A 115,343-nucleotide genomic window follows, 5' to 3' on the forward strand; every position below is an offset into this window, starting at 1 on the left:
ACCATTCGTGCGGCCATTCAAGCTGTAAATGTTGGTGAAATCGAAGCTGCGCGTAGTCTTGGAATGACTTCGTTTCAAGTTTATCGCCGTGTGATTATTCCAAATTCTGCAGTGATTGCCACACCAACTTTGATTAATAGTTTAATTGGCTTAACTAAAGGAACATCACTAGCCTTTAATGCTGGAATTGTTGAAATGTTTGCGCAGGCGCAGATTTTGGGTGGGTCAGATTATCGTTACTTTGAACGATATATTTCGGTCGCTCTGGTTTACTGGATTATCAGTATTATTATCGAACAAATTGGGCGTTTAATTGAGAAAAAAATGGCTATTGATACTCCAAAAATAAGCCAAGATACGATAACAGGAGACATTCGCTAATGATTAAGATTACAAAATTAACAAAAGCATTCTCTGGTCAGAAGGTTTTAGATGGTTTAGATGTGGCTATTAAAAAGGGTGAAGTTTTAGCTCTTGTCGGGGCATCTGGAGCGGGAAAATCAACATTTTTACGTAGCTTAAATTATTTGGAACAAGCGGATTATGGTAGCATTGCTATCGATGATTTCAAAGTTGATTTTCAAAACATCACCAAAGAAGAAGTGCTTGAACTCCGTCGAAAACTGGCCATGGTTTTTCAGCAATTTAACCTTTTTGAACGCCGTACCGCACTTGAAAATGTCAAAGAAGGCTTAAAGATTGTCAAAAAACTATCAGATGTAGAGGCGACTAAGATTGCTAAAGAAGAATTAGCTAAAGTTGGGTTGTCTGATCGTGAGAATCATTACCCAAGGCATTTATCTGGTGGGCAAAAGCAGCGCGTGGCTTTAGCGCGAGCTCTTGCCATGAAACCTGATGTTCTTCTTTTAGATGAACCCACTTCTGCCCTTGATCCAGAGTTGGTTGGAGAAGTGGAAAAATCAATTGCAGATGCTGCAAAAGCAGGACAAACCATGATTTTGGTGAGCCATGATATGAATTTTGTTTATCAAGTGGCTGATAAAGTTCTCTTTTTGGATAAGGGACGTATTCTTGAAGCTGGTCGACCAGAAGAGATTTTTAAACATCCTAAAGAAGCAAGAACTAAAGAATTCTTTGCAAATTATACAAAAACGTATATTTAAAGACACAGATTTGATATAATAAGAGCTGAAAGTTTTTTTCAGCTTTTTTAGAGCAAAATAGAATACGAGTGCAAGGTGAAATATGTTTTTAGAAATTTTTAGTCTCTATATTCAGGGATTACTTTTATCAATTATCAGTGTTTTTTTAGTTGGTGTTTTTTGGAATTTTTGGCGAGCTAGACGCAAATATGATAAAACAGCCAAAGAACGCCAAGCTTTTTTGTATGATATTTTGATGATATCTATTATGGTCATTCCAGTTCTTTCTTTTGCTTTTATGGCCATTTTATTGATGTTTAAAGCATAATAATTGTGTTTTAGAGATGAGCTTGATAGAATAGAAAAATAATCGATAAAACGAGGTAAAAAATCCATGTACGATACATTAATTATTGGTTCAGGTCCTGCAGGGATGACTGCTGGTCTTTATGCCGCACGTGCTAACCTTAAAGTTGGTATTATTGAACAAGGTGCTCCTGGTGGGCAAATGAATAATACATCAGAAATTGAAAACTACCCAGGTTACGATCACATTTCTGGACCAGAATTGTCAATGAAAATGCACGCACCGCTTGAAAAATTTGGTGTGGAAAATATTTATGGTATCGTCAAAAGCATTGAAGATGCTGGCGATGTTAAGCGCGTCATCACTGAAGATGCTACTTATGAAGCTAAGACAATTATTTTGGCGACTGGTGCTAAAAACCGTGCCCTTGGCGTAGCTGGTGAAGAAGAGTACACAAGCCGTGGGGTGTCATACTGTGCAGTTTGTGATGGAGCATTCTTCCGTAACCAAGATTTATTAGTTGTCGGTGGTGGTGACTCAGCTGTTGAAGAAGCTGGTTATTTAACACAATTTGCAAAATCAGTAACCATTATTCATCGTCGCGATGAATTGCGCGCGCAAAAGATTTTGCAAGACCGTGCCTTTGCTAACGAGAAAATCAATTTCATCTGGGATTCCGTTGTTAAAGAAATCAAAGGAAATGATATCAAGGTTTCAGGTGTTGTTGTAGAAAATGTTAAAACTGGTGAAATCAGTGAACATGATTTTGGTGGTATTTTCATCTACGTTGGTGTTGACCCAGTTTCAAAAATGGTTGAAGGACTTGGTATTACAGATGAAGCTGGTTGGGTTATCGCAGATGACCACATGAAGACAGCTATTCCAGGTATCTTTGCCGTTGGTGACGTGCGTAAGAAAGAACTTCGACAAATCACAACAGCAGTTGGTGATGGCGCTATTGCTGGACAAGGTGTTTATCAATATATTGAAAATATGAAATAACAGAAAACCGAGATTTTATCTCGGTTTTTTTAGTGGCTGAAAAGCTAGAAAGACTGTGAAAAATTTTTCTGAAAGTCAGATTTTTTTCAAATCTTTGCGCAAAACCTCACAAAGTTTTAGCCAGTCTCTCGTAATTGTGCTATAATATGGGGGATAATTAATCTTTTGACAGATGCTAGCAGAGGTTGTTAAAACCAGATATGATAAGACTAGCATTGGGTCGATATTTTTAAAAAGGGGATACCACATGTATCAAGATGATAGTTTAACTCTCCACACAGATTTGTATCAAATTAATATGATGCAAGTTTATTTCGATAAAGGCATTCACAACCGTAAAGCGGTTTTTGAAGTCTTTTTCCGTAAAGAACCATTTTCAAATGGCTATGCTGTTTTTGCTGGTTTGCAACGTATGGTTGAATACCTTAAAAACCTTCGTTTTACAGAAACAGATATTGCTTACTTAGAAGATTTAGGTTATCCAGCTGATTTCATCGCTTATTTGAAAGATTTTAAATTAGAATTAACCATTCGTTCAGCTCAAGAAGGTGACCTTGTTTTCGCTAATGAACCAATCGTCCAAGTGGAAGGACCTTTGGCACAATGTCAATTGGTTGAAACAGCTTTGCTTAACATCGTAAACTTCCAAACATTGATTGCCACAAAAGCTGCTCGTATCCGTTCAGTTATTAATGATGAACCATTGCTAGAATTTGGTAGCCGTCGTGCTCAAGAAATGGATGCAGCAATTTGGGGAACACGTGCTGCTGTAATCGGTGGTGCTAATGCCACATCAAATGTTCGTGCTGGTAAAATGTTTGATATTCCAGTGTCAGGAACACATGCACATGCTCTTGTTCAAGCTTACGGTGATGACTATGAAGCCTTCATGGCTTACGCAGGCACTCACAAAGATTGCGTCTTTTTGGTTGATACTTATGATACACTTCGTTTGGGTGTTCCAGCAGCTATTCGTGTAGCCAATGAACTTGGTGACAAGATTAACTTTCTTGGAGTTCGTATTGACTCTGGTGATATGGCTTACTTGTCTAAAAAAATCCGCGAACAATTGGATGCTGCAGGTTACCCAGATGCTAAAATTTACGCTTCAAATGATTTGGATGAAAATACCATTCTTAACCTTAAAATGCAAAAAGCCAAAATTGACGTTTGGGGTGTTGGTACAAAACTTATCACAGCTTATGACCAACCAGCTCTTGGTGCTGTTTACAAAATTGTCTCAATCGAAGATGAAAACGGTGTAATGCAAGACACTATCAAATTGTCTAACAACGCTGAAAAAGTGTCTACACCAGGTAAAAAACAAGTTTGGCGCATCACAAGTCGCGAAAGAAATAAAACAGAAGGTGACTACATCACTTTCACTGATACAGATGTTAACCAACTTGATGAAGTTTACATGTTCCACCCAACATACACTTACATCAATAAAACAGTAAAAGATTTTGAAGCTGTTCCTCTCCTTGTTGATATCTTTGATAAAGGTGAATTGGTTTACGATTTGCCAACACTTGCTGAAATCCAAGATTATGCTCGCAAAGAATACGACAAACTTTGGGACGAATACAAACGTCTACTTAACCCACAAGATTATCCAGTTGACTTGTCACAAGAAGTTTGGCAAAACAAAATGGATCTTATCGACCGTATTCGCAAAGAAGCTCAACAAAAAGGAGAAGTTAAGTAATGACTTTACAAGAAAAAATTATTGCTGAATTAGGTGTTAAACCAAGTATTGATGCTAAAGAAGAAATCCGTGTCTCTGTTGATTTCTTGAAAGATTACATGAAAAAACATTCTTTCTTGAAATCTTATGTGCTTGGTATTTCTGGTGGTCAAGATTCTAGCTTGGCAGGACGTTTGGCACAAATCGCTATGGAAGAATTGCGTGCTGAAACTGGTGATGACAGCTATAAATTCATCGCAGTTCGTTTGCCATACGGTGTTCAAGCTGACGAAGAAGATGCACAACGTGCGCTTAAATTCATCAAACCAGATGTTAGCATTGCTGTAAATATCAAAGAAGCTGTTGATGGACAAGTTCATGAACTTGAAAAAGCTGGTATTGACGTTTCTGACTTTAACAAAGGGAACATCAAAGCTCGTCAACGTATGATTACTCAATACGCTGTAGCAGGTGCAAATAGCGGTGCTGTTATCGGTACTGACCACGCTGCAGAAAACATCACTGGATTCTTTACAAAATTTGGTGATGGTGGTGCTGACGTGATTCCACTTTATCGCCTTAACAAACGTCAAGGTAAACAATTATTGGCAGAGCTTGGTGCTGACCCAGCTATCTACGAAAAAATTCCAACAGCTGATTTGGAAGAAAATCGTCCAGGTATTGCTGATGAAGTGGCACTAGGCGTTACTTACAACGATATCGATGATTATCTTGAAGGTAAAACAGTTTCAGCAGAAGCACAAGCTAAAATCGAAAACTGGTGGAATAAAACAGAACACAAACGTCACTTGCCAATTACAGTATTTGACGATTTTTGGAAATAAATTTCAAAATTAAAAAGCCCTATTTGGGCTTTTTTGTTTGGTTTTAGTATTATTATTTGAAAATTCTGACATATACTGCTATGAAAGTTTACACATTTTTTTGAAAGTTTTAAAAAGTTCTACAATTTCTCTTGAAAAATGCTTAATAAGCGCTATAATGGTTATTAGTTAAGTTAGGTTAAGTCAGAAAATATTACATGAGAGCTTAGCCACAATTATAGGAGGAATTATGTCAGAATTATCATCAACATTTACTGATAAGCTATTTGCTGATTTTCAAGCTGATAGCAAATTGCGTGCTGTTGAAAATGCTGTAACTCACAATGGGTTGTTAAAATCTCTTGAAACACGTCAAAGTGAAATGGAAAACGACCACGCTTTTTCAATTGATTTAACAAAAGATAAAGTTGCTAACCAAAAAGCTTCAGGTCGTTGCTGGATGTTTGCAGCTCTTAATACTTTCCGTCATAAAATGATCTCAGACCTTAACTTGGAAAACTTCGAACTTTCTCAAGCTCACACATTCTTCTGGGACAAATACGAAAAATCAAACTGGTTCTTAGAACAAGTTATTGCAACTGCTGACCAAGAACTTGGTAGCCGTAAAGTAAAATTCTTACTTGATGTGCCACAACAAGATGGTGGTCAATGGGATATGGTTGTTGCTCTTTTTGAAAAATACGGTGTTGTGCCCAAAGCTGCTTACCCAGAATCAATTTCATCAAGCAATAGCCGTGAATTGAACCAATACCTTAACAAACTATTGCGTCAAGATGCTCAAATTTTGCGTGAAGCTATTGCAGCAGGTGCAGATGACAAAGCTGTTCAAGCTAAAAAAGAAGAACTTCTTCAAGAAGTCTTCAATTTCTTAGCTATTAACCTTGGCTTGCCACCACGTACATTTGATTTTGCTTACCGTGATAAAGACAATAACTATCATTCAGATAAAAATATCACACCACAAGAATTCTTCAAAAAATACGTTGGTTTAGATCTTTCTGAATACGTATCAGTTATCAATGCCCCAACAGCTGACAAACCTTATGGTAAATCATACACTGTTGAAATGCTTGGTAACGTGGTTGGTAGCCGTGACGTTCGTTACATCAACCTTGATATGGAACGTTTCAAAGAATTGGCTATCGCACAAATGCAAGCTGGTGAAACTGTTTGGTTTGGTTCTGATGTTGGCCAAATTTCAGACCGCCAAAAAGGTATCATGGCAACAAATGTTTACGATTTTGAAACAGCTATGGATATCAACTTCACACAAGATAAAGCAGGTCGTCTTGATTACAGCGAAAGCTTGATGACACACGCTATGGTTCTTACAGGTGTTGATTTGGACGAAAATGGCAAATCTCTTAAATGGAAAGTTGAAAATTCATGGGGAGAAAAAGTTGGTAACAAAGGTTACTTTGTTGCTTCTGATGCTTGGATGGATGAATTCACTTACCAAATCGTGGTACGTAAAGAATTCTTGACAGCAGAAGAACGAGCTGCTTATGAAGCTGAACCAATCGTTCTTGCACCTTGGGATCCAATGGGAGCTCTTGCAAGCAAATAATATAAAACTAAAAACGTTAGCTGATATCAGCTAGCGTTTTTTGGCACAATAAAATCACCTCTGACTAAGCAGAGGTGATTTTATTATTCGTTACTTTCAGTGCTGCTTTTAGCATCAGTAGATTCACTGCTTTCTGAGTTAGCTTCTGTTGATGAAGTATCTTCGCTAGATGATTGACTAGATGAAGCTTCTTCAGAAGAGCTTGAGCTTGAACCATAGATGTTGCTGTAGACTGAGCTTGATGATGGTGAATAAGTGTAATTACTTGAGCCACTTAGGTAAGCATAACCGCCACTTGTGTAAACACCTTTAGGAACCTCAAAGTCTTCGCTTCCGCTACCGTATTTTTCGTTGAGGTAACTTTGCATAGCTTTGTAAACATCAGCTGCAACGTTTAGACCGTTACCGTAAATTGGTGTCATACGGTTTTTGTAACCTGTCCAAACAGCCATTGAGTACTGTGGTGTGTATCCGACAAACATTTCATCAGGAGCCATTGTTCCGACAGCACTATTGTAAATGCCTGTTGATTCTTCGATTTCAGCAAGTTCATCGTCTGAGTAGTTTGATGTACCTGTTTTACCAGCTTGGTAGATACCTGGGAGAGCAGCTCTCGTACCAGTACCGTATGTCAAAACAGTTTTCATCATTGAAGTCATCAAGTAAGCTGTTGTTTCTTTCATTGCACGGCTACCAGATGCGCTAAATGATTTACTTGTACCATCGTTGAATTCGATTTTGTTGACATATTGTGGTTCGTAGTAGATTCCACCGTTAGCAAATGCGGCATAGGCAGCAGCCATTTTTTCACTACTTGCACCGTATTTTTGGCTAGAATCACTTGTTGAACTTGAGATAGCATTTGAGTAGTAAAGTTGTGGGTAGTAAATGCCAAGACCTTCCAAGAATGATTTAGCTTTATTTAAGCCGACGGATTCAAGGGCTCTAACCGCTGGTACGTTACGTGATTGTTGGATAGCGGTTTGAATGGTCATGTTGCCGTAGTATTGACGGTCCCAGTTATAAATTTGAGTTGAAGTGCCTGGCCAGTAGTATTTGCTATCGCTAGTGACAGCAGCAGTACTTGTGTAGACACCATTTTCAATCGCTGGAGCATAGTCTGTGATTGGTTTCATTGTAGAACCCCAGTCACGGTCAGTTAGAACGGCTTGGTTAGTTCCGAGTGAAACGGTTGTATCTTGGTTACGTGAACCAAGTTGAGCAATAACTTTACCAGTGCTTACGTCAACAACAGTTGAGGCAACTTGTAAGTCTGTATCTGGGTAATAGACATAAGAGTCTGTGTTGTAGATATCCCAGAGGTATTTTTGAGCTTCTGTATCAACGTTTGTGTAAACCTTCAAACCAGCTGAGTAGATATCTTGACCAGTTTTGTCGCTTACTTCTTGAATAACTTCTTTGATGTAGTTATCAAGATAAGGTTCATAACTTGTTGATTCAGTTAGTGTTTGCAGACCATCTGTGACTGGAGTAGCACGAGCTGTATCGTATTCAGATTTTGTAATGTTACCATCTTCATACATTTCAGCAAGAACAGTGTCACGACGGTTTTGAGCAGCTTCTGGATTTGTGTAAGGGTCATATTGACTTGGTGCTTGAGGAATACCAGCAAGTAAAGCCAACTGTGCAATAGACAAATCCTTCAAATCTTTACCGTAGTAAGATTTAGCTGCTGTTAGCATACCATAGTTACCGTTACCCATGTACACTTTGTTAATGTAGAAGGTAAGAATTTCTTCTTTGGTATACTTACGTTCCATTTGAAGAGCTAGCCAAGCTTCTTGAGCTTTACGTTTCAAGGTTTGGTCAGATTCACTTGTTGAGAAGTAAGCCAATTTGATTAACTGTTGGTCAAGTGTTGAACCACCTTGTGTGCTAGAACTTGTAAAGTTATTTAGCGCTGCTCCGAGGATACGGTAAACATCGATACCACGGTGTTTGAAGAAACGTTTATCTTCGATAGAAGTCACTGCATTAACCAAGTTCAATGGAATGCTGTTAGCTGATACGCTCTCACGTTTTTCAGAACCCAAGTCAGCAATTAAGGTTCCGTTGGTATCATAAATCAGACTTGAGTTAGTTGATGATAATTTAGCTGCTGTTAGTTTTGGTGTGCTGCTAACATAGAATGCAAAGATTGAGCCACCAATTAGAAAACCAGCAACAACCAAAGACATCATAGTGATTAAACCGTATTTTAGCACCTTAAGAGCAGTTGCTTTAGATGCAGGATTGCTTGTTCGTCTGTGTTTTGTTGTTTTCTTTTTAATTGTGATCACCGCCTAATATTTTTTGATCGATAATGTCCAAATAAGGAACTTGAGGGAGTGAACTTGTTGTCACCATATACCCATTTTTTCTGATATAATCAAGTGGCATGGATTTGGTGCCGAGGTTGATTTGGTAAAAGTCTACTAGAGCACTAGCGGGTAAGAAATAAGTTTCCTTAAGTGTCGAAAAGTGAAGTAGTACAAAGCAGATGCCGTCTTGCTTTAAGACATGTTTCATGTGCTCAATCTGGTGAGCGTGGAAGTTTTTTAAGGGCATGGAAGTCTTTTGTCGCGTTTCTTTCGCTTCAAAGTCAATGTAGCGTCCTTTGTAGACACCAGAATAATCGGTCGTGGATGCTTGGCGAAAGTAAGCTTCTACAATTTTGGCACGGCTTCTTTTGGGATAATCAACTTTTACAATTTGAATTGGGGTTGGTTTTTTGTGAACGACAGCAATATCACGAGATAAGTAGTAATTATTAGTTTCATTGATTGCTGCTTCAAAACTCATCCCACGATTAGCAAAGTTAATCGTTGATTTTGTGTTCTTCCTAGAAGCTGGGGCTGCTTGTTTTCGAATAAGATGATGAGGGTAATTAACCATAAAACTCCTAACATTCATGCTTAAGTCAATATAAGCACTACTATTATAACATATTTTTAGAAAGGAAACAGGTTATGACTGCAATTCTCGTCACGGGCTATAAGAGTTTTGAACTTGGTATTTTTCAAGAAAAAGACCAACGAATCGAGATTATCAAGAAGGCGATTAGGCATGATTTGATTCGTTATTTTGATGAAGGAGTTGATTGGTTAATCTTTATGGGAAACCTTGGATTTGAATATTGGGCATTACAGGTTGCAAAAGAGCTCCAAGAGGAGTATGATTTTAGTATTGCTACTATTTTCACTTTTGAAAATCATGGTCATAATTGGAACGAAGCCAATCAAGTCAAATTGAGTGAGTTCAAACAGGTGGATTTTGTGAAGTATTCCTATAAAGAGTATGAAAATCCAAGTCAGTTTAGAGCGTACAATCAATTTTTAGTAGATAATACAGACGGTGCTTACCTTTTTTATGATCCAGAAAATGAAACAAATCTGAAATATCTGGTAGAAGTCATGCGAGAAAAAGGTAACTATCCTATCCAGTATTTAACCTTTGATCGCCTTAATGAATTCCTTGAAGATTGGTAATGAATTTTTAATAATGATTTAAAGGTAAATGCTTGATTTTTCACTAAATTTTCTGTAACATATATCTTGATATGACGTTTTCGTATTCGAAGGTTAACTAGAATAGTTTTGTTTGGAGAGAGATAGAATGGCAAGTATTATTTTTAGTCCTAAGGACATTTTTGAACAAGAATTCAAAACCAGCATGCGTGGTTATGATAAAAAAGAAGTAGACGAGTTCCTTGATGATGTTATCAAAGATTATGAATCTTATATTTCTCAACTTCAAGAACTACGTGCTGAAAATGAAAAATTAAAACAAGAATTGGCTGCTAAACCAAAAGCAGCACCAGCAACTTCTTATGTTGCTCCACAGGCTGAGCACGCACGTGTTGCTCAAACTGCAACAAACTTCGATATTTTGAAACGTATTAGTCGTTTGGAAAAAGAAGTTTTTGGTAAACAAATCACTGAATAATAACTTTTTAGTCGGTTTCGACAAAGTTATTAAATGAGTTTGTATGTGACTTATCTTCCTTTACGAAGGTAAGAAAGATAAATTGCAATTTTTGGATAATCGCGTGGTATTCTAATACCATGAGGAAAGTCCATGCTAGCACTGGCTGTGATGCCGGTAGTGTTTGTGCTAGGTGAATTAATAAGCCTAGGGACATCTTGTGATGTTACGGCGAGTGAAAAGGCTAAGTCTTTGATATGCCTAAATAGCTCTGAAAAGTGCCACAGTGACGTAGTTCTTGAGGAAACTCGAGAAGTGGAACGCGGTAAACCCCTCAAGCTAGCAACCCAAACTTTGGTAGGGGCACGGGATAGTAGGAATCCGAACGATCTATCCTGACTGGAAACAGTAGACAGATGATTATCGAAGGAGATAAGACCTAGTTATCTCTGGAACAAAACATGGCTTATAGAAAATTGCATATAGGTATCTAGCTAGCTTAGGCTAGCTTTTATTTTTGTATTTTAATACTAAATCGAGGCTCGATTTGGTATTTGAAAATTAATTGATTTTTACTAGCTATAAGCTAGTAAAACGTGTTAAACTTATAGATAAGTATTTTGATGAAATAGGAATGTGTGAATGAAAAAAACATTTAATTTAGTGGCGACTGCAGCTGCAGGGCTTGAAGCTGTTGTTGGGCGCGAAATCCGTGATTTAGGGATTGATTGCCAGGTTGAAAATGGTAAAGTACGTTTTCAAGGGGATGTTAGAACGATTATTACAACAAACCTTTGGCTTCGTGCGGCTGACCGTGTCAAAATTGTTGTTGGAGAATTTCCAGCACGTACCTTTGAAGAATTATTCCAAGGAGTTTACAAATTAGATTGGGAAAATTACTTGCCTTTAGGTGCTAAATTCCCAATTTCAAAAGCAAAATGTGTCAAATCAAAATTGCACAATGAGCCAAGTGTTCAAGCTATCAGTAAAAAAGCAGTTGTAAAAAAACTTCAAAAAGTTTACCACCGTCCAGATGGTGTTCCTTTGCAAGAAAATGGTGCGGAATTCAGAATTGAAGTATCTATTTTGAAAGATAAAGCAACCGTTATGATTGATACCACTGGTGCTAGTCTCTTTAAACGTGGTTACCGTGTGGAAAAAGGAGGCGCTCCGATTAAAGAAAATATGGCAGCTGCTATTATTGAATTGTCAAACTGGTACCCAGATAAACCATTTATCGACCCAACATGCGGTTCAGGAACATTTTGTATTGAAGCTGCTATGATTGGGATGAACATCGCACCCGGTTTTAACCGTGATTTTGCCTTTGAAGAGTGGAATTGGGTAGATGCTGATTTGGTTCAAAAAGTTCGTGATGAGGCTGAAGAAAAAGCTAACTACGATATCGAGCTTGATATTTCAGGATTTGATATTGATGGTCGCATGATTGAAATCGCTAAGAAAAATGCAGAAGAAGCAGGGCTTGGCGATGTCATCAAATTGAAACAAATGCGTCTTCAAGACTTGAAAACCGATAAAATCAACGGCGTTATCATTTCTAACCCACCTTACGGTGAGCGATTGCTTGATGACAAAGCAGTCGACATCTTGTATAATGAGATGGGACAGACCTTTGCACCACTTAAAACATGGAGCAAATTTATTCTGACCAGCGATGAACAGTTTGAACGAAAATACGGGTCACAAGCTGATAAAAAACGTAAATTGTATAATGGTACTCTTAGAGTTGATTTGTACCAATTTTACGGTGAACGTGTTAAACGCTCTGCTATCACGCAAGCAAAAGAAAAGTAAGGAAAAGTGCGCTTAACAACATCGTTAAGCAGTTGAGATTTTATTTAGAGAGGTGACCAGAACGTGTCAGAAAAAAAAGACATGCCATCTTCTGAAGAAAAAGATGGGCTTAACTTTGAAGATGTTAAAAATCTAACCATTGAAGAAGCTGTTCGAAAAGATTCTGAAATGAAAGCTGGAATTACTGAGTCTGATGGCGTTTTAGATAAGTATATTAAACAGCACCGAGATGAAGTAACATCGCAAAAATTTGAAACAAAGTTATCTGATTTTGAAGATTTAGATACAAAAGCTTTGGATAACTTTATTAAAAAACAACGTGAAGAACTTGTTAACAGCGGAATTGTTAGTAAGGACGTTTTTGAGGAAACTGCTGAACCTAAATCAGAAGTTGAATCAGAAGAAGTAGCTGAACCAGTCGTTGAAGAGACTGAAGTTAAAGAGGTTGAGGCTGAGCCTGAGTCTGAACCAGTCGAAACTGTTGACACAGAAAAAGAAGCAGCAACAGAAGTAGGGACAACTACTCCGGAAGTTGAAGAAACTGTAACTGCTGTTGAAGAAGCAAAAGAAGACCCTGTAGCAATTCCTGCTGAAGAGGTTAAAGAAGCAGAAAAAGAAGCAACTTCGATTGCTCTTTCAGCTGATGATAACAAACCAACGTCTAAGAAAAAACGTGTTATCATTGGTGGTTTAGCAGCTCTTGTTGTCGCTATTTTTGGTGCAGGCTATGCGCTACACTACACTAAAGATTCAACAACCACAGTAGCTAGCTCATCAACTTCATCAAGCCAGAAAAAAACGACATCAAGTTCAAGTGCTGCAGAAAAAGCTAAAAAAGCCAAAAAAGCTTTTGATGATGCATATGCAGCTTTGTTCACTGATGACACTAAAACGAAGTTGAAAAACAGTGAATTTGACAAGATTTCTGTTCTAAAAGAAAAATTGGATGACCTAAAAGGTACTGATTTTTATGATGCTGCTAAAAAACAATACGATACTGTAGCAGCTCACATTACAGCTATTAAAGCAATCAACGCTTTGTTTGAAAAAGACGTTATTGTTGATGGTAAGAAAGTTTCAGGAACTGTTAAAGCTGATGCCAAATTCGACAGCTTATCTAGTGATGTTTTGAATACAGGTGACGCTAACTTGGATAATTTATTGCAATCAGTGATTACTGATGGTAAAAATCAATTAGCGGCTAAAGCACAATCAAGTAGCCAAGCGCAAGCAGCTTCTAACTCTGCCAGCCAGACAGAAAGCAATGATAAAGCAGCTGAAGCTAAACCAGCAGCGCCTGCATCTGATAATTCAAATCTTCAACGAGATAAGAGTCGTGTTCCTTATAACGACTCAGCGATTGCTGATTCAAATAATCCAGCTTGGACATTTGGTGATGGTGTACTTGAAAAAATCGTTTCAACATCACAAACTCGTGGTTATTTCTCTGGAAATGATTATATTCTTGAAAAAGTTAATATTATTAATGGTAATGGTTACTACAACATGTTTAGAAAAGACGGAACTTACCTCTTCTCAATTAACTGTAAAACAGGTTATTTTGTAGGTAATGGTTCAGGCCACTCTGACGCTTTGGATTATTAATTTTTAAAGGCGATTCCTAGAATAGGGCGCCTTTTTTGTTTGTATTTTCAAAGTAATGAAAAAATCTGTGAAAAGATTCAAAAAGTTTGACACTAAAATTTGTAAGCGCTATAATTAACCTAATTTAAAGATTAAGGGGTGATATTTATGGTAAAAGTAGCCATTGTTACTGGTGCAGGTCAAGGAATTGGCTTTGCCATTGCTAAACGTCTTCACGCTGATGGATTTAAGATTGGAATCTTGGATTATAACCAAGAAACTGCTGAAAAAGCTGTTCAAGAACTGTCGCCACAGGATGCTTACGCTGTTGTAGCAGATGTTTCTAAACGTGAAGAAGTTGCTAAGGCTTTTGAACAGGTTGTTGAGCATTTCGGAGATTTGTCGGTAGTTGTTAATAACGCAGGGGTTGCACCAACAACGCCTTTAGATACTATCACAGAAGAAGTCTTCGAACGTACTTTTGCCATTAATGTCGGTGGTACTATTTGGGGTGCTCAAGCAGCTTTAGCTGAGTTTAAAAAATTAGGTCATGGCGGTAAAATTATCAATGCTTCTTCACAAGCTGGTGTCGTTGGTAATCCAAATCTAACGATTTATGGTGGTAGTAAATTTGCCATTCGTGGTATCACACAAACCCTAGCGCGTGATTTGGCAGATTATGGTATTACGGTAAATGCTTATGCACCAGGTATTGTTAAAACACCGATGATGTTTGATATTGCTCATGAAGTTGGTAAAAATGCTGGTAAAGATGATGAATGGGGCATGCAAACTTTTGCTAAAGATATTACCCTTAAACGTTTATCTGAACCAGAAGATGTAGCTAAAGCTGTTAGCTTCCTAGCAGGACCAGATTCTGATTACATCACTGGGCAAACCATTATTGTTGATGGTGGTATGCAATTCCACTAAGACATCTATAAATCAAAAAAGACAGGGAAAGTCATTTCTCTGTCCTTTTTGGTGTAAAAAAAAGCCAGCTGCTAGCTGACTTAAAAGATTTAGATGACGTGACGTTCAAATGGATCGTCTGAGATACCATCTTTAAGAATAAGTTTTGCCCATTCTTTTGCTGTAAATAGACTGTGGTCTTTGTAGTTACCACAAGACTCGATAGTAGTACCTGGAACGTCATCCCATGATGTTACAGTAGCGATTTCTTCTAAACTTGATTTGATGACTTTGGCAATTTCAGTGGTGTTGTGTTTGCCCCACATAATCAAATGGAAACCAGTACGGCAGCCAAATGGTGAACAGTCAATCATTCCGTCGATACGTTCACGGATAAGTTTAGCGAGCAAGTGTTCGATTGTGTGCAGTCCAGCAGTTGGAATAGCATTTTCATTTGGTTGAACAAGACGAATATCAAAGTTTGTAATCACATCACCTTTAGGACCAACTTCCTCAGAAATAAGACGGACATAAGGTGCTTTAACAATTGTATGGTCAAGTTCGAAACTTTCTACAGTTACTTCTTTTTTAGACATAATAGACTCCTTTTTTATTCCTCTAATAATCATATCATAAATTTTAGTAAAACGCTTTACAATTTTAAATTGTGAAAAAACTCGATTTATGGTAAACTTGAAAGTAGCTTTCTATAGATGAAATCTAAAATTTTTATTGAGGTAAAAACATGGCAAATATTATTATCTTGGTTGTTTTTGCCCTCATTGGTTTGATAGTTGGTTATGCACTAATTTCCATCAGACTTAAGTCTGCGAAAGAAGCTGCAGAACTCACTCTTTTAAATGCAGAACAGGATGCTGTGAATCTACGTGGTAAGGCTGAATTAGAAGCTGAGCACATTAGAAAATCAGCTGAGCGAGAAACGAAAGCTCATCGCAAAGAATTACTGATCGAAGCAAAAGAAGAGGCTAGAAAATATCGAGAAGAGATTGAAAAAGAATTTAAATCTGAAAGACAAGAGTTAAAACAAATGGAGACTCGTTTGACAGAACGAGCGTCTTCTCTTGATCGCAAGGATGAAAATCTAACCAGCAAAGAAAAAGTGTTGGATAGTAAAGAACAAAGTCTAACCGATAAATCTAGACACATTAATGAGCGTGAAAAACAAATCGGAGAACTCGAAGAACAGAAAAAAGCGGAACTTGAACGTGTAGCTTTGATGACGATTGCAGAAGCGCGTGAAATTATTTTGACGGAAACTGAAACTAATTTGACGCATGAAATTGCCACTCGTATTAAAGATGCTGAACGTGAGGTTCGCGATAAGTCTAACAAGCTCGCCAAAAATATTCTCGCTCAAGCCATGCAACGAATGGCTGGTGAATACGTTACTGAGCAAACCATTACAACTGTTCATCTTCCTGATGATAGTATGAAAGGTCGTATTATTGGTCGTGAGGGACGTAACATTCGTACCCTTGAAAGTTTGACAGGGATTGATGTCATCATTGATGACACTCCTGAAGTGGTCGTTCTTTCAGGATTCGATCCAATCCGTCGCGAAATTGCTCGTATGACCTTGGAAGCTCTAATTCAAGATGGTCGAATTCACCCAGCACGCATTGAAGAATTGGTTGAAAAGAACCGCTTGGAAATGGATAACCGCATTCGTGAATATGGTGAAGCTGCTGCTTTTGAAATCGGTGCAGTAAACTTGCATCCTGATTTAATTAAAATTATGGGACGTTTGCAATTTAGAACGTCATATGGTCAAAATGTTCTTCGTCACTCAGTTGAAGTTGGTAAGATGGCTGGTATTCTTGCTAGCGAACTTGGCGAAAACGTAATGCTTGCTCGTCGTGCAGGTTTCTTGCATGATATGGGTAAAGCCATTGACCGTGAAGTCGAAGGTAGCCACGTTGAGATTGGTGCAGAATTTGCTCGTAAATACAAAGAAAACCCAATCGTGGTTAATGCAATTGCAAGTCACCACGGAGATGTAGAACCTGAAAGTGTCATTGCCGTTATTGTTGCAGCAGCGGATGCTCTTAGCTCAGCTCGTCCAGGTGCTCGTAATGAGTCTATGGAAAACTACATCAAACGTCTACGTGATTTGGAAGAAATTGCCAAGAGCTTCGATGGCGTTCAAAACAGCTATGCCTTGCAAGCTGGACGCGAAATTCGTATCATGGTGCAACCAAATAAAATTTCCGATGATGAGGTAACAATCATCGCACACAAAGTTCGTGAAAAAATTGAAAATAACCTTGATTACCCTGGTAATATTAAAGTTACAGTTATTCGTGAACTACGTGCAGTCGATTACGCAAAATAATGAAATAGACAAGAAGAAGTACGTTTTAGATGTGCTTCTTTTTAATGTGAAGGAGCTTGTAAATTCCCTTGAAATATAGCCTTATCTTTGATATACTAGACTGTAGTCTAATTGATAAAAAGCAAGTCTTAACTTGTAGTCTATAATAAGGAGAGTGGCATGACCGAACGTGGTTTGTTAATTGTTTTCTCAGGACCTTCTGGGGTTGGTAAGGGAACAGTTCGCCAAGAAATTTTTTCAACACCTGATCATAAATTTGAGTATTCTGTTTCTATGACAACGCGCCAAAAGCGTCCAGGAGAAGTTGATGGCGTTGATTATTTCTTCCGAACTCGTGAAGAATTTGAAGAGCTTATTAAAAATGGTCAAATGTTGGAATATGCTGAATATGTAGGCAACTACTACGGCACACCACTGACTTACGTTAATGAAACGCTCGATAAAGGAATCGATGTATTCCTTGAAATCGAAGTTCAAGGGGCTCTTCAAGTTAAGAAAAAAGTTCCAGATGGTGTCTTCATTTTCTTGACTCCACCAGATTTGGACGAATTAAAAGATCGTTTGGTCGGTCGTGGTACTGATAGCGAAGAAGTTATCCGCCAACGTATCGAACGTGCTAAAGAAGAGATTGCTTTGATGCGCGAATACGATTATGCTGTTGTTAATGACGAAGTGCCTTTGGCAGCTGAACGCGTTAAACGCATTATCGAAGCAGAACATTTCCGTGTTGATCGTGTTATTGGACGTTACAACGACATGATTAAAGACATTGACTAAAAGAGAGAAGAGAGAAAAAAGCTATGATGTTAAAACCTTCTATTGACACTTTGCTTGATAAAGTGCCATCAAAATACTCACTTTGCATTCTTCAAGCTAAACGCGCTCACGAACTTGAAGCTGGTGCAAAACCAACTCAAGAATTCAAATCAGTAAAAGCTACTTTGCAAGCTCTTGAAGAAATTGAATCTGGTAACGTTGTTATCCACCCAGATCCAGAAGCAAAACGTGCTGCTGTACATGCTCGTATCGAAGCAGAACGCTTGGCGAAAGAAGAAGAAGAACGTAAAATCAAAGAACAAATCGCTAAAGAAAAAGAAGAAGGAGAAAAAATCTAAGGTATTTTATCTTAGATTTTTCTTGTAATAAATCATTGTGATAAAGTAAACAAGTATTTTAAAAGCTTACTTATCGCGATGATTATTCTTTTTTTCGTTAGGATATTTTTTGAGTTTATTTAGAAAGGATAGTTATGACAAAAATTGCTCAGGTCATTGTTGATGTGCCATTAATGCAGACCGATAAGCCTTTCTCATATCTCGTGCCAGAAGACATGCAAAATCAAGTCATGTTAGGCTCACGGGTGCATGTTCCTTTTGGTCGTGGCAATCGTCTTTTGCAAGGCTTTGTTGTCGGATTTTCTGAGGGCATTGACGATAATATCAGTGATTTAAAGGCTATTTGCGAGGTATTGGATTTTGAACCAGTTTTAAATGAAGAGCAGCTTGCTTTAGCAGACCAAATGCGTCATACTGTTTTTTCTTATAAGATTTCAATTTTGAAATCAATGATTCCTAATTTGCTCAATTCAACATACGATAAACGCTTGATGCCGACAGAAACGTTGTCTGATGAAGAGCGATTGGCTTTATTTGGCGATAAAGACAGCAGGCTTCACTCAAGCTTATCTGAAGAAGAAGCTAAAAAAGTTGCTAGACTGGTTCAAGCAGGAAAAATTTCAGTTGATTATCTTGCTAAAGATAAGAAAAATATCAAAACTGAGAAATTCTATCAAGTTAATTCTGACCAGTTAGCTCAAGCAGAAATTTCAGCAAGAGCTAAGAAGCGTTTGTTGTTACGTGATTACTTGCTTGAGCATCCTGAAACAGGAAAATTGACAGACCTGTACCAGCTCTTTTCACGTGACATTGTCAAATTCTTTGTGGAAAATCATCTGCTAACCATTTTAGAAAAAGAGAAGAAACGTTCGGACGCATACTTTGATGTTGCAACGACGGATTTTCTTGAGTTAAATGCAGAACAAGCTGCTGTGGTTAAAAAGGTGACTAGTCAAATTGGCAAAGAATCTAAACCTTTCTTGTTAGAAGGCGTGACTGGTTCAGGTAAGACCGAAGTGTATTTGCACATTATTGATAAGGTCTTGAAACTTGGTAAAACAGCGATTGTTTTGGTGCCTGAAATTTCTTTGACGCCTCAGATGACTAATCGCTTTATTTCACGTTTTGGTAAGCAAGTGGCGATTATGCACTCGGCTTTGTCTGATGGTGAAAAATTTGATGAATGGCGAAAGATAAAATCGGGTCAAGCTCGCGTTGTCGTAGGTGCTAGATCTGCTATCTTTGTTCCAATGGAAAATATTGGCGCAATTATCATCGATGAAGAGCATGAGGCAACTTACAAGCAAGAATCGAATCCGCGTTACCATGCGCGCGATGTGGCTTTACTTCGTGCGAAATATCATAAGGCTGTTTTGTTAATGGGATCTGCAACGCCAAGCATTGAGAGCCGTGCGCGTGCTAGTCGTAATGTTTATCAGTTCTTACAATTGACTCACCGTGCCAATCCTTTGGCTAAGATTCCAAAAGTTGACATTGTTGATTTTCGTGATTACGTTGGGCAACAGGAAGTCAGCAATTACACGCCTTATCTGCTGGAAAAAATTGCGGATCGTTTGGAGAAAAATGAGCAAGTTGTGCTCATGTTGAACCGACGAGGGTATTCAAGCTTCGTTATGTGTCGTGATTGTGGTTACGTGGATGAATGTCCAAATTGTGATATTTCTTTGACGCTTCATATGGACACTAAGACTATGAATTGTCACTATTGTGGCTTTGAAAAAGCTATTCCACACACTTGTCCAAATTGTCATAGTCGAAGCATCCGATATTACGGGACTGGAACTCAAAAAGCTTATGATGAATTAGCAGAGGTTTTCCCGCAAGCTCGCATCTTGCGAATGGATGTCGATACCACACGACAAAAAGGAGCGCATCAGCGAATTCTTGATAAATTTGGGAATCATGAAGCTGATATTTTGTTAGGAACACAGATGATTGCCAAAGGACTTGATTTTCCAAATGTTACTTTGGTAGGTGTGTTAAATGCGGATACATCACTAAATTTGCCTGATTTTAGATCTTCTGAGCGAACTTTTCAACTGTTGACTCAGGTTGCAGGTCGTGCAGGTCGTGCAGAAAAAGAAGGTGAGGTCTTAATTCAGACCTACAACCCACAGCACTACGCCATCAAGTTAGCTCAAAAGCAAGATTATGAAGCTTTTTATGCTTATGAGATGGGGATTCGTAAGCAATTATCTTACCCACCATATTATTTTACGGTTGGCTTAACCTTGTCACACAAGGATGAGCAGACTGTTGTGCGTAAGTCTTTTGAATTGCTTCAAATTTTGCGTCAACATTTATCTGACAAAATTAAAATTCTCGGTCCAACGCCTAAGCCGATTGCCAGAACGCACAATCTTTATCATTATCAAATCATTGTCAAATATCGCTTTGAGGACCACTTAGAAAGTGTCTTGAATCAGATTTTAGACATGACTCAATTACCTGAAAATAAGGATTTGCGACTGGTAATAGACCATGAGCCACAAAATTTTATGTAGGCTCTCACTATGCTATAATAAAGAAAAATTTAAGTAATAAAATCCTTTGAGAGGAAGAAAAATGACAAAATTAATTTTTATGGGAACACCTGATTTTGCAGCGACTGTTCTAGAAGGTTTACTAGATGATGCCAACTACGATGTTTTAGCGGTTGTGACGCAACCAGACCGCGCGGTTGGTCGTAAAAAAGAAATCAAAATGACACCTGTTAAAGAAGTTGCTTTAGCACACAATTTACCAGTTTATCAACCTGAAAAAATGTCTGGTTCAGATGAAATGGCTGAGCTTATGACTTTAGGGGCAGATGGTATTGTAACAGCTGCTTTTGGTCAATTCTTACCAACAAAATTGCTTGATTCTGTTGATTTTGCAGTTAATGTGCATGCCTCACTGCTTCCTAAATACCGTGGTGGTGCACCAATTCACTACGCTATCATCAACGGTGACAAAGAAGCAGGTGTGACAATCATGGAAATGGTTAAGAAAATGGATGCTGGAGACATGATTGCTAAAGCATCAACACCAATTACTGACGAAGATAACGTTGGAACAATGTTTGAAAAATTGGCTGTTATTGGACGTGATTTGTTGTTAAAAACATTACCAGATTACATTGCAGGCAATATTAAACCAGAACCACAAGATGAAAGCAAAGCAACTTTCTCACCAAATATCACACCAGAAGAAGAACGCATTGACTGGAATAAATCAGCGCGTGAGGTCTTTAACCACATCCGTGGTTTGTATCCATGGCCTGTTGCCCACACCCTTCTTGATGGCAAACGTTTCAAAATCTATGAAGCAAGCTTGGCAGAAGGTCAAGGACAACCAGGTCAAATCATTGAAAAAGGCAAGAAAACTTTGGTTGTGGCAACTGGAGACGGTGCGATTTCTCTTAAAACAGTTCAACCAGCAGGGAAACCACGCATGAGCGTTGTGGATTTCTTAAATGGTGTTGGACGTAAACTTGAAGTAGGTGACCTTATTGGCGAATGATTGGAAGAAACAAGCACGTGGCTTAGCGCTAGTCGTTCTTGAAAATGTCTTTGAAGAAGGAGCGTATTCAAATATTGCTCTGAATCAGGAACTTAAACAGACTCAGTTGTCACAAAAAGATAAGTCTTTGGTGACAGAAATCGTCTATGGTACAGTAGCACGAAAGATTACCCTAGAATGGTATTTAGCTCACTATATCGAAGACCGTGACAAATTGGATCCTTGGGTTTATTATCTTTTGATGCTGAGCCTTTATCAATTATTGTATCTTGACAAGATGCCAGCTCACGCTGTGGTAAATGACGCGGTTAATATTGCTAAAAATCGTGGCAATAAAAAAGGTGCTGAAAAATTTGTTAATGCGATTTTGCGACGTTTGACTAAAGATGACCTCCCAAATCCTGAAAGCATTAAACGTACAAACAAACGTTATTCGGTTCTTTATTCTTTACCAGTCTGGTTGGTTAAAAAATTAATTGACCAATTTGGTGAAGAACGAGCAGTAGCTATCATGCAGAGTCTATTTGTCAGAAATAAAGCTAGTATTCGTGTGACAAATCCTGATAAATTAACTGAGATAGAGGCGGCAACAGGTGCTAAACCATCACTTCTATCTCCTGTTGGTTTGGTTAAAATATCAGGGCATTTTGCAGGGACAGATTATTTTGCTAACGGTGATATTACTATTCAAGATGAGTCTAGTCAATTGGTGGCCCCAACGCTTAATATTCAGGGCGATGAAAATATCTTAGATGCTTGTTCAGCTCCAGGTGGAAAAACGACTCACATGGCTTCTTACTTGACAAGCGGGCATATTACAGCATTAGATTTATACGACCACAAGCTTGATTTGGTAATGGATAATGCCAAACGCTTACATGTGGCTGATAAAATCTCTACACAAAAAATGGATGCCACAACAGTTCACGAACATTTTGCACCAGACACTTTTGATAAAATCTTAGTTGATGCACCATGTTCAGGAATTGGTCTTATCCGCCGTAAACCTGACATTAAGTACAATAAAGAAAATCAAGATTTCAATGCTTTACAGGAAATTCAATTGCAAATTCTTGATAGCGTTTGTCAAACATTGCGTAAAGGTGGTATAATAACTTATAGCACTTGTACAATTTTTGATGAGGAAAACTTCCAAGTCATTAACAAATTTTTAGAAACTCATCCAAATTTTGAACAGGTAAAACTGAGTCATACGCAAGAAGATATTGTAAGAGATGGTTGTATTGCGATTACCCCTGAACAATATCAGACAGACGGGTTCTTTATTGGACAAGTTAAACGTATCTTGTAATCTCAAGGAGGAAACTGACACAGTCAGAAGGAAAACTATGAAAATTTCACTTGTAACTGATATCGGACAAAGACGTTCAAATAATCAGGATTTTATTAATAAATTTGATAACGAAAAAGGTATCACTTTAGTCATCCTAGCAGATGGTATGGGAGGTCATCGTGCTGGTAATATTGCTAGTGAAATGACCGTTACTGACCTTGGACGTGAATGGATTACTACCGATTTTACTGAATTAAGCCAAATTCGTGATTGGCTGATTACTGCGCTTGAAGCAGAAAATCAAAGAATTTATGAACTGGGTCAAACTGATGAGTACAAAGGTATGGGAACAACCGTTGAAGCTTTAGCGATTGTTGATAACAATGTTATCTTTGCTCACGTTGGTGATTCACGCATTGGCTTGCTTCATAATGGTGAATACGAATTGTTAACAAGCGACCATTCTCTTGTTAATGAATTGGTGAAAGCTGGTCAATTGACAGAAGAAGAAGCAGCAAACCACCCACAAAAAAATATTATTACGCAATCTATTGGACAAGCAAACCCAGTTGAACCTGATTTAGGGGTTCAAGTTCTTGAAGATGGTGATTATCTCATCATTAACAGTGATGGTTTAACAAACATGATTACCAATGACGAAATTGTTAGCATTTTGAGCCAAGATAAAAATCTTGACGATAAAAATAATGAGTTAGTCACTCTTGCTAACGAACGTGGAGGTCTTGATAATATCACCATTGCTCTTATCCACGCCGAAAGTGAGGAAGCTTAATGATTCAGATTGGCAAATTATTTGCTGGTCGTTATCGGATCCTCAAATCTATCGGACGGGGTGGAATGGCAGATGTTTATCTTGCCAAAGATCTAATTCTTGATAATGAAGAAGTGGCTATCAAAGTCCTTCGAACTAATTATCAAACAGATCAAATTGCCGTTGCTCGTTTCCAACGTGAAGCGCGTGCCATGGCAGAGCTAAACCATCCAAATATCGTTTCGATTCGTGATATTGGAGAAGAAGACGGACAGCAATTCTTAGTAATGGAATATGTTGATGGTTCGGACTTGAAAAAATACATTCAAGACCATGCCCCGCTTTCTAATAATGAAGTTGTTAGAATCATGGAAGAAGTCTTGTCTGCAATGACTTTGGCTCATCAACAAGGAATTGTTCACCGTGATTTGAAACCACAAAATATCTTGTTAACCAAAGACGGAACGGTTAAAGTTACCGACTTTGGTATCGCTGTAGCCTTTGCAGAAACAAGTTTAACACAGACAAACTCAATGCTTGGTAGTGTACACTATTTATCACCTGAACAAGCGCGTGGATCAAAAGCCACTGTTCAAAGTGATATCTACGCTATGGGGATTATGTTGTTTGAAATGTTGACTGGTCACATCCCATATGATGGTGATTCAGCTGTTACAATTGCTCTTCAACATTTCCAAAAACCACTTCCATCAATCATTGATGAAAATAAAAATGTTCCACAAGCTTTGGAAAATGTTGTCATTAAAGCAACTGCAAAACGTTTGAGTGATCGCTACGCCTCAACTTTTGAGATGAGCCGTGATTTAATGACTGCTCTTTCATATAACCGCAGTCGTGAACGCAAACTTGTCTTTGAAGATACAGAAAATACGAAGACACTTCCAAAAGTAACAACTTCAACACCTGTTCCCTCAACTACAGAACAATTGTTGAAAAAACAAAAAGCAGCTAAAGTTAATCGTGAAGCTGCGGATAATAAAATTGCAAAAGCGAAAACGAAGAAGAAAAAATCACATCGTATGTTTGGTACTTTAGTGAAAATTTTCTTTGCGGTCGTAGTAGTTGCAATTGCTATCTTTACTTACTTGACGCTAAGCACACCAGCTTCAGTCAACGTTCCAGATGTAGCAGGAACAAGTTTAGCAGATGCTAAGACAAGTTTAACTTCAGCTGGACTTAAAGTTGGTGATATTCATAAAGTAGCTAGTGATACTGTGCAAAAAGGTCATGTTATTAAGACTGACCCAACAGCAGGTTCATCTAAAAAAGAAGGTGCCAAAGTTGACATTTATGTGTCAAAAGGAACATCAGGCTTTAAGATGAAAGATTATACTGGTCAAAACTATCAAGAAGTTATCAAAGAACTCAAAGATAAGCACGGTATTTCAAGTGATAAGATTGATGTTGAATGGATAACAGGTACTAACTATGACGGTGGTACTATCATTAGTCAAACACCTGAAAAAGGTACAAGAGTAGCTAGTGAAAATAAGATTACTTTCAAGGTTGCAGCAATTGTTATGCCAAACCTTATTGGGTATACTTACCAAGATGCAATTGCTGAATTGACTGCACTTGGCTTATCAAGCTCACATATTACAGTATTCCAAGCAGATGCTACTTCATCAACTGGATACTCTCAAGTCAAAACACCATCTGCCTCTGCAGTTGTTGTGGCACAAGATCCTTACTTTGGCGCAGCTATTGAAGGAAATGTGAAACTTTACTTCTCATCTGGAAGTGAAGTTCAACCTTCTGAAGTAGCACCATCTCAATCTGTTCCTGAGTCATCTGAGACAAGTGAAACTAGTGAGTCAAGTTCTTCAAGTAGCAGCAGTAGCAGCACTGAGGAAAGTTCACAAACCGACTCATCATCAGTTGAACAATAAGATATTATAAGAACACCTAAATAGGTGTTCTTTTTTAGTCAAAATCGAGCAATTTCCGCTTCTTTTTGGTAAAATACAGAAAAAGAAAGGGTATGATATGAGGAAAGTTCAATTTTTTGTCATTGTCGAAACTATTTTATTAGTCATGGGCTTAATGACAATTATGGCCAACAATTTATCGAGTTTTATCTTAATTTTAGTTTTAATTCTTTTGGCATTACGTTTTTATAATCAAGACAAGCGCAATAATTTATTGTTAACAGTAGGATTGGTTCTTTTATTTTTGATTTTGATGCTTAATCCATACATTATCATGGCGGTTGTGCTTGGGGTTGTTTATGTGGTCATTAATCACTTTTCGCAAGTTAAGAAGAAAAATCGCTTTGCTTTGGTTCGTTTTCGTGAGGAAGACTTGAAAGCAAAACCAATTCGCAATCAATGGATTGGTGCTGATATGCATGACAGTGATTTTTATGCCTTTGATGACATCAACATGGTTCGTTTAACTGGAAGTGATACTATTGATTTAAGCAGTGTCATCGTAACTGGTAAGGATAATGTGGTAATCATTCGCAAAGTTTTTGGTCCAACAAAGATTTTAGTTCCTATTGACGTTGCGGTTAAATTGGATGTTAGTGCGATTTATGGCAGTGTTCGTTATTTTGATTTTGAAGAATATGACCTGCGAAATGAATCTTTAAAATTATGGCATCCTAAAGATGAAGAATGTTTGAAAGCTGTTAAGGTGATTGTTAATGTTTTAGCAGGAGATGTTGAGGTGGTGCGTAAATGAAAAAACATCATTTTTTACTTTTGATTCTTTATGCAAGTATTATCATCATTTCAATTGTTGTTGTTGTCCTAGATAGTTTAGAGTTGCATTTGAAAAGTTTGATAACAGATTTTTGGATGGGAGAACGTTTTGTTTTTTCAATTGTCTTTCTTATCTTAGCTGTTACTATTTTGTTATTACTACTTTGGGTTATTTTGGATGATAATAGCAAACGAAGTATTAACCAAAATCTGCGCCGCATTTTAAATAATCAGGAAGTATCTCTTGATGAAGATACAGAAATCAACACGAATTTGTCACGCTTGTCTAAAAAGATGACACACTTAACAAATAGTCTTCAAAATACTGAGAATAGTCGTATTCAAAATGGACAAGAAATTGTGGAGCAAGAACGTAAACGTATTGCTCGTGACCTTCATGATACGGTTAGTCAAGAGCTGTTTGCTTCTTCGATGATTCTTTCAGGAGTATCTGCTAATCTTGATCAAATTGAAAGAGACCAGCTGGAGTTTCAGCTAACAGCTGTTGAAAGTATGTTGCAAAATGCTCAAAAAGATTTGCGTATTTTATTGCTACATTTAAGACCTACAGAACTGGAAAATAAAACCCTTTCGGAAGGTTTTGACATCCTCTTGAAAGAATTAACAGATAAGAGTAGTATAGAAGTTGTTTATAAGAAAAATATCGAAAAACTGCCTAAAAAGATTGAGGATAATGTTTTTCGAATTGCTCAAGAATTTATCAGCAATACGCTTAAACATGCCAAGGCAACACGTTTAGAAGTATACCTCAATCAGACAGAGACAGAATTGCAATTAAAAATGGTTGATAATGGTGTCGGTTTTGATATGGATGAAAGACATGATTTAAGTTATGGTCTTAATAATATTGAAGAACGTGTTGATGACATGGCTGGAACGATGACATTATTGAGCCAAAAGGGAAAAGGAGTATCGATGGATATCCGTTTGCCTTTGGTTAAGGGAGAAAACAAGGAGAAAGAAGATGACCCAGAAAATTAGAGTTATCCTAGTTGATGACCACGAAATGGTACGTCTTGGTTTGAAAAGTTTTTTTAACTTGCAACCTGACGTTGAAGTTGTTGGCGAAGCAGGCAATGGCATTGAAGGGATAAAACTTGCTTTAGAGTTAAAACCAGATGTGGTAGTAATGGATTTGGTAATGCCTGAAATGAGTGGCGTTGAAGCGACCTTAAAACTCTTAAAAGAGTGGAAAGAAGCTAAAATCCTTGTTCTGACATCTTATCTTGATAATGAAAAAATCTACCCAGTTATTGAAGCGGGTGCTAAAGGTTATATGTTAAAAACATCTAGTGCAGCAGAAATTTTAAATGCGATTCAAAAAGTTGCGCGTGGAGAGCTAGCTATCGAAACTGAAGTCGATAAAAAAATCAAAGCTCATGACAAGCAACCTGAATTGCATGAAGATTTGACGGCGCGTGAGCGAGATATTTTAAGGCTTTTAGCCAAAGGTTATGACAATCAGACTATTGCTGATGAACTGTTTATCTCGCTAAAAACTGTTAAAACACACGTTTCAAATATCTTAGCTAAGCTAGAAGTGGATGACCGTACACAAGCAGTTGTCTATGCCTTTAAGCATCATTTAGTACCGCAAGATGAGGATTAATGTTATAATAAAAACATAGCTTTTCTTTGATTTCAAAGTTAGAAAGGAAAATGGGACAAAAAGTCTAAGGACTTTTATGGAAAATGAGATTTTAGTGACCATTTCCTTTCCCATAATGATACAGATGGATGTAAAAACAAAATACAAGGCTAAGAAGACAAAAATTGTTTTCTTTGATATTGATGATACCTTACGTGTCAAAGTCACAGGTTATATGCCAGAATCAATCAAGTATGTTTTTAAAAGTTTGAAAGAAAAAGGCATTATGACAGGGATTGCGACAGGACGTGCACTTTATGGCGTTGTTCCCGAAATTCGTGATTTAAATCCTGATTATTTTGTCACAATCAATGGAACTTATGTTGTTGACAAGAAAGAAGCAGAGATTGTTAGCGACCCACTTCCACGTGATTTAGTTGAAAAGTATGTCAATTGGGCTAAGGCAGAGGGCATTGAATATGGTTTTACTGGTAAGGATAAACCAGTCGTGTCAAAACGCTGTGACTTAATTGATGATGCTATGAAACCTATTTATGGTATTTGTGATGTTGAGCCAGATTTTTATTTAACAAATGATGTTTATCAAATGTGGACATTTGCTGAAAATAATGCTGATTTGCAATTGCCAGAAGACTTAGCTAGTGAGATTCGTTTGGTACCTTGGCACGAACATTCATCTGATGTTGTTAAGGTTGGCGTCTCTAAAGCTTCAGGAGTTGCCCATGTTTTAGAAAGTCAAAACTTAAAACCACTCAATGCCATGATGTTTGGAGATGGTCCAAATGATATGGAAATCTTTGATTATGTTGGCTTGAAAATTGCTATGGGCAATGCAGTGCCTGAACTCAAAGAAAAAGCAGATTTTGTAACAAAAACAGTAGAAGAAGATGGCATTTTATATGCCTTGGAGGAACTCGGTTTGGTAGAAAAACAATTAAATTTCCCACAAGTTGATTTATCAACAGTTGAAGGTCCAGTTGCGACAATTAAAACAAATCATGGTGACATGAAAATCAAACTTTTCCCTGATCATGCACCAAAAACAGTAGCAAACTTTGTTGCTTTGTCAAAAGATGGTTACTATGATGGTATCATCTTCCACCGTATCATTCCTGAATTCATGATTCAAGGTGGTGACCCAACTGGTACTGGTATGGGGGGACAATCTATCTATGGCGATAGCTTTGAAGATGAATTCTCAGAAGAACTTTACAATGTTCGTGGAGCTCTTTCAATGGCAAATGCTGGTCCAAATACAAACGGAAGCCAGTTCTTTATCGTTCAAAATAGCAAAATTCCATACGCTCAAAAAGAACTAGAACGTGGTGGCTGGCCAAAACCAATCGCAGAACTTTATGCTGCTAAAGGTGGAACACCTCACCTTGACCGTCGTCACACAGTCTTTGGACAAATCATGGACGAAGAATCATACAAAGTTCTTGATGAAATTGCAAACGTTGAAACTGGCGCACAAGACCGCCCAGTTGAAGATGTAGTTATTGAAACAATTGAGGTAGTAGATTAATGAGAATTGGCGACAAAATCACTGGAACAATAACAGGTATAAAACCTTATGGTGCCTTTGTCGCATTGGATAATGGGACTACAGGCCTTATTCATATCTCAGAAATTAAAACAGGCTATATTGAAAATATTTACCAACTGCTTAAAGTTGGTGAGAAAGTCTTGGTACAAGTTGTTGATTTTGATGAATTTACGCAAAAAGCTAGCCTTTCTTTGCGTACCCTTGAAGAGGAAAAACATCATCTCCACAGACGCCATCGTTTTTCAAATAGTCATTTAAATATTGGTTTTCAACCATTGGCAGACAATCTGCCAAAATGGACAAAAGAAAGCCTTGAATTACTAACAAAAGATTAATAAAATGCTGAGACGAAGTGCTCAGCATTTTTTATATCATAATCATAAGAAAACAAGGTTAGAGCAGAACTCTAGCCTTGTTGAAGTTTTGATAATTTTTTAGTCACCAAAGTCGTAAAGAGAAGTTGAAAGGTAACGTTCGCCGTTGTCAGGAAGAAGGGCTAAGACTTTTTTACCTTTACCAAGTTCTTTGGCTTTTTCAATAGCTGCAAAGATGGCTGCGCCAGAAGAGATACCAGCAAGGAATCCTTCTTTTCCACCAAGGTTACGGCTTGTTACAATAGCATCGTCTGATGCGACGCGAATGACATCATCATAAGATTTAGTATCAAGGGTATCTGGGATAAAGCCAGCTGAAATTCCTTGAATTTTGTGTGGACCAGGTTTTTCACCAGAAAGAACAGCAGATTCATCAGCTTCAACTGCATAGACTTTGATGTCTGGGTTTGCTTTTTTAAGAGCGTGAGAAACACCAGAAACAGTTCCTCCAGTACCAACACCAGCTACGAAAGCATCAAGACCTTTTGGACCGAAAGCTTCAATGATTTCAGCTCCTGTTGTTGCTTCATGAACAGCTGGGTTAGATGGATTAGCAAATTGAAGTGGTACCCATCCATTTTTCTCTGCAGCGACTTCTTTGGCTTTAGCGATAGCACCTTTCATTCCTTCGCTTCCTGGTGTCAAAACAAGTTCAGCACCATAAGCTTGGATAATTTTACGACGTTCAAGGCTCATTGTTTCAGGCATTACAATAATGACTTTGTATCCTTTAGCTGCACCGACCCAAGCAAGACCAATACCAGTATTACCTGATGTAGGTTCAACAATTGTATCACCAGGTTTGATTGTACCTGCTTTTTCAGCGTCTTCAATCATACGAAGAGCAATGCGGTCTTTAACAGATGAGCCTGGGTTAAATGATTCAATTTTGACGTAAACATCAGCAGCATCTTCAGGAACAATGTTGTTAAGTTTGATAATAGGAGTGTTTCCAATTAATTCAGTAATTGAGTTATAAATTTTTGCCATAAATGATTCTCCTTGAATTAAAATTTATAGGTCAAGTATATGCTCAAATTGGCTGTTTGTAAAATATATAATTCTTATCATGGTGATAGGGAAATCTTATCACAAAGCAACTTCGACAATTTTTGAACCAGATTTTTCAAAGGAAACCTTACCTTGATAAAATTCAACAAGACGGTCACTAACCTCTGTTACATTTTCAGGATCAAGGTAGATGTGAGTCGTTACATTTTCTAGAAATTCGGTGTCAAATTCTTGAAGATTTTCAGCTTGCAAGAAGTTGGAGAATGTTTGGTATTGTGGATAAGAAAGAGTAATTTTAATGCCTTCTTGCTCTTTAACTTCTACGATACCAATTTCTTTAAGAGCATTTGCGACACTACCAGCGTAAGCGCGAATTAAGCCTCCAGCGCCTAATTTGATACCACCGAAATAGCGTGTGACCACAGCAACAACGTTTGTCAAACCTTGCTTTTCTAGAACAGTAAGCATTGGAACACCAGCTGTTCCACTTGGTTCACCATCATCACTAGAACGTTTGATTTCAGAGTTTTCTCCAATAATCATAGCAGAACAAGAGTGAGTTGCTTTATAATGTTCTTTTTTGATTTGAGCAATGAATTCTCGTCCTTCTTCTTCGGTTTCAACGCGTTTTAATTGGCAAATAAAGCGAGATTTTTTAATTTCTTCCTCGCAAACGCCATCGTTTTTGATTGTTTTATAGTTCATACCCAAATTTTACAAGATTTTTTGGGATTTAGCAAAGTTTTCGAATAAATAGGTATGACAGAGTTAAATGATTACTATGGAAGAATTTTTACAGAAAGTCAGTTAACAGATGACTTGAAAAAAGAAGCAAAAGTCCTTCCTTCGATTAAAAGAGAAAAAGGGCAAATGATTTGCAATCGCTGTGGAAGTGTAATGGAAGCAAATCAAATGTTGCAAACTGGTCGCATTTATTGTAGAGAGTGTTTAGTTTTTGGGCGAAATACTAGTGATTCTAATCTTTATTATTTCCCTCAGAAGCCTTTTACAAAGACTCAGTCTTTAAATTGGCAAGGAAAACTAACTCCTTATCAAGATGAAGTTTCTAAAGGCATGCTTAAAGGTATTACAGAAAAACAAGATTTATTGATTCACGCCGTGACTGGTGCTGGTAAAACTGAAATGATTTATCAATCTTTAGCTAAAGTTATTGATAATGGTGGAAGTGTCTGCTTAGCGAGTCCACGGATTGATGTTTGTTTAGAACTTTATAAACGTTTATCACGGGATTTTTCTTGCCCGATTACGCTTTTACACGGTGATTCTGAGCCGTATAAACGTTCTCCACTGGTAATTGCAACGACCCATCAACTTTTAAAATTTTACCGAGCATTTGATTTATTAATCATCGACGAAGTTGATGCCTTTCCCTTTGTTGACAATAAAATGCTTTATCACGCTGTCAATCAATCGCTAAAAGATGATGGCGTTAAACTCTTTTTAACAGCGACTTCGACTGATGAACTTGATAAAAAGGTGAAAAAAGGAGAGTTGACAAAGCTGCATTTGGCAAGACGTTTTCATGCCAATCCTTTGGTAGTCCCCAAAATGGTTTGGTTAAGCAAAGTGCTAATTTCAATGAAAAAGAAAAAATTTCCTCCTAAACTAATCTCTCTTTTAAAAAAACAAAGGCAAAGTCAATTTCCGCTTCTTATCTTTTTTCCGAATATTGAACAAGGTAGAGAATTTACAAGTATCTTACAAAGCATTTTTCTAGATGAAAGGATAGGATTTGTATCAAGTAAAACTGAAAATCGTTTGGAATTGGTAGAAGAATTTAGACAAGGAAAATTAACCATACTAGTGACGACAACCATTCTAGAACGTGGGGTAACCTTTCCTTGTGTTGATGTTTTTGTCCTACTTGCAAATCATAAATTGTACAGCAAAAGTGCACTTGTACAGATATCAGGACGAGTTGGACGAGCAGCCGAGAGACCGACAGGAGAGTTATTGTTCTTGCATGATGGCGTAACAAAAGCTATGAAAAAAGCTATTTCTGAAATAAAAGAAATGAATCATAAAGGAGGATTTTAATGATATGTTTGCTTTGCGGACAAGAATTTTCTGAGAAGGAAACTTTTCTAGGAATTATTACAATGTGCAAGAGCCGTTACTTGATTTGCAAAGAGTGTCAGGAAAACTTTGAAAAAATTGGTGATGACCACTGTCCAACGTGCTACCGAAAAGGCAGTAAAGAGCAGTGTGATGATTGCAAGAAGTGGGCAAAAGAAAATCATAAAGTTTCGCACCGAGCACTGTATACTTACAATGAAGCCATGAAAGAGTATTTTTCAAAATACAAATTTCAAGGAGATGCTATGCTAAGCCATGTTTTTGCAAAAGAAGTCAAACAAGTCTTGAAGAACTACAAGGGCTATACCATTATTCCTGTCTCACTCAGCAAAGAACGAATGACAGAAAGACAATTCAATCAAGTTACAGGCATTCTAGATGCTGCTAAGATTTCTTACTATGATATTTTAGAGAAGAAAGATAATAAAAAGCAATCTGAAAAAAGTAGAAAAGAAAGACTGACAAGTGACTGTCCTTTTAGGATTAAATCAGATATTCAGATACCAGATAAAGTATTAATTATTGATGATATTTACACAACGGGAGCAACTTTAAAAGGAATTTATCACTTATTTTATGAAAAAGGAGTAAAGATTGTAAAAAGTTTAACAATTGCACGGTAAATGCTTGCAAATTTTCATGAAAGCAGTATAATAAAAGAGTAAAGAAAGCGCTTTATAGCGAGAAAGAGGTGTTTTTATGATTAAATATAGTGTTCGTGGAGAAAACATCGAAGTAACAGATGCAATCCGTAACTATGTCGAATCTAAACTCGGAAAAATTGAAAAATACTTCAATGCTGAACAAGAATTAGATGCTCGTGTTAATCTAAAAGTCTACCGTGAAAAAACTGCAAAAGTTGAAGTAACAATTTTGGTTGATTCAATCACTCTTAGAGCTGAAGACGTTTCACAAGATATGTATGGATCAATTGATTTGGTAACTGACAAGATTGAACGTCAAATTCGTAAAAATAAGACTAAAATTGCTAAAAAACATCGTGAAAAAGTTCCAGCTAGCCAAATTTTCACAAGTGAGTTTGAAGCTGAACCTGTAGAAGAAGGACCAGCAGTAAACGTCGTTCGTACAAAACACGTTAGCTTGAAACCGATGGATCTTGATGAAGCGCTTCTTCAAATGGACCTTTTGGGACATGATTTCTTTATCTACACAGATGCTGAAGATGGTGTAACAAACATTCTTTATCGTCGTGAAGACGGTGAACTTGGTTTAATCGAAGCCAAATAACCCGTAGAAAAATCCGCTAAATTTTTTAGCGGATTTTTTAATTTACCTATTGACAGGAATCAGGATAGATGATAAATTATTATAGTTGCTGCTTGAGAGCGAGCCTTTCAAGAGACTTAAGTTAATAACAAAAAAACTAAAAAAAGTTGTTGACAAAAGTAAACAGCAATGATAAACTAATATAGCTGTTGTTCGAGAGGACAACGGTAACAAATTTGAAAAGAACTTGAAAATTTCTTGAAAAAAGGTATTGACAACGAGTTTCAAATTTGATAGAATATAGAAGTTGTCTCGGATGAGACAAAGACCTTTGAAAACTGAACAATACGAACCAAACGTGCGGGTTACGGAAGTAACCTGTCAAAAACGATAAATCTGTCAGTGACAGAATGAGAACAAGATTAAATGAGAGTTTGATCCTGGCTCAGGACGAACGCTGGCGGCGTGCCTAATACATGCAAGTAGAACGCTGAAGACTTTAGCTTGCTAAAGTTGGAAGAGTTGCGAACGGGTGAGTAACGCGTAGGTAACCTGCCTACTAGCGGGGGATAACTATTGGAAACGATAGCTAATACCGCATAACAGCATTTAACCCATGTTAGATGCTTGAAAGGAGCAATTGCTTCACTAGTAGATGGACCTGCGTTGTATTAGCTAGTTGGTGAGGTAACGGCTCACCAAGGCGACGATACATAGCCGACCTGAGAGGGTGATCGGCCACACTGGGACTGAGACACGGCCCAGACTCCTACGGGAGGCAGCAGTAGGGAATCTTCGGCAATGGGGGCAACCCTGACCGAGCAACGCCGCGTGAGTGAAGAAGGTTTTCGGATCGTAAAGCTCTGTTGTAAGAGAAGAACGTGTGTGAGAGTGGAAAGTTCACACAGTGACGGTAACTTACCAGAAAGGGACGGCTAACTACGTGCCAGCAGCCGCGGTAATACGTAGGTCCCGAGCGTTGTCCGGATTTATTGGGCGTAAAGCGAGCGCAGGCGGTTTAATAAGTCTGAAGTTAAAGGCAGTGGCTTAACCATTGTTCGCTTTGGAAACTGTTAGACTTGAGTGCAGAAGGGGAGAGTGGAATTCCATGTGTAGCGGTGAAATGCGTAGATATATGGAGGAACACCGGTGGCGAAAGCGGCTCTCTGGTCTGTAACTGACGCTGAGGCTCGAAAGCGTGGGGAGCAAACAGGATTAGATACCCTGGTAGTCCACGCCGTAAACGATGAGTGCTAGGTGTTAGGCCCTTTCCGGGGCTTAGTGCCGCAGCTAACGCATTAAGCACTCCGCCTGGGGAGTACGACCGCAAGGTTGAAACTCAAAGGAATTGACGGGGGCCCGCACAAGCGGTGGAGCATGTGGTTTAATTCGAAGCAACGCGAAGAACCTTACCAGGTCTTGACATCCCGATGCTATTCCTAGAGATAGGAAGTTTCTTCGGAACATCGGTGACAGGTGGTGCATGGTTGTCGTCAGCTCGTGTCGTGAGATGTTGGGTTAAGTCCCGCAACGAGCGCAACCCCTATTGTTAGTTGCCATCATTAAGTTGGGCACTCTAGCGAGACTGCCGGTAATAAACCGGAGGAAGGTGGGGATGACGTCAAATCATCATGCCCCTTATGACCTGGGCTACACACGTGCTACAATGGTTGGTACAACGAGTCGCGAGTCGGTGACGGCAAGCAAATCTCTTAAAGCCAATCTCAGTTCGGATTGTAGGCTGCAACTCGCCTACATGAAGTCGGAATCGCTAGTAATCGCGGATCAGCACGCCGCGGTGAATACGTTCCCGGGCCTTGTACACACCGCCCGTCACACCACGAGAGTTTGTAACACCCGAAGTCGGTGAGGTAACCTTTTAGGAGCCAGCCGCCTAAGGTGGGATAGATGATTGGGGTGAAGTCGTAACAAGGTAGCCGTATCGGAAGGTGCGGCTGGATCACCTCCTTTCTAAGGATAAACGGAAGCACGTTTGGAGTATTGTTTAGTTTTGAGAGGTCTTGTGGGGCCTTAGCTCAGCTGGGAGAGCGCCTGCTTTGCACGCAGGAGGTCAGCGGTTCGATCCCGCTAGGCTCCATTGAATCGAAAGATTCAAAAGATTGTCCATTGAAAATTGAATATCTATATCAAATTCCACGATTCAAGAAATTGAATTGTAGATAGTAACAAGAAATAAACCGAAACGCTGTGATTTAATGAGTTTAAGGTCAACAGACCAAAATAAGGTTAAGTTAATAAGGGCGCACGGTGGATGCCTTGGCACTAGAAGCCGATGAAGGACGTGACTAACGACGAAATGCTTTGGGGAGTTGTAAGTAAACATTGATCCAGAGATGTCCGAATGGGGGAACCCGGCATGTAATGCATGTCACTCATTACTGTTAAGGTAATGAAGAGGAAGACGCAGTGAACTGAAACATCTAAGTAGCTGCAGGAAGAGAAAGCAAACGCGATTGCCTTAGTAGCGGCGAGCGAAATGGTAAGAGGGCAAACCGATGTGTTTACACATCGGGGTTGTAGGACTGCGACGTGGGACGACAAGATTATAGAAGAATTACCTGGGAAGGTAAGCCAAAGAGAGTAACAGCCTCGTATTCGAAATAGTCTTTAACCCTAGCAGTATCCTGAGTACGGCGAGACACGAGAAATCTCGTCGGAATCTGGGAGGACCATCTCCTAACCCTAAATACTCTCTAGTGACCGATAGTGAACCAGTACCGTGAGGGAAAGGTGAAAAGCACCCCGGGAGGGGAGTGAAATAGAACCTGAAACCGTGTGCCTACAACAAGTTCGAGCCCGTTAATGGGTGAGAGCGTGCCTTTTGTAGAATGAACCGGCGAGTTACGATATGATGCGAGGTTAAGTTGAAGAGACGGAGCCGTAGGGAAACCGAGTCTTAATAGGGCGCATTAGTATCATGTCGTAGACCCGAAACCATGTGACCTACCCATGAGCAGGGTGAAGGTGAGGTAAAACTCACTGGAGGCCCGAACCAGGGCACGTTGAAAAGTGCTTGGATGACTTGTGGGTAGCGGAGAAATTCCAAACGAACTTGGAGATAGCTGGTTCTCTCCGAAATAGCTTTAGGGCTAGCGTCGATGTTAAGTCTCTTGGAGGTAGAGCACTGTTTGATTGAGGGGTCCATCCCGGATTACCAATATCAGATAAACTCCGAATGCCAATGAGATATAATCGGCAGTCAGACTGCGAGTGCTAAGATCCGTAGTCGAAAGGGAAACAGCCCAGACCACCAGCTAAGGTCCCAAAATATATGTTAAGTGGAAAAGGATGTGGGGTTGCACAGACAACTAGGATGTTAGCTTAGAAGCAGCTATTCATTCAAAGAGTGCGTAATAGCTCACTAGTCGAGTGACCCTGCGCCGAAAATGTACCGGGGCTAAAACATATTACCGAAGCTGTGGATACCTTTTAGGTATGGTAGGAGAGCGTTCTATGTGTGAAGAAGGTGTACCGTGAGGAGCGCTGGAACGCATAGAAGTGAGAATGCCGGTATGAGTAGCGAAAGACAGGTGAGAATCCTGTCCACCGTATGACTAAGGTTTCCAGGGGAAGGCTCGTCCTCCCTGGGTTAGTCGGGACCTAAGGAGAGACCGAAAGGTGTATCCGATGGACAACAGGTTGATATTCCTGTACTAGAGTATATAGTGATGGAGGGACGCAGTAGGCTAACTAAAGCGTGCGATTGGAAGTGCACGTCTAAGCAGTGAGGTGTGATATGAGTCAAATGCTTATATCTCTAACATTGAGCTGTGATGGGGAGCGAAGTTAAGTAGCGAAGTTAGTGATGTCACACTGCCAAGAAAAGCTTCTAGCGTTAATTATACTCTACCCGTACCGCAAACCGACACAGGTAGTCGAGGCGAGTAGCCTCAGGTGAGCGAGAGAACTCTCGTTAAGGAACTCGGCAAAATGGCCCCGTAACTTCGGGAGAAGGGGCGCTGGCTTTAAGTCAGCCGCAGTGAATAGGCCCAAGCAACTGTTTATCAAAAACACAGCTCTCTGCTAAATCGTAAGATGATGTATAGGGGGTGACGCCTGCCCGGTGCTGGAAGGTTAAGAGGAGCGCTTAGCATTAGCGAAGGTGTGAATTGAAGCCCCAGTAAACGGCGGCCGTAACTATAACGGTCCTAAGGTAGCGAAATTCCTTGTCGGGTAAGTTCCGACCCGCACGAAAGGCGTAATGATTTGGGCACTGTCTCAACGAGAGACTCGGTGAAATTTTAGTACCTGTGAAGATGCAGGTTACCCGCGACAGGACGGAAAGACCCCATGGAGCTTTACTGCAGTTTGATATTGAGTATCTGTACCACATGTACAGGATAGGTAGGAGCCTATGAAATCGGGACGCTAGTTTCGGTGGAGGCGTTGTTGGGATACTACCCTTGTGTTATGGCTACTCTAACCTAGATAGGTTATCCCTATCGGAGACAGTGTCTGACGGGCAGTTTGACTGGGGCGGTCGCCTCCTAAAAGGTAACGGAGGCGCCCAAAGGTTCCCTCAGAATGGTTGGAAATCATTCGCAGAGTGTAAAGGTATAAGGGAGCTTGACTGCGAGAGCTACAACTCGAGCAGGGACGAAAGTCGGGCTTAGTGATCCGGTGGTTCCGCATGGAAGGGCCATCGCTCAACGGATAAAAGCTACCCTGGGGATAACAGGCTTATCTCCCCCAAGAGTTCACATCGACGGGGAGGTTTGGCACCTCGATGTCGGCTCGTCGCATCCTGGGGCTGTAGTCGGTCCCAAGGGTTGGGCTGTTCGCCCATTAAAGCGGCACGCGAGCTGGGTTCAGAACGTCGTGAGACAGTTCGGTCCCTATCCGTCGCGGGCGTAGGAAATTTGAGAGGATCTGCTCCTAGTACGAGAGGACCAGAGTGGACTTACCGCTGGTGTACCAGTTGTCTTGCCAAAGGCATCGCTGGGTAGCTATGTAGGGAAGGGATAAACGCTGAAAGCATCTAAGTGTGAAGCCCACCTCAAGATGAGATTTCCCATGATTTTATATCAGTAAGAGCCCTGAGAGATGATCAGGTAGATAGGTTAGAAGTGTAAGTGTGGTGACACATGTAGCGGACTAATACTAATAGCTCGAGGACTTATCCAAAAAAGAAACGAGTCAATATTGACAGCGAGTCGGTTTCTTGTTAGAATATATAGGTATTCAATTTTGATTGGATAATCAATCATAGTTAAGTGACGATAGCCTAGGAGATACACCTGTTCCCATGCCGAACACAGAAGTTAAGCCCTAGCACGCCTGATGTAGTTGGGGGTTGCCCCCTGTTAGATATGGTAGTCGCTTAGCAAAAGGGAGTTTAGCTCAGCTGGGAGAGCATCTGCCTTACAAGCAGAGGGTCAGCGGTTCGATCCCGTTAACTCCCATTAACAATGGTATATAAACCAAAAGGTCCCGTGGTGTAGCGGTTATCACGTCGCCCTGTCACGGCGAAGATCGCGGGTTCGATTCCCGTCGGGACCGTTTGACTCGTTAGCTCAGTTGGTAGAGCATCTGACTTTTAATCAGAGGGTCACTGGTTCGAGCCCAGTACGGGTCATATTAATATGCGGGTTTGGCGGAATTGGCAGACGCACCAGATTTAGGATCTGGCGCTTAACGGCGTGGGGGTTCAAGTCCCTTAACCCGCATTAAATAAGAAGTTGCCGGCTTAGCTCAGTTGGTAGAGCATCTGATTTGTAATCAGAGGGTCGCGTGTTCAAGTCATGTAGCCGGCATAACCTTTTGTTAATAGTATTAGCTTAGGGCGCATAGCTCAGCTGGTTAGAGCGCACGCCTGATAAGCGTGAGGTCGGTGGTTCGAGTCCACTTGTGCCCATTTATTAATATGGTCCGTTGGTCAAGGGGTTAAGACACCGCCTTTTCACGGCGGTAACACGGGTTCGAATCCCGTACGGACTATTTTATTTATTTTTGTTTAAAAGGTTTAAAAAAGAAGGCGAAAGCCTTCTTTTTTAGTCTAGTTCATGTGGTAATAAAAGTGTTTCTGTTCCTGATTGATCAATCAGATAGACAATATTTGGAAAGAATGGGTCATACGGGTAATTATAATCAAAAGCAATAGTTGTTTGCTGCTTTTGATTTTGGTAGCAAATCGTTAATTTTCCTTTTTTCTCAGTTAAGCGAAAGCTGATGATTGATTCTAGTGAGATGACACCTTTTAGATAATTATCTAAGATATCCCAGAAGGTATCAATGATTTCGTGTGGAAGGCTTGTTGCTACGCCAAAACTGGCGTATCTTTCTTTACTGATTTCAAATGCCATATAAAACTTCCTTTCTTTAGCGTAAAAGCACCCCTATTGGAGTGCTCGCAACTTTAACGATTCTTAAGTTCAAGATAACGTTTGTACCAAATATTAATATAGGCTTCTGAGAATGGTCCTTTTCCATTGTTAATCCAATCAACAAGGATTTTGACATTCTCTTTTAAAATAAAATCAATGTCTGGAGAATAGCCCATTTCTGCTTTGTGTATTTCGTACTCGTCGACGTCAAGTAGCCTTTTTTCACCGTCTGCAAAGACTTTGACATCCAAGTCGTAATCGATATACTTAAGAGCTTCTTCATCCATGACGTATGGACTAGCAAGATTGCAGTAGTATGAAACACCGTTATCTCTTATCATCGCAATGATATTAAACCAGTATTTTTTATGGAAATAAACAATGGCTGGTTCTCGCGTAACCCAACGTCTCCCATCACTTTCTGTTACTAGTGTGTGATCGTTAACTCCTATAACAGCATTGTCTGTTGTTTTTAGTACCATAGTGTCGCGCCATGTTCGGTGCAAACTACCATCATGCTTATAACTTTGAATTGTAATAAAGTCGCCTTCCTTAGGTAATTTCATGCCTTACCAACTTTCTACAATTAAACTTATCTGTTATAGTTTATCATAATTTTCTGAAAAAGGACACTTAGAAATGCAATTTATTTCACAAATAATCTCTAAGAGCGCTCTTAATATCATCATATGAAAAGCCTTTTCGAGCGAGAGCTTGCGTTAATCGTTGATTTAGTTCATATCCTTCGTATTTTTTACTAAATTTTCGATATTGCTTATCAAGTTCTTTATTTAAAAGTTCGAATTCTTGTTCTTCATCTTTTTCGATATCAAGTGTTTCAAAGGCATCTTTTGCTTCTGTGTATGAGAAGCCTTTATTCATCATATTTTGGATGATTTTATCTTTAAGTGTTTTTGTTGAGAGCTTGTTTTGATATTTACGTAAAAGTTTTTGAGCTGTTTTTTCAGCTAGGTCTGAAAAGTCTAATTCAGCTAATTTTTGGTCAATGAGTTGAGCATCAACTCCTTTTTGAAGTAATTTTTGTTTTAAAACGTAGCCACCCTTATCACCTGATGTTAGATTTTGTGATAAATAGGTTTCAACATATTGAGAATCATTAATCCAGTTTTCTTTTTTGAGGTTTTCAATGATTTCTGGGATATACTGACTATCAATTTCATGTTTCTCTAAGTATTTTTTGACTTCGTCTGCGGTACGTTGCTTGAAAGAAATTTGGTAAAGTGCCAAGTTTTTACCGTATGAAAATTGAGCGTATCTTTGAATATCTTTTAAGGTTGTTTCGTCAATTTCCATATTTTTACTTAACATAAAGTGAACAATAGTGTCTTCTGTTACGTAAAGTTTATCTTTTTCATCAATTTCTAAAAGATATAGCCTTTTTTTCTTTTCGATTTTAGTGATTTTCATACATTCATTATAACAAAAATGTTAAAATAGTAGTGATTAAAGTGCAGGGAGGTGATATGGTGAAAGATAGTAAAATCGTTGATTTAGATGAATACCGCATGCTTAAGTCTTTAAGTGATGACCTTGAAGAGTTTCCGTTTGATGATGACTTTTTAGAAGATGAAGAAGATGAGCTAGACTCTGAAAATTGGAATTTATTTGAGGATTTAACAGAGCTTAGAAAGCGTGTTGATTATTATGAAGAGCTTCATGAGAAGGGTGAAATATCTGAGAAAGATTATTATTTTTCAAAAGTTAATCTTGGTATGCTTTATAAGCAAAATGGACTTTATCAGAGAGCTCTTGAGCAATTTGAAGCGGTTTATGAGCTGGATTCATCGGATTTGTTTGCTTGTCGTCATGAGATAATGGCATTGTATATTTTGACGTCACAATATGATAAGGCTTTGGTATTCTTTAAGAAGCAGTCTGATATTGGACATGATATTTTACTAGAAATCCCTTTGTTAGTTGGGGCTATTTTAGATGGTCATGATGAGATGGCACACTATTTGATTGAAGTTTTGAATGCTGATGTTAAGGATTTTGCTATTTTTTGTCAATCACCCGAGCTTTTGATGGATGATATTATGTCTGTCGGCGCAGCTGGCATTCATCGTCCAGATAGTTTAGAAGCGGTCTATGTAGGACTTTATCGTATTTTACCTTTACTGATGACTGCTGGAAATTATGTGCAAGCTTATTTGAATGATTATTTTTCAGAGCACAAGGCAGGTCAGGCAGAAGTTGAATCGTTAGCCTTTTTATCAGAATACCAAATTGAAATCTTGCTGGCGCATGATATTTATGATTTGCAGGATTTTCAAGTTTGGACAGAAGCAGATATTTTAGCTTTACCTCAGTTTGGTAAGGCAACTTTAGAAAAATTGAAAGAAGTAGGAGTTATATTTAGTCACTAATGAATTTGAAAGTAAAACAAAGAATTCCTTTGAAAATTAAGCGCATGGGAATTAATGGTGAAGGAATTGGATTTTATAAGAAGACTTTAGTCTTTGTTCCAGGTGCTTTGAAGGGGGAAGATATTTTTTGTCAGATTACGGCGGTTAAGCGTAATTTTGCTCAGGCAAGACTTTTGACAATCAATAAGAAATCTAAGTTTCGTGTGGAACCGAAATGTCCCATTTATCAAAAATGCGGTGGCTGTCAGATTATGCACCTACGTTATGATAAGCAGTTGGAGTTTAAGGATGATTTGATTGGTCAATCCTTGAAAAAATTCAAACCTGCTGGTTATGAAAATTATGAAATTAGGCACACACTTGGAATGGAAGTACCGTATCATTACCGTGCCAAATTGCAGTTCCAAACACGTTCTTTTAAAGGAAATGTTAAGGCGGGGCTCTTTGAAGAAGGTAGCCACCGTTTGGTTGATATCAAAGAATGTTTTGTTCAAGATGAACTAACGCAAGCTATTATTAATCGTGTGGCAGAATTGCTAGAAAAACATCATATTCCGATTTATGATGAGCGCAAGGTAGCTGGTATTCGAACAGTAATGATTCGTAAGGCAAAGGCTACTGGACAAGTTCAGATTATTTTTATTACTAGTCGAGATGTCTTTTTAGCACCGCTTATTAAGCAATTAACGGCTGAATTTGAAGCTATTAAGGGAATTGCTATCAACTTTAACCGTTCAAAATCAAGTGAGATTTACGGTGGAAAAACAGAGGTTATCTGGGGAGATGATGATATTTCAGAAGAAGTTTTGGATTATCATTTCAGTCTTTCTCCGCGTGCTTTTTATCAGTTGAATCCTGAGCAAACGCAGGTCTTGTATAGTCAAGCTGTTGCTGCGCTTGATGTGACAGAAGATGACCATGTAATCGATGCTTATTGTGGTGTCGGAACAATTGGTTTTGCTTTTGCAGGTAAAGTTAAGAGTGTTCGTGGGATGGATATCATTCCTGAAGCTATCGAGGATGCTAAGAAAAATGCACAGCGTATGGGCTTTGACAATACTTATTATGAAGCTGGTCGTGCAGAAGACATTATTCCTAAGTGGTATAAGGAAGGTTATCGTGCGGATGCTTTGATTGTTGACCCACCTCGTACTGGTCTTGATGATAAACTCTTGAATACTATTTTGAAATATCAACCTGCTAAAATGGTTTATGTGTCATGTAATACGGCGACTTTGGCTCGTGATTTGGTTAAATTAAGTAAAGTTTACGATGTTCATTACATTCAGTCGGTGGATATGTTTCCGCATACAGCAAGAACTGAAGCAGTTGTGAAACTGGTCCGCAAGTAATTCCTGTTGCTTTCTTGTTTTTAGGCAACAACCTGAAATCATCCACAGGATAATTTCACTCCCGCATACGGCAAGGACAGAAGCAGTTGTTAAGTTAGTCAAGAAATAAGAAAATGATGAAACGTAAGGGGCTCCTTGCGTTTTTTAATAATCGTGAATTTGACAAGTGGTGTTATGTTTATTTTGACACTGGGCTACTTTATCGTTATACTAAATTATTGATTATTTTTGGAGGACTTGTGAGAATGGCCGTTACGATTCGTTTGGCAAGCTTAGATGATGCAAAAGCTCTGCTTGATATTTATCGTTATTATGTTGAAGAAACAGCTATTACTTTTGAATATGATGTGCCGACTTTAGAGGAATTTACGGGGCGTATGCGCTCAATCATGGCTTTTTATCCTTATCTCGTGGCAGAAGAAGATGGCAAGATTCTTGGCTATGCTTATGCTTCTAAATTCCATCCTAGAGCTGCTTATGCTTGGTCAGCAGAAGCGACGGTTTATCTGGATAAGGCTGCGCGTGGTAAGGGTGTAGGACGTCAAATCTATGGAAAGTTAGAAGATTATCTAACTCAAATGGGTATCCTCAATCTTAATGCTTGTATTGCTTCAACTGATGTCGAAGATGCCTATCTGACAAATGGAAGCGAGAAATTCCATCGAGCACTTGGTTATCAATTGGTTGGAAAATTTCATGATTCGGGTTATAAATTCAACCGATGGTATGACATGATTTGGATGGAAAAAATGCTTGGAGAGCATGGAGCGGACGTTGTACCAGTTAAGTCCATTCATGAGATTACAAAAAAAGCTTAACTCTTTTGAGTTAGGCTTTTTGACTATGTTTGCTGATGATATCAAAAAAATCTGAGACTGATGTCCCAGATTTTCGATTTATATTAAGCAACGGTTTCTTGAGCAAGACTTTCTTGTCCTTGGCTCTTCTTCCAGATGATAATGCCTACGAAACCTTGTGCTACCATACCTAGGTAACTAAAAGCAACGATTGGGTTACCGATAGATAGGTAAAGGATAAAGCTTAGCAAATCAACAACTAGCCAAATGTAGTAGCCATCAAGGTGTCCTTTTACTTGACGTTGTTGGGCAGTAAAGGAAAGCCCATTTGTGATGGCATCTAGGATGATTTTTTGTCCGCCCATCCAATAAGAAATAAATCCTAAGCCAAATGTCCAGAAGAAGACAGCGATAAGCACGTCTTTTAGACTGAATTTTTTATCAACGACTAATTCACCATCGTCATTGCGGCGTTTTTTCCAGTTATAATGTCCGATAAATTCGGTTGCAAGGTAGTAGCAACTTTTGAACATTTCACCGTAAACCCCTTGAATACCAGCGACTAAGATACCAGCAACATTTTGAACACCATTTGCTTTAAAGGTGTGCTGCCATTGAATCGCTAGTGTCCATGTCCCAATAAAACCAAAGATAGACATGATAATTGAGAGGACATGTAAGATGTTAAGGTCTCCTGAAAAGAGTGTCGGAATCATCCCGTATAGGGTAAATCCGAGAGAGACTAAGAAGGCAAAGATTACGAAAATCTTTTCTTTTAAGTCAAAACGATTCCAAGCGTTGTTAAATGATTCTTTAAGTGAAAGTTCTTTTTTCAAAAAATGTTAATCTCCAATTCCAATTGATTTCATTTCTTGACGGATCATTTGGTACACTTTATCCCAGTCCTCAGGTTTTGTAACATCGAGGTTGTCGGTGTTAATTTTCATTTTTGGACTGTATTGGTAATCTTCATACCATTTTGTGTAGTGCTTGTGAAGGAGTTTGTAGTAATCTGTTAGACCATTTTCGTCATCTGGTTGTTCAAAATCACGTCCACGTTTTTTGATGTTGTTCATGATGTGGTCAAAACTACCTTCGAGGTAGATTAGCAAATCAGGAGCTTTTTTAGGAAGTCCGTCAATTTCCTCCATCATGTTGTCTAGCAATTCCAAGTAGATATTATATTCTTGATCGCTGATGCTTCCTTGAAGGGTATTAATGTAAGTAAATAAAGCATCTTCGTAGATTGAGCGGTCTAAGACATTGTTGTCTGCTTCGTAAGCTTCTTTGATTGATTTGAAGCGTTTGTTCAAGAAGTAAATTTGTAAAGCAAACCCGTATTTTTCAGGGTCTTCATAGTATTTATCTAAAATTGGGTTATTATCAACAGGTTCAAAGAAAGCTGTTGTGCCAAGTTCTTTGGCTAAGAGAGAAGTGTAGGTAGTTTTTCCGACTCCTATCATTCCTGCTAGAATAATCACGATGGTAATGCACCTCCAATATGCTAATTCTGTAGTGTTTATTTAAAAATGTAATGTGTAAAATGTATTTTTGATTGCAAAGCTATCTGTCTAGAGTAAGGTTAGTAAATGTATGTTTGGTGAGTTATTATGGTTTGGAAATAGGTGAAACAAGTCCTCCTTTCCCAGTAGAGTATCTATATGTGACAAAGTCAAGGCCTTGTATTTGTCATAATAAATGATTTAAGCACAATATCTTGTGCCCGGATAAAATAGTAGCACTATATTTTGTGTTTGACAAGAGCGAAAACTTAATTATTTTTGACTAAAAAGTCAAAGATGGCTAAAAATCAGGCTTTTAGCGTAAGCAAAAAAATTTTTTAAAAAAACTCAGCTAAAATGTACTGACCCCAAAAAGTTGGACAATTAATTATTGAAAGGATTTAGTCCTGTATTGTACAGGGCTAAGTCCTTTTAGTTTGACTTTAATCCGTTTATTATTGTAATAATCGATGTAATGAATAATGGCTCGTTTGAGTTCATCTAGTGACTTAAAGGTCTTCTCAAAGCCATAAAACATTTCTGATTTTAAGATACCAAAGAAAGATTCCATCATACCGTTGTCTGGGCTGTTGCCTTTGCGGGACATGGATGGACGAATTCCTTTTTGATTGAGAAATTCATGATAAAACTGGTGTTGGTATTGCCACCCTTGGTCACTGTGAAGAATCGTATTGTCATAATGTTCATCTGGAAAAGCTTTCGCTAACATAGTCTTGATTTGTTCCAAATTAGGCGAAGTTGATAGTTGATAAGCAATAATTTCACTATTATAACCATCTAAAACTGGTGATAAGTATAATTTTTGAGAGCTAGCTGGAATAGCAAATTCAGTGATATCTGTATAACATTTTTCGTAAGGCTTTGAAGCTTCAAAGTGACGTTGGATGAGATTATCAGCTTTCTTGCCAACTTCACCCTTGTAAGAGGAGTATTTACGTTTACGGCGAATACGTGCAGTCAAATTCATACGTTTCATTAAGCGTTGTACTTTTTTGTGGTTGACCAAAAAGCCTTGGTTTCTTAGTTCCAAAGTGATGCGGCGATAGCCATAGTTGCCTTTGTGCTCGTCATAAATCATCTTGATTTTAGCTTTAAGAACCTTGTTTTTGTCAAGCTTATTTAGCTGTTTCAAGTGGTAATAGTAAGTTGAACGAGCCAAACCCGAAAATTCTAAAAGGATATCTAGTCTGAATCCTCCTCTAACCATTTCTCTAATTGTCGCTGTTGTTCGCGCATTTTGGCTTCGTCCCTCAAGCGAGCTGCTCTCAACTTTTTTAGGAAAACATTCTCCGTTCGTAACCGCTCATTTTCCTCTCTAAGTCGTTCTAGCTCAGTCATTTCTTCCCAGGTTTTCTTTGGTTTACGCCCCATTTTGCTTGGTCTCCCTCTTGTTTTCTCAACAATAGTATACCCATTTTTCTTGTATTGTGCTAGCCAATTGGAAAGTGTTCCTATGTTAGGAAGAGCATATTCAAGAGAGACAGACAATTGAGTACGACCTTCAAGAAGGACTTGATTGATAATTTCTTGCTTTAGTTCAGGAGAATAATACCTATTTTTACTTTTTTTAACAATCTCTACGCCATATCGGTCCATAAGCTTAACCATGTAACGTAGATTTCTAGGATTAACATCATAGGTTTGACCCAGCTGAGGCCAAGACAAACCTTGTTTTCTGAGTTTATAGATTTCTAGTTTATCTTCATAAGTTAATTTCATACAAAAAGCACCCCAATCGTTAGATTTTTTGTCTAACTTTTGGGGTGCAGTTCAAAAAAGCTGAGAGTTTTTGAGCTTATTTGAAGACTTGGGTGGCAAAGTGTAAGGCGATACTAGCGATGCGGTCTTTTCTTTCAAGGTCAGCGTCATTTGCAAGGGTACGTGGGTCCCATTTTTCGCTGTCAAGATTGTCGGCGGAATAGAAAAACTGAAAATGATTAATCTGTCTAAATTTAGCTAGCGCGGCAATAGCAGAGCATTCCATGTCAACAGCGATAGCACCTTGTGCCTTTCTAGCTAGCATTTTGCTTTGTGTTTCACGGTAAATGCCATCTGTAGACCAGACTTTTCCTTCAGTATAAGAGATGCTTTGATGACTAAGAAAGTTTTTAAAGCGTTCACGATAAGTTGGATTAAGAGCAATTTCATTAGTAGCAGGGGCATAGTGATAGCTTGTCCCTTCGTCGCGAATAGCAGAGCTTGGAATAATAATCGAGGTTTCTTTAATGCTATTATCAAGGACGCCACAAGTTCCAAAGACAAGGAGATTTTCTGCTCCCATGGCAATGATATCTTCTAAGACGGCAACGCAGCTACTTGCCCCGACGTAGGAGTTAAAAAAGCCGATTTTTTCTCCATGAAAGTCAAGCTCATAAATTGGAATTTCGAGATTAGCCACACTTGTTTTAGCGATCTGACGGTGAGGGACTTCGGCTAAAATTCTAGCAAAGGTTGCTCTTGCAAAGCAGGTTACGACTGTTTTTGGAAATTGAGGAAGACTTGCCACGATGTCACTGGGATTGATGATGGCTCTTTTTTCTGGGTCAAATTGCGATAGAATCATATTGCATCTCCTTTATAAAGTGTGTCGAAATATTTTTAATATTCTACTTTAAATAGTAGAAAAAGACAAGTTTATGTGAGAAAAAAGCTGAGGGACTCTTTTTTAGCTCTATCTGAGCTTATTTTCAGAAAAATTTCTAAAAAAGGAAGGGGATTCATGGAAATCATGTTACAAATCCTTTACAAGGCTCTCATTTTTTCAAGGTTTGTGTTATAATATGACCTAGGAAATCAGACGAGAGGTATTTATGACTTACGAACAAGAATTTTTAAAAGAATTTGAAGCTTGGGTTGATTCACAAATTACAGTTAATGAGATGGCAATGGAAGCCAGCCGTAAGATTGTGGAAGAAGATAAGGATGAACGTGCTGCTGATGCTTACATCCGTTACGAAAGCAAACTTGATGCTTACCGTTATATCCAAGGCAAATTTGCTAATTATAAAGCCGGCAAAGGTTTCCACGAATTACCAGATAATCTTTTAGGGGAGAGAAATTACTAAAATGGCAAAGAAAAAGAATCGAAAAAAAGAGTACTTATTGAAATTAAAACGTGCAGGTATCATCAAAACAGCTGCAACTTCAACTGTTAAAGCTGCTGCTAACGTTGTTTCAAAAGCAACTCTTAGTTTGGAAGAATTTTCAGCGATTTCTGCCGTAGAAGGCATCCGACCAAAACTTGTTGAAACACTTTACAATGAAGGAATTAAATCAGTATCTGATTTCCAAAATTACACAGAAAAAGAAGTTTTGGCCTTTAAAGGAATTGGTCCAGCAACAGTTAACAAACTTAAAGAAAATGGCGTAGCTTTCAAAGCCTAAACCATTTGCGTTAGCTGACCAAATCTGTTAAAATAAAAACATTCAGAGGTGTCTTGAAGACCATTTGTTACAGAAAGCGGTGGCGCTGAGAAATCCGCACAAATGTCAGGACTAGTTGCTGAGTGTTGTAACTGAATATCAAAGTTGCGAGTGCTAGTCACTCGAATGTGGGTGGTACCGCGGATTTATAAAAGTTCGTCCCTGTCGAAAGACAGGGGCGATTTTTTTATCCTAGAGTGGAGGAATTGCCATGATTAAGATACTAGGTCAGATAAACGACAATAAACTTCCTGAGGTAGAGACAGAACGTCTTTACTTGCGTCAGCGTTTAGTATCAGACGCTAAAGATATTTTTGATTATGCCAGCTTGCCAGAAGTGACTTGGCCAGCCGGTTTTCCGCCTGTTAAGAATGTGGCAGAAGAGGAAAATTACCTAGAGAATATTATGCCTAAACGTTGGAGTGAACAGAAGATTCCAGCTGGTTACGGTATTTGTCCCAGAGGTTCTAATAGAGTTATCGGCTCGGTTGATTTCAATCATCGTCATGCTGATGATGTCTTTGAAATGGGCTACTTACTCCACCCAGATTATTGGGGTCAAGGTATTATGCCAGAAGCTGCGCGTGCGCTTTTAGAAGTTGGTTTTAATCTGGTAGGCCTCCATAAAATCGAAATTGAATGTTATAGTTACAACAAAGCTAGCCAGCGTGTAGCTGAAAAACTTGGCTTTACTCTTGAATCAAAAATCCGTGATCGTAAGGATGCACAAGGAAAACGTTGTGATTTACTGCGTTACGGATTGTTAAAAAGTGAGTGGGAGAAGTTATAAGCAACACCTGATAAATTGAATTGATTAACTTATTGAAAAAATTGTAGAAAGGACACATTATGTCAAAAGAACTTTCACCAAAATATAACCCAGCTGAAGTTGAAGCTGGTCGTTATCAAAAATGGTTAGATGAAGATGTTTTCAAGCCTTCTGGCGATAAGAAAGCACATCCGTATTCTATCGTTATTCCACCACCAAACGTAACAGGTAAACTTCACCTTGGTCACGCTTGGGATACAACTTTGCAAGATATTATTATCCGTCAAAAACGTATGCAAGGTTTTGATACTCTATGGCTTCCAGGTATGGACCACGCTGGTATCGCAACACAAGCAAAAGTTGAAGCACGTCTTGCTGAAGATGGTATTTCACGTTACGACCTTGGTCGTGAAAAATTCCTTGATAAAGTTTGGGAATGGAAAGATGAATACGCATCAACAATCAAACAACAATGGGGTAAAATGGGTATCTCTGTAGATTACTCACGTGAACGTTTCACCCTTGACGAAGGTTTGTCAAAAGCAGTTCGTAAAGTCTTTGTTCAACTTTACAAAAAAGGTTGGATTTACCGTGGTGAATTTATCATCAACTGGGATCCAAAAGCTCGTACAGCTCTTTCTGATATCGAAGTTATCCACAAAGATGTCGAAGGTGCATTCTACCACATGAACTACATGTTGGAAGATGGTTCACGTAGCCTTGAAGTGGCAACAACTCGTCCTGAAACAATGTTTGGTGACGTTGCCGTTGCGGTTAACCCAAATGATGACCGTTACAAAGATTTGATTGGTAAAAATGTTATCCTTCCAATCGTTAACAAAGCTATTCCAATCGTTGGTGACGAACACGCTGACCCAGAATTCGGTACTGGTGTGGTTAAAATCACTCCTGCACATGACCCTAACGACTTCCTAGTTGGTCAACGTCACAATTTGCCACAAATCAACGTTATGAACGACGATGGTACAATGAACGAACTTGCTGGTGAATTCGCTGGTATGGATCGTTTTGAAGCACGTAAAGCTGTCGTTAAAAAATTGGAAGAAATCGGTGCGCTTGTTGAAATCGAAAAAATGGTTCACAGCGTTGGTCACTCAGAACGTACTGGTGTGCCAGTTGAACCTCGTTTGTCAACACAATGGTTCGTTAAAATGGATCAATTGGCTAAAAATGCCATTGCTAACCAAGACACTGATGACGAAGTGAAATTCTACCCACCACGTTTCAACGATACTTTCCTTCAATGGATGGAAAATGTTCACGACTGGGTTATTTCTCGTCAATTATGGTGGGGTCACCAAATCCCAGCATGGTATAATGCTGAAGGTGAAATGTACGTCGGTGAAGAAGCTCCAGAAGGTGACGGATGGACTCAAGACGAAGACGTTCTTGATACTTGGTTTAGTTCAGCACTATGGCCATTCTCAACAATGGGTTGGCCCGACACAGAAGCAGAAGACTTCAAACGTTACTTCCCAACATCTACATTGGTAACTGGTTACGATATCATCTTCTTCTGGGTATCACGTATGATTTTCCAATCATTGGAATTCACAGGACGTCGTCCATTTGAAAACGTGCTTATCCACGGTCTTATCCGTGACGAACAAGGACGTAAAATGTCTAAATCACTTGGTAACGGTATTGACCCAATGGACGTTATCGAAAAATATGGTGCTGATGCCCTTCGTTGGTTCTTGTCAAACGGTTCTGCACCAGGTCAAGACGTTCGTTTCTCTTACGAAAAAATGGACGCTGCTTGGAACTTCATTAACAAAATTTGGAACATCTCTCGTTACATCTTGATGAATAATGAAGACCTTACACTTGAACAAGCTAGCGCTAATGTTGAAAAAGTTGCTGCTGGTACAGCTGGTAACGTTACTGACCGTTGGATTCTCCACAACTTGAACGAAACAATCGCTAAAGTTACTGAAAACTTTGATAAATTTGAATTTGGTGTAGCTGGTCACATCCTTTACAACTTCATCTGGGATGAATTTGCTGACTGGTACGTTGAATTGACTAAAGAAGTACTTTACAGCGATAATGAAGATGAAAAAGTTATCACTCGCTCAGTTCTTCTTTACACACTTGATAAAATCCTTCGCTTGCTTCACCCAATCATGCCATTCGTAACTGAAGAAATCTTTGAACAAATTTCTGAAGGTTCAATCGTAACAGCTGAATACCCAACTGTTAATCCAGCATTTGAAAATGAAGCTGCGCACAAAGGTGTTGAAAGTCTTAAAGACCTTATCCGTGCCGTTCGTAACGCACGTAGCGAAGTGAACGTTGCACCAAGCAAACCAATCACACTTCTTGTTAAGACAAGCGACAAAGAATTGGAAGACTTCTTTAACAGCAATGTGAACTACATCAAACGTTTCACAAATCCTGAAAAACTAGAAATTTCTTCTGATATCGAAGCTCCAGAATTGGCAATGTCTAGCGTTATCACAGGTGCTGAAATCTTCTTGCCACTTGCTGACCTTCTTAACGTTGAAGAAGAATTGGCACGTCTTGACAAAGAACTTGCTAAATGGCAAAAAGAATTGGACATGGTTGCTCGCAAGCTTGGTAACGAAAAATTCGTCGCTAACGCTAAACCAGAAGTTGTCCAAAAAGAACGTGACAAACAAGTTGACTACCAAGCCAAATACGACGCAACAGTCGCTCGTATCGAAGATATGAAAAAATTGGTGAAATAAACCTGAAAAGTACGGTTAATAGCCGTGCTTTTTTATATATAAATTTTGACCCACCACTTGACAAAATTGGGTGAAAATTGCTATCCTGGTATAAGGTGAAAATATGATGAATATAATTGATTTATTTAGTGGAGCTGGGGGATTGACCGAAGGCTTTAGAAATTCAAATTTTAATATATTAGGGCATGTTGAAAAAGATACTTCTGCTTCAAAAACATTAATGTTGAGAGAGGCTTACCATTACTTAAAGAGTCAAAAGAAACTTTTACTATATAAAAGTTTTATGAATAGAGAAATCTCCTTAGAGGAATTATTTTTAAAAGTTCCCAAAGAAGTATTGGATAAAACTATCAATTTGGAGATAAATGATCAGAATTTGAGTAATATTTTTAACTATTTTGATAATTTTTTAGGAAATGTAGATGGTATTATCGGTGGACCTCCCTGTCAAGCTTATTCTACGATTGGTAGGGCGAGAAATGCAGGTAAGAAAGATTCAGATGGAAGAATTTATTTATATAAGTATTATATTAAATTTTTAAAGAGATATAATCCTAAATTTTTTGTTTTTGAGAATGTAAAAGGATTATTGAGTTTTAAAGATTCAACTGGTGAGAAATTACTCCCAAAGATGGAAATGGAATTTTTAGAAGCAGGTTATAGTATAGAGTATAAAATCTTAAATACTAAAGATTTTGGTGTACCTCAGTCAAGAGAGAGGTTAATTATTTTTGGTGTTCAAAAAAAATATAAAGGAGCTACAAATAATTTTTTTGAACAGCTTGAAGAGTTAGTTGAACCTGAAGTTAGTGTCCGAAGTGCTTTTAAAGATTTACCTTTTTTAACGTCTGGAGAAGAAAATAATTTTTATTTACCAATTAGTAATGAGTATATAGTGAAGTACTTTAGACAGGATGATAATCTTCCGCTAACTCAAAATATTTCTAGGAAGAATAATAGTAATGACTTGAAAATTTATCACTTAGTTGCAAAAGCAAAGAGTAGAGGTAAGAATCTCAAGTATGATGAACTAGATACAACTTTACAAACTCACCGACACACAGATAAATTCTTGGATAGATTCAAGGCACTTTCTTGGGATTCCCCTTCTCATACTATAGTTGCACATATAGCAAAGGATGGTCATCATTATATACATCCTGATATAAAGCAAAATCGTTCGATTACTGTTAGAGAAGCTGCACGCTTGCAAGGGTTCCCTGATAACTACTATTTTTTAGATTCACGGACAAGTGCATTTACACAAATAGGTAATGCTGTACCACCTATATTTAGCAGAAAAATAGCAGAAGCTATTGTAAACTTAGGAGATTTCTAACTAAAAATGGTCAACAATCTAGTTGACCATTTTTAGTTATTCATATCATCAAATGCATACATAAGTTGAGGGGAAACACAATTCCAAATTATTTTTAATGTATCAAATTGAGGAAAATTTTCTGCATCATGCATTAATAAATCTAGGTGTTTATTAACTTTATTATTTTCAAATTCATCAATTAAGCTACTCACTCTACGATTAGTAATTTTACCATGTTTTGATAATAGTTGTACCATTATCTTGTATTTAATTGCGAAAGCAAGAGTATCAATTTCGCTTTCGTTTTTGGGAAGTTTACAATTATAATTTTTTTCTTTAATTATGTCAGTAGCCTCTTGAAAATTTTTTCTAAGGTATATTGTTGTGGTGCTTTCAATCATTGCTCGTAGTAATAAACCTTGAGTTAGTATGAAACGATTAACTTCTTTTTCTTCAGCAGCCTCTATCATTTCTTCTCGTAACATTTGTATCTTAGTGCCAACATAACTAGGAACATTGAAGTTCTTAGGAATCAATTCTTTGTAGACACTATGATCTTTTTTATAGGATTGGGTTGACTTCGTTACAGTGTCAAGAATTTTTTGTTTGTCGGAATCAGAGATAGTAATATTGTCATCTTCTAATTTTTTACTGATATTATTTATGACTTTAGAATCTTCAACTGAAAGGTTTGTTTGTAGAATAATGTGATTTCTTTTGATGGTATTTTCAGCTTTAACGTCTCTAGCTTTTTTACGTTTTTGCTTCCATTCACGTTGAATAATACCAATCAACTTGTTGAGATTACTTTTGATATTTAATAATTCTTCATCGGCTTCCCAGCGAATAGATTGTCTATCTGTTGAAATAAAGTCTTTAAAATTATCATCATCTAAGTAGTCTATATTGAAATATCCAACAGCATATGTATAGAAATAGTCGTTTGATCGATTATCAAACTGCGTAGTAGATTGTTCGCTAGCCAGTTTTCCCCTCGATAAAACCGAAAAACCTTGTTTATTAGCTGCTAAAGGAGTTTTCTTGGTAAAGACAACCCCTGTAATACCATAATTTTTTAGTACTTGGATAACATTTCTTGATTGATTACTTTCTATATTTGTAAAATCTTCAGGAAAATTAAAAGTAAATTCAGTTTCCTCTTTTTTAGGTTGAATACTTTTTATAAATGCTTTTTCATCTAGTTCAAAAGTAGTTCCATCGTTAGATGTTAGAGTGACTAAAAAATTTTCACGAGAATATTTATTAAAACGCTTTGAGAGACTATCATATAGGGTATCCAATCTTGTTATGCTTTTTAATGTTATATCTTTAATTGTTATTTTAGTACCATTCTTTTCTGAAGTATCAAAATTATATAGAAGAGTTTTTGGGTGATATGTAGCTTCAGAAGAATTTTGAATTTTTTTATAGTTTAACTCGAAAGAATTTCGCTTACCATTCTGTATGCTATCGATTATAATTGTATCAGCAATACCAAATAAGGCTAATTTTCCTAATCCTTTTTTTCCAGTTACTTTTCTTCCTAATTTTGAGAGTCCATATTCTTTTGTTTCTTTATTTTCAACATCCGACAATCTTCTATTGCGGGCAATGGTTAGGAAATTTTCGTTTAATTCTTTTGCAGACATACCATTACCATCATCAGATACGACAATAATCTTTTTTTTATAGTCGATTGAAATTTGAACATTATGACTATCAGCATCCCAAGAATTACTAATCAGTTCGGCAATTGCTTGTGGAAGCTGTTTATATAGACCAATACCAAGATGTTGGATAGTTGCTGCATGATAATTCAATGAAAATTCTTCTGACATATAACACTCCTAGATTTTATGTTAAACTTAGTATATCATAAATATTTTACAGAATTACAGTCGATCCATGTTTTTTATATATTATTGTAAAATTGCAAAAGGAGTCCCTATGTCATTTGAATCAGATATTTTTAGAAAGAAGCGTGTGGTGTTTGAGTGCTTGGTGGTGTTTGGATTTGAGAAAAATCAGGCTGGTTATGACTACGCGGAGCTGATTTTGAATGGCGATTTTGAGGTGCGAGTTCATGTTTCACTGGATGGTCAGGTGTCAGCAAGGGTGATTGATACCGATTTAAATGAAGAGTATCTTGCTCTTCATGTGGCTGGTTCGAGTGGCAGTTTTATTGGGAAGGTTCGTGAAGCTTATCAAGAGGTTCTTGAAAGAGTGGCTGAAGCTTGCTTTGAAGCTCTGCCATTTCTCAATCCACAAACCAATCGTCTCGCACACTACTTGCAAGCGACATATGGCGACATGTATGACCATCCTTTTGAAAAATATCCTGAGTTTTCGTCTTACCGTTACTCGAAGAATCATAAGTGGTATGCGTTGATATGATAGTCGCACGCAAACTTGGCAACGAAAAGTTCGTCGCTAACGCTAAACCAGAAGTTGTCCAAAAAGAACGTGACAAACAAGTTGACTACCAAGCTAAATACGACGCAACAGTCGCTCGTATCGAAGATATGAAAAAATTGGTGAAATAAGTTTAAGGTTTCTGCAAGGATTCGTTAAGATTGCCTTAAGTGAGGAAATCTATACTATAAACAATCCTAGTTAACTTTCTTTTTCACAGATAACTACAAACAACCTAAATCCACAATAGTTATCAAAAATAGCCCCACTTCAAAAAATGAAGTGGGGTTTTTGGTATGTTAACCATTAAAAGTAAAACAGGTCTTCGAATTTTTTATCTAGAGCGATGCATAAAAGTAGAGCTAATTTGGCTGTTGGACTAAATTGTCTCGTTTCAATTGAGCTTATGGTATTTCTAGAAACCCCAACTAGTTTTGCAAGAGCTGCTTGTGATAAATGTTGTTCTAATCGAGCCTGTTTAAGATTGTTTTTTAATTCAAGTTTATTAGTCATTTGTTAATATCCTATAAAGAAATAAATTGTAGAAATCAGTGCAATAATAAACATAACAATCGCAAAAAATAAATCTTGTTTATCCTTTAGTTTAGCATAACGATAAGCTAATGTTGTACCGACGGAAGCAGAAACTGTAGCTGTTAAATCAGCTATAGGAAATCCATGAAGAGATTTAAAGAAGCTAAACAGGCCAGCCACAATAACCATAACCAGATATGACCACGTCATTGATTTATCTTTGATATGTAACTCCATTTCATCTCTTTTTTCGCTTTGAGCCATTTTTAAAATATCTTCCTTATTCATAAGTGAGTCCTCCTGCCAAGTTTTGTTGTCATAATAATTATAAAATTGCCAAGAAAACTTGTCAAATGATAACTAGTTTGTGAATTGACTATTGCTTATTTTAAAAGTGAATTTTTCTTTTGTAGTATAATAAAGGAAAAAGGGATAAGAGGGGTATTATGACTCAGGTTACCAAACGGGCTTTAGAAGATTCTTTGAAGCATTTGTTGTTAAAAAAGCCACTCACTAAGATTACTATTAAAGATATCGCAGAGGATTGTGGGATTAATCGCATGACTTTTTATTATCATTTCAAGGATATTTATGATTTGGTGGAGTGGTCTTGTGTTGAGGATGCTCAAAAAGCTTTGGGCGAGAATAGGCACTATGATAGCTGGGAAAATGGGCTTCTTGATATTTTTAAGGCAGTTAAAGAGAATAAGCCATTTATTATGAATGTCTATCATTCTGTTAGTCGAGAACAAATTGAATGTTACCTTTATCAGTTAACTTATCAATTAATGCTTGATGTTGTTGAAGAAAAAGCTGTCGGGTTAATGGTAAGTGATAAGCAAAAAGAATTTATTGCTGATTTTTACAAGTATGCTTTGGTTGGATTAATGTTAGATTGGATAAAAAATGATATGAAAGAAAAGCCAGAAGATATCGTTGAACGGCTAGCTATTCTGGTTCATGGCAATATTGTGTCAGCTTTAAATCACTATCATCAAAAAAATAATTAATCAAAAGACTTTAAATGATAAAAAATTTATCATTTGGTCTTTTTTGTTTATTGAAGTAAAATCTTTGAATTATCTATAATGAAGGTAACAAAAAAGATGGAGGTTCTCGATATGTATTATTCAAGTGGTAATTATGAAGCATTTGCCCGTCCGTTGAAGCCAGAAGGTGTCGATCACAAATCAGCCTATATTGTAGGTGCTGGTTTGGCAGCTTTGTCTGCAGCATGCTTTTTAGTGAGAGATGCTCAAATGCCTGGTAAAAATATCCATATTCTTGAAAAAGAGCCCATTTCTGGTGGTGCTTGTGATGGTTACCAATATAGTGACATTGGTTATGTCATGCGTGGTGGTCGTGAAATGGATAATCACTTCGAGTGTATGTGGGAATTATTCCGTTCGATTCCTTCAATTGAGACAGAAGGTGTTAGTGTCTTAGATGAATTTTATTGGTTAAACAAAGCAGATCCAAATTATTCTCTTTGTCGAGCGACTGAAAAGCAAGGTCAAGATGCTCATACGGATAAAAAATTTGGATTGTCTGATAAAGCAGCTCTTGAAATTATGAAACTTTATTTTACGCCAGATGAAGAATTGTATAACAGAAGAATTGATGAATTCTTTGATGATGAAGTGTTTGGATCAAATTTTTGGCTATACTGGCGAACAATGTTTGCTTTTGAAAATTGGCATTCAGCCTTAGAAATGAAACGTTACCTTAAACGCTATATTAACCATATTAGTGGTTTACCAGATTTTACTGCTTTGCGTTTCACACGCTATAATCAATACGAATCAATGATTTTGCCAATGGTAAAATACCTAGAATCATTTGGAGTTGTTTTCCATTACAACACAAAGGTGATTAACGTCGAATTTGATTGTCAAAAGGATAAAAAAGTTGCTAAACGGCTTGATATTCTTTCTGATGCTGAAAAAAGTAGTATTGATTTGACTGAAAATGATTTTGTGTTTATCACAAATGGTGGTTGTGTTGAAAATTCAAGTTATGGTAGTCAAGATAAGCCAGCTTGCTTTAATAAAGACATCAAAGAAGGAAATGGCTGGGATATGTGGCGAAAAATTGCGGATCAAGATGAGTCATTTGGTCATCCGGATAAGTTTTGTTCGTCACCTGAAAAATCAAATTGGATGAGCGCGACCGTGACTACCTTGGATGATAAGATTCCAACATTTATTCAAAAAATCTGTAAACGTGATCCGTTTTCTGGCAACATTGTGACTGGGGGGATTGTTTCGGTAAAAGATTCAAATTGGCTTTTGAGTTGGACTGTTAACCGACAACCACAATTTAGAAATCAACCTAAAAATGAGTTAACTGTCTGGGTTTATGCGCTTTTTACTGATAGGGAAGGAAATTATATTAAAAAGCCAATGCGTGATTGTACAGGACAAGAGATTTGTGCAGAGTGGCTCTATCATTTAGGAGTTCCAGTTGAGGACATTGACAAGTTAGCTGCAAATAGTGCAAAGACCGTTCCATGTATGATGCCTTACATTACAGCTTTCTTTATGCCACGCGAAAAAGGTGATCGTCCTGATGTTGTTCCAGATGGCGCTATTAATTTTGCTTTCTTAGGTCAATTTGCTGAGACAGAACGCGATACTATTTTTACGACAGAGTATTCTATCCGAACTGCCATGGAAGCCGTTTATACTTTGTTTAATGTTGATCGAGCAGTCCCAGAAGTTTGGGCAAGTACTTATGATATTCGTGATCTTTTACATGCGACAGTTGCTCTAAGGGATGGAAAACCAATTACTGAGATGAACTTAAATTTTGTTGAAAAATTTATCTTAAAACAATTCTTACGAAAAGTTGAAGGAACAGACATTGAAAAACTTTTACGAGATTATCACTTGATTAAATAATGAAAAGAAAGGGCTGGAAAATGTTATTCCAGTCTTTTTTTGCTATACTTATGCTAAATGAAAGGAGCTTCTATGTCAGTTGAGTCGGATTTTTTTGCTAAGAAGCGGGTGGTCTTTGAGCGCTTGGTGGCGTTTGGATTTGAGAAATCTGAGGCTGGTTATGACTATACGAAGTTGATTTTGAATGGTGATTTTGAGGTTCAGCTTCATATTTCAGCAGACGGTCAGGTCAGTGGCAAAGTGATGGACACAGACCTAGGAGAAGAGTATTTGGCGCTTCATGTGCCAGCAGCGAGTGGGAATTTTGTCGGACAAGTCAGAGAAGCTTATCAAGAGGTTCTTGAAAGAGTGGCTGAGGCTTGCTTTGAAGCTCTGCCATTTGCTAGTGACCAAATGAATCGTCTTGCAAATCACCTAAAGGCAACTTATGGCGATGATTTTGACCATCCTTTTGAAAAATATCCTGAGTTCTCTTCTTTTCGCTATCCTAAAAATCAGAAGTGGTATGGTCTTGTGATGACGCTTGCGCGTGGCAAATTAGACCTTGGTGAGGAGCAGTGGTCGCAAGAAGCGCTGGATGACAAAGTTGAAATAATCAATATTAAGGTTGAACAAGCTAAGTTGCCTGAATTGATTGAAATCACGGGCGTTTATCCGTCTTACCACATGAATAAGAAGTCTTGGGTGAGTGTGGTTTTAGATGAGACAGTTCCTGATGAGCTCCTTTTTTCTTTGGTGGATAATAGCAGAGCTTTGGTAGCTGGAAAGGCCTTGGGGAGCAGTAGTGGTCCAGATTATTGGTTAATTCCAGCCAACCCCAAGTATTATGATATTGATGCTGAATTTGCAGCAAAGAAGGTTATTTTATGGACACAAAAAGCAAGCATTAAAAAAGGTGATTTTGTGGCGATTTACATGACAGCACCGACTAAGGCAGTGCGGTATTTTTGCCAAGTCTTAGAAGCTGATTTGCCAAATGATGCTTATCGAGATGATACTTCTATTAAGAAACTAATGAAAATTGAATTGCTTTATACTTTCTCAGATGAGCAAGTGACTTTTGAAACGTTAAAAAGTTATGGCGTCAAAGCCGTTCGTGGTCCACGTCGTATGACAAAAGAATTAATTGAAAAAATCGATTCACTCAGGAAAGAATAAAGTAACCGTGCTAGTAGGTGCGGTTTTTTGAAAATAAAATTGAAAGAATATTGCAAAAATAGTTTTTGAAGAGTATACTATCTAACAATCGGGAGGTGCTTATGAGGAAAATCGAACGAAAAAATACAGGTCTTTTAGTAACGAGCAGTACGATTTCAAAGATAGGTGATACTTTATTTGATTATGTGAATAATTCGTTTTTAGCGAGTATGAACGTGAAATCAATGATGTTGGTGGGAATTTACCAGGCACTTGAAAATATCATTGGAGCCCTGTTTAATTTATTTGGCGGAGTGATTGCGGACCGTTTCAGACGAAAGAAAATTATCATTTTAAGTGATTTTTTGAGTGGCTTAATTTGTCTGTGCTTGTCTCTTATTTCCAAGCAAACTTGGCTCATCTATGCGGTCATTTTAACCAATGCTTTACTAGCATTTTTGTCAGCATTTTCGACACCAGCCTACAATGCCTTTACCAAAGAAATCGTCGAAAAGGACAATATTACTCGAGTGAATTCTTACCTTCAAACGCTTGCGACTCTGGTTAAAATCATTGTCCCGATGCTTGCTTTAGGAATTTACCACATGATTGGTATCCGAGGAGCCTTGAGTCTTGATGGGTTGTCCTTTTTATTATCAGCTTTGATTGTTGCTTTTGTTCAACCTATTTTAGAAGAGACAAGTAAGAATGATGATTTTTCAGCCAAGGTCATTATCGATGATTTGGTTAGTGGCTTTAAGTATGTTATCAGTAATCGCCAGATTTATCTTCTGATTGCTCTTTCTGCTGGGGTTAACTTTTTTATGGCTGGTTACAGTCTTTTACTGCCTTATAGTAATCAAATGTTCCCAAAAATCACTGGAAATAGTTATGCTATGTTTTTAACAGCTGAGGCGATTGGTGGAGTGATTGGAGCGGTTATTAGCGGAAAAATTAGATACAAATTATCGACTGGTCAATTAATGGCACTTTTGTCTATTTTTGGAGGATTTGTTGCCTTAGCTCCCGTTCTTTATTTTTTGAAACCGAGTATTTTTCTTTTGGCACTGTCGCCAGTTGGTTCTGGAATTTTTATGACCTTGTTTAACATTCATTCTTTTTCGCTTGTTCAAAGAGAAGTAGCAAGTGAGTATCTGGGGCGAGTGCTGGGAATCGTTTTTACCGTTGCTATTTTATTTATGCCACTTGGAACAGCTCTTTTCACGCTGATTTTCACACCAAGTAATCCATTTAATTTCTTCTATATTGGTTGTTCGGTTATTATTTTGAGTTTTATCTTTTTAAAATTGTTACAAGGGTCAAAAGAGTGATATTTGATAACTGTCGCTATTTAAACACTATTTTGACAACGGTTTAATTATTAGAAAAAAGTTGAGCTATTTTTGTTTGATGGTTCAATTTTTTTAATACTATAAAGTGAAATTTTCTTCTAAAAAATGCTTATAAATAGCCGATTTTCCATCCTTTGTTAGGTTATCTAACATAAAATTCAAAAATATTGCGAAAATTTGCAAAAAAGTGTTTATTTTTTAAAAACATAGGTGTATAATAGCTCTATCGTTGTAAAGCGATCACGAAATACAAAATATACCTCACTATCGTTCATTATCATTTTGGTATTTCAAATTTAAAAAAATTTTTAAGGAGGAGCATATGAAGAAAAGCTTTATTCATCAACAGCAGGAGATTTCTTTTGTCAAGAATACTTTTACTCAATATTTGATTGATAAACTTGGCATCGTTGAAGTGCAAGGACCTATTCTTAGCCAGGTCGGGGATGGTATGCAAGATAATTTGAACGGCGTTGAACATCCTGTATCTGTGCACGTTAAACGTATTCCTGATGCTGAATATGAAGTTGTTCATTCACTTGCTAAGTGGAAACGTCATACCTTAGCACGTTTCGGCTTCAATGAAGGAGAAGGGCTTTTCGTACACATGAAAGCTCTCCGTCCAGATGAAGAAGAATTAGACCCAATCCACTCAATTTATGTCGACCAATGGGATTGGGAAAAAGTTATTCCAAATGGTCGTCGCAACATCGAATACTTGAAAGAAACTGTTGAACAAGTTTACAAAGCTATTCGTTTGACAGAACTAGCAGTAGAAGCACGTTTTGATATTGAAGCTGTTTTACCTAAGAAAATTACTTTCATTCACACAGAAGAATTGGTAGAACGTTATCCAGATTTGACACCAAAAGAACGTGAAAATGCTGCTGCTAAAGAATTCGGTGCGATTTTCCTTATTGGTATTGGTGGTATTTTGCCAGATGGTCAACGCCACGATGGTCGTGCACCTGACTACGATGACTGGACTTCTGAATCTGAAAATGGATACCATGGTCTTAACGGTGATATTATTGTTTGGAACGAAGTGCTTGGCTCAGCTTTTGAATTGTCATCAATGGGTATTCGTGTTGACGAAGAAGCTCTTAAACGCCAAGTCAAAATTACTGGTGACGAAGATCGTTTGCAACTAGAATGGCACAAAGCTCTTCTTAACGGTCTCTTCCCACTTACAATCGGTGGTGGTATCGGTCAATCACGTATGGCAATGTTCTTGCTTCGTAAAAAACACATTGGTGAAGTACAATCAAGTGTTTGGCCAAAAGATGTTCGTGATACTTACGAAAACATTCTTTAATAGAAGAAACTTAATTTAAGGACTAAAAAAGGTCGGCTGGCACTCCAGTCGACCTTTTTGAATATAAAAACTGAGATGATATTTATCTCAGTTAATCATTTTTTACCATGGCAAGCCAGCAGCTGCAATTTCTGCTTTTGAAGCGTATTGTCCATTTGGGCGGTGCCATCTACCGCGATAATCTCTTTTATATCCACCAGCAGCTTGTTGTTGTTGTTGCGCTTGTTGAGCGGCAGCAGCAGCTTGTTCCTGTGCTTGACGAGCAGCTTCAGCGGCAGCTTGCTCTTGTGCTTGACGTGCAGCTTCAGCTTCTTGAGCTTTTTTTGCCTCTTCGGCTTGTTTTGCTGCCTCAGCTTCTTTGGCATCGATAGCTGAAACGACAGCATTGATACGGTTATTAAAGGCTTCCTTTTTAGCTGAATCAGATACCGCGTTTACTTTATTTTTAGCGTCATCGACGTTTTCACGTTTTTGGTCGCTTTCGAGTTTTTTAACAGCTGTTTCAGCCGCATTGATAACTTCTTGTTGTTTTTTAGCTTCGATGGCTGTTTTTACAGTTGCAATGCGTTTTTGAAGCTTTTCTTTAACCTTGCTATCTGTGACAGCATTCACTTTATTAGTTGCAGCATCGAGGTTAGCTTGAGTTTGATCATTTTCAAGCTTTGTGACAGCAGCTAGGGCTTCATCTTCGATAGCTTTGACTTTTTGGTATTCTTTTTTACCAATTTCAATGTATTTGGCGTTTTCTTCTTTGAAATCGCTGAGTTCGTTTTGACTATCAATTAAGTCTGATTTGGTATCGTCAATTTCTCGGCTGAGTTGTTCAATCTTAGTTTCAGCTTGGGAAAGTTCATGATCTTTACTTCCTTGAGCAGAGAAGCTACCAATCAATAAGACTGACAAGACAGTAAGGGCAATATTTTTCTTGTCTTTAAAGATTTTTTTAAAATCCATCATAACTCCTTTACCCTAAAAAACTTTGATAATTAAAATTATCCTATTCATCATATCAAATCTTATTTTTAGTGTAAACCTTATCAATAATTTTTTAAGGCATTTTAGGTTAATTTTGTTATAATGGTTCTTATGAGAGTTGTAGCAGGAAAATTTGGTGGGCGTCCCTTGAAGACGCTCGATGGAAAAATTACTCGTCCGACAACTGATAAGGTTAAGGGCGCTATTTTTAATATGATTGGCCCATTCTTTGATGGTGGGCGTGTTTTGGATTTGTTTTCTGGTAGCGGTAGTCTTGCTATTGAAGCTATCTCACGTGGGATGGATGAAGCGGTCATGGTTGAACGCAACCGTAAGGCGCAAGCTATTATCACAGAAAATATCAAAATGACGAAATCTGAACAGCAATTTCATTTGATGAAGATGGATGCTAATAAAGCGCTCGGCATGGTCAAAGGACCATTTGATTTGGTTTTGTTGGACCCGCCTTATGCGAAAGAGGAAATCGTTAAAAATATCACTGACATGGAAGAAGCTGGGCTTTTGTCTGAAGATGTGATGATTGTATGTGAAACAGATAAAGCTGTGGATTTGCCAGAAGAGATTTCAAGCTTTGGCATTTGGAAACAAAAAACATACGGAATTAGTAAGGTGACGGTTTACATTAGATAGTAAATGTCATGATATCCTTGATGGAGGCAATATGACAAAAATTGGTTTGGTGACGGGATCTTTTGACCCTGTGACAAATGGACATCTTGATATTATAGCGCGTGCGAGTCGACTATTTGATACGCTTTATGTAGGGATTTTATATAATAGAAATAAATCTGGTCTGTTTACGATTGCTGAGAGAAAACAGATGCTAGAAGAGGCAGTAGAACCTTATTCAAATGTTAGCGTAGTGACAGCACATGATTCTTTGGCTGTTGATGTGGCAAGAGAATTAAAGGCTGGTTATTTGGTCAGAGGAATTCGAGATGCTAAAGATTTGGAATATGAAGGGAGTATGGATTTCTTCAATCATCATCTAGCTAGTGATATTGAGAGTGTTTATTTACTCACCTCTCCAGAATGGCATTATGTGTCGTCTAGTCGTGTGCGTGAATTGATACATTTTCAGGCTGATATTTCAGCATTTGTCCCAGAGAGTGTTGTGAAAAAAAGTGGAGGAAAAATATGACAATCTTAAACGCATTTAAAGGGATTTTGAAAAAGTTAGGTCGTATTTTATACCGCTTTAAATGGTGGATACTAGGAGTAGTGGGAACTGTATTTCTCATCTTTAGTTTATTTTATCCCCTCGACTATTATGTTGAAATGCCTGGGGGTGCTTATGATGTTCGTAGTGTTTTAACCGTTAATAACAAAACAGATAAAGACGAAGGTTCCTATAACTTTGTAGCGGTGACAGTGAGCCAAGCGACGCTTGCTCAGCTGGTTTATGCTTGGTTAACACCGCATACGGAGATTTCAACGGCTGCCGCAACAACAGGTGGCTACAGTAATGAAGATTACATGCGTATTAATCAATACTACATGGAAACTTCACAAAATACAGCGACCTACCAAGCTTTAACCCTAGCAGGAAAAGACGTTAAGCTTGATTATCAGGGTGTCTATGTCCTAAATGTAACCAAAAATTCAACCTTTAAAGGACTTTTACATCTAGCTGATACGGTTACTGGTGTAAATGGTAAAACGTTCAAGAGTTCACAAGAATTGATGGCTTATGTAGCAGACTTGGATCTTGGCTCTAAAGTCACTGTTCAAGAAATTTCAAACGGTAAAACCAAAGAGGTTTCTGGTAAAATCATTGAATTGCCAAATGGTAAAAATGGTATCGGTATTGGTCTGGTCGATCATACCAAGGTGTCATCTGATGTCGATGTGACTTTTGATACCAGTGGTGTTGGTGGACCTAGTGCAGGCTTGATGTTTACCCTTGATATTTATGATCAAGTTAATAACGAAGATCTTCGTAAAGGTCGTAAAATTGCTGGTACTGGTACCATTGAATCAGATGGTTCTGTTGGTGATATCGGCGGAGCAGGCTTAAAAGTTGTCTCAGCTGCCAAATCTGGTGCAGATATTTTCTTTGTTCCAAATAATCCAGTCGATAAAGAAACATTGAAAAAAGATCCTGATGCTAAGACAAATTACGAAGAAGCCAAAGAAGCTGCTAAAGACCTTGATACAGACATGAAAATTGTCCCTGTCAAGAATGTCCAAGAAGCGATTGATTACCTAAGAAGTACAAATTAATACAAGAAGCATCTCTTTTAGACTAGCTAAAAGAGGTGTTTTTTGATGCATCAGTTAACTTTTTCTTAAGCTTTATTGTTTACAATGGTTTAAAATGAAGAGGTGGAATACTAATAGATTGGAGGAGTGTATGACAAACTGGCAGAAACGTTTGGTGATTGGCTTTAATATTGCAGCCCTGTTTATCTTTTTAGATGTTAGTTTGTTAATTTTTATTAGATCTGTAAATGGTCATGGTATTTATCAGACCTTAGGTATGAAGTGGCTGACTTTCTCAGCTTGGGTACTTTGTTATGCTTCCTTATGGATGGTCCAAGGAATTGCTTATATGTTTGTTAAACGTCTCTCCTTGGCAAAAGAACAGCGAAATAGTCGCTGAGTATTGAAAAGCTAGATTTTTTATCTAGCTTTTTTGGTTGATAATCGATTTGTAAAACCACTGAAATATCACTATTGGGGTGGAAAATGCTATAATATTGCTATGACAGAAAAGCTAACGATTTTACATCTGAATGATTGGCATTCTCATTTTGAAAATTATCCAAAAATCAAACGTTTTTTTCAAGAATATCCTGAGACAAATGAAGTTATTCGCCTTGATATTGGTGATAATATTGACCGCTGGCATCCAATGACGGATATTAGTAAAGGAAAATGTAATGTTCAATTTTTAAACGAGCTTAAGATTGACTTTGCGACCATTGGTAATAATGAAGGAATTGGTCTGGCAAAACATTGGTTAAATGAGGTTTATCAAGAGGCTGACTTTGATGTTATTTTAGGAAACTTAGAAGACGATAATGGTCGCCCCGACTGGGCAGTACCTTATAAAATTTATGAGACCAAAGCAGGAACTAAAATTGCTTTTTTAGCCTATACTTTTCCTTATTATTTGACTTATAAACCAGGTGGTTGGACAGTTCTTGATCCCTTAGAGTGTTTAAAAAGAGATCTTGCAATCAAGGAAGTACAAGAAGCTGATTTTAGGATATTGCTTAGTCACCTAGGACTTCCTTGGGATGAGAAGATTACTGCAAAATGCCCAGAGATAGATCTTATTATAGGAGCACATACGCACCATGTCTTTGAAGATGGGGCATGCCTTAATGGCACTTACATGGCAGCTGCAGGAAAATACGGTCAGTTTGTCGGTGAAATTAATCTCAGCTTTGATAATCATGAAATGACTGATATCACAATCCACGCTCATGAAACTAGTCATATGGCAAGTAAACCAGGAGATAAAGAATGGATTGAAAAAATTGTTTCAGATGGTCGCAAGCTTTTAGGTGAAGAAGAAATCAAACAATTTGATGAAGACTTGACTTTAGAGTCTTCTTGTCAGCTAGTGATGGATGCTATGAAAGACTATGCCAAAGCAGATATTGCCATGATAAATTCTGGCTTGGTTGTAGAGCCTTTTACTAAGGACATTACTAAAGATACTTTGCACCATTCGCTTCCGCATCAAATGCGACTAGCAAGGTTAGAAGTAAGTACCGATGAGTTAGCCGAAATCTGTCAAGATGTTTATTCGCAAGCAGAATTGTTAGCAAGACAACAAATCCGTGGCATGGGATTTCGCGGTAAAGAATTTGGGACCGTTTTAACGAGTGGCTTTGCTTACAAAAACGGAAAAATAGTGTATAATGAAAAGGTTACGAATGAAAAGGAGACTGTCAATCTAGTCTTGGTTGATCAATATTATTTTGCTCGTTATTTTGAAAGCATTAAATCACATCAAGCTGAGCTGCTTTTTCCTGAATTGCTTCGAGAACTGGTAGAAGACTACCTCAGACATAAAGAATAAGTTTTACGATGGATGAAGAGAGGAGACCGATGAGAAAAGATATCTCTCCTGAAATGTACAATTACAATAAATTTCCTGGTCCACAATTCGTGGCATTTTCTGATCGTGTCAAAAGCGATGATATCGAGTTGTTGATTTTAGCCAATGAAAAAGATGCTTTTAACGCAACTGTGTTTAGTCAACGATTTTCAGAGATTTTGCTTAAATATGACTACATCGTCGGAGATTGGGGAAATGAACAGCTACGTCTAAAAGGTTTTTACAAAGATGACCGCGACGTTAAAAAGGCTAATCGTATTTCACGTTTAGATGATTACCTTAAAGAATATTGTAACTTTGGCTGTGCTTATTTTGTTCTTGAAAATAAAGAGCCACGTGCTGTGAAGTCTGAAGAAGAAAAACAATCGAGACGCCATAAATCACAAAAACGTTCATCTGGTAAGAAAAAAGCTGACCATTCAGGAAATCAACATTTTACCAGCCAAAAACGTAAAGAAAGCAAAGGACGCAGTGAGCGTCACCAAAAACGTGAACAACAAAAAGAAATTCAGTCGGCAAAACAATTTGTCATTCGCCGCAAAGAGAAATAGGAAGGAAATAAATTTACAGAATGCAAACAGAAACTAAGGACATGAAGCCCTCTATTTACGGTTTAACACGTGATGAACTCATCGAATGGGCAATCGAACACGGTGAAAAGAAATTCCGTGCAACACAAATTTGGGATTGGCTTTACCGTAAACGTGTCCAATCTTTTGAAGAAATGACAAACATTTCAAAAGATTTTATCGCTATTTTAAATGAAAATTTCTGCGTTAACCCATTGAAACAACGTGTCGTCCAAGAAGCATCAGATGGTACCGTCAAATACTTGTTTGAATTGCCTGATGGGATGTTGATTGAAACAGTTTTGATGCGTCAACACTATGGTTTGTCTGTCTGTGTGACATCACAAGTCGGTTGTAACATGGGTTGCTCATTCTGTGCCAGCGGTTTGATTAAAAAACAACGTGATTTGACAAGTGGTGAAATCACTTCACAAATCATGATGGTACAAAAATACTTTGATGAACGTGGTCAAGATGAGCGCGTGAGTCACGTCGTTGTTATGGGGATTGGTGAACCATTTGATAACTACGACAACGTGCTTCGCTTTGTTCGTACGATTAACAATGACAATGGTCTTGCTATCGGTGCACGTCACATCACAATTTCAACATCAGGTTTGGCACACAAAATCCGTGAATTTGCTCATGAAAGCTTGCAAGTTAACTTGGCTGTTTCACTTCACGCGCCAAACAATGAATTGCGTTCACAAATCATGCGTGTTAACCGTTCATTCCCACTTGAAAAACTCTTTGCTGCGATTGAATACTACGTTGAAACAACTAATCGTCGTGTGACGTTTGAGTATATCATGTTAAATGATGTTAATGACTCACCAGAAAATGCACAAGAATTGGCTGATTTGACGAAAAAAATCCGCAAATTGTCTTACATCAACTTGATTCCATATAACCCAGTTTCTGAACACGACCAATACCGTCGTTCAAGTAAAGAACATGTTGCAGCCTTTTACGATGTTCTTAAGAAAAATGGTGTTAACTGTGTCGTTCGTCAAGAACACGGAACTGATATTGATGCAGCATGTGGTCAGTTGCGTTCAAATACAATGAAACGTGACCGCCAAAAAGCTGCTAAAGCAAAATAAGAAGGTAAAATGAGAAAGCTATTTGATGAAGAACTTGAGTTGACAAGCTTAGGGCGTAAGGTGGCAATAACTTTGGTGGGGATTTACATCCTTGCCCTTTGCTTCTTGTGTTTTAGTCCGCAACCATTTAAAATCGATGGGGTTGAGACACCCAATATCATTTATTATGGACGCTTACGTTTGCTTTTGGTGCCGTTTAACAGTTTGATTGGTATTGGTCAGCTTGATAGTGCCTTTGAAGCATTTTGGGTCTTTGCACAAAATGTCACAAATATGTTTCTTGTTTTTCCATTGATGTTTGGCTTGATTTGGCTATTTCCAAAACTACGTCATTGGAAGAGAGCTTGGCTATTTGCTTTTGGAGTGAGTCTAGTGATTGAAACGACTCAATTGCTTGTAGATTTACTCTATAATGCTAATCGGGTCTTTGAAATTGATGATCTTTGGACTAATTCATTAGGTGGCTTACTAGCTTTGGGGCTTTACACAGTTATTTACAAAAAATATCACAAGTAGTTATTTATAGGTCAGGAAAAACTCCTGACCTTTTTCATATGAGAAGCTTAGGGCAGGAAACTTGACTTAGAGTCTACTCAAGGGTGTATAATATCAGCTAGAAAGCAGGTTTTAATGAAAATTATAAAGGATCTCTGGTGGTTTTTTAGGCTGGAGAAAAAACGGTATATTATTGGAATTCTTGCTCTTATTTTGGTGGCAATTTTAAACCTTGTCCCTCCAAAAGTTATGGGCGGAGTTATTGATCGAGTGACATCTGGTGAGTTAACACAAGGGCAATTGCTGATGAGCTTATTCTTGTTGGTTTTATCAGCTTTTGCTATGTATTTTTTACGTTATATTTGGCGAATGTATATCTTGGGAACGTCGTATCGTCTTGGTCAGATTATGCGTTTTCGCTTATTTGATCATTTTACAAAAATGTCACCTAGTTTTTATCAAAAACATCGTACGGGTGATTTGATGGCGCATGCTACCAATGATATTAATGCGCTGACACGTTTAGCAGGCGCTGGAGTTATGTCAGCAGTAGATGCGACAATTACGGCTTTTGTGACTTTGGTGACAATGGCTTTTAGTATTTCTTGGCAAATGACCTTGGTAGCGGTGATTCCTTTGCCATTTATGGCATATGCAACAAGTCGTTTAGGACGAAAGACTCACCAAGCGTTTGGAAAATCTCAAGCTGCCTTTTCAGAATTAAATAATAAGGTTCAGGAGTCCGTGTCAGGTATCAAAGTAACCAAGTCATTTGGGTATCAAGAAGATGAACTTCAGTCTTTTCAAGAAATCAATGACATGACTTTTGTTAAGAACATGAAAACCATGAAATATGATGTCATGTTTGATCCTTTAGTGCTTTTATTTATCGGGGCAAGTTATGTTTTGTCATTGTTGATGGGAGCTTTTATGGTATCAGCCGGTCAAGTGACGGTTGGTAATTTAGTAACCTTTATCACTTACTTAGATATGCTAGTTTGGCCCTTAATGGCAATTGGTTTTCTTTTTAATATGATTCAACGCGGTTCTGTCTCTTATAATCGTATTAATCGTCTTTTGAAAGAAACATCTGATGTCCAAGAAAGTAATCAGCCTTTGCAGACTATTCAGAATGGTACTTTGGTTTATGATATTGATTCGTTTTATTATGAAAATGAGGAGACGTTATCAGATATTCATTTTGCTCTAGAACAGGGGCAAACGCTGGGATTAGTTGGGCAGACCGGTTCTGGTAAGACTACCTTGATTCGTTTGTTGTTACGTGAATATGATTTGACTGATGGTCGGATTATGCTTGATGGCAACAATATCAAGGATTACAAGTTATCTGATTTACGCCGTTTGATTGGTTATGTCCCACAGGATCAATTTTTATTTGCCACTAGTATTTTAGAAAATATTCGTTTTGGAAATCCCGATGCCTCTTTAGAAAAGGTTGAAGCAGCAACGAAGTTATCTCGAGTTTATGATGACATCGTAGCCATGCCAGATGGGTTTAAGACCTTGATTGGTGAGAAGGGTGTGAGTCTTTCTGGTGGGCAAAAACAAAGGATTGCGATGAGTCGAGCTATGATTTTAAATCCTGAAATTTTGATTTTGGACGATTCTTTGTCAGCAGTAGATGCTAAGACAGAACATGCTATTATTGAGAATCTTAAGCAAACTCGTCAACATAAATCGACAATTATCACAGCACATCGTTTGAGTGCGGTGGTTCATGCTGATTTAATCTTAGTCTTGCAAGATGGGCATATCATTGAACGAGGGCGTCATGAGGATCTTATTAAGCAAGGTGGCTGGTATGCAGATACTTATGAAGCTCAGCAATTAGAAATGGAAGGAGATAGTGATGAAGAATAATGCAAATCAGTGGCGTGTATTTAAGCGCCTCATGAGCTATCTCAAACCTTATAAATTCTTAACCGCCTTAGCTCTAGGTCTTTTACTACTAACAACGGTTGTTAAGAGTCTGATTCCACTGATTGCTTCTTACTTTATTGATCATTTTTTGATGGATATGAATCAGACTGCTATGCTGATTTTAGTTGGTTATTACCTCATGTATGTCTTGCAGACGCTTATCCAGTATTTTGGAAATTTCTTCTTTGCGCGTGTGTCTTATAGCATTGTTAGAGATATTCGAAGAGATGCCTTTGCAAACATGGAAAAACTCGGTATGGCTTACTTTGACAAAACTCCTGCGGGTTCTATTGTCTCTCGTATTACAAATGATACTGAAGCTATTAGTGATATGTTTTCAGGCCTTTTATCAAGCTTTATTTCGGCTATTTTTATCTTTTCAGTAACTCTGTTAACCATGTTGAAATTGAATGCGACATTGACAGCTTGGGTTGTGATTTTCTTACCATTTATCTTTGTTTTGGTTAATCTTTATCGCAAAAAATCGGTAAGTGTGATTGAAAAAACACGTGGATTGTTGTCAGATATTAACAGTAAATTGTCTGAGAGCATCGAAGGGATCCGAATTATTCAATCCTTTAGTCAAGAAGAGCGTTTGAAAGATGAATTTGAAGCTATCAATGAAGAGCATGTGTTTTATGCTAATCGTTCGATGGCATTAGATAGTCTTTTCTTGCGCCCTGCTATGTCACTTCTGAAGTTATTAGCATATGCTATTTTAATGGCATATTTTGGTTTTCGTGGAATGGAAATTGGTATTTCTGCTGGTTTGATGTATGCCTTTATCCAATACGTTAATCGTCTTTTTGATCCTTTGATTGAAGTGACTCAGAATTTTTCAACTTTGCAAACCTCAATGGTTTCAGCTGGACGGGTGTTTGATTTGATTGATGAACAGCAATATGAACCTGAACAAAATGGTGTGTTAGATTTTGTGCAAGATGGCAATATTGAGTTTAAAAATGTGAGTTTTTCTTATGATGGAAAACGCCGGATTTTAGACAATATTTCCTTTAAGGTTAATCAAGGTGAGACGATTGCCTTTGTAGGATCGACTGGATCAGGAAAGTCATCAATTATTAATGTCTTTATGAGGTTTTACGAGTTCCAATCAGGTCAAGTTTTACTGGATGGTAAAGATATTCGTGATTATTCTAAAAAAGCTTTGCATAAAAATGTTGGTTTGGTACTGCAAGAACCATTCTTGTATCATGGTACTGTGAAATCTAATATTAAAATGTATCAGGATATTTCTGAAGATGCTGTTCAAGCTGCCGCAGCCTTTGTGGATGCTGATCAGTTCATTCAAAAATTACCTGATAAATATGAGACAAAAGTGACAGAACGTGGTTCAAGTTTTTCAACAGGTCAACGTCAACTTTTGGCATTTGCAAGAACCGTAGCTAGTCAGCCGAAGATTTTAATTTTGGATGAAGCGACAGCAAACATTGATTCAGAAACGGAAAACACTGTTCAAGAGTCTTTGAAGAAAATGCGTCAAGGCCGTACAACCATTGCCATTGCTCACCGCTTATCAACCATTCAAGATGCTGACTGTATCTATGTCCTAGACAAAGGTAAGATTATTGAGTCAGGAACTCATGATGAATTGCTAAGTTTGAAAGGAACTTACCATCGTATGTATCAACTGCAAGCAGGTATGATGGAAAATTAAACTGATAACCAATTTGCTCAAGAGCAGATTGGTTTTTTGTTGCCAAAAACATGACAAAAGTCATGTAATGTCATGACATTATAAGCTAAAAAGCTCAGCTATTTTTTTCTAAAATAAAATCATCAAATAAAGAGAAAAATGGAGCTTATGAAATGATTACGGTTGAAAATATCTCAAAGACCATTAAAGGAAAAACTATTTTACAGGACATCTCATTTGAAGTGGCTGACGGAGATTGTGTGGCTCTGATTGGCCCAAATGGTGCCGGGAAAACCACTTTGATGTCATGCTTGTTAGGAGATTTGAAAATTAGTAAAGGAAAGATTGTCATCAATGGTTTAGCCCCAAATAGTCAGCAATTAAAAGATTCAGTAGCTGTTTTACCACAAGAAAATCGCTTGCCAGAAAAATTGAGAGTATGTGAATTAATTGCATTTTTTAAAGCGATTAGCAAGACCCCTTTAACTGATAAAGAGATTGATTACATTTTGCAATTTAGCAAGGAACAAAAAAATCAGCTAACTGAGAAATTATCGGGTGGTCAAAAGCGCTTGTTGGCTTTTACTTTGTGCCTTATTAGCCAACCCAAAATTCTTTTCTTAGACGAACCAACAGCAGCAATGGATACTTCAACGAGACAACATTTTTGGCAAATTATCCAATCGTTAAAGGGAAAAGGCGTGACCATTATCTACTCAAGTCATTATATCGAAGAAGTCGAACACACGGCTGAGCGCATTTTAGTTTTACATCGTGGAAAGTTGCTACGTGATACGACTCCATTTGCTATGAGAGAAGCTGCACATGAAAAACAAGTTACCTTGCCAAAAACATTTTTATCATTTGTTAACGGTCTAGCAAATAGTTATAGCATTAAAGTAAAGAATGACTCAGTTACTTTTATGACAAAAGAGATTGATAGTGTCTGGCAGAAATTACAGAAACAAGGTTGCCAGATTTCTGATATTGAAATTCAAAATAAAACCTTATTAAATACATTATTTGACCAAACACAGGAGAATGAAAAATGATTGCTTTATTAAAAGTTGAATGGATTAAAACGAAACGTACTTGGATAACTTTTGTATTATCTATTGGAATGCCGGTTTTCCTTTTCTTGTTCTTTTCTGGGATGGAACTCTCTCCAGATTTAAAAGAGCAGAAGGTGCTGGTGATGAGTTATATGTTAACCATGACAGCATTTTCAATGTCAAGCTTTGGCTTCTTCTCATTTCCAGCTATGCTTGTGGAAGATAAGACTAGCTATTGGATGACTTATATTGAACATTCTTCGGTTTCAATTTGGCAGTATTATCTATCAAAAGTGATTCGAGTTTTGGTTTGCTTTTTATTGTCTATTTTAGCAACGTTTTTATTTGGTGCGATTTTTCGTGGGGTGACAATGTCGCTTAGCCGCTGGTTGGGTTCAGCAGCCTTATTGTTATTGTCAAGTTTGCTATTTCTAGCTTTTGGTTTGTTAATTTCGCAAATGAAATCACAACAGTTAATGACAATTGTCGGTGATATTGCCTTTTTTGGATTGGCTATTATCGGTGGTTCTTGGATGCCAATCGAGACCTTTCCAGATTGGATGCAAAAGTTATCCAAAGTAACACCGATTTATCATGTGAATACCTTGGTGACAGACTTCGCTAAAAATGCTCAATTAAATTGGCAGTCCTTGATTATCGTGCTTGGCTATGCCATAATAATAGCAGCGTTAGCGCTTATGATTAAGAATAAAACTGAGGTTAAATGATGTTGAAAAGGATTAGGAATGTTCATCCCTTATTTTATATGCCCTTAGCTTTCTTAGCTTTTCCTATTTTGGGTGTTTTCTTTTTAGGTTATCCAGTTTGGACTCTGGGGATAACAGCGGCTTTTTTGCTTGGCTACCTTTTTCTTGTCAATTTTGAAGAAAATCCCTTAACCAATTCTTGCTGGTTACTCATGCTATCTTATATTATCTACATGACACTTTGTGTTGATGGTGGCATGATGTGGTTTACTTTTTATTTTAATAGTTTGCTTGTTTTTCAATTTCAAGATGATTATCGCTCATTTCGTTTTATTTCCTACGATTTAGCCATGCTTTTCATGATGTTTGTAGGAATGACTTTGACAGAAGATATAACGACTCGTGTGATGATTTTTCTTGTTCCTGTTGTGAATTATGCCATTTTATTTCACTGGATGAATGCTCGAAAAAATGAAGCACAAGAAAAAGCTATCATGGAAAAGAATCGTACCATTAATTTGTTACTAGCTGAAAATGAGCGAAACCGTATTGGCCGTGATTTGCATGATACTTTGGGACATGTTTTTGCTGCCATGACTTTAAAAACAGAGTTAGCACTTAAGCAATTAGAGAAAGGAAAATACGACCTTGTCAAAAAGCAATTAGAAGAATTAAACCAAGCTAGCCGCTCTTCGATGCATGATGTTAGAAATATCATCAATAATCTCAAGTTTAGAACACTTGAAGAAGAGATTGAGCAGTTGGAGCATTTCTTTGCTATGACGGAGATTGATTATCAGCTGCAAAATGATTTGAATTTAGAAGCGATGGCGCCTGTCTTGCAATCGACTTTGTGCATGATTTTGCGAGAACTAAGCAATAACGTCATTAAGCATAGTCAGGCTAATCAATGCCGTTTTCATTTATTTGAAAAAGAAGATAAGGTATTTGTCAGAGTAGAAGACAATGGTGTTGGTTTTGGAAAATTAACAGGGAATGAACTCCAATCTATTCGTGACAGACTTCTCTTAGTTGAGGGAAAAATTCAGATTCTGTCACAAGCTCAACCGACACTTATCCAAGTTGAATTGGGATTAAAGGAGAAATAGGATGAAATTATTAGTTGCTGAAGATCAATCCATGCTGCGAGATGCTTTGTGTCAGCTGTTGCTTATGGAAGATGATGTTGACGACGTTTTGCAGGCTGGGGACGGTGAAGAGGCTATTGAACTAGTCAAAACTAACTCAATAGATGTAGCGATTCTTGATGTTGAAATGCCTAAAAAATCAGGACTTGATGTTTTAGAATGGATTCGAGAGCATAAGGATTTGAAAGTGATTATTGTGACTACCTTTAAACGAGTTGGTTACTTTGAACGTGCAGTAAAGGCAGGTGTTGATGCTTATGTGTTGAAAGACCGTTCAACTTCTGAGTTGATGTCAACAATCCACACAGTGCTTGCAGGCAAAAAAGAGTATTCACCGGAATTGATGGAATCTATGATAAGCCAGGATAATCCGTTGAGTCCTCAAGAAAAGCGTATTTTACAATTGATTTCACTTGGAAAATCGAATCAAGATATTGCTGATACCCTTTATCTTTCAAATGGAACGGTGAGAAATTACACATCATCAATTTTTAATAAATTATCAGCCAATAATCGTGTTGAGGCGGCTAGAATTGCTAAAGACAAAGGTTGGTTATAAAGTAAATTAGAACTCGGTCAAATGGGTTCTTTTTTATTTTCCTCAATTAAAAAACGATTTCTGATTTTTGACATTTTGTTTACAGTTCCTGTTTTACAAGTAGTCATTAGCATAATATAATGAAGGTATGGAAAATAAAAAATTAAGTATTGTGCTAGATCAGGCAGTTGTCGATCAGTTAAATCTGAGTAAAGGGCAGCAATTAAAAGCTGAATTATACAATGATAAATTGGTTCTTCAAAAAGAGGGAAAACCAAAACAAGGACGTTTATCAAGCTGGGTTTTAATTTTATCAACTGTCATTTTATGTGTCTTATTTTATGCAGTGAGTTCTATTGAGAAGATGGATCAGATTTTGTTAGTTGGGGATTATTCTATTATTACCTTCTTGATTGGTTTTGGTGGGATACTTGGAATGACCATTTTTACAACAACGCTCATTCGCAACCGGACAGTCTTTCTTGGTGGCATCAAAGCGCGAGTTTTTTGGCGCATGCTTCCTGTTATTGTTGCCTCGTTTGCAGTGATTTTACTGTTAGCTCTTCTCGGCTTTGGCTGGCTGCTGGAGCAGATTTTCACGGGTGCTTCTTTTGACAAGTTAACTTCGAGTTTGATTTTAGGTGCATCAATCTATGCGGTCAGTCTTTTTTGGGGGCAAATAGCAGAGATGATTAGGGCGACTTGGTTGACAACCGTTTTTACAGTGATTATGGTCAGTGGTGTCTTTGTCGCAATGGCGACGAATCGATCTTTGCAGTGGTGGCATTTCAACTTAAGCTTTTTGGGAACACAAGCTGCTAAGGAAAGTTGGCAATTTAATCTGACTTTGATTTTGTCAGCCTTGGTTTTGGTTGCTTTGGTGGATTACTTGTTTGTCGCTTTAGGTGAAAAATATGGTAAAAACTGGAAATTAAGAGCTATACGTATCATGTTGACCATCTTAGGGATTGATTTGGGAGCAGTTGGCTTTTTCCCGAATGACGCTAGCTCACATCTCTTGCATACCAGAGTAGCAGGGTATCTGGTTTTGATTATCATTGCCTTAATTATCAGTGTTAAATGGCTTTTGCCAGAAGTAACGCGAGATTTCTTGATTATGTCTTATGCTATTGGTGGCATGTTGGTTGGATTAGAAATCGCCTTTCAGGGTATTCATTACTTATCTTTAACAGCTTTTGAATTGAGTGCCTTCTTACTTGCTTTTGCTTGGTTGATTCGATTAATCACCCATTTAGAAGGACTCTTATCCCCTGAAACAAAAGAAATTACTTTAACCCTTGAATAAATTCTAAATCTCTGAGTTTGACTTAGCGTTCTTGCTAGGAAAAACTTAGAGATTTTTTAATTAAATCAACAAAACAATGAAAAATGTTGAATTTTTAGAAAATTCATAAAAAAACGCTTGACAAGTCAAAATCAGGTGTTTATAATGGTAACCAATCAGAAAGTAGCAAGGATTTGCTTACAGGGAGCTCGTGGTTACTGTGAACGAGTAGCAGGTGGTTGTGAAATTGGGCTGATGGTATATTGTTGAAGATAAGAAATATTTTTCAGGTAGGCACCCCTTATCGTGCAGCTCCTTGTTAGAGGAGATAGAGATGGCGGATTATAGTATTTCCGTTAAGTTGAGGTGGCACCGCGCTATACATTAGACGTCCTCGCACAGAAGTTTTTTCTGTGTGAGGTTTTTTGTTTAGTGAATTAAGTGGAAGTGAAAAAGATTTCAAGATACAAGTGAGATAAACACTAGTTGTCAGTGGTAAGTCTCAGGGTAGGCACCCCTTATCGTGCAGCTCCTTGTTAGAGGAGATAGAGATGACGGAGTATATATTTCCGTTAAATTGAGGTGGCACCGCGCTATCATTAGACGCCCTCACACAGAAGGTTTTTTCTGTGTGGGGATTTTTTGTTTAAAAAGGGAGGAAATCATGAAAAGAAGAGATAAAGGCTGGCAAATCAGCGACTAGAATTTACAAAAAATACAATTAAAACTTCATGTAGAGAGGACATGACATGCGAAAAATTCTAACTGCTGATACCTTAACACCTATTCTTGCTTATATGCGAGTTCAGGGCGAGCATAAGGTTATTCTTGAATCAATTCCACGAGAAAAAGAGAACGCTCGTTTTTCAATTGTGGCTTACAACCCGGTCTTTGAAATCAAATATGAAAATGGTCAACTGACAGAAAATGGTCAAGTTATTGCTGGTGACCCGCTTGACTACCTCAATCAAGTAACAGTCAAAGGAGCTAGTAGTGATTTGCCATTTGGTGGCGGCGCAATTGGTTTTGTCGGTTATGACATGATTGGGCTTTATGAAAATATTGGTGAGATTCCAGAAGATACTATTGGAACGCCGGATATGCATTTCTTTGTTTACGAGTCTTATCTAATTTTTGACCACAAGACTGAAAAAGTCTACGTGGTAGAAGATAATATTTACAGTAAACGTGATAATGATGCAACGCGCCAAGCACTTGGTAAGGTAGTGAAAGATTTGCAGACGCAAGCGCCAAACGAATTTTCACCACAGGAATTGCATTCTCTTGAGTTTAAACACCACATTGAAAAAGAAAAATTTGAAAGCATGGTTGATACAGCCAAACAATTGATTCGACAAGGGGATATGTTCCAATGTGTGTTGAGTCAACGTTTTTCAAGCCCATTTGCTGGTGATCCACTTGATTATTATCGTAATTTGCGCGTGACTAATCCATCAAATTATCTTTATTTCTATGATTTTGGTGACTATCAGATTATTGGCGCAAGTCCTGAAAGTTTGGTTTCTGTGAAAAATGGTGAAGTGACAACGAATCCAATTGCAGGAACTCGTCCAAGAGGTTGTGATGAAGCTGAAGATGCTGCGCTAGCCAAAGACTTGCAAGCTGATATCAAAGAAACAGCTGAACATCGTATGTTAGTTGATTTAGGACGAAATGATATTGGAAGAATTTCTCAAAATGGTACGGTCAAGGTAACTAAGTACATGGAAGTAGAATATTTCCGCTATGTCATGCATTTAACCAGCGTGGTGAAGGGGCAGTTGCTAGCAGATGTGCAGAGTATTGATGCTTTGAAAACAACATTGCCAGCTGGTACAGTCTCTGGCGCACCAAAAATTCGTGCGATGAAACGTATCTATGAATTAGAACGTGAAAAACGCGGCGTCTACGCTGGTGCAATTGGTTATCTTTCGGCAACTGGAGATATGGATTTTGCCATTGCCATTCGCACGATGATTCTCAAAAATCAAAAAGCTTATGTTCAAGCAGGAGCAGGTATTGTTTACGACAGTGTACCAGAAAACGAATTTTACGAAACCATCAATAAAGCCAAAGGCATGACACGGATAGGGGATAGCAAATGATTTTATTAATTGATAATTACGATTCTTTTACCTATAACCTAGCGCAATACCTTGGGACTTTTGCCGAAGTTAAGGTCTTGCGAAATGATGCTGACGCATTAGAAAAAGCAGCCAAAGAAGCATCTGCTATTGTTTTATCACCGGGTCCAGGTTGGCCGGCTGACGCTGGAAAAATGGAAGAGGTGATTCAAACTTTTGCTGGTAAAAAGCCAATGCTAGGAATTTGTCTGGGGCATCAAGCGATTGCTGAAAGTTTTGGTGGCAAGCTTGGTTTAGCTAAAAATGTCATGCACGGCAAGCAAAGTGATATTGATGTTCTCAGCCAATCACCTATTTTTGCTGGGCTTGCCAAAAATATGCCAATTATGCGTTATCACTCAATTGTGGTGACAGACATGCCAGATGATTTTGAGGTAACTGCAAAAACGACTGATGATCAAGAAATCATGGCTATCCAGCATAAACAGTTACCGATTTATGGCCTTCAATTTCACCCAGAAAGTATTGGGTCACCAGATGGGCTTAAAATGATTGAAAACTTTGTACGATTAGTTGTTGAAAAGTAAAGCGAGGGATGGACAATGAAAGAACTCTTTAACCAAATTGCAAATAAGGAAGATTTATCAGAAGAACAAGTTGAAAGTTTATTTGATAGTATCTTAAATAACTCGATTTCAGAAAGTGAGATTGCTGCCTTTTTGATGGGACTCAAAGTGAAAGGTGAAACACCTTCTGAGATTACTGGTATTGTACGAGCTCTTAAGAGTCACGCTGTCGATTTACCACAGGATTTTGGGGATGCTATGTGTAACTGCGGAACAGGAGGTGACCAGTCTTATAGCTTTAACATTTCAACAACAGCTTGCTTTATTTTAGCAGCAGGTGGTATTCGTATTGCCAAAGGTGGTAATCGTTCGGTGTCATCAAAATCAGGTTCTGCTGATGTTCTTGAAGCTTTGGGCATTAATATTGCTGCTTCACCAGCAACATTATCAAAAGCTCTTGATGAAGTTGGACTTGCTTTTATCTTTGCGCAAACCATGCACCCAGCCATGCGTTTTATTGGTCCCGCACGTAAAACACTTGGGATTCCAACTATTATGAATATCGTTGGTCCTTTGGCAAATCCGCTTGACCTTGAAACGCAGTTGATGGGCTTGTATCGGGCAGACCTCCAAGAAACAGCAGCGCAAGTCATGCAAAAACTCGGACGCAAACGTGCCATTATTGTCACAGGTCCAAATAACATGGATGAAGCAGCGCTTTACGGCAAAAATACTTATACATTGTTAGAAGACGGTCAAATCACTCAACACAGCTTTACTTACAAAGACCTTGGTATGCCAAGAGTTGAGTTAGATGACATTGTTGGCGGAGATGCTAAGCAAAATGCAGATATTTTAGTCAGCGTTCTTGAAAATCAGGCTAGCCCTTATCTTGAAACAACCGTGCTAAATGCTGGTCTTGGCTTTTATGCTAACGGTAAAGTTGATAGTCTAGCAGAAGGGATTGACCTTGCTCGTCAATTAATCGCGGATGGTTCTGCTCTTGCTAAACTACACCAATTGCAAGAGGTACAAGTATGAGTAAAGAATTTTTACCAACCATTTTAAAGCAAAAAGAAAAAGAAGTTGCCTCTCTAGAACTTGAGCCACTGCAACCTCTTCGCGAGACTTATAAGCTCTACGATTACCTTAAAAATAATGCGAATAAGCTGCAAATTATCGCTGAGGTAAAAAAAGCCAGTCCCAGTCTTGGTGACATTAATCTCGAAGTTGATATTGTTAAGCAAGCCAAAATTTACCAAGATAGCGGTGCTGTGATGATTTCTGTTTTGACAGACCCTTTCTTTTTCAAGGGGGACATTGATTATCTTCGTCAGATTTCAAATCAAGTAAAAATTCCAACCTTGGCAAAAGATTTTATCATCGATGAAAAACAGATTATTCGTAGTCGAAATGCAGGAGCAACTGTTATTTTACTGATTGTGGCAGCTCTTTCTGAGACGCGTTTAAAAGAACTTTACGATTTCGCAACTGGCCTTGGCCTAGAAGTTTTGCTTGAAACGCATAACTTAGCAGAGTTGGAAGTGGCTCATCGCATTGGTGCTAAGATTATCGGAGTTAACAATCGTAACTTGGTGACCTTTGAAACGGATATCAATACAAGCTTGGAGCTATCAACATATTTTAAAGAAGGTCCAGTTTATATTTCAGAGTCAGCTATTTTTACTAAAGAAGATGCTGAGCTCGTTGCTCCATTTTTCAATGGTATTTTAGTTGGTACGGCTTTAATGACTGCTGAAAATGTAGCCGAGAAAGTGAAGGAGTTGCAAATTGACAAAGGTTAAAATTTGCGGACTTTCAACCAAAGAAGCTGTTGAACAAGCGGTTAAAAGCGGAGCTGATTATATTGGTTTCGTCTTTGCCAAAAGTAAACGTCAAGTCGGCATAAAACAAGCTAGCCATTTAGCTCAGTTGATTCCAGAAACTGTCCAAAAAGTGGGTGTTTTTGTAAGTCCGACTCTCTTGGAACTTCAAGAAGCTATTAGCCAAGTACCTCTTGATTTGGTGCAAATTCATGGAGAATTTGCTGATGAGGACTTTGAAAAAATTGGAGTTCCAAGTATTCGTGCCATTCCTGTCCAAAAAACACTGGAAGAAATTCACACTAAAGCGGATTTTCTATTATTTGACGCCCCCCTAGCTGGTTCCGGAAAGACATTTGATTGGGAGCTGCTAAAGGATAAAAAAATAGCGAAGCCATATTTTTTAGCAGGTGGATTGAGTGTCGATAATGTCGGACAAGCTATAACTTTCTTTCGACCCTACGCTGTTGATGTTTCTTCTGGTGTTGAGACGGATGGTAAAAAAGATTTATTGAAGATTATGAGATTTATAGAAAGTGTGAAAAAATGAGCTATAACCAACCAGATATTAATGGATTTTATGGAAAATTCGGTGGACAGTTTGTCCCTGAAACGCTGATGACTGCAGTTATTGAACTTGATAAAGCTTATCGCAAAGCAAAAGCTGACCCAAGCTTTCAAGAAGAACTCGATGAATTGCTTAAAAATTATGTTGGTCGTGAAACACCGCTATATTATGCAGAGCGCTTAACTAAGCATATCGGTGGTGCTAAGATTTACCTTAAACGTGAAGACCTTAACCACACTGGTGCTCACAAAATCAACAACGCCCTTGGTCAAGTTCTCCTTGCAAAACGCATGGGTAAAAAGAAAATCATTGCCGAAACTGGTGCTGGTCAACACGGTGTGGCAACAGCTACAGCAGCTGCACTTTTTGACATGGAATGTACTATTTACATGGGTGAAGAAGATGTCAAACGTCAAGCCCTCAATGTTTTTCGTATGGAGCTGCTCGGTGCTAAAGTACACGCTGTCACAGATGGTTCACGTGTTTTGAAAGACGCTGTTAATGCAGCTCTTCGCGCGTGGGTAGCAAATATCGAAGATACTCACTATATTATGGGGTCAGCACTTGGACCTGCACCATTTCCTGAAATCGTACGTGACTTTCAATCAGTTATTGGTAAAGAAGCCAAAAAACAATATGCTGAAATTTCTGGTGGAAAGCTACCTGATGCGGTTCTAGCATGTATCGGTGGCGGCTCAAATGCAATTGGTCTTTTTTATCCATTTGTCGAAGATGAATCTGTCGCACTTTACGGTGCTGAAGCAGCAGGACATGGTCTTGATACTGAAGAGCACGCAGCAACTTTTGCCAAAGGTCGTCCAGGCATTTTGCATGGAGCTTTGATGAATGTTCTCCAAGACCGCCATGGACAAATTATGGAAGCATTCTCTATTTCAGCTGGTCTTGATTATCCTGGGGTTGGTCCTGAACACTGTCACTTCAAAGATATTGGACGTGCAACATATGATTCGATTACAGACGATGAAGCACTTGAAGCTTTCATGCTTTTGTCGCGACTTGAAGGGATTATCCCAGCGCTTGAATCAAGTCACGCTGTTGCGCTTACCCAAAAAGTTGCTAAGGAGCTTGGGCCAGACAAATCAATTATCGTTTGTCTATCAGGACGCGGAGATAAGGATGTTGTTCAAGTAAAAGAACGTTTGGAAGCAGAAGGGAAGTAAACGATGACTAAGACACTTACAAAACATCTTCAAGAGATTAAAGCTAGCGGCAAAGGAATTTTTGTTCCTTACATTATGGCAGGTGACCATGACAAAGCTTTAGACGGTTTATTTGATACCATTACTTTTTTGGAAAATAGCGGAGCTTCTGCCATTGAAGTAGGGATTCCATGGTCTGATCCCGTCGCTGATGGCCCAGTTATTGAATTAGCTGGTCAACGAAGTCTTGCTAAAGGCGTTAATTTGACTGCGATTGTTGAAAAATTACAAGAACAAACAGTCGAAGTGCCTTTGGTCATTATGACTTACATCAATCCTGTTTACCAATACGGCATTGAAAAATTTGTTAAAGATTTGGCCAATACCTCTGTTAAAGGTTTGATTATTCCTGACTTGCCACATGAGCATGAAAATCTTATCAAGCCATACCTTGATAATACAGATATTGCCCTTGTTCCACTGGTTAGCTTGACTACTGGCATCGAACGCCAAAAGACTTTGTGTCAAAATGCTGAAGGTTTCATCTATGCGGTTGCTATCAACGGTGTTACAGGTAAAACTGGTAATTACCGAGATGATTTGGATAAACATTTGGCAAATCTTGAAGCTGTTGCTGACATTCCAGTATTAACAGGATTTGGAGTGTCAACAAAAGCTGATATCGAGCGTTTTAATAAGGTGTCAGATGGCGTCATTGTCGGAACTAAAATTGTTCGAGATTTACACGAAGGTAAAGCAGATGACGTCGCAGCATTTGTAACATATGGCTCAAATTATCAAAAATAAAAGAAAACCACTCAATGAGTGGTTTTTTGGGGTTTAAAACAAATCAATAATTAATTTTAAGTTTAAGACAGTTAAAATGATTGCTACTAAGTAGCCTAAAATAGAATTCCATTTGCTATTGACGAAGTCTCCCATAATCTTGCGATTTGATGTGAAATACACCAAAGGGAAAATAGAGAAAGGAAGTGCAAGAGATAGGAAGACTTGCGAGTAAACAATTAATTGATCAAGGACACTTTCTTGACTACCGTAAAGAAGTGCGATAATCAAGACTGGAGCTAAGGCAACTAAGCGCGTGACTAGTCGGATTAACCATTGAGGTAATCTCAGTTTTAAGAAACCTTCCATAACGATTTGCCCCGTTAGGGTTCCTGTGATGGTAGAATTCTGCCCGCTAGCTAATAAGGCGACAGCAAATAAGGTTGATAAAGCAGCGCTAGCAACTGTACCTGCAATGTTTGAATCTTGAAGGGCATCATACATTTGTGAAAAAGCGTTAATGTCATTTGCGTGTCCATAAAAGAGTGATGCTCCCAAGATAAGAAGAAGTGAGTTCACCACAAAAGCAACTGTTAGTTGAATATTAGAATCCCAAGTCATAAAACGAACCGCTTGTTTAATAGAAGATTGACTGGAATAATCAACTTTACGTGTTTGTGAAATAGATGAGTGAAGATAGAGATTATGTGGCATTACGGTTGCACCAATAATCCCTAAAGCAAGTGTCAATTTACTATTAACACCACTTTGATGCAAATCTATGATAGACGGCTGAGGAATATAGCCATGTAAAATACCTGAGAAACTTGGTTTTGATAACAAGACTAGATATAAGAAGATAATCAAAATCGTTGCAATCAAGGTTGAAACCAGAGCTTCAATTTTACGAAAGCCAAGCTTCATCAAGGATAAGAGAATAAAAACATCTAAGATAGTTATTAAAATGGAAAATAGCAACGGCCATCCAAATAGTAAATGGAGCGCAATCCCAGATCCAATAACTTCTGCCAAATCAGTCGCCATCAAGGCTAATTCAATGACAACAAATAAAAAGTAACGTAACTTTTTTGGCAAATGAGCAGCAGTTGCTTGCGCTAAATCCTTTTGAGTCACAATACCTAGTTTTCCTGCCATCTGCTGCAATTGCATAGCAATTAAAGATGAGATTAAAACAACTGATAAAAGTAGATATTTATAAGTAGCTCCACCAACAACACTAGTAATCCAGTTACCTGGATCCATATAACCAACAGCCACTAAAGCTCCTGGTCCGATAAAAGCTCGAAGTGTTTGCCAAAATGAGGCATTTTTTGGAACAGCAATACTTTGATTGACCTCGCTAAGTGATTTTTGAGAATTGACAGTAGTTTCCAAAGGCAGCCCTCTTTTCTAAAACTCTTATTCAAGGCCTATTATAGCAGAAGAATTTTAAAAATAAAGTATTTTTAACTATATTTAATAAAAAAATTAAGCGCACTTAAAAATTATAACTAAAAGATAGCCTAAAAATAGAAAAGGAACAAAGGGAATGCGTTTGTTTTTATCAAAAAGGCAATACAGAATTCCTACCAAAGAACCCAGTTCAACAATCCATAAAATGTTCTCCAAATCAAGAAAAAGACTCAAACTGGCTAGGTAGAAAAAATCACCGCTACCGATTTTTATGTCAAAAAGCTCAGCTATGATCCCAAGTAAAAGAAGAATAATACTTACCGTATTAAGAGGAAGAAAAAGGAGTAAAAAAGCACTGGGTAGTAACCAGATTAATAGGGGAAAGGACTGGTTTTTTAAATCATATAAACTAAGTGTCATGCTAAAGAAGAAAATAAAGAGACTAGATGGAGCTATGATATCGTGGTAATAAAGAGCAGTTGCGAGCCCACAGACAAATTCAAAAATGCCATACCATAAAGGAATTTTACTTTTACAAAAATGGCAGCGAGAACGGTTAAAAATCTGAGAAAAAACTGGAATCATGTCCAGCGGTCTCAGCGGTTTGCCACAGGTATTACAATGACTAGCAGGAAATAAAATAGATTCCTTCGGAAAACGATCAACAACTAATCCGATAAATGAAGCAAGCGATGCTCCAAGAAAAAAGAATAACAAAGTGTCCATACCTTATTATTCGAAAAAAATTTTTTAAAATTTGTGAGCATATTACTTGCTACTTATTTAGAATTATTCTAAAATAGAACTATAAAGAAAAGGAAATATTTCCTAAAACCATTGATTTTATTTTTTAGAGGAGGTCGCTTATGACTCAAACAATGACTGAAACTATTTACGCATCTGTAACACATAACATTTCACAAAATACAAAAAACGCTAAAACAAAGGCTGTGCTTAATCAAGCAGTAGCAGATCTTTCAAAAGCTGCTTCAATCGTTCACCAAATCCACTGGTACATGCGTGGTGCTGGATTCTTCTACCTTCACCCAAAAATGGATGAATTGATGGACGGACTTAACGCTAACTTGGATGAAATCAGCGAACGTTTGATTACAATCGGAGGCGCACCATTCTCTACACTTAAAGAATTCGATGAAAACTCTAAATTAGAAGAAACTGCTGGTTCATTCGATAAGACAATGGACGAAAATCTTGCTCGTTTGGTTGAAGTTTACACTTACCTTACAGCTCTTTACCAAGTTGGTCTTGATGTGACTGACGAAGAAGGAGATGCCCCATCAAATGACATCTTCACAGCAGCAAAATCTGATGCTGAAAAAACAATTTGGATGCTTCAAGCCGAACGCGGACAAGCTCCAGGACTTAAATAATTAAGAAAAAACGTGATAGTGGGCCGAAAGGTCCACTATTTTTTCATGAAAACAAATGAAAACGTAAAAATAAAGAAAACGATTGCATATCCTATTGAAAAAGAGTCTTATTTTTGATAAAATGCTTTGTATGAAAACTTTATTTGACGTGCAGCAACTGTTGAAACGGTTCGGCATTTTTGTCTATATCGGTAAACGTCTTTATGATATAGAAGTCATGAAACTTGAACTTGAGAAATTGTATGAAAATGGGTTGATTGACAAGGCTGACTACCTGAATGCAGAATTAATTTTGCGTCGCGAGCACCGTTTAGAAATGGAGAAAGAAAATAATGACTAAAAAACTTTTAGGGATTGACCTAGGTGGAACAACGATTAAATTCGGTATCCTAACTCTTGAAGGTGAAGTTCAAGAAAAATGGGCAATCGATACAAATACACTTGAGGATGGAAAACACATCGTTCCTGATATTGTTGAATCAATCAAACACCGTTTGAACCTTTACGGTTTGACAAAAGATGATTTTGCAGGTATCGGTATGGGTTCACCAGGTGCTGTTGACCGTGAAAACAAAACTGTTACAGGTGCCTTCAACTTGAACTGGGCTCACACTGAAGAAGTTGGTTCAGTTATCGAACGCGAACTTGGTATTCCATTTGCTATCGACAACGATGCTAACGTAGCTGCTCTTGGTGAACGTTGGACAGGTGCTGGTGCTAACAACCCTGATGTTGTTTTCGTAACACTTGGAACTGGTGTTGGTGGTGGTGTTATCGCTGACGGTAACCTTATCCACGGTGTTGCAGGTGCTGGTGGAGAAATTGGTCACATGAACGTTGAACCAGTTGATGGTTTTGAATGTACATGTGGTAACAAAGGATGTCTTGAAACAGTTGCTTCAGCAACAGGTGTTGTTCGTGTAGCTCGTCACTTGGCAGAAGAATACGAAGGTGATTCAAAAATCAAAGCTGCTATCGACAATGGTGATGTGGTAACAAGTAAAGATATCTTCGTAGCTGCTGAAGCTGGTGACCACTTTGCTGACTCAGTTGTTGAAAAAGTTGGTTTCTACCTTGGACAAGCAACTGCTAACATTGCAAACATCTTGAACCCAGACTCAGTTGTTATCGGTGGTGGTGTATCAGCTGCAGGTGAATTCTTGCGTAGCCGTGTTGAAAAATACTTCGTTACTTACGCATTCCCACAAGTTCGTAAAACAACTAAAGTGAAAATCGCTGAACTTGGTAACGATGCTGGTATCATCGGTGCTGCAAGTCTTGCAAGCCAATTTGTAGATTAAGAGGCCAAAAATGAACTGGATGATTTTTCTAATTGCTTTAGTCGTTATCATTGGTTGGTTCGCATGGACATACATTAGTGTTCGTCGTTCAGCTAAATTCATTGATAATGCAGAATTTGAAAGCATGATTCACACAAGTCAATTGATTGATGTTCGTGAAGCAGCAGCTTTCAAAACAAAACATATTATGGGAGCACGTAATCTCCCAGCTAGCCAAATTCAATTGTCTTACTCAGCTATTCGTAAAGACAAACCAGTTCTTTTATATGACAGTAGTAGAAGTGCTGCCCTTCCACGTGTTATCAAAACATTGAAAAAAGCTGGTTACACAAATCTTTACGTCCTCAAAGATGGCTTTGATTACTGGACTGGTAAAATTAAAGAAGGTTAATAAAAAGAAAGTCTATCTGACTTTCTTTTTTCTTTTCAAAAAAGAACATTTATGAGCCTTTGATGAATATTTAATAGTAAAATCTATTTCTGAAAACATTTACACAGCTTTTAACGATGTTTTTTCAGGTGAAATATGATATAATTCAAAAGTTAGAATAAATTAAAAATAAATCGAGGAATCATGACTAAATTAAGAGAAGATATTCGTAACGTGGCGATTATCGCCCACGTTGACCACGGGAAAACAACCCTTGTTGATGAATTGTTGAAACAATCACACACACTTGACGAACGTAAAGAATTGCAAGAACGTGCAATGGACTCAAACGATCTTGAAAAAGAACGCGGAATTACAATCCTTGCTAAAAATACTGCAGTTGCTTACAACGGTGTTCGTATCAACATCATGGACACACCAGGACACGCGGACTTCGGTGGAGAAGTTGAACGTATCATGAAAATGGTTGATGGTGTTGTTCTTGTTGTCGATGCTTACGAAGGTACTATGCCTCAAACACGTTTCGTGTTGAAAAAAGCTCTTGAACAAAACTTGACACCAATCGTTGTTGTTAACAAAATTGATAAACCATCAGCTCGTCCAGCAGAAGTTGTTGACGAAGTTCTTGAACTTTTCATCGAACTTGGTGCCGATGATGATCAACTAGAATTCCCAGTTGTTTACGCATCAGCTATCAACGGTACATCATCACTTTCTGATGATCCAGCTGATCAAGAACACACAATGGCTCCTGTCTTTGATACAATCATTGACCACATTCCAGCTCCAGTTGACAACTCAGAAGAACCACTTCAATTCCAAGTGTCACTTCTTGATTACAACGATTTCGTTGGACGTATCGGTATCGGACGTATCTTTCGTGGTACTGTTAAAGTTGGTGACCAAGTTACTCTTTCTAAACTTGATGGCTCAACTAAAAACTTCCGTGTTACGAAATTGTTTGGTTTCTTCGGACTTGAACGTCGTGAAATCCAAGAAGCTAAAGCTGGTGATTTGATTGCTATCTCAGGTATGGAAGATATCTTCGTTGGTGAAACAATCACTCCAACTGATTGCGTTGAACCACTTCCAATCCTTCACATTGATGAACCAACTCTTCAAATGACATTCTTGGCAAATAACTCACCATTTGCAGGTCGTGAAGGTAAATTCGTAACATCTCGTAAAGTTGAAGAACGTTTGCTTGCTGAATTGCAAACTGACGTATCACTTCGCGTTGATCCAACTGATTCTCCAGATAAATGGACTGTATCAGGTCGTGGTGAATTGCACTTGTCAATCCTTATCGAAACAATGCGTCGTGAAGGATATGAACTTCAAGTATCACGTCCAGAAGTTATCATCAAAGAAATCGATGGCGTAAAATGCGAACCATTCGAACGTGTTCAAATCGATACACCAGAAGAATACCAAGGTTCAGTTATCCAATCATTGTCAGAACGTAAAGGTGAAATGATTGACATGCAATCAACTGGTAACGGTCAAACTCGCCTTGTCTTCTTGGCACCAGCTCGTGGACTTATCGGTTACCCAACTGAGTTCCTTTCAATGACTCACGGTTACGGTATCATGAACCACACGTTCGACCAATACATGCCAGTTATCAACGCTGAAATCGGTGGACGTCGTCGTGGTGCTCTTGTATCTATCGATACTGGTAAAGCAACAACATACTCAATCATGTCTGTTGAAGAACGCGGAACAATCTTCGTTAACCCAGGTACTGAAGTATACGAAGGTATGATCATTGGTGAAAACTCACGTGAAAACGACTTGACAGTTAACATCACTAAAGCTAAACAAATGACAAACGTTCGTTCAGCTACGAAAGACCAAACTGCTGTTATCAAAACTCCACGTATCTTGACTCTTGAAGAATCACTTGAATTCTTGAACGATGACGAATACATGGAAGTTACACCAGAATCAATCCGTTTGCGCAAACAAATTCTTGATAAAAACTTGCGCGCTAAAGCAGCTAAAAAGAAAAAATCAGCTGAAGAGTAAAATAGTCTGCTAGACTATTTTAGTTCCAAACTTAAAATAAACTCGGAAAACAATACACATAAATTTGAATTGTAGGAAGGAATCATGAAATGTTTTATTTAATTATTGCAATCTTAATTATTTCATACTATATTTTCATGGCTCCTAAAACAATTCGTAATACTCTTGGGATGATTGGTTTTGTTGGCTTAGTTGCAATGCTACTTGTTTTAGCAGTAATGAGCTTTGTTAAAATCATGCAATCACCACCAGAAATTTTTCTTGCACTTGCTATGGTTGCCTTGGGATTTTTCGCGCTAAGGGATGTCTATCGCTTACCTGTTAAGAAAAATGAAAATGAGCAATATAGCGAAAGAGGCTGAGTATTTACTCAGCTTTTTTTGTCATAAACACTCTATCAGACATTGCGACACTAAGATTGTCTTAAATGCCGTAGAATGATTGAAAAACACCTTAAATAAAGGTAGAATATTATTATATTTGCAATGTTAGAATGGATATATTATGAAAAAAATTGAAACATTTGAAAATAAAAAAGTCTTAGTTCTTGGTTTAGCAAAATCTGGAGAAGCTGCAGCGCGTCTCCTTGAAAAATTAGGTGCTATCGTTACAGTTAACGACGGTAAACCATTTGATGAAAATCCAGCTGCACAATCTCTTCTTGAAGAAGGCATCAAAGTTATCTGTGGTAGCCATCCACTAGAACTTTTGGATGAAAACTTTGAATTGATGGTTAAAAACCCAGGAATTCGTTACGATAATCCAATGGTGGCTCGCGCTATTGAAAAACATATTCCAGTTATCACAGAAGTTGAGTTGGCTTACATGATTTCAGATGCACCAATTATTGGTATCACTGGTTCAAATGGTAAAACAACAACAACAACTATGATTGCTGAAACATTGAACAATGGTGGTAAATCAGGTCTTCTTTCAGGAAATATTGGTTTTCCTGCTTCTGAAGTGGCACAGACTGCTACAGATAAAGACACTTTGGTTATGGAATTATCTTCTTTCCAATTGATGGGAACAGATACTTTCCACCCACACATGGCTGTTATTACAAACCTTATGCCAACACATATTGACTACCATGGTAGTTTTGAAGAATATGTTGCTGCAAAATGGAATATTCAAAAGAATATGACAGCAGAAGATTATTTGGTACTTAACTTTAACCAAGATTTGGCAAAAGAATTAGCACAAAAAACAGCAGCACAAGTTGTCCCATTCTCTACAACTGAGAAAGTTGACGGTGCTTACCTAGATGGTGATACTTTGTATTTCAAAGATGAAGCTATCATGAAAGCATCTGAAATCGGTGTTCCTGGTAGCCACAACGTTGAAAATGCTTTGGCAACAATTGCAGTTGCAAAACTCTCAGGAATTGCAAATGAAGCTATTAAAGAAACTTTGTCACATTTTGGTGGGGTTAAACACCGTCTTCAAGCTCTTGGTGAAGTTAACGGCATTAAATTCTATAACGATTCTAAATCAACAAATATTCTAGCAACTCAAAAAGCTCTTTCAGGATTTGATAATTCAAAAGTTATCTTGATTGCTGGTGGTCTTGACCGTGGTAATGAATTCGACGAACTTGTTCCAGATATTACAGGTGTTAAATTGATGGTTATTCTTGGAGAATCAGCTCCTCGTGTGAAACGCGCAGCTGATAAAGCACAAGTTCCGTACGTTGATGCTAAAGATGTCGCAGATGCTGCTCGTATTGCTTACAGTAAAGCTGAAGTTGGAGATGTTGTTCTCTTGAGCCCTGCTAATGCAAGCTGGGATATGTATAAGAGCTTTGAAGTTCGTGGTGATGAATTTATCGCAACCTTTGAAGCTATTAAAGGAGAATAAGCATGGCTAAAAAAATCGTATTTACCGGTGGTGGTACAGTTGGCCATGTTACCTTGAACTTGATTCTTATCCCAAAATTTATCAAAGATGGTTGGGAAGTTCACTATATTGGTGACAAACATGGAATTGAACACGAACAAATTGAAAAATCAGGTCTAGATGTAACCTTCCATTCTATTGCAACAGGAAAATTAAGACGTTATTTTTCATGGCAAAACATGCTTGATGTGTTCAAAGTTTCATTTGGAATTCTTCAATCAATTGCAATTATCGCTAAAATTCGTCCACAAGCTTTATTCTCAAAAGGTGGCTTTGTATCTGTCCCACCAGTCATTGCGGCAAAAACACTTGGAGTTCCTGTTTTTGTGCACGAATCTGACTTATCAATGGGCTTAGCCAATAAAATTGCCTATAAATTTGCGACAACGATGTACACAACCTTTGAACAAGCCAAAGGCTTGGTGAAAGTAAAACACGTTGGTGCGATTACAAAAGTTGGTAGCAAAGTTGCTTATGATAGAAGCAAAATTGAAGAAATTAAAGCACACTTTAACCCTGAATTGAAAACACTTCTTTTCATCGGTGGTTCTGCGGGGGCACGTGTTTTTAATGACTTTATTACAAATACCCCTGAATTGGTTGAACACTACAATGTTATCAATATTTCAGGAGATAAAAGTTTAAACGGATTGAGTCAAAATCTCTATCGAGTTGATTATGTCACAGACCTTTATCAGCCTTTGATGGACATGGCAGATGCTGTTGTGACACGCGGTGGTTCAAATACTATTTTTGAGTTGGTTGCCATGAATAAATTACACTTGATTGTGCCTCTTGGAAAAGAAGCTAGTCGAGGAGACCAACTGGAAAATGCTGCTTATTTTGAGAAAAAAGGCTATGCTCGCCAACTTTCTGAAGACAAGCTAACATTTTCAAATTTAGAAGAAGAGTTAACACAACTTTTTGAACAAGAAAATAGCTATCACACACAAATGAAAAATTCCACTGAAATCAAGTCACAAGAAGAATTTTATGATCTGCTTAAACAAGATATTTCTAAGACTGCAAAAGGAATTTAAATGACAAAAAAGAAAGAGCCTAAAAAAGGTCAAAAAGCTAAATCAGAAAAAAAATCAGCTTTGACGGAATGGCAAAAACGTAATATTGAGTTTCTAAAGAAAAAAGAAGCTGAAAAAGCGGAAAAGAAAAAACGCCAAGAAAAATTACGCTTAGAGCGCAAGCCGAAAGCAACAGATACTGATACCAAAGCTGAAAAAGTCGAAGAAAAAGCTTTGACTGCAGAAGAAAAGAAAAAGGCTAAGGAAGCTAAAAAAGAAGAAGCTAGAGAAGCTAAAGAGGCTAAAAAATTACAAAAACTGGAAGCTAAAAAAGAGAAAACGCCTCTTCAAAAAGCGATTCATCATGCGCTACCAGTTATCATCACTTCTGCGGTTGTTCTTTTAATTTCAATCTTTTTGGTAACCCCATTTAGTAAAAAGAAAATTGTTACGGTTACGGGTGCGACAACGGTTAGTCAGGAAGAAGTGATTAGAGATTCAGGAATTAAACCGTCTAACTATCTCTTTTCATTGATTTTCCACCATTCAGCTTATGAAAAAAATATTATTAGCAAAAATAAAATGGTGAAAAGTGCTAACTTTATTTACCGTTTCCCAAATAAATTAAATATTGATGTTAAAGAGTACAGCATAATTGCTTATGCCCAAACTGATGATGGCTATCAGCCAATCCTTGAAAATGGGACACGTATTGGTCTTGTAGGAGCTTCTGAATTACCAGAAAGTTTCTTAACGATTAATTTATCATCAGAAAAAGACATTCAAAAACTGGTTAAGGCTTTTTCAAAATTGGATAAAGATTTGGTTAATCAAATTCAAATTGTCAGCTCAGCAGATTCTGCAACAACATCAGATTTATTGAAATTGGAAATGCATGATGGAAACATTGTTCGTGTACCATTATCTGAAGTAGCTAAGAAATTACCATATTATTTGAAAATAAAAGATAGCTTACCAGAAAACAGCATTGTTGATATGGAAGTGGGAATTTATGCAACTTCTGAATCCATTGAAGCATCTGTTGCAGCGGATAAAGAAAAAGCTAAAAACGAAAACAAAGAAGAATCAGAATCTGATTCTAAATCTGACGAAGAAAACTCTCAAACCGAGTCGAGTGAGGAAGCTACAGCAACGGAATCAAGCGAAGCTGAAGGCGCAGAAAATCAAGCTCCAGAAGCTACAAATGAAGAGCATCCGAACGAAACCGCAGTAGTTGAACAAGTAGCTCAACAATAAAATTAAGATTCTATAACAAAAAACGTAAAATGATAACATTTTACGTTTTTTTATGATATAATATTTTCTGAATAATTCTGATTTTATGCAGATTTTAGAATAGTAAATGATTGGAAAGATAGTGAGGTCGAGTGAATGGCTAGAAATGGCTTTTTTACAGGATTAGATATAGGGACAAGCTCGATTAAAGTTCTAGTAGCAGAATTTGTTTCTGGCGAAATGAACGTGATTGGTGTGAGTAACGTTCCCAGCACGGGAGTAAAAGACGGTATTATTATAGATATTGAAGCAGCTGCAGAAGCAATCAAAACAGCGATTGAACAAGCAGAAGAAAAAGCTGGAATGACAATCGATAAGATTAATGTTGGTCTTCCAGCTAATCTTCTTCAAATCGAACCAACTCAAGGTATGATTCCAGTTCCAAGTGAATCAAAAGAAATCAAAGATGAAGATGTTGATAGCGTTGTTAAATCAGCATTGACTAAGAGCATCACTCCAGAACGTGAAGTTATCTCTTTGATTCCAGAAGAATTTATCGTTGATGGTTTCCAAGGTATTCGTGACCCACGTGGCATGATGGGAATTCGTTTGGAAATGCGTGGATTGATTTATACTGGGCCAACAACAATTCTTCATAACCTTCGTAAAACAGTAGAACGCGCTGGTATCAGTGTTGAAAATGTTATTATTTCACCACTTGCTTTGGCAAAATCAGTTCTTAACGAAGGTGAACGTGAATTTGGTGCTACTGTGATTGATATGGGTGGCGGTCAAACAACCGTTGCTTCTATGCGAGCACAAGAATTGCAATATACAAACATCTATGCAGAAGGTGGCGAGTATGTCACTAAAGACATTTCTAAAGTCTTGAAAACTTCTATGGAAATTGCTGAAGCCCTTAAATTTAACTTTGGTCAAGCAAACTTAGAAGAAGCAAGCTCTTCAGAAACTGTTCAAGTAGATGTTGTTGGTAGCGAATCTCCAATTTCAGTTAGTGAACGCTACTTATCAGAAATCATTTCTGCACGAGTTCGCCACATTTTAGATCGTGTTAAACAAGATCTAGAACGTGGACGTTTACTTGATCTACCAGGAGGAATTATCCTTGTTGGTGGTGGAGCAATTATGCCAGGTGTGGTAGAAGTTGCTCAAGAAATCTTTGGAACAACTGTCAAACTACACGTTCCAAATCAAGTTGGTATCCGCAACCCAATGTTTGCTAATGTTATTAGCTTAGTTGAATACGTTGGTACAATGAGCGAAGTTGATGTTATTGCTCAACGTGCGGTGTCTGGTGAAGAATTACTTCGTCGTAAACCAGTTGATTTTGAACCACAACCAAAAGTACAAGCACCACAACGAGTGGTTTATAACAATGAACCTGCTGTCCCAGTTAATGAAAACATGGTACCACAGCCAGCTCCAGTTCAGCCTGTACAAAGACACGAAGAACCAAAATCAAAATTTAGCGAACGTGTTCGTGGTATTTTCGGAAGTATGTTTGACTAATAATAAGTGAGGAATAAAAATGGCATTTTCATTTGACACAGCATCAGTACAAGGTGCAGTTATTAAAGTTATTGGTGTCGGTGGTGGCGGAGGTAACGCCATCAACCGCATGATTGATGAAGGTGTTGCTGGTGTTGAATTTATCGCAGCAAACACTGATATCCAAGCATTGAGCTCTTCAAAAGCTGAAACTGTTATTCAGTTGGGCCCTAAATTGACTCGTGGACTCGGTGCTGGAGGACAACCTGAGGTTGGTCGTAAAGCCGCTGAAGAAAGCGAAGAAGTATTGACTGAAGCTCTTACAGGTGCTGATATGGTCTTCATCACTGCAGGTATGGGTGGTGGATCTGGTACAGGTGCTGCACCAGTTATCGCACGTATCGCTAAAAGCCTTGGAGCTCTTACAGTTGCAGTTGTAACACGTCCATTTGGTTTTGAAGGTAACAAACGTGGTAACTTCGCTGCAGAAGGTATCCAAGAACTTCGTGAACAAGTTGATACATTGCTTATCATCTCAAACAACAACCTTCTTGAAATCGTTGATAAGAAAACTCCACTTCTTGAAGCTCTTAAAGAAGCAGATAACGTGCTCCGTCAAGGTGTTCAAGGTATTACTGATTTGATTACAAATCCAGGTCTTATCAACCTTGACTTTGCCGATGTTAAAACAGTTATGGCTAACAAAGGTAACGCTCTTATGGGTATCGGTATCGGTTCTGGTGAAGAACGTATCACTGAAGCAGCTCGTAAAGCTATCTTCTCTCCACTTCTTGAAACAACAATCGATGGTGCTGAAGATGTTATCGTTAACGTAACTGGTGGTCTTGACATGACTCTTACTGAAGCAGAAGAAGCTTCTGAAATCATCAGTCAAGCAGCTGGTAAAGGTGTTAACATCTGGCTTGGTACATCTATTGATGATACTATGAAAGATGAAATCCGTGTAACTGTTGTAGCTACAGGTGTTCATCAAGATCGTGCAGAACAAGTCGCAGGATTCCGTCCACAAGCAACTCGTTCATTTGCTCAAAATAATGCACAACAAGCAGCTGGTGCGCAATACGCTTCAGAACGTGCTCAACAACCTGGTCAAGCCGCTTTTGAACGTCGTTCAAACTTTGACTATGATATGAGCGAAAACCATGCAATGCCAGCTCCACAACAACCAACAGCAAATCAATCACAACAAAAAGATAATTCATTTGGAAATTGGGACCTTCGTCGCGACAACATCGCACGTCCGACAGAAGGCGAACTTGATAGCAAATTGACAATGTCAACATTTACAGCTAATGAAGATGCTGATGATGAACTTGAAACACCACCATTCTTCAAAAATCGTTAATGACCGATTTTCAAAAAAATAAAGACCTTGTTTTTGAACAGGTTGCGCAAGCAACAAAAGCAGCCAATCGTTCACAAGAAAGTGTCAAGATTATTGCTGTGACGAAGTATGTTGATAGTGGTGTTGCTGCTCGTCTTATTGACACAGGTATTGAACATATTGGTGAAAATAGGGTCGATATGTTTCTGGATAAGTATGAAGCGTTAAAAGATAAAAATTTAACATGGCACCTAATCGGTACTCTACAGCGTCGTAAAGTAAAAAATGTCATTAATTACGTTGATTATTTTCACGCTTTAGATTCTGTTAAATTAGCTGCTGAAATCCAGAAAAGAGCAGAGCATCCCATTAAATGCTTCCTACAGGTTAATATTTCCGAGGAAGAGAGTAAACACGGCTTTAAAGTTTCAGAAATTGATGAAGCTTTAGCTGAAATCTCTGACTTTGATAAAGTGGAAATTGTAGGATTGATGACGATGGCGCCTAAGAATGCTTCTGAAAGTGAAATTGACGACATTTTTGGAAAAGCCGACAAACTTAGACAAGAGTTGCAGGCACGACAATTAGCTCATATGCCGTTTACCGAATTAAGTATGGGCATGAGTGGTGATTTCCCAATTGCTATTCGCAATGGGGCAACTTTTGTTAGAATTGGATCATCATTCTTTAAATAACGGGAGAAAAACATGGCTTTGAAAGATAAATTTGACAAACTAATCTCTTATTTCGATACTGATGAGGTAAGTGATGTTGAAGAAACTGTTGAAGATGAGGTTAGACAACCTCGTGTTCAACAACAAGTTGAGGCTAAGCCACAGCAAGCACCTAGACGCGCAGAACAGCAATTCTCATCAGCACGAGCTCAACAAGTTCAAGCTGGTGGTGCTGTTCGTCAACGTGTGCAACCTCAACAAAGACGTGCTACTGATGAAAATCCGCACGTTCATTCATTGAATCAACGTCGTGAAGAACAATTACAAGTTCGAAACAATCAAACGACTACAACAATTGCCTTGAAATACCCTCGTAAATATGAGGATGCTCAAGAAATTGTTGATTTATTGATTGTTAACGAATGTGTATTGATTGATTTTCAATATATGCTTGATGCTCAAGCACGTCGTTGTCTTGATTTTATTGATGGTGCAAGTAAAGTTCTTTATGGTAGTCTTCAAAAAGTTGGCAGTTCAATGTATTTGTTGACACCATCAAATGTCATCGTCAATCTCGAAGAACTTCCAATTCCAAATGCGGGACAAGATGTTGGTTTCGACTTTGACATGAAGAGACGTTAATATATGATTTTTGTATTAATTGTACTATTAAAAACCATTCAATTTTACTCTTATCTGCTAATTGCGTATGCGCTCCTATCTTGGTTTCCAGGTGCGTATAACACTGGATTTGGTCGTTTACTGGTTCAAATTGTTGAGCCAGTAATTAAACCTTTTCAACGTTTAAATCTTCAATTTATGGGATTGGACTTTACGATTTGGGCCGCGGTTATTGCCTTAAATCTCTTGAGTCGCTTTCTTATTATGTTATTGGTTCGATGAAAAAAGAAATTTACCAACATTTTCGACCTGAAGAGTATGATTTCATTGAAAAAATGGATGACATCGCTCAGAGGGTAGAAGAGACATACGCTTATTCATTAACAGATTTTCTAAATCCTCGCCAAGTTGATATTGCTAAAAGTATTCTTGGAAATCGAGGCTTGCGTTACTTTGTTTCGAGTGATTATTATCCTGCAGAGTACGCACGTATACTAGTTGCACCTGATTACTATGAGCTAAATTTGGAAGATTTCGAGTTAGCACTGCTAGAAGTGAATTATAATTCGAAGTTTAATCAATTAACTCACGCTCAAATAATGGGAACTTTGCTTCACAAGCTTGGAGTTAAGCGAACGATTATTGGAGATATTTTAGTTGAGCAAGGCTACGCACAGTTATTAGTTACGAAAAGTATGGTTGATTATTTTCGAGTTAATGTTACTAAGATTGCAAAAGCAAGTGTAAGCCTAAAAGAGATTCCGCTTGACCAGTTAATTAAGGGAAAAAAAGAATCTCATCAACTAGATATCATGGTTTCAAGTATGCGTTTGGATAAAGTTCTAGCAACAGTTTTGAAGCTTTCTAGAAGTCAAGCTATTCACTTGATCAGTGCTGAAAAGGTAAAGCTTAACTATCAGGCGCTTGATAGACCTTCAGAAATGCTTCAAGTTGGAGATTTGATTAGTGTTAGAGGATTTGGTCGGTTTTCTATCTTAAGTGAGAATGGGCTTACGAAGAATGGAAAATACAAATTGACCGTAGATAAGATGATACATAAATAAGGAGAAATCAATGGCACTTACAGCACTTGATATTAAAGATAAAACATTTAAATTAAAATTTCGTGGATACGACGAAGAAGAAGTTAATGAATTTCTTGATATCGTTGTAGATGACTACGAAGACTTGGTTCGTCGCAATCATGAACAAGAAAACAGAATCAAAGATTTGGAAGACAAACTTGCTTACTTCGATGAGATGAAAGAATCTTTGAGCCAATCTGTTATTCTTGCTCAAGAAACTGCTGAAAAAGTTAAAACATCAGCTAATGATGAAGCTGCTAACCTTGTTAGCAAAGCTAACTACGATGCACAACATTTGATTGATGAAGCAAAATCTAAAGCAAACCAAATCTTGCGCGATGCAACAGATGAAGCTAAGCGTGTTGCGGTTGAAACAGAAGATTTGAAACGTCAAACACGTGTCTTCCACCAACGTTTGGTTGCTGCTATCGAAGGTCAACTTGGTTTGACAAATTCACCAGAATGGACAGAATTGTTGCAACCAACAGCTGTTTACCTTCAAAATTCAGATGCAGCTTTCCGTGAAGTTGTTGAAAAAGTTTTGGAAGAAGAAATGCCTGAAGCTGATGATGAATTGTCAATGGATGCTACACGTCAATTCACTCCAGAAGAAATGGAAGAATTGCAACGTCGTGTAGAAGCAGGAAACAAACACCTTGAAGAAACACAAAAACTTCCTGTTATTGACGATGCTGATGACATCAATCTTAACGAAACACAAACATTTAAATTAAATATTGAAGAATAAGAAAAACGCGATTGATATGCTATATTAACAGCGAGTGGACGATGGTGCGAGGTCTGCAATCACTGGGATATCAGTTATCCTTTTCTAAGATTTTATCTGAATGAAGTAAGATAAAAGGGAGAAACTCACCTTACGGGTTAAAGAGGGAAATTTAGATTTCTACCTTATTTTTCAGTGTAGCTAAATTTCTAAACTAAGGTGGTACCACGAGCTTTCGTCCTTACTGAGACGAAGGCTCGTTTTGTTTTACCACTAAAAAATGTCATTTTTCTGTCAATGAGTCAATCATGGGCAGTTGAATATTATTTATTATAAGGAGTAGTCATGAAATTAAAAGAAACGCTTAATCTTGGAAAAACTGCTTTTCCAATGCGTGCTGGACTCCCAAACAAAGAGCCTAAATGGCAAAAAGAATGGGAAGAAGCAGACATCTATGCTAAACGTCAACAATTAAACGAAGGCAAACCTTCATTCAACCTCCACGATGGACCTCCATATGCCAATGGTAATATCCACGTTGGTCACGCCATGAACAAAATTTCTAAAGACATTATTGTGCGTTCAAAATCAATGTCTGGTTTCCGTGCTCCTTATGTTCCTGGTTGGGATACACATGGACTTCCAATTGAACAAGTATTGGCTAAAAAAGGTGTAAAACGTAAAGAAATTCCTTTGACTGAATACCTTGAAATGTGTCGTGAATACGCTCTTAGCCAAGTAGACAAACAACGTGAAGACTTCAAACGTCTTGGTGTGTCTGCAGATTGGGAAAATCCTTATGTAACACTTATCCCTGCATACGAAGCTGCACAAATCCGTGTCTTTGGTGCAATGGCAGATAAAGGTTATATCTACCGTGGTGCTAAACCAGTTTACTGGTCATGGTCATCAGAATCAGCTCTTGCCGAAGCTGAAATTGAATATCACGATATTGACTCAACATCTCTTTACTATGCTAATAAAGTTAAAGATGGTAAAGGTGTGCTTGATACTGATACTTACATCGTTGTTTGGACAACAACTCCATTTACAGTAACTGCTTCACGTGGTTTGACTGTTGGTCCTGATATGGATTATGTGGTTGTTAAACCTGCTAACGATGATCGTAAATTTGTTGTTGCGGAAGCTCTTCTTGATGGCCTTGCTGAAAAATTCGGTTGGGAATCATTTGAAGTTCTTGCAAAACACAAAGGTACTGAACTTGAATACATCGTTACTGAACACCCATGGGATACAGAAGTAGACGAACTTGTTATCTTGGGTGACCACGTTACACTTGATTCTGGTACTGGTGTTGTCCACACTGCCCCAGGTTTTGGTGAAGATGACTACAATGTAGGTATCAAATACAATCTTGAAGTTGCTGTTACAGTTGACGAACGCGGTATCATGATGGAAAATGCTGGTCCTGAATTCCAAGGTCAATTCTATGATAAAGTTGTTCCAACTGTAAAAGAAAAACTTGGTGATCTTTTGCTTGCTAGCGAAGTTATCACTCACTCATACCCATTTGACTGGCGTACTAAAAAACCAATCATCTGGCGTGCTGTTCCACAATGGTTCGCCTCTGTTTCTAAATTCCGTCAAGACATCCTTGATGAAATTGATCGTACAACATTCTATCCAGAATGGGGTCGCACTCGTCTTTACAACATGATTCGTGACCGTGGTGACTGGGTAATCTCACGTCAACGTGCTTGGGGTGTTCCACTTCCAATCTTCTATGCTGAAGATGGTACAGCAATCATGACTAAAGAAGTGACTGACCACGTGGCTGACTTGTTCGAAGAATTCGGTTCAATCGTATGGTGGGAACGTGATGCCAAAGACCTTCTTCCTGAAGGATTCACTCACCCAGGTTCACCAAATGGTGAATTCACTAAAGAAACTGATATCATGGACGTATGGTTCGATTCAGGTTCTTCATGGAATGGTGTGATGAACGCTCGTGAAGGTTTGGAATATCCAGCTGATCTTTACCTTGAAGGTTCTGACCAATACCGTGGTTGGTTCAACTCATCATTGATTACTTCAGTTGCCGTTAACGGACATGCACCTTACAAAGCTGTGCTTTCACAAGGTTTTGTTCTTGATGGTAAAGGTGAAAAAATGTCTAAATCTAAAGGTAACATCATTTCACCAAACGACGTTGCAAAACAATACGGTGCTGAAATCCTTCGTTTGTGGGTTGCTTCAGTAGATACTGACGCTGACGTACGTGTTTCTATGGAAATCCTTGGTCAAGTTTCAGAAACTTACCGTAAAATCCGTAACACACTTCGTTTCTTGATTGCTAATACAACTGATTTCAATCCAAATAAAGATGCTGTAGCTTACGAAGACTTGCGTTCAGTTGATAAATACATGACTGTTAAATTCAACCAATTGGTAGCAACAATCCGTAAAGCTTATGAAGACTATGACTTCATGACAATTTACAAAGCTGTTGTTAACTTCATCACAGTTGATTTGTCAGCATTCTACCTTGATTTTGCCAAAGACGTTGTTTACATCGAAGCAGCAGACAATATTGCTCGCCGTCAAATGCAAACAGTCTTCTACGATATCTTGGTTAAAATCACTAAATTATTGACTCCAATTCTTCCACACACAGCTGAAGAAATTTGGTCATACCTTGAATTCGAACCAGAAGAATTCGTTCAATTATCAGAATTACCAGATGCTGAAGTCTTCGAAGGTCAAGAAAACATTCTTGAAGAATGGGATGCCTTCATGACACTTCGTAACCAAGCTCAAAAAGCTTTGGAAGAAGCTCGTAACGCTAAAGTTATTGGTAAATCATTAGAAGCTCACTTGACAATTTACGCTGGTGAAGAAGTGAAAACTCTTCTTGCAGCCCTTGATAGCGACATTGCTCAATTGTTGATCGTATCACAATTGACTGTTACTGACGAAGCTGCTCCAGCAGATGCAGTTGCCTTTGATGGTGTTGCCTTTACAGTAGCACATGCTGAAGGTGAAGTTTGTGATCGTTGCCGTCGCGTAGACCCAACAGCTAAAGAACGTTCATACGGTGTTACAATTTGTGACCACTGTGCTGAAATCGTTGAAGCTAACTTCCCAGAAGCAGTTGCAGAAGGCTTTGAAGTTAAAGCAAAATAATGCGATAACCTATAATAACTAAAAACGAACTCATTTGAGTTCGTTTTTTTTGTATGTAAACTAAAAAAATCAGGTTTTAAAAACCTGATTAGTGAACTGTTGGGAAGGAAATTTCAATTAGATTTGCTGTATGCAAGGTTTTCAACTGATCTAATTGAACGGTAGATTTGTCAATTTTGCGTTTGAGGAAAAATTCCCGAATGGCTTCGATTTCACTTTCTTTGATAGCACGATACTTGTTTGAAATCAACAGTTCGTAATGACTTGGTGCTTTAGTGAAAACAACATCGGTATTTCCTGCAGAGTAAGTCTCAACGAGTTTAGCGTCCGTGTTTCGAAGCTGGTTACGAACTAGCTCGGAATGACTACTTGTTGTGTTGATTAACCTCATAAATTTCCTCCTATGAACTTTCTACCATTATTATAACACTATTTTAGGTGAAAAACTTAGATTATGAGATTTTAATGATGATTTTTTTTCCAAGCATCAACACCCCATTTATGGCTGCCACGTTTTAATTTTACAATAGCTTCATCGACTGGGAACCAAGCAAGGTGATTAAAATCTTCAAGTGGTGCCCCAATTTTTTCATAATGTGTGACTTCATAGAGGTAAGCTGGGTTATAAAAATAAGTATCACGATGACGTGAGTAGAAGTACTCGTCAGCTTGTCCGTAATAATAACCAATTTCAGCTGAAAATCCGAGTTCTTCAATAAGTTCGCGTTTTAAAGCTGAAAAATGATCTTCGCCCGCTTCGATTTCTCCGCCTGGAAGGAACCAAGAGCCGTTAGGGGCTTGAACTAAAATAATTTGGTCTTTAGTCGCATTTGGAATGATGGCATACACTCCGTAGCGAGCTTTGTAATCAACGTTATCAAGTTTTTCACCAAAAGTTGGGTTTGACATAATATTCTCCTATAAAACAAGTGTCCGAATGAGTGGAGATGGAATGATTAATCTCTAAAGTAGATTTGTAAGAGTGGCTATTGTTGTTATTATACTAAAAAAAGTTGTCTTTTGCTAGAAAATTGTCGGAATATTTTGATTTCTGGATTGTTAAAAAAGCCTAGAAAGCTAAAAACTTCCTAGACTTTGCTTTTATTATTCTGCTGAAACAGTTTCTTCTTTTTCAACTTTTTTAGCTGATTTGATGATGATTTTACCATTGCTTGTCATCACAGCTTTTAAATCTTTTTCAGTTGGGTGTTCAAGGTAGAAGTCTGTAATAGCATCTTCAATGTGATCTTGGATAGTTCGACGAAGTGGACGAGCGCCCATCTTAGGATCATATCCAAGGTCAACTAGTTTTTCTTTAACTTTGTCTGTTACTTCAAGGTGAATATCGTTAGTTGCCAAACGGTTGTTAACATCGTCAAGCATGAGGTTAACGATATGAAGGAGATTATCTTTGCTTAGTGCTTTGAATTCGATAATGCCGTCAAAACGGTTCATGAATTCAGGGCTGAAGAAGTCTCCAAGTTGACCAAGAACAGAATTTGTACGTCCTTCACGAGCAGCACCGAAACCAACAGAAGCTTCAGATTTGCCAGTACCAGCGTTAGATGTCATGATGATAATTGTATCTTTAAAGCTTACAGTGCGTCCTTGACCGTCAGTTAAACGCCCATCGTCAAGAACTTGCAAGAACATGTGCATGACATCAGGGTGTGCTTTTTCAACTTCATCAAGCAAGATGAGTGAGTATGGATTTCGACGAACTTTTTCAGTCAACTGACCAGCTTCTTCGTAACCAACATATCCTGGAGGGGCTCCGACGAGTTTAGCGACGGCGTGTTTTTCCATGTATTCAGACATGTCAAAGCGAATCATGCTATCAGCTGAACCGAAGAGTTCAATAGCGAGTTGTTTTGAAAGTTCAGTTTTACCAACACCAGTAGGACCGACAAAGAGGAATGAACCAATTGGACGGTTTGGTGTACCAAGACCAACACGGTTACGACGGATAGCTTTGGCAATCTTATCAACGGCTTCATCTTGACCAATAACGTGTTCTTTCAAGTCATCAGCAAGGTGAATTAATTGTGATTGTTCTTTTTCTTTTAAGTCACCAACAGGGATGTTTGTTTTTTCTTCAACGATTGCTTCGATAGTTTTCTCAGTAATCACTGGAATATCATCTTCGTTGATGGTTTGTTTTTGCATTTCCTTGTATTTAGCGATTTGATCACGGAAATATGCTGCGCGTTCATAATCTTCTTCACGAGTAGCTTGAGTTTTTAGGTTTTCTGCTTGAACTAAACGTTTGTCAATTTCTTTTGGATCAACAAAGTTGAGTGTCAAGTTCATCTTAGAACCCGCTTCATCGAGAAGGTCAATAGCTTTATCTGGAAGGAAACGGTCTTGAATGTAGCGATTTGAAAGGGTAGCAGCAGCTTCGATAGCATCATCACTGTATTTGACATGGTGATAATCTTCGTATTTCTTTTGAATACCACGAAGAATAGTGATAGTTTCTTCGACGCTTGGTTCGTCAACTTTTACAGGTTGCATACGACGTTCAAGCGCAGCATCTTTTTCGATGATACGGTATTCATTGAGAGTAGTTGCACCAACCAATTGTAGCTCGCCACGAGCAAGAGCGGGTTTCAAGATGTTACCAGCATCCATGTTACCGTCACCAGCATTACCAGCGCCGACAATTTCGTGGATTTCATCGATGAAGAGGATAACATCTTTACGTTCACGGATTTCTTCCATGAGTTTTTGCATACGTTCTTCAAATTGACCACGAATACCAGTTCCTTGAACAAGGCTTACCACGTCTAGGCGGATAACTTGTTTATTTTGGAGTTTTTGTGGAACGTTACCGTCTACAATTTTTTGGGCTAATCCTTCAACAACGGCAGTTTTACCAACACCAGGTTCTCCGATAAGAACAGGATTGTTTTTTGTACGGCGGTTAAGAATTTCGATAACACGAACAATTTCAGCATCACGTCCGATGACAGGGTCGATATCACCACGACGTGCGATATCAGTAACATTGATACCAAATTCTTCTAGCAAGCCCTTAGGTTCTTGCTGTGCTGGTCCGTTTGGGCGGAAATTGTTGTTGCCATTGCCACCGCGTCCGTTATTATTGCCTCCACCAGATTGAGTTGGAGGAGTATTTTGGAATCCTTGGCTTCCAAATGCTGGGAAGCCGCTGAGATTACTAAAGAAATCGTCGAAAGGATTCGATGATTGGTTTGTTTGGTTAGAAGATGATTGAGGATTACCTCCTAATCCTCCTAAAATAGCGTTATTTGGGTCAGTTTTCATAATTTGATAGCAATTTTGACACAAATCAATTTGCTTTTGCTGACCATTGACATTTGTATACAGGTGAATAGTAGATTCATTTAAATGACAATTTTGACAGAGCATATAAAATACCCTCCTTTCGTAATGTCTGACTAAAACAATAAAGGTCAAAGATAGTCAGATTTCATACTTACATTATAGCACTAGCCACTAGGAAATCAAGTAAAAAGCATTAAAAATTAGCACTCTTATAAAAAGAGTGCTAATTTTTTTCAGGGTCAATTTGACTAGCAGCCATAGACCCCATAATAGCTCCAAAGATAAAACCAGAAAAAATGAGGATGCTTAAGAAGAGAGGATTGAACAAAATTTCAAAAGGATTTTCACCTTCTTGCCATTTGATAAACATGTTAAAAACAAGCATAAAAATGGCAAAAACAACTCCACTAAGCCAGCCTTTTTTCTTAGCTTTTTGACGCTCTTTCTCAAGCTTATCTCTAGGGATTTCAAGAGGTCCCTGTAAGTCTCTATTGGTCAGCATTGTCATCATAACCATTGGCATGACAAAAATAATGACAAAAGCGTTGCAGTAGAGAAAAATTTCAGCAGATACTTTCCAGACAGTGCTCAAGAGAAAGGTAAGAGCTGTTGAAATAAATTCAAAAAGGAAGAGCAAGATAAATAATTTATTTCCAATACGGTTAACTTCTTGTTCACGGTATTCGTCCAATGCTCCATTAATACCATAAAATCGTTTGATGAATCGTGGCCATAGCGGCCCTTTACTTTTTTTCATGACTAAATCTCCTAAATCCCAATTCCTTTTTAAAGATGGCGAGTCTCCCAAAATAGTGTATTTAGATCAGTTCCTAATGCCTCGGCTAACTTGATGCAAAGGTCAAGTGAAGGATTGTACTTGTTATTTTCAATTAAATTAACGGTTTGCCTTGCGATTCCTATTTGCTTAGCAAGGGCTAGCTGAGAAATACCTAAATTAGTTCGAAATTCTTTAACTCGGTTCATTATTCCATCCTAATCTTTCTTGTACCAAGTATAGTACAATATATGTGACATGTCAATTATAAATGACATGTTTTTCTGAATTAAAATTTATTTTTATTCAAAATAGACTTGACAAGATGTATAATTATGCTAAAATTAGGTATATTATTCAAGAAGAAAAGGATGGATTGGCCTATGGTTTTTAATAATTCGTTTTTGAAAGAGATTGATTTTACTAAGGAAGAGCTAACTAATCTCATTGATTTGGGATTGAAATTTAAAGAGTTGAAAAAGAAGAAAATTGCTCATAAATATTTAGAAGGCTTAAATATTGCTCTTATTTTCGAGAAGACAAGTACCAGAACACGTTCTGCTTTTACAGTAGCTGGACAAGATTTAGGGATGAATGTGACTTATCTTGGAAGTAGTGAAATTCAACTTGGCAAAAAAGAATCCGTAATTGATACGGCAAAAGTTCTAGGTTCAATGTTTGACGGGATTGAATATCGTGGCTTCAAGCAATCTGATGTTGAAGCTTTAGCGGAATTCTCTGGTGTGCCTGTCTGGAATGGTTTGACAGATACTTGGCATCCAACGCAAATGATTGCTGACTTTATGACATTAAAAGAAGTTTTCGGAAAACTAGAAGGTTTGACAATCGCTTATGTTGGCGATGGTCGTAACAACATGGCAAATTCTTTGCTAGTTACCTCAGCCATTCTTGGCGTGAATGTAAAAATCATTGCGCCATCCAGCTTGCAGCCAGAAAAAGAAATCATCGAGATTGCACAAGCACACAATAATGGAGCTGAGTTGACTATTACTGATGACCTTGATGCTGTTTGTGGCGTTGATATGCTTTACACAGACGTTTGGGTGTCAATGGGCGAAAAAGTTGATTTTAAAGAACGTATCGACCTTTTGTTACCTTATCAAATTAATGCTGATTTGGTTGAAAAGACAGGAAATCCAGATGTGATTGTCATGCATTGCTTGCCTGCTTTCCATGATTTAAACACAGAAATCGGTCAAGATATCTACGATAAATATGGTTTAGCAGAACTTGAAATTACAGATGAAGTCTTCCAAAAATACAGCTCAGTCATTTTCCAAGAAGCTGAGAACCGTATGCATTCCATCAAAGCGATTATGTATAATTCTCTAAAAGAGATTTAAAACGTTCTTTTTTGACGAGAATTTATGATAAATGTGAGAAAATACACTCTCTTGTTGTTTGTTTAGTAGAAATTATGTTAAAATAGTATGGACAATAAACGAAGAGGAGAATAGTCATGGAATCACATTTGGTGAGAATTATCAATCGTCTTGAATTAATGACGACTGATGGTAGCAATCTTAAACGTAATTTTGAACGTGATGGTGTCGTTGTGGCAGAAGTGTCTTTCAGCAATGACCCTGAAAATGGTCCAGTTTTCACTTTGCGTGATGTTGAAGCACGTGAGTCTTACTCATTTGACAGCATTGATTTGATCGCAATGGAAATTTACGATCTTCTTTACTAAGATAAAGAAAAAATTCAGACACAGTATAAGGGCAAAGGATTTTTAGTCCTTTCCATCCTATTTTTAAGTGTGGTTTCTGTGCTTTCTTATATTGCTATTTTGAATTGATAAAAGCCTAGGATTTTCTAGGCTTTTTTGTTTTTTATAAATGCCTGATTATTAGGTAAAAATTCTTTTTAATCGTTTTGAATAGAAGTGTCTAAAATCCCTATATATCAGGCTTTTTAAGCCAAACCATCCGTTAGTGTTGATTGGTATTTTTATTCAACATATGTTATAATTAATTGATTATTGCTTATAGGAGACACAAATGGATTTTTCATTTTTACCAAAGTATTGGGCTTATTTTAACTATGGTGTCCTTGTAACCATTATGATTTCAGCTTGTGTTGTCTTTTTTGGGACAATCATTGGTATCTTGGTTGCTTTAGTTAAACGTACAAATATTAAAATTTTAAATTGGATTGCTAGTTTTTATGTTTGGGTCTTTCGTGGAACTCCGATGGTCGTGCAAATCATGATTGCCTTTGCTTGGATGCATTTTAGTAATGCACCTATCGTAGGTTTTGGCGTTTTGGACCTTGACTTTTCACGTTTGTTTCCAGGTATTATTATTATTTCGCTAAATAGCGGAGCTTATATTTCTGAAATTGTTCGTGCTGGTATCGAAGCAGTGCCAAAAGGGCAACTTGAAGCGGCTTATTCATTAGGAATTCGCCCTGTGAATGCAATGCGTTATGTTATTTTGCCACAAGCCCTTAAAAATATTTTACCAGCTCTTGGTAATGAATTTATTACGATTATCAAAGATAGTTCACTTCTTCAAACGATCGGTGTTATGGAATTGTGGAACGGTGCACAATCAGTCGTAACAGCTACATATCTACCAATTACGCCATTGTTGTTTGCTGCATTCTATTACCTCATGGTGACTACAGTCTTGTCATTCTTACTTAAAAAACTTGAAAATCGTATGGGAAATGGAGGTAGCAACTAATGTCAGAGACTCTTATTTCAATTAAAGGCCTTCACAAATACTTCGGAAAAAATGAAGTGCTTAAAGGCATTGATCTTGATATTAAAGCAGGCGAAGTTGTTGTTATCATCGGCCCTTCAGGATCTGGGAAATCAACTTTCCTTCGTACAATGAACTTGCTTGAAACACCTACTAAGGGTGTGATTACCTTTGAAGGTGTCGATATTACTGATAAGAAAAATGACATTTTCAAAATGCGTGAAAAAATGGGAATGGTTTTCCAACAATTTAACCTCTTCCCAAATATGACAGTGCTTGATAATATCACTTTGTCACCAATTAAGACAAAAGGTGTTTCTAAAGAAGAAGCGCAAGCTAAAGCTTATGATTTGCTAGATAAAGTTGGGCTTCGTGATAAAGCTGATGCCTATCCAACAAGCTTATCAGGTGGTCAACAACAACGTATTGCTATTGCGCGTGGTCTTGCCATGGACCCAGATGTTCTTCTTTTTGATGAACCAACATCAGCGCTTGACCCAGAAATGGTTGGTGAAGTTCTTGGTGTTATGCAAGATTTGGCGAAATCTGGTATGACAATGGCAATTGTAACGCATGAAATGGGATTTGCGCGTGAAGTTGCTGACCGTGTCATTTTCATGGACGGTGGCGTGATTGTTGAACAAGGTTCACCAGAAGATGTTTTTGAAAATACTAAAGAAGCACGTACAAAAGATTTCTTGAGTAAGGTTTTGTAAGCTAAAAAATAGCCCCAGTTGAGTTACAAACTCGGCTGAGGTTTTTTGTTGTAAAAAACGAAAGTTAAAGGTGCTTAAAAATGAGTGAAATATTAACTATAAATTAGTGGGTTTTATACATTAAGCACACTTAATTTTTATGTTTTAGTTATTTTTAAGAGTGCTTTAGTCTATGAAAGGGCCGTGAAAACAGCTATATTATAACGATTCTAAAAAAGAGTGGTTTTATTTAGAATGATTCTAATCAATGTATAAATAAAGAAAAAAATTAATTTTTATGGTTTTTTTCTTTCATCTTTATGATATAATGATTCGGACGGAAGGTCAAACATTTTATCAAAAAAATTTGGGGAGGTCAAGAAATTTGATTTTGCAGAATGCGAAAGTTGGTATTCCTTACACTATTGTCAGTATTAATTTACCTGATGAGAGTGTTAGACACTTGTCAGATTTGGGGCTAAAGGTTGGTGCCTCACTTAAAGTGATTTCAAAAACGCCAACTAGTGCGATTGTTATGCTTAAATCAAGCCGTTTGGCTTTTGATCAATCGATTTTAAGTCAAATTGATGTCACAGAAGAAGAAGGTGCTCTTTTATCACTTCCTCTTTCAGAACTAAAAGTTGGTGAGTATGCTTACGTTGACGGTATTTATGCAATGAATGAAGCTAAACGTCGCCTTATGGATATGGGATTGACTCGCCATACAAAAGTTTACTTACGTAAAGTTGCTCCTTTAGGAGACCCAATTGAAATTAGTTTACGCGGTTACGAATTGACACTTC

Annotated in this window: 108 protein-coding genes, 8 tRNA genes, 3 rRNA genes, 1 other RNA gene and 2 pseudogenes (2 of these 122 cut by a window edge); 99 read left to right on the forward strand and 23 right to left on the reverse strand. The window is 37.9% G+C overall.

Annotated features, from left to right (window positions below; translation table 11 throughout):
- The 7 genes from GPZ88_RS06560 to pepC all read left to right on the forward strand — a co-directional run.
- Positions 1-381: the final stretch of an amino acid ABC transporter permease gene (locus tag GPZ88_RS06560; RefSeq protein ID WP_166043771.1), read on the forward strand. 423 nt of this gene lie to the left of the window's left edge; only the last 381 of its 804 coding nucleotides appear in the window; the start codon falls outside the window, past its left edge; its stop codon occupies positions 379-381.
- Entirely contained in the window at positions 381-1,124 is a 744-nt protein-coding gene (locus tag GPZ88_RS06565; protein ID WP_166043773.1) for an amino acid ABC transporter ATP-binding protein, read from the forward strand. Before GPZ88_RS06560 ends, GPZ88_RS06565 begins: the two co-directional genes overlap by 1 nt.
- A gap of 82 nt (positions 1,125-1,206) precedes the next feature.
- Positions 1,207-1,431, forward strand: a complete 225-nt coding sequence (locus GPZ88_RS06570) for a DUF4059 family protein (RefSeq protein WP_039695906.1) — start codon at positions 1,207-1,209, stop codon at positions 1,429-1,431.
- A 66-nt stretch (positions 1,432-1,497) separates the two neighbouring features.
- Positions 1,498-2,412, forward strand: coding sequence for a thioredoxin-disulfide reductase (gene trxB / locus GPZ88_RS06575; protein WP_039695905.1), 915 nt, complete (start codon positions 1,498-1,500; stop codon positions 2,410-2,412).
- 247 nt (positions 2,413-2,659) lie between these two features.
- Complete coding sequence (locus GPZ88_RS06580; protein ID WP_074561296.1) at positions 2,660-4,120, forward strand: nicotinate phosphoribosyltransferase; 1,461 nt, start codon at positions 2,660-2,662, stop codon at positions 4,118-4,120.
- On the forward strand, positions 4,120-4,944 hold the full coding sequence (nadE, locus tag GPZ88_RS06585; RefSeq protein WP_166043775.1) for an ammonia-dependent NAD(+) synthetase: 825 nt from the start codon (positions 4,120-4,122) through the stop codon (positions 4,942-4,944). Before GPZ88_RS06580 ends, nadE begins: the two co-directional genes overlap by 1 nt.
- A 229-nt stretch (positions 4,945-5,173) precedes the next feature.
- Positions 5,174-6,511, forward strand: a complete 1,338-nt coding sequence (gene pepC, locus GPZ88_RS06590; protein ID WP_158913232.1) for an aminopeptidase C — start codon at positions 5,174-5,176, stop codon at positions 6,509-6,511.
- 83 nt (positions 6,512-6,594) lie between these two features.
- On the opposite strand, the gene pbp1a is transcribed toward pepC, so the two are convergent.
- Both pbp1a and recU read right to left on the reverse strand, forming a co-directional pair.
- Complete coding sequence (gene pbp1a, locus GPZ88_RS06595; RefSeq protein ID WP_158913234.1) at positions 6,595-8,811, reverse strand: penicillin-binding protein PBP1A; 2,217 nt, start codon at positions 8,809-8,811, stop codon at positions 6,595-6,597.
- Complete coding sequence (gene recU / locus GPZ88_RS06600) at positions 8,798-9,406, reverse strand: Holliday junction resolvase RecU (protein ID WP_158913236.1); 609 nt, start codon at positions 9,404-9,406, stop codon at positions 8,798-8,800. Before recU ends, pbp1a begins: the two co-directional genes overlap by 14 nt.
- A gap of 74 nt (positions 9,407-9,480) precedes the next feature.
- Between recU and GPZ88_RS06605 the strand changes: the two genes are divergently transcribed.
- From GPZ88_RS06605 to GPZ88_RS06630, 6 genes are all read left to right on the forward strand, one after another.
- Positions 9,481-9,999 (forward strand): SLOG family protein, encoded by a 519-nt coding sequence (locus GPZ88_RS06605; RefSeq protein WP_074869957.1) that lies wholly within the window; start codon positions 9,481-9,483, stop codon positions 9,997-9,999.
- Between the two features lie 127 nt (positions 10,000-10,126).
- Complete coding sequence (gene gpsB, locus GPZ88_RS06610) at positions 10,127-10,456, forward strand: cell division regulator GpsB (protein WP_006531162.1); 330 nt, start codon at positions 10,127-10,129, stop codon at positions 10,454-10,456.
- A gap of 87 nt (positions 10,457-10,543) precedes the next feature.
- Positions 10,544-10,909: RNase P RNA component class B (gene rnpB / locus GPZ88_RS06615), an RNA gene on the forward strand.
- 168 nt (positions 10,910-11,077) lie between these two features.
- Positions 11,078-12,250, forward strand: coding sequence for a THUMP domain-containing class I SAM-dependent RNA methyltransferase (locus tag GPZ88_RS06620; protein WP_039695898.1), 1,173 nt, complete (start codon positions 11,078-11,080; stop codon positions 12,248-12,250).
- A 63-nt stretch (positions 12,251-12,313) separates the two neighbouring features.
- On the forward strand, positions 12,314-13,855 hold the full coding sequence (locus tag GPZ88_RS06625; RefSeq protein ID WP_166043777.1) for a cell division site-positioning protein MapZ family protein: 1,542 nt from the start codon (positions 12,314-12,316) through the stop codon (positions 13,853-13,855).
- 147 nt (positions 13,856-14,002) lie between these two features.
- Complete coding sequence (locus GPZ88_RS06630; RefSeq protein WP_074565072.1) at positions 14,003-14,767, forward strand: (S)-acetoin forming diacetyl reductase; 765 nt, start codon at positions 14,003-14,005, stop codon at positions 14,765-14,767.
- A gap of 89 nt (positions 14,768-14,856) precedes the next feature.
- On the opposite strand, the gene GPZ88_RS06635 is transcribed toward GPZ88_RS06630, so the two are convergent.
- Complete coding sequence (locus tag GPZ88_RS06635) at positions 14,857-15,342, reverse strand: S-ribosylhomocysteine lyase (RefSeq protein ID WP_039695895.1); 486 nt, start codon at positions 15,340-15,342, stop codon at positions 14,857-14,859.
- 149 nt (positions 15,343-15,491) lie between these two features.
- Between GPZ88_RS06635 and GPZ88_RS06640 the strand changes: the two genes are divergently transcribed.
- The 13 genes from GPZ88_RS06640 (at position 15,492) to GPZ88_RS06700 (ending at position 30,036) form a co-directional block, all read left to right on the forward strand.
- Positions 15,492-17,099 (forward strand): ribonuclease Y, encoded by a 1,608-nt coding sequence (locus GPZ88_RS06640; protein ID WP_039695894.1) that lies wholly within the window; start codon positions 15,492-15,494, stop codon positions 17,097-17,099.
- Positions 17,100-17,258: 159 nt separating this feature from the next.
- Complete coding sequence (gmk, locus tag GPZ88_RS06645; RefSeq protein ID WP_003063524.1) at positions 17,259-17,876, forward strand: guanylate kinase; 618 nt, start codon at positions 17,259-17,261, stop codon at positions 17,874-17,876.
- 23 nt (positions 17,877-17,899) lie between these two features.
- On the forward strand, positions 17,900-18,214 hold the full coding sequence (gene rpoZ / locus GPZ88_RS06650; protein WP_014334364.1) for a DNA-directed RNA polymerase subunit omega: 315 nt from the start codon (positions 17,900-17,902) through the stop codon (positions 18,212-18,214).
- Positions 18,215-18,348: 134 nt separating this feature from the next.
- Complete coding sequence (locus GPZ88_RS06655) at positions 18,349-20,739, forward strand: primosomal protein N' (protein WP_157628766.1); 2,391 nt, start codon at positions 18,349-18,351, stop codon at positions 20,737-20,739.
- 61 nt (positions 20,740-20,800) lie between these two features.
- Positions 20,801-21,736, forward strand: coding sequence for a methionyl-tRNA formyltransferase (gene fmt, locus GPZ88_RS06660; RefSeq protein WP_074561288.1), 936 nt, complete (start codon positions 20,801-20,803; stop codon positions 21,734-21,736).
- The gene (rsmB, locus tag GPZ88_RS06665; protein ID WP_157628767.1) at positions 21,726-23,048 is read left to right on the forward strand and encodes a 16S rRNA (cytosine(967)-C(5))-methyltransferase RsmB; all 1,323 of its coding nucleotides are present in this window, start codon (positions 21,726-21,728) and stop codon (positions 23,046-23,048) included. The genes fmt and rsmB overlap by 11 nt, the downstream gene beginning before the upstream one ends.
- Before the next feature lie 37 nt (positions 23,049-23,085).
- The gene (locus GPZ88_RS06670; RefSeq protein WP_039695890.1) at positions 23,086-23,823 is read left to right on the forward strand and encodes a Stp1/IreP family PP2C-type Ser/Thr phosphatase; all 738 of its coding nucleotides are present in this window, start codon (positions 23,086-23,088) and stop codon (positions 23,821-23,823) included.
- Positions 23,823-25,712: a Stk1 family PASTA domain-containing Ser/Thr kinase gene (pknB, locus tag GPZ88_RS06675; RefSeq protein WP_166043779.1), complete on the forward strand. Its 1,890-nt coding sequence runs from the start codon at positions 23,823-23,825 to the stop codon at positions 25,710-25,712. The genes GPZ88_RS06670 and pknB overlap by 1 nt, the downstream gene beginning before the upstream one ends.
- A 97-nt stretch (positions 25,713-25,809) precedes the next feature.
- Positions 25,810-26,505, forward strand: coding sequence for a cell wall-active antibiotics response protein LiaF (gene liaF / locus GPZ88_RS06680; protein ID WP_039695888.1), 696 nt, complete (start codon positions 25,810-25,812; stop codon positions 26,503-26,505).
- Positions 26,502-27,527, forward strand: coding sequence for an envelope stress sensor histidine kinase LiaS (locus tag GPZ88_RS06685; protein WP_074799172.1), 1,026 nt, complete (start codon positions 26,502-26,504; stop codon positions 27,525-27,527). The genes liaF and GPZ88_RS06685 overlap by 4 nt, the downstream gene beginning before the upstream one ends.
- A complete protein-coding gene (locus GPZ88_RS06690; RefSeq protein WP_039695886.1) occupies positions 27,511-28,155 on the forward strand; it encodes a response regulator transcription factor in 645 nt (214 codons plus the stop codon). The genes GPZ88_RS06685 and GPZ88_RS06690 overlap by 17 nt, the downstream gene beginning before the upstream one ends.
- Positions 28,156-28,279: 124 nt before the next feature.
- Positions 28,280-29,680, forward strand: coding sequence for a Cof-type HAD-IIB family hydrolase (locus GPZ88_RS06695; protein ID WP_081348706.1), 1,401 nt, complete (start codon positions 28,280-28,282; stop codon positions 29,678-29,680).
- Positions 29,680-30,036 (forward strand): S1 RNA-binding domain-containing protein, encoded by a 357-nt coding sequence (locus tag GPZ88_RS06700; RefSeq protein WP_020916316.1) that lies wholly within the window; start codon positions 29,680-29,682, stop codon positions 30,034-30,036. The genes GPZ88_RS06695 and GPZ88_RS06700 overlap by 1 nt, the downstream gene beginning before the upstream one ends.
- 99 nt (positions 30,037-30,135) lie before the next feature.
- Here the strand turns inward: GPZ88_RS06700 and cysK are convergent, their stop codons facing one another.
- Both cysK and GPZ88_RS06710 read right to left on the reverse strand, forming a co-directional pair.
- On the reverse strand, positions 30,136-31,065 hold the full coding sequence (gene cysK, locus GPZ88_RS06705; protein WP_074626743.1) for a cysteine synthase A: 930 nt from the start codon (positions 31,063-31,065) through the stop codon (positions 30,136-30,138).
- Positions 31,066-31,164: 99 nt separating this feature from the next.
- A complete protein-coding gene (locus GPZ88_RS06710) occupies positions 31,165-31,791 on the reverse strand; it encodes a YigZ family protein (RefSeq protein WP_166043782.1) in 627 nt (208 codons plus the stop codon).
- A 54-nt stretch (positions 31,792-31,845) separates the two neighbouring features.
- Here GPZ88_RS06710 and GPZ88_RS06715 point away from each other — a divergent pair, with 54 nt between their 5' ends.
- The 14 genes from GPZ88_RS06715 to GPZ88_RS06780 all read left to right on the forward strand — a co-directional run bounded on the left by GPZ88_RS06715 (position 31,846) and on the right by GPZ88_RS06780 (position 40,368).
- Positions 31,846-33,144: an ATP-dependent helicase ComFA gene (locus tag GPZ88_RS06715; protein WP_166043784.1), complete on the forward strand. Its 1,299-nt coding sequence runs from the start codon at positions 31,846-31,848 to the stop codon at positions 33,142-33,144.
- Positions 33,144-33,806: a ComF family protein gene (locus tag GPZ88_RS06720; RefSeq protein ID WP_166043786.1), complete on the forward strand. Its 663-nt coding sequence runs from the start codon at positions 33,144-33,146 to the stop codon at positions 33,804-33,806. Before GPZ88_RS06715 ends, GPZ88_RS06720 begins: the two co-directional genes overlap by 1 nt.
- 76 nt (positions 33,807-33,882) lie before the next feature.
- Positions 33,883-34,431 (forward strand): ribosome hibernation-promoting factor, HPF/YfiA family, encoded by a 549-nt coding sequence (gene hpf / locus GPZ88_RS06725; protein WP_039695883.1) that lies wholly within the window; start codon positions 33,883-33,885, stop codon positions 34,429-34,431.
- A 401-nt stretch (positions 34,432-34,832) separates the two neighbouring features.
- Positions 34,833-36,381 (forward strand): 16S ribosomal RNA (locus GPZ88_RS06730).
- 54 nt (positions 36,382-36,435) lie between these two features.
- Positions 36,436-36,508 (forward strand) — tRNA-Ala (locus GPZ88_RS06735).
- A gap of 147 nt (positions 36,509-36,655) precedes the next feature.
- Positions 36,656-39,555 (forward strand): 23S ribosomal RNA (locus GPZ88_RS06740).
- Between the two features lie 85 nt (positions 39,556-39,640).
- Positions 39,641-39,756: ribosomal RNA gene (gene rrf, locus GPZ88_RS06745) — 5S ribosomal RNA — on the forward strand.
- The 16S, 23S and 5S rRNA genes sit together here with 8 tRNA genes alongside, the layout of an rRNA operon.
- Positions 39,757-39,760: 4 nt before the next feature.
- Positions 39,761-39,833, forward strand: a tRNA-Val gene (locus GPZ88_RS06750).
- Between the two features lie 24 nt (positions 39,834-39,857).
- Positions 39,858-39,930, forward strand: a tRNA-Asp gene (locus GPZ88_RS06755).
- A gap of 3 nt (positions 39,931-39,933) precedes the next feature.
- Positions 39,934-40,006: transfer RNA gene (locus GPZ88_RS06760), tRNA-Lys, on the forward strand.
- Between the two features lie 9 nt (positions 40,007-40,015).
- A tRNA-Leu gene (locus GPZ88_RS06765) sits at positions 40,016-40,097 on the forward strand.
- A 14-nt stretch (positions 40,098-40,111) separates the two neighbouring features.
- Positions 40,112-40,184: transfer RNA gene (locus GPZ88_RS06770), tRNA-Thr, on the forward strand.
- Positions 40,185-40,211: 27 nt separating this feature from the next.
- Positions 40,212-40,285, forward strand: a tRNA-Ile gene (locus tag GPZ88_RS06775).
- A gap of 11 nt (positions 40,286-40,296) precedes the next feature.
- Positions 40,297-40,368, forward strand: a tRNA-Glu gene (locus tag GPZ88_RS06780).
- Positions 40,369-40,421: 53 nt separating this feature from the next.
- On the opposite strand, the gene GPZ88_RS06785 is transcribed toward GPZ88_RS06780, so the two are convergent.
- From GPZ88_RS06785 to recX, 3 genes are all read right to left on the reverse strand, one after another.
- Positions 40,422-40,733: a DUF960 domain-containing protein gene (locus GPZ88_RS06785; RefSeq protein ID WP_039697342.1), complete on the reverse strand. Its 312-nt coding sequence runs from the start codon at positions 40,731-40,733 to the stop codon at positions 40,422-40,424.
- A gap of 53 nt (positions 40,734-40,786) precedes the next feature.
- The gene (ntdP, locus tag GPZ88_RS06790) at positions 40,787-41,320 is read right to left on the reverse strand and encodes a nucleoside tri-diphosphate phosphatase (protein WP_006531621.1); all 534 of its coding nucleotides are present in this window, start codon (positions 41,318-41,320) and stop codon (positions 40,787-40,789) included.
- An 85-nt stretch (positions 41,321-41,405) separates the two neighbouring features.
- On the reverse strand, positions 41,406-42,182 hold the full coding sequence (recX, locus tag GPZ88_RS06795; RefSeq protein WP_093815172.1) for a recombination regulator RecX: 777 nt from the start codon (positions 42,180-42,182) through the stop codon (positions 41,406-41,408).
- A gap of 56 nt (positions 42,183-42,238) precedes the next feature.
- Between recX and GPZ88_RS06800 the strand changes: the two genes are divergently transcribed.
- From GPZ88_RS06800 to GPZ88_RS06810, 3 genes are all read left to right on the forward strand, one after another.
- Entirely contained in the window at positions 42,239-43,141 is a 903-nt protein-coding gene (locus GPZ88_RS06800; RefSeq protein WP_074563213.1) for a tetratricopeptide repeat protein, read from the forward strand.
- The gene (rlmD, locus tag GPZ88_RS06805) at positions 43,141-44,493 is read left to right on the forward strand and encodes a 23S rRNA (uracil(1939)-C(5))-methyltransferase RlmD (RefSeq protein ID WP_166043788.1); all 1,353 of its coding nucleotides are present in this window, start codon (positions 43,141-43,143) and stop codon (positions 44,491-44,493) included. Before GPZ88_RS06800 ends, rlmD begins: the two co-directional genes overlap by 1 nt.
- 245 nt (positions 44,494-44,738) lie before the next feature.
- Positions 44,739-45,311, forward strand: coding sequence for a GNAT family N-acetyltransferase (locus GPZ88_RS06810; protein WP_166044368.1), 573 nt, complete (start codon positions 44,739-44,741; stop codon positions 45,309-45,311).
- Positions 45,312-45,394: 83 nt separating this feature from the next.
- Here GPZ88_RS06810 and pnuC read toward each other — a convergent pair whose 3' ends face one another.
- The 4 genes from pnuC to GPZ88_RS06830 form a co-directional block, all read right to left on the reverse strand.
- Complete coding sequence (gene pnuC, locus GPZ88_RS06815) at positions 45,395-46,126, reverse strand: nicotinamide riboside transporter PnuC (protein ID WP_157628778.1); 732 nt, start codon at positions 46,124-46,126, stop codon at positions 45,395-45,397.
- 6 nt (positions 46,127-46,132) lie between these two features.
- A complete protein-coding gene (locus GPZ88_RS06820) occupies positions 46,133-46,771 on the reverse strand; it encodes a deoxynucleoside kinase (protein WP_074563216.1) in 639 nt (212 codons plus the stop codon).
- Between the two features lie 409 nt (positions 46,772-47,180).
- Positions 47,181-48,532, reverse strand: a protein-coding gene (locus GPZ88_RS06825) for an IS3 family transposase (protein ID WP_166043261.1) whose coding sequence is annotated in 2 segments (ribosomal slippage) — positions 47,181-48,070 and positions 48,070-48,532 — 1,353 coding nt in all. Because the reading frame shifts where the segments join, the coding sequence is not laid out codon by codon here.
- A gap of 76 nt (positions 48,533-48,608) precedes the next feature.
- Entirely contained in the window at positions 48,609-49,376 is a 768-nt protein-coding gene (locus GPZ88_RS06830) for a nucleoside phosphorylase (RefSeq protein WP_074563217.1), read from the reverse strand.
- Between the two features lie 247 nt (positions 49,377-49,623).
- Between GPZ88_RS06830 and GPZ88_RS06835 the strand changes: the two genes are divergently transcribed.
- The 5 genes from GPZ88_RS06835 (at position 49,624) to GPZ88_RS06855 (ending at position 55,076) form a co-directional block, all read left to right on the forward strand.
- The gene (locus GPZ88_RS06835) at positions 49,624-49,878 is read left to right on the forward strand and encodes a DUF1912 family protein (protein ID WP_004230643.1); all 255 of its coding nucleotides are present in this window, start codon (positions 49,624-49,626) and stop codon (positions 49,876-49,878) included.
- Position 49,879: 1 nt separating this feature from the next.
- Positions 49,880-50,197 carry a helix-hairpin-helix domain-containing protein gene (locus tag GPZ88_RS06840; protein ID WP_074559400.1) on the forward strand — a complete coding sequence of 106 codons (318 nt, stop codon included), beginning with the start codon at positions 49,880-49,882 and terminating at the stop codon, positions 50,195-50,197.
- Positions 50,198-50,447: 250 nt separating this feature from the next.
- Positions 50,448-51,026 carry a GNAT family N-acetyltransferase gene (locus GPZ88_RS06845; protein WP_166043790.1) on the forward strand — a complete coding sequence of 193 codons (579 nt, stop codon included), beginning with the start codon at positions 50,448-50,450 and terminating at the stop codon, positions 51,024-51,026.
- 59 nt (positions 51,027-51,085) lie between these two features.
- Positions 51,086-53,737: a valine--tRNA ligase gene (locus tag GPZ88_RS06850; protein WP_074629816.1), complete on the forward strand. Its 2,652-nt coding sequence runs from the start codon at positions 51,086-51,088 to the stop codon at positions 53,735-53,737.
- Between the two features lie 103 nt (positions 53,738-53,840).
- Positions 53,841-55,076: a DNA cytosine methyltransferase gene (locus GPZ88_RS06855; RefSeq protein WP_166043792.1), complete on the forward strand. Its 1,236-nt coding sequence runs from the start codon at positions 53,841-53,843 to the stop codon at positions 55,074-55,076.
- A gap of 32 nt (positions 55,077-55,108) precedes the next feature.
- Here the strand turns inward: GPZ88_RS06855 and GPZ88_RS06860 are convergent, their stop codons facing one another.
- Positions 55,109-56,896, reverse strand: coding sequence for an ATP-binding protein (locus tag GPZ88_RS06860; protein WP_166043794.1), 1,788 nt, complete (start codon positions 56,894-56,896; stop codon positions 55,109-55,111).
- Positions 56,897-57,005: 109 nt separating this feature from the next.
- Here GPZ88_RS06860 and GPZ88_RS06865 point away from each other — a divergent pair.
- Positions 57,006-57,449, forward strand: a pseudogene (locus GPZ88_RS06865) (MmcQ/YjbR family DNA-binding protein); the annotation flags it as partial.
- 2 nt (positions 57,450-57,451) lie between these two features.
- Positions 57,452-57,601 (forward strand): annotated as a pseudogene (locus GPZ88_RS06870) (hypothetical protein); the annotation flags it as partial.
- A gap of 175 nt (positions 57,602-57,776) precedes the next feature.
- Here GPZ88_RS06870 and GPZ88_RS06875 read toward each other — a convergent pair.
- Complete coding sequence (locus tag GPZ88_RS06875) at positions 57,777-57,983, reverse strand: helix-turn-helix transcriptional regulator (protein ID WP_166043796.1); 207 nt, start codon at positions 57,981-57,983, stop codon at positions 57,777-57,779.
- Positions 57,984-57,986: 3 nt separating this feature from the next.
- Positions 57,987-58,292: a DUF6442 family protein gene (locus tag GPZ88_RS06880; protein WP_074481823.1), complete on the reverse strand. Its 306-nt coding sequence runs from the start codon at positions 58,290-58,292 to the stop codon at positions 57,987-57,989.
- 158 nt (positions 58,293-58,450) lie between these two features.
- Here GPZ88_RS06880 and GPZ88_RS06885 point away from each other — a divergent pair, with 158 nt between their 5' ends.
- The 5 genes from GPZ88_RS06885 (at position 58,451) to asnA (ending at position 64,708) form a co-directional block, all read left to right on the forward strand.
- A complete protein-coding gene (locus GPZ88_RS06885; protein WP_166043798.1) occupies positions 58,451-59,014 on the forward strand; it encodes a TetR/AcrR family transcriptional regulator in 564 nt (187 codons plus the stop codon).
- Between the two features lie 111 nt (positions 59,015-59,125).
- Positions 59,126-60,904, forward strand: a complete 1,779-nt coding sequence (locus tag GPZ88_RS06890) for an oleate hydratase (protein ID WP_166043800.1) — start codon at positions 59,126-59,128, stop codon at positions 60,902-60,904.
- 72 nt (positions 60,905-60,976) lie between these two features.
- Positions 60,977-62,062 carry an MmcQ/YjbR family DNA-binding protein gene (locus GPZ88_RS06895; RefSeq protein WP_166043802.1) on the forward strand — a complete coding sequence of 362 codons (1,086 nt, stop codon included), beginning with the start codon at positions 60,977-60,979 and terminating at the stop codon, positions 62,060-62,062.
- Positions 62,063-62,163: 101 nt separating this feature from the next.
- Complete coding sequence (locus GPZ88_RS06900; RefSeq protein WP_166043804.1) at positions 62,164-63,372, forward strand: MFS transporter; 1,209 nt, start codon at positions 62,164-62,166, stop codon at positions 63,370-63,372.
- Positions 63,373-63,715: 343 nt separating this feature from the next.
- Complete coding sequence (gene asnA, locus GPZ88_RS06905; protein WP_074563225.1) at positions 63,716-64,708, forward strand: aspartate--ammonia ligase; 993 nt, start codon at positions 63,716-63,718, stop codon at positions 64,706-64,708.
- Between the two features lie 102 nt (positions 64,709-64,810).
- Here the strand turns inward: asnA and GPZ88_RS06910 are convergent, their stop codons facing one another.
- Positions 64,811-65,662: a hypothetical protein gene (locus GPZ88_RS06910; protein ID WP_166043805.1), complete on the reverse strand. Its 852-nt coding sequence runs from the start codon at positions 65,660-65,662 to the stop codon at positions 64,811-64,813.
- A gap of 132 nt (positions 65,663-65,794) precedes the next feature.
- Between GPZ88_RS06910 and rsmD the strand changes: the two genes are divergently transcribed.
- The 22 genes from rsmD to trpA all read left to right on the forward strand — a co-directional run bounded on the left by rsmD (position 65,795) and on the right by trpA (position 87,276).
- Positions 65,795-66,334, forward strand: a complete 540-nt coding sequence (gene rsmD, locus GPZ88_RS06915; protein ID WP_039697336.1) for a 16S rRNA (guanine(966)-N(2))-methyltransferase RsmD — start codon at positions 65,795-65,797, stop codon at positions 66,332-66,334.
- A 31-nt stretch (positions 66,335-66,365) separates the two neighbouring features.
- Positions 66,366-66,845, forward strand: a complete 480-nt coding sequence (coaD, locus tag GPZ88_RS06920; protein ID WP_166043807.1) for a pantetheine-phosphate adenylyltransferase — start codon at positions 66,366-66,368, stop codon at positions 66,843-66,845.
- On the forward strand, positions 66,842-67,927 hold the full coding sequence (locus tag GPZ88_RS06925) for a SepM family pheromone-processing serine protease (RefSeq protein WP_074563228.1): 1,086 nt from the start codon (positions 66,842-66,844) through the stop codon (positions 67,925-67,927). The genes coaD and GPZ88_RS06925 overlap by 4 nt, the downstream gene beginning before the upstream one ends.
- A gap of 130 nt (positions 67,928-68,057) precedes the next feature.
- A complete protein-coding gene (locus GPZ88_RS06930; protein WP_074601322.1) occupies positions 68,058-68,306 on the forward strand; it encodes a DUF3923 family protein in 249 nt (82 codons plus the stop codon).
- 102 nt (positions 68,307-68,408) lie between these two features.
- Positions 68,409-69,737: a bifunctional metallophosphatase/5'-nucleotidase gene (locus GPZ88_RS06935; RefSeq protein ID WP_166043809.1), complete on the forward strand. Its 1,329-nt coding sequence runs from the start codon at positions 68,409-68,411 to the stop codon at positions 69,735-69,737.
- A 29-nt stretch (positions 69,738-69,766) separates the two neighbouring features.
- Positions 69,767-70,327, forward strand: a complete 561-nt coding sequence (locus tag GPZ88_RS06940) for a YutD family protein (protein WP_166043811.1) — start codon at positions 69,767-69,769, stop codon at positions 70,325-70,327.
- A gap of 20 nt (positions 70,328-70,347) precedes the next feature.
- Positions 70,348-71,448, forward strand: a complete 1,101-nt coding sequence (gene rlmN / locus GPZ88_RS06945) for a dual-specificity RNA methyltransferase RlmN (RefSeq protein WP_039697319.1) — start codon at positions 70,348-70,350, stop codon at positions 71,446-71,448.
- A gap of 9 nt (positions 71,449-71,457) precedes the next feature.
- Positions 71,458-71,964, forward strand: a complete 507-nt coding sequence (locus tag GPZ88_RS06950) for a VanZ family protein (protein WP_158913284.1) — start codon at positions 71,458-71,460, stop codon at positions 71,962-71,964.
- Between the two features lie 114 nt (positions 71,965-72,078).
- On the forward strand, positions 72,079-73,824 hold the full coding sequence (locus GPZ88_RS06955) for an ABC transporter ATP-binding protein (RefSeq protein ID WP_166043813.1): 1,746 nt from the start codon (positions 72,079-72,081) through the stop codon (positions 73,822-73,824).
- Positions 73,814-75,559, forward strand: a complete 1,746-nt coding sequence (locus GPZ88_RS06960; protein WP_158913288.1) for an ABC transporter ATP-binding protein — start codon at positions 73,814-73,816, stop codon at positions 75,557-75,559. Before GPZ88_RS06955 ends, GPZ88_RS06960 begins: the two co-directional genes overlap by 11 nt.
- A gap of 152 nt (positions 75,560-75,711) precedes the next feature.
- Complete coding sequence (locus tag GPZ88_RS06965; RefSeq protein ID WP_166043815.1) at positions 75,712-76,590, forward strand: ABC transporter ATP-binding protein; 879 nt, start codon at positions 75,712-75,714, stop codon at positions 76,588-76,590.
- On the forward strand, positions 76,587-77,318 hold the full coding sequence (locus GPZ88_RS06970; protein WP_166043817.1) for an ABC transporter permease: 732 nt from the start codon (positions 76,587-76,589) through the stop codon (positions 77,316-77,318). The genes GPZ88_RS06965 and GPZ88_RS06970 overlap by 4 nt, the downstream gene beginning before the upstream one ends.
- Positions 77,315-78,406, forward strand: coding sequence for a sensor histidine kinase (locus GPZ88_RS06975; RefSeq protein WP_206282129.1), 1,092 nt, complete (start codon positions 77,315-77,317; stop codon positions 78,404-78,406). The genes GPZ88_RS06970 and GPZ88_RS06975 overlap by 4 nt, the downstream gene beginning before the upstream one ends.
- 1 nt (position 78,407) lies before the next feature.
- Positions 78,408-79,004, forward strand: coding sequence for a response regulator transcription factor (locus tag GPZ88_RS06980; RefSeq protein WP_074481840.1), 597 nt, complete (start codon positions 78,408-78,410; stop codon positions 79,002-79,004).
- Positions 79,005-79,131: 127 nt separating this feature from the next.
- The gene (locus tag GPZ88_RS06985; RefSeq protein WP_074481841.1) at positions 79,132-80,289 is read left to right on the forward strand and encodes a permease; all 1,158 of its coding nucleotides are present in this window, start codon (positions 79,132-79,134) and stop codon (positions 80,287-80,289) included.
- Between the two features lie 728 nt (positions 80,290-81,017).
- The gene (gene trpE / locus GPZ88_RS06990; RefSeq protein ID WP_166043819.1) at positions 81,018-82,373 is read left to right on the forward strand and encodes an anthranilate synthase component I; all 1,356 of its coding nucleotides are present in this window, start codon (positions 81,018-81,020) and stop codon (positions 82,371-82,373) included.
- Positions 82,370-82,939 carry an aminodeoxychorismate/anthranilate synthase component II gene (locus GPZ88_RS06995; RefSeq protein WP_074563244.1) on the forward strand — a complete coding sequence of 190 codons (570 nt, stop codon included), beginning with the start codon at positions 82,370-82,372 and terminating at the stop codon, positions 82,937-82,939. The genes trpE and GPZ88_RS06995 overlap by 4 nt, the downstream gene beginning before the upstream one ends.
- A 15-nt stretch (positions 82,940-82,954) precedes the next feature.
- A complete protein-coding gene (gene trpD, locus GPZ88_RS07000; RefSeq protein ID WP_074799245.1) occupies positions 82,955-83,959 on the forward strand; it encodes an anthranilate phosphoribosyltransferase in 1,005 nt (334 codons plus the stop codon).
- Positions 83,956-84,723 (forward strand): indole-3-glycerol phosphate synthase TrpC, encoded by a 768-nt coding sequence (gene trpC / locus GPZ88_RS07005; protein ID WP_093815202.1) that lies wholly within the window; start codon positions 83,956-83,958, stop codon positions 84,721-84,723. The genes trpD and trpC overlap by 4 nt, the downstream gene beginning before the upstream one ends.
- Entirely contained in the window at positions 84,710-85,291 is a 582-nt protein-coding gene (locus GPZ88_RS07010; RefSeq protein WP_158913296.1) for a phosphoribosylanthranilate isomerase, read from the forward strand. The genes trpC and GPZ88_RS07010 overlap by 14 nt, the downstream gene beginning before the upstream one ends.
- Positions 85,288-86,490 (forward strand): tryptophan synthase subunit beta, encoded by a 1,203-nt coding sequence (gene trpB, locus GPZ88_RS07015; RefSeq protein WP_158913298.1) that lies wholly within the window; start codon positions 85,288-85,290, stop codon positions 86,488-86,490. Before GPZ88_RS07010 ends, trpB begins: the two co-directional genes overlap by 4 nt.
- A gap of 3 nt (positions 86,491-86,493) precedes the next feature.
- Positions 86,494-87,276 carry a tryptophan synthase subunit alpha gene (gene trpA, locus GPZ88_RS07020; RefSeq protein WP_158913300.1) on the forward strand — a complete coding sequence of 261 codons (783 nt, stop codon included), beginning with the start codon at positions 86,494-86,496 and terminating at the stop codon, positions 87,274-87,276.
- A gap of 33 nt (positions 87,277-87,309) precedes the next feature.
- Here the strand turns inward: trpA and GPZ88_RS07025 are convergent, their stop codons facing one another.
- Both GPZ88_RS07025 and GPZ88_RS07030 read right to left on the reverse strand, forming a co-directional pair.
- Complete coding sequence (locus GPZ88_RS07025; protein ID WP_039697295.1) at positions 87,310-88,650, reverse strand: Nramp family divalent metal transporter; 1,341 nt, start codon at positions 88,648-88,650, stop codon at positions 87,310-87,312.
- Positions 88,651-88,743: 93 nt separating this feature from the next.
- The gene (locus GPZ88_RS07030; RefSeq protein WP_158913302.1) at positions 88,744-89,394 is read right to left on the reverse strand and encodes a prepilin peptidase; all 651 of its coding nucleotides are present in this window, start codon (positions 89,392-89,394) and stop codon (positions 88,744-88,746) included.
- 140 nt (positions 89,395-89,534) lie between these two features.
- Between GPZ88_RS07030 and GPZ88_RS07035 the strand changes: the two genes are divergently transcribed.
- From GPZ88_RS07035 to ileS, 17 genes are all read left to right on the forward strand, one after another.
- On the forward strand, positions 89,535-90,059 hold the full coding sequence (locus tag GPZ88_RS07035) for a Dps family protein (RefSeq protein WP_074559453.1): 525 nt from the start codon (positions 89,535-89,537) through the stop codon (positions 90,057-90,059).
- Between the two features lie 130 nt (positions 90,060-90,189).
- A complete protein-coding gene (locus GPZ88_RS07040; RefSeq protein ID WP_006531568.1) occupies positions 90,190-90,399 on the forward strand; it encodes a YqgQ family protein in 210 nt (69 codons plus the stop codon).
- Entirely contained in the window at positions 90,392-91,360 is a 969-nt protein-coding gene (locus GPZ88_RS07045; protein ID WP_039697292.1) for an ROK family glucokinase, read from the forward strand. The genes GPZ88_RS07040 and GPZ88_RS07045 overlap by 8 nt, the downstream gene beginning before the upstream one ends.
- A gap of 10 nt (positions 91,361-91,370) precedes the next feature.
- A complete protein-coding gene (locus GPZ88_RS07050; RefSeq protein ID WP_039697291.1) occupies positions 91,371-91,751 on the forward strand; it encodes a rhodanese-like domain-containing protein in 381 nt (126 codons plus the stop codon).
- A 183-nt stretch (positions 91,752-91,934) separates the two neighbouring features.
- Positions 91,935-93,779, forward strand: a complete 1,845-nt coding sequence (typA, locus tag GPZ88_RS07055) for a translational GTPase TypA (RefSeq protein WP_074559456.1) — start codon at positions 91,935-91,937, stop codon at positions 93,777-93,779.
- An 89-nt stretch (positions 93,780-93,868) separates the two neighbouring features.
- Positions 93,869-94,141, forward strand: coding sequence for a DUF3165 family protein (locus GPZ88_RS07060; protein ID WP_039697289.1), 273 nt, complete (start codon positions 93,869-93,871; stop codon positions 94,139-94,141).
- Between the two features lie 142 nt (positions 94,142-94,283).
- Complete coding sequence (gene murD, locus GPZ88_RS07065) at positions 94,284-95,639, forward strand: UDP-N-acetylmuramoyl-L-alanine--D-glutamate ligase (protein ID WP_074626069.1); 1,356 nt, start codon at positions 94,284-94,286, stop codon at positions 95,637-95,639.
- A 2-nt stretch (positions 95,640-95,641) separates the two neighbouring features.
- Positions 95,642-96,718 (forward strand): UDP-N-acetylglucosamine--N-acetylmuramyl-(pentapeptide) pyrophosphoryl-undecaprenol N-acetylglucosamine transferase, encoded by a 1,077-nt coding sequence (locus GPZ88_RS07070; protein ID WP_166043821.1) that lies wholly within the window; start codon positions 95,642-95,644, stop codon positions 96,716-96,718.
- Entirely contained in the window at positions 96,719-97,954 is a 1,236-nt protein-coding gene (locus tag GPZ88_RS07075) for a cell division protein FtsQ/DivIB (RefSeq protein ID WP_166043823.1), read from the forward strand. It abuts the gene before it with no gap.
- Between the two features lie 135 nt (positions 97,955-98,089).
- Entirely contained in the window at positions 98,090-99,463 is a 1,374-nt protein-coding gene (gene ftsA, locus GPZ88_RS07080) for a cell division protein FtsA (RefSeq protein ID WP_158913306.1), read from the forward strand.
- Positions 99,464-99,482: 19 nt separating this feature from the next.
- Entirely contained in the window at positions 99,483-100,808 is a 1,326-nt protein-coding gene (gene ftsZ / locus GPZ88_RS07085; RefSeq protein ID WP_039697285.1) for a cell division protein FtsZ, read from the forward strand.
- Complete coding sequence (locus tag GPZ88_RS07090; RefSeq protein WP_006531551.1) at positions 100,808-101,482, forward strand: YggS family pyridoxal phosphate-dependent enzyme; 675 nt, start codon at positions 100,808-100,810, stop codon at positions 101,480-101,482. The genes ftsZ and GPZ88_RS07090 overlap by 1 nt, the downstream gene beginning before the upstream one ends.
- 12 nt (positions 101,483-101,494) lie before the next feature.
- Positions 101,495-102,103, forward strand: a complete 609-nt coding sequence (locus GPZ88_RS07095) for a cell division protein SepF (RefSeq protein WP_166043825.1) — start codon at positions 101,495-101,497, stop codon at positions 102,101-102,103.
- A 3-nt stretch (positions 102,104-102,106) separates the two neighbouring features.
- The gene (locus tag GPZ88_RS07100; RefSeq protein ID WP_006531549.1) at positions 102,107-102,364 is read left to right on the forward strand and encodes a YggT family protein; all 258 of its coding nucleotides are present in this window, start codon (positions 102,107-102,109) and stop codon (positions 102,362-102,364) included.
- Positions 102,361-103,146 carry a YlmH family RNA-binding protein gene (locus tag GPZ88_RS07105; protein WP_166043827.1) on the forward strand — a complete coding sequence of 262 codons (786 nt, stop codon included), beginning with the start codon at positions 102,361-102,363 and terminating at the stop codon, positions 103,144-103,146. Before GPZ88_RS07100 ends, GPZ88_RS07105 begins: the two co-directional genes overlap by 4 nt.
- A 10-nt stretch (positions 103,147-103,156) precedes the next feature.
- On the forward strand, positions 103,157-103,915 hold the full coding sequence (locus GPZ88_RS07110; protein ID WP_074559481.1) for a DivIVA domain-containing protein: 759 nt from the start codon (positions 103,157-103,159) through the stop codon (positions 103,913-103,915).
- Between the two features lie 324 nt (positions 103,916-104,239).
- Entirely contained in the window at positions 104,240-107,038 is a 2,799-nt protein-coding gene (gene ileS / locus GPZ88_RS07115; protein ID WP_166043829.1) for an isoleucine--tRNA ligase, read from the forward strand.
- A gap of 88 nt (positions 107,039-107,126) precedes the next feature.
- On the opposite strand, the gene GPZ88_RS07120 is transcribed toward ileS, so the two are convergent.
- From GPZ88_RS07120 to GPZ88_RS07140, 5 genes are all read right to left on the reverse strand, one after another.
- Entirely contained in the window at positions 107,127-107,429 is a 303-nt protein-coding gene (locus GPZ88_RS07120) for a DUF1827 family protein (protein WP_020916381.1), read from the reverse strand.
- A 71-nt stretch (positions 107,430-107,500) separates the two neighbouring features.
- On the reverse strand, positions 107,501-107,947 hold the full coding sequence (locus tag GPZ88_RS07125) for an NUDIX hydrolase (protein ID WP_158913312.1): 447 nt from the start codon (positions 107,945-107,947) through the stop codon (positions 107,501-107,503).
- 195 nt (positions 107,948-108,142) lie between these two features.
- A complete protein-coding gene (locus GPZ88_RS07130) occupies positions 108,143-110,428 on the reverse strand; it encodes an ATP-dependent Clp protease ATP-binding subunit (protein WP_074563274.1) in 2,286 nt (761 codons plus the stop codon).
- Positions 110,429-110,567: 139 nt separating this feature from the next.
- Complete coding sequence (locus GPZ88_RS07135; protein WP_158913314.1) at positions 110,568-111,101, reverse strand: DUF3278 domain-containing protein; 534 nt, start codon at positions 111,099-111,101, stop codon at positions 110,568-110,570.
- A gap of 29 nt (positions 111,102-111,130) precedes the next feature.
- On the reverse strand, positions 111,131-111,328 hold the full coding sequence (locus GPZ88_RS07140; protein WP_039697275.1) for a helix-turn-helix transcriptional regulator: 198 nt from the start codon (positions 111,326-111,328) through the stop codon (positions 111,131-111,133).
- 174 nt (positions 111,329-111,502) lie between these two features.
- Here GPZ88_RS07140 and argF point away from each other — a divergent pair, with 174 nt between their 5' ends.
- The 5 genes from argF to GPZ88_RS07165 all read left to right on the forward strand — a co-directional run.
- Positions 111,503-112,483, forward strand: coding sequence for an ornithine carbamoyltransferase (gene argF, locus GPZ88_RS07145; RefSeq protein WP_157629488.1), 981 nt, complete (start codon positions 111,503-111,505; stop codon positions 112,481-112,483).
- Positions 112,484-112,599: 116 nt separating this feature from the next.
- Positions 112,600-112,830: a DUF1797 family protein gene (locus GPZ88_RS07150; RefSeq protein WP_004230761.1), complete on the forward strand. Its 231-nt coding sequence runs from the start codon at positions 112,600-112,602 to the stop codon at positions 112,828-112,830.
- Between the two features lie 310 nt (positions 112,831-113,140).
- Entirely contained in the window at positions 113,141-113,827 is a 687-nt protein-coding gene (locus tag GPZ88_RS07155; protein WP_157628799.1) for an amino acid ABC transporter permease, read from the forward strand.
- Positions 113,827-114,561 (forward strand): amino acid ABC transporter ATP-binding protein, encoded by a 735-nt coding sequence (locus GPZ88_RS07160; protein ID WP_006531536.1) that lies wholly within the window; start codon positions 113,827-113,829, stop codon positions 114,559-114,561. Before GPZ88_RS07155 ends, GPZ88_RS07160 begins: the two co-directional genes overlap by 1 nt.
- Before the next feature lie 364 nt (positions 114,562-114,925).
- Positions 114,926-115,343, forward strand: the 5' portion of a protein-coding gene (locus GPZ88_RS07165; protein WP_014334426.1) for a FeoA family protein. It continues 59 nt past the right edge of the window; the window shows 418 of its 477 coding nt (coding positions 1-418); its start codon is at positions 114,926-114,928; its stop codon lies beyond the right edge, outside the window.

The sequence above is a fragment of the Streptococcus ruminicola genome (assembly GCF_011387195.1).
GTDB classification, from domain to species: domain Bacteria; phylum Bacillota; class Bacilli; order Lactobacillales; family Streptococcaceae; genus Streptococcus; species Streptococcus ruminicola.

Coding starts and splice junctions, on each gene's coding strand:
- GPZ88_RS06565 (WP_166043773.1), top strand. CDS start 381: ATGATTAAGATTACAAAATTAACAAAAGCATTCTCTGGTCAGAAGGTT.
- GPZ88_RS06570 (WP_039695906.1), top strand. CDS start 1,207: ATGTTTTTAGAAATTTTTAGTCTCTATATTCAGGGATTACTTTTATCA.
- trxB (WP_039695905.1), top strand. CDS start 1,498: ATGTACGATACATTAATTATTGGTTCAGGTCCTGCAGGGATGACTGCT.
- GPZ88_RS06580 (WP_074561296.1), top strand. CDS start 2,660: ATGTATCAAGATGATAGTTTAACTCTCCACACAGATTTGTATCAAATT.
- nadE (WP_166043775.1), top strand. CDS start 4,120: ATGACTTTACAAGAAAAAATTATTGCTGAATTAGGTGTTAAACCAAGT.
- pepC (WP_158913232.1), top strand. CDS start 5,174: ATGTCAGAATTATCATCAACATTTACTGATAAGCTATTTGCTGATTTT.
- recU (WP_158913236.1), bottom strand. CDS start 9,406: ATGGTTAATTACCCTCATCATCTTATTCGAAAACAAGCAGCCCCAGCT.
- GPZ88_RS06605 (WP_074869957.1), top strand. CDS start 9,481: ATGACTGCAATTCTCGTCACGGGCTATAAGAGTTTTGAACTTGGTATT.
- gpsB (WP_006531162.1), top strand. CDS start 10,127: ATGGCAAGTATTATTTTTAGTCCTAAGGACATTTTTGAACAAGAATTC.
- GPZ88_RS06620 (WP_039695898.1), top strand. CDS start 11,078: ATGAAAAAAACATTTAATTTAGTGGCGACTGCAGCTGCAGGGCTTGAA.
- GPZ88_RS06630 (WP_074565072.1), top strand. CDS start 14,003: ATGGTAAAAGTAGCCATTGTTACTGGTGCAGGTCAAGGAATTGGCTTT.
- GPZ88_RS06635 (WP_039695895.1), bottom strand. CDS start 15,342: ATGTCTAAAAAAGAAGTAACTGTAGAAAGTTTCGAACTTGACCATACA.
- GPZ88_RS06640 (WP_039695894.1), top strand. CDS start 15,492: ATGGCAAATATTATTATCTTGGTTGTTTTTGCCCTCATTGGTTTGATA.
- gmk (WP_003063524.1), top strand. CDS start 17,259: ATGACCGAACGTGGTTTGTTAATTGTTTTCTCAGGACCTTCTGGGGTT.
- rpoZ (WP_014334364.1), top strand. CDS start 17,900: ATGATGTTAAAACCTTCTATTGACACTTTGCTTGATAAAGTGCCATCA.
- GPZ88_RS06655 (WP_157628766.1), top strand. CDS start 18,349: ATGACAAAAATTGCTCAGGTCATTGTTGATGTGCCATTAATGCAGACC.
- fmt (WP_074561288.1), top strand. CDS start 20,801: ATGACAAAATTAATTTTTATGGGAACACCTGATTTTGCAGCGACTGTT.
- GPZ88_RS06670 (WP_039695890.1), top strand. CDS start 23,086: ATGAAAATTTCACTTGTAACTGATATCGGACAAAGACGTTCAAATAAT.
- pknB (WP_166043779.1), top strand. CDS start 23,823: ATGATTCAGATTGGCAAATTATTTGCTGGTCGTTATCGGATCCTCAAA.
- liaF (WP_039695888.1), top strand. CDS start 25,810: ATGAGGAAAGTTCAATTTTTTGTCATTGTCGAAACTATTTTATTAGTC.
- GPZ88_RS06685 (WP_074799172.1), top strand. CDS start 26,502: ATGAAAAAACATCATTTTTTACTTTTGATTCTTTATGCAAGTATTATC.
- GPZ88_RS06690 (WP_039695886.1), top strand. CDS start 27,511: ATGACCCAGAAAATTAGAGTTATCCTAGTTGATGACCACGAAATGGTA.
- GPZ88_RS06695 (WP_081348706.1), top strand. CDS start 28,280: ATGGATGTAAAAACAAAATACAAGGCTAAGAAGACAAAAATTGTTTTC.
- GPZ88_RS06700 (WP_020916316.1), top strand. CDS start 29,680: ATGAGAATTGGCGACAAAATCACTGGAACAATAACAGGTATAAAACCT.
- cysK (WP_074626743.1), bottom strand. CDS start 31,065: ATGGCAAAAATTTATAACTCAATTACTGAATTAATTGGAAACACTCCT.
- GPZ88_RS06710 (WP_166043782.1), bottom strand. CDS start 31,791: ATGAACTATAAAACAATCAAAAACGATGGCGTTTGCGAGGAAGAAATT.
- GPZ88_RS06715 (WP_166043784.1), top strand. CDS start 31,846: ATGACAGAGTTAAATGATTACTATGGAAGAATTTTTACAGAAAGTCAG.
- GPZ88_RS06720 (WP_166043786.1), top strand. CDS start 33,144: ATGATATGTTTGCTTTGCGGACAAGAATTTTCTGAGAAGGAAACTTTT.
- hpf (WP_039695883.1), top strand. CDS start 33,883: ATGATTAAATATAGTGTTCGTGGAGAAAACATCGAAGTAACAGATGCA.
- GPZ88_RS06785 (WP_039697342.1), bottom strand. CDS start 40,733: ATGGCATTTGAAATCAGTAAAGAAAGATACGCCAGTTTTGGCGTAGCA.
- ntdP (WP_006531621.1), bottom strand. CDS start 41,320: ATGAAATTACCTAAGGAAGGCGACTTTATTACAATTCAAAGTTATAAG.
- recX (WP_093815172.1), bottom strand. CDS start 42,182: ATGAAAATCACTAAAATCGAAAAGAAAAAAAGGCTATATCTTTTAGAA.
- GPZ88_RS06800 (WP_074563213.1), top strand. CDS start 42,239: ATGGTGAAAGATAGTAAAATCGTTGATTTAGATGAATACCGCATGCTT.
- rlmD (WP_166043788.1), top strand. CDS start 43,141: ATGAATTTGAAAGTAAAACAAAGAATTCCTTTGAAAATTAAGCGCATG.
- GPZ88_RS06810 (WP_166044368.1), top strand. CDS start 44,739: ATGGCCGTTACGATTCGTTTGGCAAGCTTAGATGATGCAAAAGCTCTG.
- GPZ88_RS06830 (WP_074563217.1), bottom strand. CDS start 49,376: ATGATTCTATCGCAATTTGACCCAGAAAAAAGAGCCATCATCAATCCC.
- GPZ88_RS06835 (WP_004230643.1), top strand. CDS start 49,624: ATGACTTACGAACAAGAATTTTTAAAAGAATTTGAAGCTTGGGTTGAT.
- GPZ88_RS06840 (WP_074559400.1), top strand. CDS start 49,880: ATGGCAAAGAAAAAGAATCGAAAAAAAGAGTACTTATTGAAATTAAAA.
- GPZ88_RS06845 (WP_166043790.1), top strand. CDS start 50,448: ATGATTAAGATACTAGGTCAGATAAACGACAATAAACTTCCTGAGGTA.
- GPZ88_RS06850 (WP_074629816.1), top strand. CDS start 51,086: ATGTCAAAAGAACTTTCACCAAAATATAACCCAGCTGAAGTTGAAGCT.
- GPZ88_RS06855 (WP_166043792.1), top strand. CDS start 53,841: ATGATGAATATAATTGATTTATTTAGTGGAGCTGGGGGATTGACCGAA.
- GPZ88_RS06860 (WP_166043794.1), bottom strand. CDS start 56,896: ATGTCAGAAGAATTTTCATTGAATTATCATGCAGCAACTATCCAACAT.
- GPZ88_RS06875 (WP_166043796.1), bottom strand. CDS start 57,983: ATGACTAATAAACTTGAATTAAAAAACAATCTTAAACAGGCTCGATTA.
- GPZ88_RS06880 (WP_074481823.1), bottom strand. CDS start 58,292: ATGAATAAGGAAGATATTTTAAAAATGGCTCAAAGCGAAAAAAGAGAT.
- GPZ88_RS06885 (WP_166043798.1), top strand. CDS start 58,451: ATGACTCAGGTTACCAAACGGGCTTTAGAAGATTCTTTGAAGCATTTG.
- GPZ88_RS06890 (WP_166043800.1), top strand. CDS start 59,126: ATGTATTATTCAAGTGGTAATTATGAAGCATTTGCCCGTCCGTTGAAG.
- GPZ88_RS06895 (WP_166043802.1), top strand. CDS start 60,977: ATGTCAGTTGAGTCGGATTTTTTTGCTAAGAAGCGGGTGGTCTTTGAG.
- GPZ88_RS06900 (WP_166043804.1), top strand. CDS start 62,164: ATGAGGAAAATCGAACGAAAAAATACAGGTCTTTTAGTAACGAGCAGT.
- asnA (WP_074563225.1), top strand. CDS start 63,716: ATGAAGAAAAGCTTTATTCATCAACAGCAGGAGATTTCTTTTGTCAAG.
- GPZ88_RS06910 (WP_166043805.1), bottom strand. CDS start 65,662: ATGGATTTTAAAAAAATCTTTAAAGACAAGAAAAATATTGCCCTTACT.
- rsmD (WP_039697336.1), top strand. CDS start 65,795: ATGAGAGTTGTAGCAGGAAAATTTGGTGGGCGTCCCTTGAAGACGCTC.
- coaD (WP_166043807.1), top strand. CDS start 66,366: ATGACAAAAATTGGTTTGGTGACGGGATCTTTTGACCCTGTGACAAAT.
- GPZ88_RS06925 (WP_074563228.1), top strand. CDS start 66,842: ATGACAATCTTAAACGCATTTAAAGGGATTTTGAAAAAGTTAGGTCGT.
- GPZ88_RS06930 (WP_074601322.1), top strand. CDS start 68,058: ATGACAAACTGGCAGAAACGTTTGGTGATTGGCTTTAATATTGCAGCC.
- GPZ88_RS06935 (WP_166043809.1), top strand. CDS start 68,409: ATGACAGAAAAGCTAACGATTTTACATCTGAATGATTGGCATTCTCAT.
- GPZ88_RS06940 (WP_166043811.1), top strand. CDS start 69,767: ATGAGAAAAGATATCTCTCCTGAAATGTACAATTACAATAAATTTCCT.
- rlmN (WP_039697319.1), top strand. CDS start 70,348: ATGCAAACAGAAACTAAGGACATGAAGCCCTCTATTTACGGTTTAACA.
- GPZ88_RS06950 (WP_158913284.1), top strand. CDS start 71,458: ATGAGAAAGCTATTTGATGAAGAACTTGAGTTGACAAGCTTAGGGCGT.
- GPZ88_RS06955 (WP_166043813.1), top strand. CDS start 72,079: ATGAAAATTATAAAGGATCTCTGGTGGTTTTTTAGGCTGGAGAAAAAA.
- GPZ88_RS06960 (WP_158913288.1), top strand. CDS start 73,814: ATGAAGAATAATGCAAATCAGTGGCGTGTATTTAAGCGCCTCATGAGC.
- GPZ88_RS06965 (WP_166043815.1), top strand. CDS start 75,712: ATGATTACGGTTGAAAATATCTCAAAGACCATTAAAGGAAAAACTATT.
- GPZ88_RS06970 (WP_166043817.1), top strand. CDS start 76,587: ATGATTGCTTTATTAAAAGTTGAATGGATTAAAACGAAACGTACTTGG.
- GPZ88_RS06975 (WP_206282129.1), top strand. CDS start 77,315: ATGATGTTGAAAAGGATTAGGAATGTTCATCCCTTATTTTATATGCCC.
- GPZ88_RS06980 (WP_074481840.1), top strand. CDS start 78,408: ATGAAATTATTAGTTGCTGAAGATCAATCCATGCTGCGAGATGCTTTG.
- GPZ88_RS06985 (WP_074481841.1), top strand. CDS start 79,132: ATGGAAAATAAAAAATTAAGTATTGTGCTAGATCAGGCAGTTGTCGAT.
- trpE (WP_166043819.1), top strand. CDS start 81,018: ATGCGAAAAATTCTAACTGCTGATACCTTAACACCTATTCTTGCTTAT.
- GPZ88_RS06995 (WP_074563244.1), top strand. CDS start 82,370: ATGATTTTATTAATTGATAATTACGATTCTTTTACCTATAACCTAGCG.
- trpD (WP_074799245.1), top strand. CDS start 82,955: ATGAAAGAACTCTTTAACCAAATTGCAAATAAGGAAGATTTATCAGAA.
- trpC (WP_093815202.1), top strand. CDS start 83,956: ATGAGTAAAGAATTTTTACCAACCATTTTAAAGCAAAAAGAAAAAGAA.
- trpB (WP_158913298.1), top strand. CDS start 85,288: ATGAGCTATAACCAACCAGATATTAATGGATTTTATGGAAAATTCGGT.
- trpA (WP_158913300.1), top strand. CDS start 86,494: ATGACTAAGACACTTACAAAACATCTTCAAGAGATTAAAGCTAGCGGC.
- GPZ88_RS07030 (WP_158913302.1), bottom strand. CDS start 89,394: ATGGACACTTTGTTATTCTTTTTTCTTGGAGCATCGCTTGCTTCATTT.
- GPZ88_RS07035 (WP_074559453.1), top strand. CDS start 89,535: ATGACTCAAACAATGACTGAAACTATTTACGCATCTGTAACACATAAC.
- GPZ88_RS07040 (WP_006531568.1), top strand. CDS start 90,190: ATGAAAACTTTATTTGACGTGCAGCAACTGTTGAAACGGTTCGGCATT.
- GPZ88_RS07045 (WP_039697292.1), top strand. CDS start 90,392: ATGACTAAAAAACTTTTAGGGATTGACCTAGGTGGAACAACGATTAAA.
- GPZ88_RS07050 (WP_039697291.1), top strand. CDS start 91,371: ATGAACTGGATGATTTTTCTAATTGCTTTAGTCGTTATCATTGGTTGG.
- typA (WP_074559456.1), top strand. CDS start 91,935: ATGACTAAATTAAGAGAAGATATTCGTAACGTGGCGATTATCGCCCAC.
- GPZ88_RS07060 (WP_039697289.1), top strand. CDS start 93,869: ATGTTTTATTTAATTATTGCAATCTTAATTATTTCATACTATATTTTC.
- murD (WP_074626069.1), top strand. CDS start 94,284: ATGAAAAAAATTGAAACATTTGAAAATAAAAAAGTCTTAGTTCTTGGT.
- GPZ88_RS07070 (WP_166043821.1), top strand. CDS start 95,642: ATGGCTAAAAAAATCGTATTTACCGGTGGTGGTACAGTTGGCCATGTT.
- GPZ88_RS07075 (WP_166043823.1), top strand. CDS start 96,719: ATGACAAAAAAGAAAGAGCCTAAAAAAGGTCAAAAAGCTAAATCAGAA.
- ftsA (WP_158913306.1), top strand. CDS start 98,090: ATGGCTAGAAATGGCTTTTTTACAGGATTAGATATAGGGACAAGCTCG.
- ftsZ (WP_039697285.1), top strand. CDS start 99,483: ATGGCATTTTCATTTGACACAGCATCAGTACAAGGTGCAGTTATTAAA.
- GPZ88_RS07090 (WP_006531551.1), top strand. CDS start 100,808: ATGACCGATTTTCAAAAAAATAAAGACCTTGTTTTTGAACAGGTTGCG.
- GPZ88_RS07095 (WP_166043825.1), top strand. CDS start 101,495: ATGGCTTTGAAAGATAAATTTGACAAACTAATCTCTTATTTCGATACT.
- GPZ88_RS07100 (WP_006531549.1), top strand. CDS start 102,107: ATGATTTTTGTATTAATTGTACTATTAAAAACCATTCAATTTTACTCT.
- GPZ88_RS07105 (WP_166043827.1), top strand. CDS start 102,361: ATGAAAAAAGAAATTTACCAACATTTTCGACCTGAAGAGTATGATTTC.
- GPZ88_RS07110 (WP_074559481.1), top strand. CDS start 103,157: ATGGCACTTACAGCACTTGATATTAAAGATAAAACATTTAAATTAAAA.
- ileS (WP_166043829.1), top strand. CDS start 104,240: ATGAAATTAAAAGAAACGCTTAATCTTGGAAAAACTGCTTTTCCAATG.
- GPZ88_RS07120 (WP_020916381.1), bottom strand. CDS start 107,429: ATGAGGTTAATCAACACAACAAGTAGTCATTCCGAGCTAGTTCGTAAC.
- GPZ88_RS07125 (WP_158913312.1), bottom strand. CDS start 107,947: ATGTCAAACCCAACTTTTGGTGAAAAACTTGATAACGTTGATTACAAA.
- GPZ88_RS07130 (WP_074563274.1), bottom strand. CDS start 110,428: ATGCTCTGTCAAAATTGTCATTTAAATGAATCTACTATTCACCTGTAT.
- GPZ88_RS07135 (WP_158913314.1), bottom strand. CDS start 111,101: ATGAAAAAAAGTAAAGGGCCGCTATGGCCACGATTCATCAAACGATTT.
- GPZ88_RS07140 (WP_039697275.1), bottom strand. CDS start 111,328: ATGAACCGAGTTAAAGAATTTCGAACTAATTTAGGTATTTCTCAGCTA.
- argF (WP_157629488.1), top strand. CDS start 111,503: ATGGTTTTTAATAATTCGTTTTTGAAAGAGATTGATTTTACTAAGGAA.
- GPZ88_RS07150 (WP_004230761.1), top strand. CDS start 112,600: ATGGAATCACATTTGGTGAGAATTATCAATCGTCTTGAATTAATGACG.
- GPZ88_RS07155 (WP_157628799.1), top strand. CDS start 113,141: ATGGATTTTTCATTTTTACCAAAGTATTGGGCTTATTTTAACTATGGT.
- GPZ88_RS07160 (WP_006531536.1), top strand. CDS start 113,827: ATGTCAGAGACTCTTATTTCAATTAAAGGCCTTCACAAATACTTCGGA.